Below are 115343 nucleotides of genomic sequence, written 5' to 3'. Positions count from 1 at the left end.
CGGTGAGCAGCCGCGAGCCCAGGCACGGTACGCCGAACCGGGCGCCCTCCTCCTCGACGAACGCGCCGACGGCCAGCGGCCGGACCGGGGTGACTCCCGCGTCCCGCAGCTCGTCGACGGCGAGGAGCGCGCTCACGATGCCGAGCGGGCCGTCGTACGCCCCGCCGTGCGGCACCGAGTCGAAGTGGCTGCCGGTCAGCACGGCGTCGCCGGCCTCCGGGTCACCCCACCAGGCGAAGAGGTTGCCGTTGCCGTCCTCGGTGACCGGCATGCCACGCTGCTCGGCCTGGTCCCGGAACCAGTCGCGCAGCCGCAGCTCCGGCTCGGTCAGCGAGTACCGCAGGTAGCCGCCACTGCCGGCGTCCCGCCCGATCGGCGCGATCTCGTCCCAGAGCTTGCGGAACCGTGCCGCGAGGTCGCTCATGCGATGCTCCTGTTGTTCGCGGCTGCGGGGCTCCGCTGCGCTGCACTCCTCGCGCTCACGATGCTCCTGTTGTTCGCGGCTGCGGGGCTCCGCTGCGCTGCACTCCTCGCGCTCACGGTGCTCCTGTTGTTCGCGGCTGCGGGGCTCCGCTGCGCTGCACTCCTCGCGCTCACGCGTTGCCCTCTGCCATCGGGACGCGGACGCCGGTGCGTTCGGCGACCTCGCGGGCGGCGTCGTAGCCGGCGTCGACGTGTCGGATGACACCCATCGCGGGGTCGTTGGTGAGCACCCGCTCGATCTTCTGGCCCGCCAGCGCGCTGCCGTCGGCCACGCAGACCTGGCCGGCGTGGATCGAGCGACCCATACCCACGCCGCCGCCGTGGTGGATGGAGACCCAGGAGGCGCCGCTGGCCGTGTTGACCAGGGCGTTCAGCAGCGGCCAGTCGGCGATCGCGTCGGAGCCGTCGGCCATCGCCTCGGTCTCCCGGTACGGGCTGGCCACGCTGCCGGCGTCCAGGTGATCCCGGCCGATCACCACCGGGGCGGAGAGCTCACCCGAGGCGACCATCTCGTTGAACCGCACGCCCGCCTTGTCCCGCTCGCCGTAGCCGAGCCAGCAGATCCGTGCCGGCAGGCCCTGGAACGCGACCCGCTCGCCGGCCATCCGGATCCACCGGGCGAGGGACTCGTTCTCCGGGAACAGGTCGAGGATGGCCCGGTCGGTCGCGGCGATGTCCGCCGGGTCGCCGGAGAGGGCGGCCCACCGGAACGGGCCCTTGCCCTCGCAGAACAACGGCCGGATGTACGCCGGCACGAAGCCGGGGAAGTCGAAGGCCCGCTCGTAGCCGGCGAGCTGCGCCTCGCCCCGGATCGAGTTGCCGTAGTCGAAGACCTCCGCGCCGGCGTCGAGGAAGCCGACCATCGCCGCCACGTGCCGGGCCATCGACGCCCGCGCCCGGTCGGTGAACTCGGCCGGCTTCGCCGCCGCGTAGTCCCGCGCGTCGGCCAGCTCCACCCCGACCGGCAGGTACGACAGCGGGTCGTGCGCGCTGGTCTGGTCGGTGACGATGTCGACCTCGACGCCCCGGACCAGCAGCTCCGGGAAGACGACGGCGGCGTTGCCCACCACGCCGATGCTCAGCGCCCGGCGCTCGCGCTTCGCGGCGAGCGCCCGCTCGACCGCGTCGTCCAGCGAGTCGGCGATCTCGTCCAGGTAACGGTCGTGCGCCCGGCGCTCCAGCCGGGACCGGTCCACGTCCACGATCAGGCAGACGCCGTCGTTCATGGTGACCGCGAGGGGCTGCGCCCCGCCCATCCCGCCGCAGCCGGCGGTGAGCGTCAAGGTGCCGGCGAGCGTGCCGCCGAACCGCTTGGCGGCGACCGCCGCGAACGTCTCGTACGTGCCCTGCAGGATGCCCTGGGTGCCGATGTAGATCCACGAGCCGGCGGTCATCTGCCCGTACATGGTGAGACCGAGCTGCTCCAGCCGACGGAACTCCGGCCAGGTCGCCCAGTCCCCGACGAGGTTGGAGTTGGCGAGCAGCACCCGCGGGGCCCACTCGTGGGTACGTAGCACACCGACCGGGCGCCCGGACTGCACCAGCATCGTCTCGTCGTCGCGCAGATCGGTGAGGGTACGCACCAACGCGTGGTACGACGGCCAGTCCCGGGCGGCCTTGCCGGTGCCGCCGTAGACCACCAGGTCCTCGGGGCGCTCGGCGACCTCCGGGTCCAGGTTGTTCATCAGCATCCGCAGCGCGGCCTCCTGCGGCCAACCGCGGGCGGTGCGCTCGGTGCCACGGGCGGCGCGGACGGGGTGGGACATCTCGGATCCCCTCTCAGTCGAGGAACAGCTGTCGGCGGGCGGCGGACGACTCGAACGCCTCCAGCCGACGCTGGGTGTCGGCGGGCGCGGCGTCGCAGATGGCCTGGAGCAGCACCATGGCCAGAGCCATCGGCGCGGTGTGCAGGTCGAAGACGAGGTCGGCGCCGACGGCGGCGGGCAGCAGCACGTCGGCGTGTTCGGTGGCCGGGCTGACCGGCGAGTCGGTGATCGCCACGACGGTGAGCCCCGCGGCGCGGGCCTCGCGGAGCGCGTCCAGCGTCTCCCGCGGGTAGCGGGGGAGCACGAAGGCGAGCAGGGCGCCCGCCCCGGCCGCGGCGGCCTGCTCCAGGCGGTCGGTGAGCAGGCTGCCGCCGTCGTCGAGCACCCGAACGTCCGGGTGCACCTTCGCGGCGAAGTACGCGAAGTACGCGGCCAGCGGCGCGGCGGCACGCAGGCCCAGGACCGGCAGCGGCCGGCTGGCGGCGAGCAGCTTCCCGGTGTCGGCGATCCGGTCGCGGTCGGCGAGTTCGCCGGCGAGCCGGTCCAGGTTGCCGATCTCGGCGCGTACGGCCTGTTGGAGTTCGTTGCCGCCGTCGGCCCGTCCGTCCGAGGCGCCGGCGGTCAGTTCACGGAGTCGGCGACGGAGCGCGGGGTAGCCGTCGTGGCCGAGCGCCACGGCGAACCGGGTGACCGAGGGTTGGCTCACCCCGGCCAGCTCGGCCACCTCGGCGGCGGAGAGGTAGGCCGTGGACGGAGCGTGCTGCACCAGGCAGTGCGCGATCCGGCGTTGGGTGGGGGTGAGCCGGACGCCGTGGAACAGGTCGAGCACGCGTTGCGTGGGCCCGGCGACGGCTCCTTCATTCACGCCGTGACTCTATGCATGAAAACTTTCAGAGGGCAACCCCGCCGCCCACCGGACGAGCTGTCGGTCGGCCGACCGGCGGGCGACCGGCCGGGCGCGCGCTCGGTAGGATCCCAGGGCGGTCGAGCAGAGGAGTGCACATGCAGTCGGTAGGCCCGTACCGGTTCACCCACATGTTGGGCATCTGCCCGGTGGGTAAGGCCTGGGCTGCAATTGACGGGCAGGGACGGTTCGTCACGGTGGCCGTACTCGACGCCGCCGCCGCGAACACACCGGGTTGGCGGGAGAGCTTCGCAGGCATCGCGAACAGCATGTCGCAGATGCCGGACGGCCTGACCTTCTCGTACGCCGACTTCGCCGCGGCCGAGCCGTGGGTGGCCTACCCGGCGGAGGTCGGCCCCGGCGCGGAGAAGCTGTTCCAGGCCCTGGGCCAGGAGTGCCAGCCGGTACCCACCGAGGAGGACGGAAAGCCGTCGCCGGTCTCCGGGGTGCCGCAGCAGGTCTCCGGTTCACCGGTGTCGGGCACCCCGCAGCAGGTCTCCGGCCCGCCGGTCTCCGGCGCCCCGCAGCCGACCTCCGGCGCGGGCGCGCCCTGGGCCATGCAGACCACCGCACTGCCCACCGTGCCGTCCGTCGAAGGCTGGGCACACCCGCCGGTGGCGCAACCCGCGCCGGCCGTCCCCCCGATCTCCACCCCGTCGGATCCGTTCGACACCTCCGGCGAGACCCGGATCGCCCCGGTCTCGCGGCCGCCCCGCAACCGGACCTGGCTCTGGATCGGCGCCGTCGTCCTGGCCGCGGTCCTGGCCGGCGGGGCCGGGCTCCTCGGCGGCGGGGCGCTCGGCGGCGAGACGCCGAACGACCCGTCGACCAGCGCCTCCCCGCCGCTCTACGAGGCGACCCAGCTCTCCCTGAACAAGGCCAAGTTCGACGCGGAACTCGCCCCGATCGCGGAGCCCTGGCTGCCCGAGCTCGGCGGATGCGCGCTCGACACGGAGGTCGGCGGCCCCGAGCTGCCGGCCGGCGAGAAGCGGCACGTCTTCTGCCGCTACCTCAGCCTGTCGGTGCACTTCGCCCTCTACGAGTCGCCGGACAAGAAGAACGCGGCGCGCACCCACCGCCAGCAGATGGGCGTCGTCAACCGTGCGCTCGCACCGGGGCTGCGTGAGGCGGCGAAGGCCACCGGCGGAGCCAGCGGGGCACCCGGCAGCTACGTCGAGTACGCGGGGAACGGGCACGACGGCCGCCCCGTCTGCGGTGTCTGGTGGGACCGCGACGACAGCGCGACCGCCGTCTACTTCGAGACTCCGTGCGCGGCCGGCATCGCCGGCAACTGGGACGCCCTGCGCGACGTGTGGAAGCGGACCAGCTGACCTCCCTGGTCGGCCGCCCCGCGCGACCGAACGCGGGTGGACGGTTTCCGCTCCACCCGCGTTCGACGCCCCAACCTTGACGTCGACCGCTAGCGGACGCCGCCGCCCCTCGGCGGCGGCACCAGGCAGACGTCGTCGCCCACGGCCGCGGTGCCGGTCAGGTCGAACCGCACCACCCGAGCGCCGCGGAACGTCCGCTCGGTGACGGCCGCCCCACCACTGCCCAGCCGTACGATGAGGTCCCGATTCTGCGGTTCGTCCCAGTCGGTCGCCTGGAACAGCCACACCCGTGACCGCCCGGCCAGCAGCGTCGACACGGGCTGCCCCGCACAGCCGGCGGGCTCGGCCGGGACCACGTAGCCGTCCGGCGGCGGGCCGTAGTAGGCCTGCGCGTTCCACGACACCGGAGTCGCGAGGACCAGGTCCCCGGGGCGAAGTTCGGCGCTCAGGTGACGCAGCGCGGACCGGTAGTCGGCCACATTGGCGCCGCCACCCTGATGGAACGCCCGCGCCGGGTTCGCCGTGACGACCACGTCCATCGCCAGCTGCGGTACCGCCACCGCGACGACCAGGGCCGCTCCCGCACCCCAGCCGACCCAGCCGAGGGCCGGTTGCCGAGCCCGCGGCGACGCGACCGCGAAGCCGGCCAGCATCAACCACGACGGCACGGCGTAGAGCGCCAGCCGCCCGTTGAAGGGGTAGATCGACAGGGCGGCGCCGCCGAGACCGACCGCCAACGGGGCGAGCAGGATGAAGACGGCGAGCGGATTCAACCGGCGCCAGCACAGCACCGCGCCGACGACGACCAACGGAACGGCGACCCAGACCGACCAGACCACGAAGGGCACCGTGGCCAGGGTCCGGTAGGTCGCGCCGATCCAGTCCACGGTGGCGGGCACGTCGCTCAGCGGATGTGCCGGGTAGATCGACTTGCCCTGCCAGTAGGCCTTCAACTGCGGATCGCTCAAGCCGGGCCCGAGCAGGCGGACGTAGACCCACACGGCGACGACGATCCAGGCCGGCGCGGGCGCGACGAAGCGCACCAGCTCCCGCAGCCGCTCTTCCCGGTCACGGCCCGGGCGGGCCAGCGCGTGAACGACGAGCAGCGCCGTGAGGGCGGCGACGACCGGGATGGCCAGCGTGCTCAGCACCAGCACGGCCAGCGACGTCGCCCAGAACACCACGCCGCCGCGCCAGGTCAGCTCGCGGCGGCTGAGCAGGAGGGCGATCCCGACGAGCAGCGTCACGCAGAAGGCGTCCGCGCTGTACTGCTTCAGTTCGTTCGAGTAGCCGACGAGGAAGGGCGCGATCGCGACGAGCAGCAGCGCGGCGAGCGCCGAGGGCGGTGGCATGAGCCGACGCCCGAAATACCCGACCAGTGGCAACAACGCCAGCCCGAAGAGCAGCGGTACGAGCCGCAGCGAATGCTCGGAGGCGCCGAAGAGCTGGAGCGAGAGGCGCTCCAACCACAACCAGCCCGGCGGTGCCGTCTGACTGAACGCCAACGGCTCCAGCAGGTCGAGGTAGCCCCGGTCCCGGAGGTTGTGCACGACGTACAGCTCGTCGCCCCAGAAGCTGCGCGCGAACCACCACTGGCGCACCCGCAGCAGCACGCCGAGCGCGATGATCAGGGCGGCGAACGGCCAGTACGGCAACGGGGCCGGGCGACTGCGCCGGACCGGCCAGACCCTGCCGGACTTCGGCGGGGCACCGGCCGGCGAGGGCAGGATCGGCGGGAATGCGTCCGACGTGGATGCCACGGTGGTGGAAAGAGCCCAAGGCGGGCGCGTCTCGGACACGGCGCGACGCTACCAAAGAGCCGTCGACGTCAACGGCCCGCGCATCGCCCACCCGACCCGGGCACCGCAGTGGCCCCAGGCCCTGCTTCACAAGACCGTGCCCGGCTCGCTCGGGCGAGCCTCATGACACAGGCCTCAGTCGACAGTCGGCCGCACCGGCGCGGGCGCCGGCTCGCCTCGCCGGGGGGCCGGGACGGGCGACACCGGCGAACCGATCAGGCGGGCCGCCTCCCGGTGGCGTCGGGAGGCCGGCGGCAGCCCCGTCAGGAACTCGGGGAACATGCCGAAGAAGGTCCGGGCGCTGCGCAACTCCAGCGTGTGAGCCCGCGACCAGCGGAACGAGTTCGTGGCCCGAGCCCAGTGGTGGGTCCAGCGGACGTCACCGATCAGCGCGACGGGGAGGCCCTTGCGCCAGGCGCGCAGCCCGAGCTCGTGGTCCTCGTAGTAGAGGAAGAAGCGTTCGTTCCAGCCGCCCAGGTCGAGAAAGTCCGCGGTCCGCGCCGCCACGGCCGCCCCCATCACCCAGGCCACCCAGAGCGCCTCACCGGAGGCGGCCGTCAGCCGGTACGAGGCGTGCATCCGGGACAGCGGCCAGACCTTGCGGTTGCCCACCTTCGCCGTGGCGTAGGGAAAGCCGCGTCCGTTGGGTTGCGCGACGCCGTCCGAGGAGAGCAGCTGCGGCGCGGCCAGCCCGCCGTGCTGGTCGAGGTGGCGCGCCAGCACGTCGAAGCCGTCCGGACCGATCTCGAGGTCCGGGTTGGCGAAGAGAACGTACTCGCCCGCCGCCTGGCGCACCCCGACGTTGTTGGCCCGGGAGAACCCGACGTTCTCCGGCAGCCGGACGACCCGGGCGCCCAGCTCCTCGGCGACCGCCACCGAGTCGTCGGAGGACGCGTTGTCCACGACGATCCACTCGTACGGCTTCGCCTCGTCGCGCCAGCAGCGGCGCAGCGTCTCCGCCGAGTTGTAGGTGACGGTTACGACGCTCCAGCGATGTCCTGCCATCACGCTCTCCGAACTGTGAGGTAGCCGTACAGGGATGCGAAGCCGAACCGGCGGCCCTTCCACTGCCGGCGAGCGGCCGGCCCGTCGAGCAGTCCACGCCCGACGCCGCGGAGGAAGGGCCGCAGCAGGCCCTGGCGGGCCCGGCGGGCGGCCAGCGCGAGGTGCGCCACCGCGAGCACGGGGATCGCCACGAGCATCAGCGGCCAGGTGAAGGTGCGGGCCGCTACCAGGAGCCGATTGCGGGCCAGCAGGAACGCGCGGAATCCCTGAAGCTTGTTGTCGCCCTCGACGCTGTGACCGCCGGCGTGCGGGAGCACGAGGTCCAGTGCCCGGGTGCGCGACCCACTGGCGTAGAGGCGGAGGGCGAGGTCGGCGTCCTCGCCCCAGGCGAAGAGGTGCTCGTAGAACCCGCCGAACCGGTGGAACAGCTCGGTGGGGAAGACGGCCGCGCCGCCCGACGGACCGAGTGCCGCTCGCGTGGCTGACGCGGGCCGGTCGATGAAGAGCGAGATGGGGTTGAGGCTGATGCCCACGTACTCGCCGCCGTGCATGGCCAGGCCGACCGCGATCGGCGTCTCGGGGTCCTCCGCGATGGCGGCGTGGATCCGGTCCAGGGCGTCGTCGGGCAGCCAGACGTCGGGATTCAGCAGCAGCACGTGGCTCGTGGTCGCGGCCGCGACCGCCCGGTTGCAGCCGGCCGCGAAGCCGGGATTCGACGAGTCGGGCAGGTACTCGTACCGCGCCTCGTCGAAGTGCTCCGCGATGACCTTTTCGCAGCCGTCCTGGGGCCAGTTGTCGGCGAAGACGAACCGCACCGGCAGCTCCCCGGCGCTGCGGGCCCAGGTCGGTAGGGTCTGCGCCAACATCTCGCCGGAGCGGTAGAGGACGGTGACGATCGTGAGGCCCGTGAAGGGCGTCGTGTTCATGTCGCGGGTCTCCCCAGCCGGTGCAGGATCCAGAGCCCGGGCACCAGGCTCAGCCAGGTCGGATAGATGAGCGGGTAGAGCTCGTAGATGCCGAACAGGGCGAAGTACACGATGAAGCCCCGCCCCAGCTGCTCCGCAGGTGCCGTCGAGAACTCGAACCAGCGCTCGCTCGCCCCGACCGCCAGCCCCAACGCGGCGAAGAAGAACAGCGCGCCGACCGGGCCGTAGTCGAGCAGAGGGATGGCCGCGAAGGTCGCGGTGTTCATGAAGTACGGCTGGCTGAGCTGAGACGTCACGCCGTAGAGGTCGACCTCGCCGACCAGCGGCTGGACGCGGGCACCCAGGAAGGTCAGCGAGTAGGCGCCGTACGCCGGGTCGAGGTGCTCCCGCTGCGACCAGAGCCGGCCGAACGTCTCGGTCGACGAGCTGAGTGACAGGTCGAGCGAGCCGGCGCTGCTGGCCAGGGCGTTGTTGCCGTACCGGGAGCGGAACTCGGTCTCGAAGGTGCCGGTGCCCGCGAGCGTACGTTGCCCGCCGAGATAGACGGCGGCCCCGAGCGCCACGGCGCCGATGAGCAGGATGACCGTCGTCTTCGGGACGGACTTCGCCGGGAGGAACCGGGCTGGCAGCAACCTGCGCGGCAGCAGCTTGCGGGGCAGCAGCCTCGCCATCCGCAGCGGTGGACGACGCACCGAGAGCGCGGTGATGAGCGCGGGAGCCACCCCGACGAGCACCGAGTTCTTGCTCGCGCCGAGGGCCGCGCCGACCGTGAAGACGCCGGCGAGCGCGTAGAAGACGAGCGAACCCCGTAGCGTCCCGGAGAGGGCGCGCAGCAACGAGATGGCCATGCCGAGCGTCCAGGCCTCGGAGAGCAACCCGATGACGATGTTGGACTGCTGCCGCAGCACCTGCCGCGCGGCGTCGGGGTTCTCGGCGAGCAGCGGCGGAAGCACCCCGCGGTACCGCACCGCCGCGGTCACGGCGGCGATGCCGAGCAGCACGAAGAGGTAGGTCAGCAGTCGCCGGTCGGACGGCCAGGAGAGCTGCGGCCGACGCGTCGCGACGACGCGGAACGACGACCCGGTCACCCGTCGGCCGACGGACCATGCGACGAGGAAGACCGTCACGTACCCGGCGAGCACGGGCAGCACCGCGGTGCCGGCCCAGGAGTCGTACGGGCCGGGCAGGGCCCACACGGCCAGGAAGGCCGCGCTCCAGGCCGCCGCGCAGGCGGCCAGCGCCCACATCCGGCACCGGGCGGCCAGCAGCGCGCCGACCGCCAGCCCGAACGTGATCGCGACCCCGACGTTCTGCGTGGCGAGCAGGAGTAGCGCCCCGACGACGACGGGGATGCCGACGGACCAGAGCCGCCGCTCAGCGCCGGTCATCGGCGACCGTGCGGTAGAGCTGGAGCCAGTTCTCTACGCAGCGGGCGAAGGAGTACTCGGTCGCATACTCCCGCGCCAGCTCGCGACGCTGCTCCCGGTAGGCGGAGCGCTGCGTCGCCGCCCGAATGGCCGTCACCATCGCCGCCGCGTTCATCTCCGCCTGGTACGCGAGAACGCCGGTGGCCCGCCGGGTGATCTCCGCGAGCCCGCCGACTCCGGAGTGCACGACCGGCACCCCGAGGGACATCGCCTCCAGGGCGCTGCGTCCGAAGGACTCCACCCGGGACGGCACGAGCAGGCAGTCGACCTTCTGCAGGAAGGCCGCCGCGTCCACCCGCCCGACGAGCTCGACGTTCGGAGCCGACGCCACCGGAACGGTACCGGCGCCCGCGATCAGGAACTCGACCTCGGGCAGCGCGGCGGCGATCTCCGGCAGCAGGTCGGCGCCCTTCTCCTTCTCGATCCGGCCGAGGAAGCCGACCCGGACCGGCTCGTCCGGCCCGAGGGTGGGCGAGTCGTCGACGCTCGGCCACACCGCCGGCAGCGGGTTGTTGATGACGTGCACGTCGCGGACGTGTCCGCGTACCCTCAGCTCCTCGGCCTCGAAGGCGGAGACCGCGACGGTGGCGTGGGGCCGGAGCCGACGCGAGATCAGGTCGGTGCTGATGTTCGCCTGGACGGCGGCCTTCGCCCGCAGCGACTCCGCCGCGTCACGGTACTGCCAGAGGCTGTTGTGCAGGGCCACGACCACCGGCGTCCGGCGCGCCTGCACACCCAACCCCGCGCGGACGTGCATCGCCGCGGACAGCAGGTGAGCGCTCACCACGTCCGGGCGCAGCTCGTCGACGAGCCGCCGGATCCCCCGCGCGTAACCCAGATCGATCCGCCGCGTCGCACCGAGCGGAAGCCAGCGGATCCCGGACGCGCGCAGCGACTCGGCCACCTCGTCGTCGGGGGTCGCGGCGACGACCTCCACACCCTGGGCGGTCAGCGCCGGAAGCATCTCGATGAGGAAACGCTCGGCGCCGCCGAGCTGCCGCCGCCCCGACCCCCCGGTCGTGCAGACGAACAGAACCCTCATCGTGCGGTCATTCCCTCGATGGCGCCCTTGGCCACCGCGCGCCGGGCTGAGCCGCCACCGACCGCCGCCCGCAGGAGCACCCCGACCGTGTACGCGGAGCAGGCGATGCCGCCGCGCCAGCCGGCCAGTTCGCGGCTGGCCCGGATGAACTCCCGGGTCTGCCGGCGGGAGATCTCCTCCACCGCCCACTTGCGCTTGGCGCTCGCGTCGTCCTCGTGCGTCACCACGGCCTCCGGCACGTACGCCAGCCGCAGCCCCAGCCCCCGGACCGCCCAGCAGAGGCGCAGGTCCTCGGAGTAGAAGAAGGACGACTCGTCGACACCACCGATCTCGTCGAGGGTCTGCCGGCGGATGGCGACGAAGGGGCCAGAGAGCCAGTCCCCGTGCTCCGGGGTGGAGACGATCCGCAGCCGCGGGAAGAGCACGCTCAACCCGGTGGCGTGCCCGAGACCGGCGCCGACCGTCAGGAAGCGACCCGCGGCCGTCTGGTCCTTCCCGGTCGCGTCCAGCACCCTCGGGAAGGCGGCGCCCACCTTCGGGTCGTCGAGCCGCGCCATCAACTCCTCGATGGCGCCGGGCCGGACCACGATGTCGTTGTTCGACAGGATCACCCGCGAGCGGGTGCTGTGCCGCACGCCCAGGTTCATCCCCTTGGCGTAGCCCAGGTTCGTCTCCGACCGGACGTACTTGGCGCCGGTCTCGTCGCACATCGCGCGAAGCGCCGCGCCGATCTCGGCGGCGCTGCCGTTGTCCACGACGACGACCTCCGCACCCTCCGGCAGCGACCGCACGCAGCCGTTGGTCCGATCGAAATCTTCCCAGGTCAACACGATGATTGAGACGTCCACCGCTAAGCCATCCGATTGAGGAGAAGGTGCGAAGACCGGTGCAGGCTCTGCCGGGTCCGGAACGCGTACACCCCGTACGCGACGGACGAGGCCAGGGCGGCGCCGAACGCGCCGAGCCACGGAATGAGGAGAAAGTACAGGACGCCCGAGACGGACATCGTCACGAGGGCGACCCCGGTGGTGGCCCGCTCGCCACTTCGCTTGAGGAGGGCGGCGCTCCAGGTCTTACCGGCCGAGAGAGCCAGCGTTCCCGGCAGCAGCAGGAGGCCGAAGAGCCACGCGTGGCGGTAGTCGGGGGCCAGCAGGCCCAGGGCGGCGAGCCCGATCACGGCCAGGGACGCCACCGGCAGCGCCGACTTCACGACCTGTCTGCTCTGGTCCTGGATCGCGTCGGGATCCCGCTCGGCGAGAATCCGCTGTGACCTGACCACCGCCCCCGACTGGGCGAACTCCAGGGCGGCCACGGCGAGGGCGTAGACGCCGAGCGGACCCGCACCGGCGAACCGGGCCACCAGGATCTGACTCAGCCGGTACGTCAGCATCTGGGCGCAGACCCCGACGTGCAGCTGCCCGACGGCGACGGCGTCCGCGCGGTAGTCGGCGCGCCCGGCGGTCGCCGCGGGGATCGGGCGGAACCGCCGCGCCCAGACCAGGACGGCCATGGCGAGGACCGCCGCGGCGACGAGCTGCACGCCGAGCCAGAGAACGCTCCACAGACCGCCGTCGACCTCGCCGCGCAGGAAGAGGATCGCGTAGCCGGCCACCAGGACGGCGCCGCCGGCGGCGCGCATCGAGTACACGAACCAGAACCGCTTGAGCCGCAGACCCAGCGAGGCCGCCGTGTTGAAGACGGTGAGGCCGCAGGCCGCGCCGATGCCCACGGCGTAGCTGCCGATCCCGGCGAACGCGGTGAGCAGCGCCGCCACCGCAGCGGTGAGCACCAGCGACAGCCCGACGATCAGGAAGATCCAGCTCCGACCCCGGGAGAAGATCCAGCCGGCCGGGCGGGACAGCAGGAACGTGTCGAGGGAGAGGCCACCGAGCGCCGCGCCCATCGTGGCGCTCACCATGTTCGCGGCCAGTTCGCCGCGCTCCGTCGCGGGCAGCGTCACCGAGACGAGCGCGGCGAGGCCGGTGAGGCCCAGCGCGGCGATGTAGAGACGTTCGGGTGAGACGAAGCGCCGGAGCAGCCCTAGCACCCGCTGTCCCGGGCGGCCGTCGCGTCCAGGCCCGACCACGATCGAGCAGCGTCGACCAACGACACGCCTTCCACTCGTCTCCCCCGAAGATGCGGTAGATGTGCGGTACGACGAGTCCCCGTCGCTGGCACTTTCTACCCGAACCATGATCTGCCCCGCAATCGCCCGTAAGGCCGAGTGCGGTCGCCGTCGGTCGCGGCCGGGACCGCCCTGGCCCGGTCGGGCGCGTCGGCGCGAAAGGTAGTCTGGCGCTGTTCGAGGGCCGACCCGACCTGGAGCCGTATGTACCTCGCCCGCAACTTCGGCGCACATTGGATCACCATCGTCCTGCTGGCGCTGCTGGGTGGGGTCGGGACGGGCCTCCTGGCCGCACGTCAACCCCCCGGCTACCGATCCGAGGTGCAGCTGCTGGTCACGTTCGTGGCCGAAGGCGCCCAAGAGGGCCACAGCTCCCCACCGCCCGACGCCGGGAAGCTCATGCAGCGCCGCGTGAAGAGCTACGCCAGCATGATGAACACCTCCCGGCTGACCGTCCCGGTGATCGAATCGCTCCGCCTGCCGGACACCCCGGCGCAGCTGGCCGACGACATCGTGGCGTCCTCCTCGCTGGACAGCCTGGCGGTCGACGTCGCCGTCACGTACCGCGACGCCGAGACCGCCGCGCAGATCGCCGACGCGCTCGCCGTCGAACTGCAGCGGATCGCGGACCGGGACCTGCCGCCCGCCGGCCTCACCACCAAGGCGCAGGCCACCGTGATCAAGGCGCCCGCCGTCCCGGAACGCCCCGAGCCGGTGTCCTGGCCGCTGCACGCGGCCGCCGGAGCGCTGGGCGGGCTCTGTATCGGAGTGGGCGTGGCCCTCGCCCGCGCCTACCGGCGGGAGGGCACACCGATCGGCGCCGACGTGAGAACGATCCGCGAGGCCACCCGCCAACGCTGGCACACGCTGCGCCAACGCTCCGGTGACGCCGCCACCCAGCCCGCCGTCGCCGGCCCGTCCGACTGAGCACCGCCGGCCGTTGAGGCCGGTCACCGGCCGGGGGCCGCCTCGGCGCCCCGGCCCGATGCGCAGAACCCCGTGCCGGCGCCGCCCGTCAGGCCGTGCCGGCGCCCGAGGCCAGGCCGGCGGTGAACGCCCGGCAGGTCTCGTAATCCGGCAGCAGCCCCGACTCGCGGGCCTGCGCCAACGTCGGCGCGACCGAGTCACGGGCCGACAGCAGCGGCGTCTCGACCGGCCAGTCGATCGCCAACTGCGGATCGAGGGGGTGTACGGCGTGCTCGGCGGTCGGGTTGTAGGTGGTCGAGCAGACGTAGCTCAGGGTGGCGTCGTCGGTCAGCGCGCAGAAGCCGTGACCGAGCCCCTCGCCGAGGTACACCGCCCTGCGGTCGACGTCGTCGAGACGGACGGCCTCCCATCGGCCGAAGCTCGGCGAACCCAGCCGGAGGTCCACCACCACGTCGACGACGGCACCGCGCACACAGCTGACGTACTTCGCCTGGCCGGGCGGGACGTCGGCGAAGTGGATGCCCCGGACCACCCCCCGCGCCGAGACCGAGAGGTTGCCCTGGGCCAGCCGGAGCGGATGACCCACGGCGGCGGCGAGCCGGTCGAAGCGGTACCACTCCATGAAGAGCCCACGGGGATCGCCGTGCTGCTGCGGAGTGATCTCCCAGGCGCCCTCGATGCTCAACTCCCGAATCTTCACCGGGTCACCGCGCCGCCGTACGCCGCATCCAGCAGGCCGAGCAGGTAGTCGCCGTACCCGCTCTTGGTCAACGGCCCGGCCAACGTCCGGAGCTGCTCGTCGTCGATCAGGCCGGCCCGCCAGGCGACCTCCTCGATGCAACCGATCTTCATGCCCTGCCGCTCCTCGATCACCCGCACGAACTCGGCGGCCTGCATCATGGCGGCGAACGTGCCGGTGTCCAGCCAGGCGGTGCCCCGGTCCAGCACGGTCACCGACAGCTCACCCGCCCTGAGGTACGCCTCGTTCACCGCGGTGATCTCCAGCTCGCCCCGTTCGCTCGGGGTGAGCCGACGGGCGATCTCCACCACCCGGTTGTCGTAGAAGTAGAGCCCCGGCACCGCGTAGCGCGACTTCGGCTTCTCCGGCTTCTCCTCGATCGAGAGCACCCGGCCGTCGGCGTCGAAGTCGACCACCCCGTACGCCGCCGGGTCGGCCACCGGGTAGGCGAAGACGCGCCCGCCGACCGGGTCACCGTCGACGGCGAGCTGTCGTCCCAGGCCGACGCCGTAGAAGATGTTGTCGCCCAGGATCAGTGCCACCGACTCGTCGCCGATGAACTCCGCGCCCAGGACGAACGCCTGCGCGATGCCCTCCGGGCGGGGCTGCGTGAGGTACTCGAGCCGCAGCCCCCACTGGCCTCCGTCGCCGAGCAGCCGCTGGAACTGACCCTGATCCTCCGGCGTGGTGATCACCAGAATCTCCCGCACCCCGGACATGACGAGAGTGGAGAGCGGGTAGTAGATCATCGGCTTGTCGAAGACCGGCATCAGCTGCTTGGACACCGCCCGGGTGATCGGCCAGAGCCGGGAGCCGGTGCCACCGGCGAGAAGGATTCCGCGCACACCGGGGAGGCTACCGGTACCGACTCCGGCCCGAGATCCCGTGCACCCTGCGCCGCGGCAATGCTGCGTAGACTCCTTGACTCGTGAGAATCCTCGTCACCGGCGGAGCCGGATTCATCGGGTCGGAGTACGTTCGCATGCTCCTCGGCGTTCCCGGGGGCAACGCGGCGGGTGTGCCCGCGCTCGAGCCGTCCGGCGTCACCGTGCTCGACGCGCTGACCTACTCGGGCAACCGGGCCAACCTCGCGCCGGTCGCCGGGGACAGCCGGCTACGGTTCGTGCACGGCGACATCTGCGACGCCGCTCTCGTCGACGAGGTCCTGCCCGGGCACGACGTGATCGTGCACTTCGCCGCCGAGTCCCACGTCGACCGGTCGATCGCCGGCGCCGCCCCGTTCGTCACCACGAACGTCCTCGGCACCCAGACCCTCCTCGACGCCGCGCTGCGCCACGGCGTCGGGCGCTTCGTGCACGTCTCCACCGACGAGGTGTACGGCTCGATCGACACCGGCTCGTGGACCGAGACCTGGCCGTTGGCGCCCAACTCGCCGTACTCGGCCTCCAAGGCCGGCTCCGACCTGCTCGCGTTGGCGTACCACCGCACCCACGGCATGGACGTCGTGGTCACTCGCTGCTCCAACAACTACGGCCCGTACCAGTTCCCGGAGAAGGTCATCCCGCTCTTCGTCACCAACCTCCTCGACGGCGGCACCGTGCCGCTCTACGGCGACGGCGGCAACGTGCGGGACTGGCTGCACGTGCACGACCACTGCCGGGGGATCGCCCTGGTGCAGCAGCGGGGTCGGGCCGGCGAGGTCTACAACATCGGTGGCGGCACCGAACTGACCAACAAGGAGCTCACCGGCCGGCTGCTGGAGTCGTGCGGCGCCGGGTGGGAGCGGGTCGTCCCGGTCGCCGACCGCAAGGGCCACGACCGCCGCTACTCGCTGGACATCACCAAGATCAACGAAGAGTTGGGGTACGTCCCCAGCATCGACCTGGAGCACGGCCTCGCCGCGACCGTGCGCTGGTACCGGGAGAACCGCCAGTGGTGGGAGCCGCTGAAGGCCGGCGGCAAGGCGGCGGTCGTCGCATGAGCCGGCTACTGGTCACCGGCGCCGGCGGGATGTTGGGCCGGGACCTGCAGGCGGTGCTCCGCACCCGCCGCGACCTCTCCGTCACGGCCACCACCCGCGCCGAGCTGGACGTGACCGACGCGGCGGCGGTACGCGCCGCCGCCGACGGCCACGACGTCGTGATCAACGCGGCGGCGTGGACCGATGTGGACGGTGCCGAGACCCAGGAGGCGGCGGCCACCGCCGTCAACGGCGACGCCGTCGTGCACCTCGCCGACGCCTGCGCCGCGACCGGCGCCCGGATGATCCAGGTCTCCACCGACTACGTGTTCCGGGGCGACGCCACCGAACCGTACCCGGAGGACGCCGCGCCGTCCCCGCTCAACGCATACGGACGCGGCAAGCTCGTCGGGGAGCTCGCCGTGCGGCGGCTGCTGCCCGACGCCGGGTACGTCGTACGCACCGCCTGGCTCTACGGGGAACACGGCCCCAACTTCGTCGCCACGATGCTGCGGCTCGCCGGGGAGCGGGACACGTTGGACGTCGTCGACGACCAACGCGGGCAACCCACCTGGTCGTACGCGCTGGCGGAGCAGCTCGTCGCCCTGGCCGACGCGGCACTCGCGGGTCGCGCCGAACCCGGCACCTACCACGGCACCGCATCGGGTGAGACCACCTGGTACGGCCTGGCGCGCGCCGTGTTCAGCCTGCGCGGCCTCGACCCCGACCGCATCCGGCCGACCAGCAGCGAACACTACCGCCGGCCGGCCCCCCGCCCCGCCTACAGCGTCCTGGCGCACGAGCGCTGGGCGAAGGCGGGCCTGCGACCCATGGCCGACTGGCGGTCCGCCCTCGCCGAGTCGTTGGCCCGACCCTAGGGCTCAAGGCGTCAACGGCCGCCGGCGCGGAACACCTCCGCGACCGTACGCACCACGACCTTGATGTCGAGCCACAGCGACCAGTTTTCGATGTAGTAGTTGTCGAACCTCGCGCGGTCGGAGATGGGGGTGTCGCCCCGCAAGCCACTGACCTGCGCCAGGCCGGTGAGCCCGACGGGCACCCGATGCCGCATCGCGTAGTTCGGGTACTCCGCCGAGAACTTCTCGACGAAGTACGGCCGCTCCGGCCGCGGCCCGACGACGCTCATCTCACCGCGCAGGATGTTCCAGAGCTGGGGCAGCTCGTCCAGGGACGTGCGGCGCATGAACCGGCCGACCGGCCCGACCCGCTGGTCGTGCCCGATGGACCAGTTCGTCTGCGACTCGTGCTCGTTCGCCGGGCGCATGGAGCGGAACTTGATGACCTCGAACGGCTTGCCGTACCTGCCGATCCGCTCCTGGCGGAAGAAGATGCCGCGGCCACCCTCGACGAAGGTCGCCACGGCGCAGAGCAGGAGCACCGGGCTCAGCAGGACCAGTGCCACGGTGGCGAAGAGAGCGTCGGAGGCGCGCTTGATGGCCCAGCGCGGGCCGGAGAGCGTGGTGTCACCGATCTTCACGATCGGGATCGCGCCGATGTGGTCCGGGTAGCCGCCGAGCGACCGGGAGCCCCAGAGCCGCGGCACCGCCCACAGGTCGCAGCGTGAACTGCCCGGCCGCAGGAGGATGTCCATCAGCGTCGACTCCGGACAATCCGGATCGGCGATGACCAGGACGTCGCACTCCAGCATCGTGGTGAGCTGCTCGAGATCGTCGAGCGTCCCGATGAGCGGAACCGATCCGGGGCCCTGCCGCGGGGCCGCGTCGACGCAGCCGACGAAGCGGAGGCCGTAGCGCGGATAGCGGCGCAGCAGCCGGGCGAGCTCCATGCCGACCGGGCCGCTGCCGATGACGATGGCGTTGTGCTCCACCCACCGGCGCTTGCGCGCGGCGTTCGCCAGCAACCTGCTGATCGCCCGACCGACGATCACCAGGCCGGCGGAGATCGCGACCCCCCGCATGAAGCCGCCGACGTACGACACCGAATCGTGGCGCTCCGCCGCGATGATGGCCACCACCGCGGCGGAGGCCAACAAGCGTCCGCAGATGCTCGGCAGCTCGTCGAGGATGCCGATGTGCCGGCGCGCCCGGTAGAGCCCGCCGGTCGCGAAGATGGCCATCGTGAGAACCGCGTTGGCCAGGGTCCCGCGCCAGTAGTTCTGAGTCAGCAGCAGCGGCGCCAGGAGCGCGACGACGTCGAAGGGCGCCGTCAGCATCCAGGATCGCAGCCAGCGGGTGCGCTTGGACGCCCGCGAGCCGGCGTAGGGCAGGACGGTGGTCGCGTCGAGATTGGAGCGCTTCTCGACGACGTCCGGCGACTCTCCCGCCAGTCGGACGGCGGTGACCACCGCTTCCTTGCCCTCGTCGCCGGTCCCGTCGCGCTGCGCCGTCACCGATCGATCCAGGGCGCTGTCGCGGTGCTCGGCGCGGACGGCCGGATCGCTGACCGCCGGTTGGCTTGACATGGTTGGTCCTCCCCCGTGAGGCCCCACGCCGTGCAAGCCGGCTTATGGGCGATCGCAGGATATGGCCAGGTCAGCCGGACGGCTATAGCCAGTGGAACAATTCGACATCCTACTTTCCGGCGGCCAGGATCTCGGGTACCGCATCGTTGCGGACCGCGTTGAAGAGGACCTTGGCCTTCGCGGTGTCCGCGAACACCACGCTCTCGCTGCCCACCCGGCCCGTCCCCTTCGACGGGCAGGTGAAGAAGGCGAGGTTGCCGCCGCGCAGCCCGCGAAGCTCCATCGCGAAGTCCACGAGGGACATCGACTCGTCGACCGCCACCGCGCTCGCCGTGGCTTTGACGAACGAGTTGAGCTTGCCCGGGTTCGCCAGGACGCCACCCGTCGCGGCCTTGTCCAGGATCGCCTTGATGACCTGCTGCTGATGCCGGATACGGGCGAAGTCACCGTCGGCGAAGGCATGCCGCTCGCGCGCGTAGTCGAGTGCCGCGGCGCCGTCCATGGTCTGCGGACCCGCGGGGAACGTCCGGCTACCGCTCAACGAGTACTTCGTGGTGAAGCCCTTCTCGACATCGACCTCGATGCCACCGAGAGCGTCGACGATCTCCTTGAACCCGGCGAAGTCGACCATCGCCACGTGGTCGATGCGGACCGAGGTGAACTTCTCCACCGTCTGCACCATCAGCGGGACACCACCCCAGGCGTACGCCGCGTTGATCTTCGCGTCCCGGCCGCCGTGGCCGTTCTTGGACTTCGGCACGGGCACCCAGGTGTCCCGTGGGATCGAGATGAGCTGCGCGCTCGACCGGTCCTTCGGCAGGTGCGCCAGGATGATGGTGTCGCTGCGGGAGCCGCCGCTGTTCTCCGGATCGCGGGAGTCGCTGCCCAGGATCATGATGTTCATGGCGCCCTTCGCCACCGGCTCGGGGCGGGACTCCACCGGTACGTCCTCGAACGCGTCGACCCGGTCGATGTCGGACTCCACGGAGCGCAGGTAGAGGCCGCCGGCGATCACCGCGCCACCACCGAGCAGGAGGACCACCACCAGACTGATCAGGGCGACCCGCCGCCAGCGGCGGCGTCGGCGCGGCTGCTCCGAGCCGTCGGTCGGCTCCGGAGCGGAGGTCACCACCGAACGCTCCGTGCCGAGATCTGTGGTCTGTTCATGTCGAGGCATGGCGCGATGCTACTGATTCAGGTAACGAACCGTGCACCCTCGTCCGGCCAGCACCGCCAACCGGCCGGTCCGATGCCGCTCACTCGATGAGCCCGTCCGCCCCGGAAACGGCTCGCACCCGCCCTCCGGCGATCGGTGCGAGACGGCGGCAGGCTCGACCGGGACCGGCTTTTCCCAGCCATCGATCAGCATTGGCTGCTATCAAGACAGCCGTGGATGCAACGAAGCTCCGTCGGGCCATCGCCCGCACCCCGCTCGCCCCGGTCGCCGCCTTCCCCAAGCGGCTGGCCCGGGTCGCCCGCCACGACGCCAAGGTGCTGCGCACCTCGGCCCGCTGGCTCGTCACCTCCCGAGAGCACCACAACTACACGTACGAGCTGACCAAGCTCAGCCGCCACCACCTGGCCTGGTTCGTCAGCGTCGTCTGCGACCGCCCCGTCGAACAGGTGCGCGGCTACCTCGCCGAGATCGAGTCCGACGACGCGCTGCGCCGGCACATCGAGCAGGCGACCGCCACCGCCGCCCGGCGCGGCCTCGCCGACAAACACGTCCGCTACGCCCGCCGCATCGGCTGGTACGCCATGGTCCGCGCAACCCGCCCCACGCACATCGTGGAGACCGGGGTGGACAAGGGACTGGGCAGCTGCGTGCTGGCCTCGGCCCTGCTGCGCAACACCGCCGAGGGCCACCCGGGGCGGCTGACCTCGCTCGACATCAACCCGGAAGCCGGCTACCTGGCCCGCACCGCCCCCTGGTCCCAGGTGGTCGACCTGGTGATCGGCGACTCGATCGCCTCGATCGCCGCACTGGAGCGACCCGTCGACTTCTTCCTGCACGACAGCGACCACAGCCGGGCCCACGAGAAACGCGAGTTCGAGAAGGTGGAGGGCAAGCTCGCCCCCGGCGCGATCCTGCTCACCGACAACGTCACCACCACCAACGTCCTCGCCGAACACGCCGAACGCACCGGCCGCCGGTTCCTCGCCTACCGCGAGACGCCCGCCAACCACTGGTACCCCGGCGACGGCATCGGCGTGGCATGGTAGCCGGATGCAGCTGAGCGCCATCCACACGTACCCGGTCAAGGGCTGTCACCGGCTCGACCACGACGGCGCGCAGGTGCTGCCGTGGGGCCTCGCCGGTGACCGACGGTGGATGGTGGTCGACGCCGACGGCGTCGGCGTCACCCAGCGGGAGACCCAACGGCTCGTCGGGCTGCACGCCACGCTCCACGACGGTGGCCTGCTGCTACGGGCGGACGGTCGCCCAGACCTGCAGGTGCCCGAGCCGACCGGAGGCGAGCCGCTGCCGGTGCGCACGTTCCGCAGCCGGAAACTACCCGTGCCGGCGCTGCCCGCCGGGCCGGCCGCCGACGACTGGCTCGGCGCCCTGCTCGACCGGCCCGTGCGGCTGGTCTTCCTGGCCCGACCCACCCGGCACCTCGCCGCCGACACGCGGACGCACGACACCGGCGACCAGGTCAGCTTCGCCGACGCCTACCCGCTGCTGCTGGCCAACACCGCCTCGCTCACCGCGCTCAACGACTGGCTCGCCGAGGCCGGCGAGGAGCCGGTGCCGATGAGTCGCTTCCGGCCCAACCTGGTAGTCGACGGCGCACCGGCCTGGGCCGAGGACGACTGGGAAGGCCGCCCGCTGCGCATCGGCGAGGTGACGTTCCGCGCCGCCGGGTCGTGCGACCGCTGCGTGGTGACGACCACCGACCAGGAGACCGGGGTACGCCACCGCGAGCCGCTGCGCACCCTCGGCCGGTACCGCAACGTGCGGCAGAAGCTCCTCTTCGGACTGCACCTCGTCCCCACCGGCACCGGCCCACTGACCGTCGGCGAGCCGTTGACGCTGCTGGAACGCTGACCGGCGGCCCGCCGCCGACTCACGCCGGGCCGACGTGCGCCGCGAGCACCCGCCAGTCGCCCTCACCGTCGTAGATCCAGGTCCGGGTGTACCGCAGCCGGGCCGCGAACGGTGAACCCGCGAAGCTGCCCGCCACCCGCCCGACGAAGAACGTCACCCCGGTGAAGCCCTCGACCAGCAGCTCCACCTGCTCCTCGACAAGCTCGTCGAGCACGGACGTCCCGCTGTCGTGGGCGATGAGGTCGTCCTGCTTCGTGTACCTGCCGCCGTCCGGGCCGATGGCGATCAGGTGGTCGTCGAGCAGCCCGTCGAGCGCCACGACGTCCCCGGCCCGCTGCGCGGCCTGCAGGCGGCGCTCCGCGTCCAGCAGGGCCGCCTCGAGTTCGCTGTCCGGCACGATGCCGCCCTCCTGACCTGCCATCCGCGGACATCCGGCGGGTCTGATTGTGGCAGGAGACAGGTGGCCGGCGGGTCGGATCTACCGTCCGGCGTCCGGTGCGGTGACGGGCGACAGGTCGAGCCACATGAGGACCTCGTCCCGGTCGTCGCCGGACGTCACCCGCAGCGCCCGGGGCAGCCGGCCGATCTCCCGGTAGCCGAGCCGGCCGTAGAAGTGGTCGAGCCCGAGCCCGTCCCGCAGGGTCACGTGCAGCGCCTCGAAACCCAGCGTCCGGCCGATCCGTTCGGCCTCCCGCATCAGCTCCGACCCGTACCCCTTGCCCTGGGTGTCGGGGTGGACCATCACCCGTTTCAGCACACACCAGTGCGCCTTGAGCGTGAACCGGTTGTCGGCGAAGATCAGCGCGGCGACGAGCCGTTCGCCCTCGTACCCGAGCAGCAGCCGGTCCGGCCCGCCGGTGATCCCCGCGAACGTCGGATCGGCGAGGGCGCGTACGTCGGCGGTGGTCACCGGCGGCACGAAGCCGACGGCACCGCCGGCGTTGCTGACGTCCGCCCAGAGCATCACGATCTGTTCGCGCAGCTCAGGGGTCAGCTCGGGGTCGAGGACGAAGCGCAGGCTCACACCCGCAATCCTCACCGGGTGAGGTGCCACCTGCCTCGCGTTCGTGATCTTCGCGACATCGTTGTGGTGCGGGAGGGGGGTTTCGAACCCCCACGTCCTCTCGGACACAGGCTCCTAAGGCCTGCGCGTCTGCCGTTCCGCCACTCCCGCCGACCCGATGAGTCTAGAGCGTCGCGCTGCGACGGTCTGCAGTCCCGCCCGCCGCAGCGCGTTCGACACCGTGCCGTGGCTGATCACGCATTCGCCGGCGGTGACCGCACTGATGAGGTCGGCGAGTTTGCGCGGGCCGAGCTCCGGGTTCGCGAGGGCGTGGTGCACGACGACATCGTCGAGAGTTGGTCTGCGCGATGACCCGGCCGCGGGTGCCAGAGTGCCCCGAGCGGCGAGCCGCGCGCGAAGGCGCGCGACGTGATTGCGGTGACATCCGATCCGCCGCGCGGCCTCTCCCGGGCCGAGAGCTCCCCGCTCCACCTGCCGGATGATGTCCTCCTTCTGTTCCGCCGACGGCCGACCCCAATCCGGTGGCGGTGGCGGTTCGACGGCCGGTATTGATGCGGTGGACGGCCCGGAGGCGTTCTTGCTCCGGCCGGCGTACGTGTCGGTCTGGCTGTGGCAGTTGGGGCAGAGGATCCGCAGGTTGGGCGGCCGGTTGTCCAGGAAGTCGCCGTTGACGTGGTCGACGTGCAGGGTCAGTGGCTTGCCTCTCCACACCGGCCCGATGCCGCACTCCTCGCACTCCTCGGGCACGCCGATCTCGGCCAGCGCCCACTTCAGCCTGGTGCCGGGCGTGCGACGCGCGTCGGTTGGCAGCTGCACGAGCAGCTCCGACGAGCTGGTCCGCCGCGGGCTGCGCTGCCCCTTGTTGTGGGCGTGCCCGGTGAAGTGCGACGTGTCGATGCCGAAGCGTTTGAGCTGCCGGCTGATGTGCGCGTGCGAGCCACCACTGACCCGTACGCCGAGCAGCCGCATCACCTCGGTGATGCTGCGCGCGCCTGCCGCGGCCTCGGCGAGCGCCGCCGGGGTGTATCTGTATCGGACCACTCACGCAAGGTAGTGGCCCGATACGACACGTCAGTCGAGCCCGAGGTCGCGGCGGAGCTTGGCGACGTGTCCGGTGGCCTTGACGTTGTAGAGCGCCCGTTCGATCTTCCCGTCGGGGTCGATGACGAAGGTGGAGCGGATCACGCCGGTCACGGTCTTGCCGTAGAGCTGCTTCTCGCCGTACGCGCCGTAGGCGGTCAGCACGCTCTTGTCGGGGTCGGAGACGAGCGGGAAGGTGATGGCGTCCCGGTCGCGGAACTTGGCCAGCTTCTCCGGCTTGTCCGGCGAGATGCCGACCACCTCGAAGCCGGCGGCCTGGAGCGAGGCGAGCGAGTCGCGGAAGTCACAGGCCTGCTTGGTGCAGCCGGGGGTCATCGCCGCCGGGTAGGCGTAGAGGATCACCCGGCGACCGTGTAGGTCGGCCAGGGAGAGCGTGTCGCCGGTGTCGGTGGGCAGGGCGAACTCGGGCGCCGGGTCACCGGGGGAGAGGCGGGAAGCGGTCATTGCCCGACCCTACCGCTGGGGGTGGTCGCCGGGCCGGTGCCGGCACCCGGCCGTTTGTTGATCAACACCGGGGCTTAATGCCAGCTCTTTGCAAGAGAAAGGTTCGGGAAATAGGCTGATCCAGCCGGCGCGGACGGGCCCGCCGACGCGTGGGAGGTCGCGTGGAAACCCTGGCGATGCACATCTCTAACGGGATCATCAACGGTCCCGTGGCCGCGATATTCGCGGCTCTCGCACTGGCGACCCTGACCGCCTGCGTGCTGCGCGGGCGACGGGACCTCGACGACCGCCTCGCGCCGATGGCCGGGCTGGTCGCCGCGTTCATCTTCGCCGTGCAGATGCTCAACTTCCCGATCTTCACCGCCGGCGTCAGCGGCCACCTGCTCGGTGGGGCGCTCGCCGCGATGCTGGTCGGCCCCTGGGTCGGCGCGCTCTGCGTCTCGGTCGTGCTGGTCGTGCAGGCACTGGTCTTCGGTGACGGCGGCGTGGCGATGCTCGGTCTGAACATCACCAACATGGCGCTCATCGGCACCGCCGCGGGCTACCTGCTCATCGCGCTGCTGCTGCGGGTGTTGCCCCGTACGTCGGCCGGCCTGGCGGTGACCGCCTTCGTCTCCGCCCTGATGAGCGTGGTGGTCGCGTCGCAGGGCTTCATCCTGGAGTACTGGCTGGGCGGCACCACCGATCTCGGCAGCAACCTGGCGGGCCTGGCCGGCACGATGGCCGGCGCGCACCTGTTCATCGGCATCGGCGAGGGCCTGATCACCGCGACCACGGTGGTCACCGTCGCCAAGGTCCGTCCCGACCTCGTCTACGCGCTGCGCGGGCTGCGCCCCGCCGCCGCGCCCACCGTTGCGGCTGTCGGAGGTGTCCGGTGAGCAAGCGTCTCTGGGCTTTCATCGGCGGCGGCCTGCTGGTCGCCCTGGTACTGGCCGGCGTGGTCAGCAACTACGCCTCGTCCCACCCGGACGGGCTGGACTCCTCGCTGCTCAAGGGCTGCACCGTCGACGCCGACGACAACATCGTGGGCGGCAGCTGCCCGGCCCAGCAGGCCAAGGATCACGAGCTGGCCGACAGCCCGCTGGCCGACTACGGCGTACGCGGCGTCGAGAACGGCTTCCTCTCCACCGGCCTCTCCGGGGTGCTCGGCGTACTGCTGACCTTCGCCATCGGGGGCGGCGCCTTCTGGCTGCTGCGCCGCCGCTCGTCCGGTGCGACGGCGGAGACCGACGGGGAGCCCGGCGGCGACGCGACCGTCGACGGCGCGACGCCGACCCCGGCCGGGCGGAGCTGACTGCGGTGGGAGCCGGTCACTCGCACGTGCTGTACCGCGAGAGCGCGTCGCCGGTGCACCGGCTTCCGCCGGAGGTCAAGGTCGTGGCGATGGTGGTCTTCACCATCGCGGTGGTGGCCACCCCGCGCGAGGCGTTCTGGGCCTTCGGCGGGTACGCCCTGCTGGTGGCGGCGGTGGCGGCGCTGGCCCGGGTGGGCCCCCGCTGGCTGCTCGGCCGGGCCCTGATCGAGCTGCCGTTCGTGCTCTTCGCGATCGCGCTGCCGTTCCTCGGTTCGGGCGAGCGGATCACCGTCGTCGGGCTGCACCTCTCCGTGGACGGCCTCTACGGCAGCTGGAACATCCTGGCGAAGGGCACGCTCGGCGTCCTCGCGTCGCTGCTGCTCGCCGCGACCACCACCACCCGGGACCTGATCCTCGGTCTGGATCGGCTGCGCTGCCCGCAGCTGCTCACCCAGATCGCCAGCTTCATGCTGCGCTACCTCGACGTGCTGGTCGGTGAGGCGCGGCGGATGCGGGTGGCCCGGATCTCCCGGGGCGACGACCCGCGGTTCCTCTGGCAGCTGCGCGGCTTCGCCGCCGGCATCGGCGCGCTCTTCCTGCGGGCGTTCGAGCGGGGCGAGCGGGTGTACCTGGCGATGCTGTCGCGCGGCTACTCGGGCCGGATGCCGGCGGTCTGGCAGGGGGCGGGCGCGGCCACCGCCGGGCAGTGGCTCGTCGCGGCCACGGTGCCGGTGCTAGCGGCCTCGATCGCGGCGACCGCCCTGGTGCTGGGATGATTGGCGTCGTGCAGCCGACACCAGCCAGCCTGGACGTCCACGGCGTCCGTTACGCGTACCCCGACGGGCATGTGGCCCTGCACGGGGTGGATCTCACCGTGCCGCGCGGCGAGCGGGTGGCCCTGCTCGGCCCGAACGGTGCCGGTAAGACCACGTTGGTGCTGCACCTGAACGGCATCCTCACCCCCACCGAGGGCAGCGTGAGCGTCGGCGGGCTGACCGTGACGCCGGACCGGCCCACCCTCGCCGAGGTGCGGCGTCGGGTGGGCATCGTCTTTCAGGACCCGGACGACCAGCTCTTCCTGCCCACCGTCGCGGAGGACGTGGCGTTCGGCCCGGCGAACCTGGGGTTGCGGGGGGCGGAGTTGGCCGCGCGGGTCGACGAGGCGCTCGCCGCGGTCGGCATGGCCGAGCATCGGGATCGCGCCCCGCACCACCTCTCGTTCGGGCAGCGCCGCCGGGTGGCGGTGGCCACCGTGCTCGCGATGCGTCCGGAGATCCTGGTGCTCGACGAGCCGTCGTCGAACCTCGACCCGGCGGCCCGGCGCGAGCTGGCGGAGATCCTCCGCACGCTGCCGGTGACGATGCTCATGGTGACCCACGACCTGCCGTACGCCGCTGAGCTCTGCGACCGCGCGGTGATCCTCGACGCCGGGCGGATCGTCGCCGACGCCCCCACCGCCGAACTGCTCGCCGACGCCGACCGGCTGGCGCGGCACCGCCTGGAGCTGCCCTACGGCTTCGACCCCCGGGCCGCCGCCCGCTCCTGACCTCCGGCGCCCGCGGTCGCGCCCGAAGCGGCGACGGCTGTGGCGGCGCCGGGCTCCGCGGCGGCGGTGCTTCCCGCCTCCGCGACGGGGCCGGTCGCCTCGGCCGCCGATCCCGGCCGGGACGTCGAGTTGCGTGCCGCGTGCAGGCGCAGGACCCCGGCGGCCGTGGCGCCCACCCCGGTGATCAGGACGGCTGCGACGAGCACCCGTGCGAACGTGGCCGACCAGGGGGCCGGGGCGATGGCGCGGGCGAAGACGGTGGCGTTCGCCGCCCCGGCGAAGAGCGCCAGGCAGGCGCCGGCGAGCGCCACGGCGAAGTCGGCGGCGGGCCTTCGGGCCAGGGCGTACGCGCCGGCCGCGATCGCGCCGAGGCCGGTGAGCAGCGCCCAGAGCTGCCCGCTGAGCAGCCCGAGCAGCAGTCCGCCGAACCCCTCGGCGCCGGCGTCCAGCGCACGACCCACGGTGTACGCCACCGCTGCCGTACCGCCGGCGACCAGCAGCGCGCCCAGGCCGGCGATCGCTCGCCCGCCGGGTACGGAGGCGGCCGCGAGCAGCCCGAGCGCACCGACCGCGAGCAGGCCGACGATCGTCGCGGCCGACCAGCTGTACGCGTCGGGCGGCGGTACCCAGTCGAGCGTGCCGTGGATCTCCATCGGCTCCGCCCCGTCGCGCAGCGGCACCGACCAGTCCCGGACCCGGTGTTCCCGGTCGGGGGCGGCGAGCGCGGCGTGCGGCGGCGCGGCTTCCTGGTACAACGCGCGCTGGTCGTGCCAGCGCACGCTCGGCTCGTCGGCGACCCGTCGCCAGGACGGCTCGGCGGCCGGGTCGGCCTCCGGCGGCAGCTTGGTCTCCCCGCTGATGGTGCGGTTGAGGTAGGTCGCGGGAGAGTGGGTGTTCTCGTAGACCCCGTCGGGGCCGACGCGCAGGTACGGCTCGCCGGAGTAGCCGATCACCTCGACGGGTCGGTCGGTGTGGTTGGTCAGTTCGAGCCGGGCGCCCGCCTCGACCGTCCTGATCTCCAGCCCGTCGCGGGCCGGGGTGATGCCGGTGACGGTGGTCCGGTAGTCGGTGCCGTCGGGGGCGTCGGCGCCGTGCGCGGCGGCGGGTGCGGCGGTGGCGAGGGTCGCGGTGAGCGCGGCGGCGGCGACCAATCCGGCCCGCGTCAGCAGCGTGCGGATCACTTGCCGGCCGCCTCCACGGCCGCCCGGAGCCCGTCCGGGCTGCGGTCGGCGACCTGCTTCCCGTCGATGATCACGGTGGGTGTGCCGGTGACGTTGTTGCGGCTCGCCGTGTCGGTGACGTGCTCGGTCCAGGCCTTGAAGGTGCTGTCGCGGACGCAGGAGCCGAAGTCGTCGCGGTTCAGGCCCACGCCCGCGCCGATGTCGATCAGCTCGTCGTCGGTGAGCCCGGCGCTGCCCTCGGGCGGCTGCCGTTGGTAGAGCGCCTTGGCGTACTCGGCGAACCTGCCCTCGTCGGCCGCGCAGCCGGAGGCGGCGGAGGAGCGGGTGGAGTACTCGGTGGTGGAGAAGCGGTTGAGGTACGCCACCGGGTGGTAGACGGCGCGGATCCTGCCCTCGTTGATCAGCTGGTCGACGGTGGCGCCCGTGGTGTCCTGGAACTGCTTGCAGACCGGGCAGAGGAAGTCCTCGTAGATGTCGACGGTCACAGGGCCGGAGCCGACCACCACGCCGGTGCCGCCCTCGGCGGTGTTCTTCGGGGCGGTGAAGTCGTCCGACTTCTGGCTGGACCAGACGCCCCAGCCGATCAGCCCGGCGATGAGCACGACGGCCACCGCGGTCACCGAGACCCAGATGGTGCGGCGGCGTCGGCGTTCCCGGGCGAGCTGCTGCTGGACGACCTTGGCGGCGGCGCCCTTCTGTCCTCTGCGACTACTCATCCTCGTCCTCCACGACGGGTTCTCCCGTCAGCCAGCCGTCCACCGAGACGGGCGTACGGGGCCAGATCAGTAGGAATCCCGCCATCACCAGGAATCCCAGGTCCCGAAGGATCTCCGGGAGGTAGCTCGGCGCCTGCCCCTCGGCGAGCTGCCCGCCGCTGCCGAAGCAGCCGCAGTCGATGGCGAGCCCCCGGGCCCAGGCCGACGCGATGCCCGTGATGAAGATCACCAGAAGGGCCGCGGAGATCCCCGCGGTGAGCCGGGTCGCCAGGCCCAACAGCAGGAGCACCCCCAGGGCCAGCTCGACGAAGGGCAGCGCGGCGCCGACCACTGTCGCCACGTCGTACGGCAGGACCTGGTAGGCGTTCACCGCCCGGCCGGAGGCGGCGAGGTCGTCGACCTTCGACGCGCCGGCGAGCAGCCACACGGCCGCCAGGCCGAGGCGGGCTGCCGTGCCCAACCAGGGCCGGACGGTGGGCCACCGCACGCCCCGGGTGCTCGGTGCTGTCACGGTCATTAGTCGTCCCGCCTCCACCGGAAGTTCCGCGCCCGGTCAGCCGGCCAGGGCGTCGCCGGCCGCCTCGACCAGGTCGTCACGGGCCCGGGCCACCCGGGAGCGGATGGTGCCCACCGGCACTCCCTCCACGGCGGCGGCCTCGGCGTAGGAGAGGCCGAGCAGCTGGGTGAGCACGAACGCGCCACGGCGCTCGGTGGGCAGCCGGCGCACCAGGTCCACCGCACCGAGCTGCCCCGCCGGGTCCGGGTACGGGCGGGCGGTGTGCGCGTCGGCGGCCAGCCGGGCATCGAGGCGCCGGCGGCGCACCACCACGCGCAGATGGTCGGCGCAGGTGCGGCGGGCGATGCCGAGCAGCCAGGTGCGGGCGCTGGAGCGCCCCTCGAAGGCGGGCAGCGAGCGGAACGCCCGCAGGTAGGTCTCCTGGGTCAGGTCGTCCGCGTTGTCCGGATCCACCAGAGCCGCCGCGAACCGCCACACCTCGACCTGGGTGAGCCGGACGAAGGCGGCCTGGGCGGCCGGGTCGCCGCCGCGCGCGGCCAGTGCCCACTCGGTCGCCGGATCCCGGGCAGCGCCGGCCGGCTCGGCGGGGCCGGCGGAGGCGTCGCGCGGGGCGGGGATCACGTCAAACCAGGTTACGCGGCACGTGACGGGCGGCGGGCAGGCTTGGACTCATCCATGGTCTGCACCACGCCGGGAACTTTCTCCGCGTTCGGGCCGACTACCCGCTCGTGACATGCGACCACGTGACCGCGGCGCTGTCGGCACGGCTGGGCGGGGAGGATCCGCAGGCGGAGCCGGCGGTGCTGGACGGGCACCTGCCGGGGTGCGCGGGCTGCCGGGCCCGGCGGGCCCGCTCTTCGGGGCGCGGGTGAAGCGGGGTGGCCGCCGACCGCCGACTTCGGCGAGCATGGCCGGCATGATCTCAGCCCCTCGCCGCTGGTTCGCCCGGTTCGCCGCCGCCGCCGGACTGCTCGTCGCCGTCGTCGCCCTCCTGATCGCCCCGGCCACCCCCGCGAGCGCGCACGCGGTGCTCTCCAGCTCCGCTCCCGCCGCGTCGGCGGTGGTGCCGACCGGGCCCTCGGAGGTGGTGCTCACCTTCAGCGAGTCGGTGCGGAAGGTGCCCGACAAGGTCCGCGTGATCGCGCCGGACGGCTCCCGTGCCGACCGTGGCGAGCCCACCTTCGAGGGCGCGGTGGTGAAGATCCCGGTGGACCCGGCCGGCGCGAACGGCACCTACCTGGTCAGCTACCGGGTGATCTCGGCCGACAGCCATCCGGTCTCCGGCGCGTTCACCTACTCGGTCGGCGCTCCGTCGCCGCCCCCGCAGGACACCGGCGACAACAGTCGGGCGAACCCGGTGGTCGGCAACGCGGTCAAGGTCGCCAAGTTCTTCGGCTACGCGGGCCTCGCGCTGCTCATCGGGCCGGCGCTGGTGCTGGCGGCGTTGTGGCCGCGGCGCCTCGACCGGCGCGGTCCGGCCCGGCTGGCCTGGAGCGGTCTCGGTCTGGTGACCCTCGCCACCGTCGCGGACCTGTGGTTGCAGGTGCCGTACACCGCCGGTGGTGGGCTCTTCGACGTCACCGGTGAAGGCATCAGCACCGTGCTGGGCGGCGCCTTCGGCGCGGCACACCTGGTCCGCCTCGGCCTGATCGCCGCGGCCGCCTTCCTGCTCCGCCCGCTCTTCACCGGGTCGGCCGGTCGAGCCGACGCGATCATCCTGGCGGTGCTCGGCGTGGCCGGTCTGGTGACCTGGCCGCTGGCCGGGCACCCGGCGGCGTCACCGGCCCCGGCCGTCTCCGTGGTCGTCGACACCGTGCACCTGGGCAGCATGGCGGTCTGGCTCGGCGGACTGCTGATGCTCGCCGTCTTCCTGCTGCGCCGCGCCGACGAGCGGGAACTCGGTGCGATCATGCCGATCTGGTCCCGTTGGGCGGCGCTGGCCGTCTCCGCCCTGCTCCTCGCCGGCGTCGTGCAGGGTCTGATCGAGGTGGCCACGCCGAGCGCCCTGGTCAACACCACCTACGGTCAGCTGCTGCTCGTCAAGATCGGGCTGTTCGCGCTGGTGATGGGGGTGGCCGCGTACTCGCGGCAGCTGGTGCGCCGGCGGATCGCCGAGCAGCGCCCAGGGGCGGTGCGCCGGGCTGTCTGGGTGGAGCTGGCGATCACCGCGGTCGTGCTCGGCGTGACCGCGACGCTGGTGCAGACCCCACCGGCCCGTACCGCCGCCGAGACGGCCGGCGTCGAGGCCGGCTACTTCAGCAGCACGCTCACCAGCACGCTGCTCAACATCCAGGTCGAGCTGGATCCGGCCGAGCGCGGCAACAACAGCCTGCACCTCTACGCGTACACCAAGGACAACCGGCCGCAGCCGGTGGTGGAGTGGAAGGCCACGGCCGCCCTGCCGTCGGCCGGGATCGAGCCGATCGAGATCCCGCTGCTGCCGTTGAGCGACAGCCACGCCACCGGCGAGATCAACCTGCCCGCGTCCGGGGACTGGCAGCTGAAGCTGACCGCCCGCACGTCCGACATCGACCAGGCCACGGTGACCGCCACCGTGCCGATCCGTTAGAGAGAGGTCCCGATCCCATGACCCGTACCCGCCGTTCTCTGGCCGGCGCCGCGGCACTGGCCGTCGGTGTCGTCGCCACCGCCGTGCTCGGGTTCGCCGCGCCGGCGTCGGCCCACGTCACGGTGAACCCGAAGGAGGCGACCCAGGGCGGCTACGGCCGGATCGCGTTCCGGGTGCCGAACGAGAGCGACACCGCCTCCACCGTGAAGCTGGAGGTGACGCTGCCGGAGAACGCGCCGGTCGGGTCGGTCTCCACGATGCCGGTGCCGGGTTGGACGGTGGCGGTGGAGAAGCGGAAGGTGGATCCGCCGCTCGAGGTGCACGGCAGCCAGATCACCGAGGCGGTGGCGAAGCTGACCTGGACGGCGACGGGCGACGCCGGGGTCAAGCCGGGGCAGTTCCAGGAGTTCCCGGTCTCCCTCGGGCCGCTGCCGCAGGTCGACAAGATGGTCTTCAAGACGCTGCAGACGTACTCGGACGGCAACATCTCGCGGTGGATCGAGGAGCCGACGCCGGGCGCGGAGGAGCCGGAGAACCCGGCGCCGGTGCTCACCCTGGCCGCCGCGTCCGACTCCGCCTCCGCGTCGGCGGCTCCGGTCGCGAACAACGCGCAGGCCACCGGCGGCGACGGCGAGGAGGACGAGGGGAACGGGCTCGCCACCGGGCTGGGCATCGCCGGGCTGGTCGCCGGGCTCGCCGGCCTGGTGCTCGGTGGGCTCGCGTTCAGCCGCAGCCGGCAGGAGCCGGCCGCGAAGGCCTGACCCCTACCGCGTCGCGCGGGCCCGCCGGATCTCCGGCGGGCCCGCGCGCTTTCCGCCGATCGCGTGCCGTGGATATCCGCTGATCGGCGGGCCGACGTCGGTAAGGTCGACCGGGTGTCTGGCTACGGAGGGGGACGGAACGGATGCGGTTCGTGCGCGCGTTCGCCGGAATGCTGCTGCTGATCATCGGTCTGCCGGCGTTGCTCGCCGGTGGTCTGCTCTGGCAGGTCACCCGGCACGCCGACCCGAGTGGCGCGTTCACCGCCCGCTTCGAGACCGTGCAGACCTCCGGCCACGCGGTCGTGGTGACCGACCTGGACCGGCTGCTCCGGCAGGAGGCTCCGTTCACCCGGTTCGGGCAGGCGCGGGTGCGCCTGGAGGCCCGGACGCCGGACGGCCCGGCGCTGCTCGGCCTGGCCCCGGCCGACGAGGTGCGGCGCTGGTCCGAGCCCGTACCGCACGCCACGGTGCGGCGGGTGGCGCTGGCCCGCGGTCCGCTGCCGGTCCGGCTGGAGCCGGCGGGCGCGTCGGTGGCCACCGACGACCGGGGTGCAGGGGCCATCGGGCACCCCGACTGGGTACGGGAGGGCGTCGGCGAGTTGGCGTGGACCTCGGACGAGTTGGCGGGTCGGCCGTTGAGCCTAGTGGTGATGCGCCCCGACGGCCGCGCGGACCTCACCCTGGAGCTGCGGGCCGAAGTGGACCTCGGGTGGACGGCCCCGGCGATGTGGGGGCTCCTCGCCGGTGGGGTGCTGCTGGTGACGTTCGCCGTACTGCTGCTGTTCCGCCCGGTGCGGCCCCGGGAGGTGGTCTTCGTGGTCGAGCCGGACCAGGTCCCGGTGCTCGCCGGCCGCCTCGGGGTCACCTCGCTCACTGCTCTGGGCGCCCAGCCGAGCGGCGGTGACGACCGGATGGCCCGGGTCCAGCGGCAACTCGTGGCGGTCGGTTCGGGCAGTGTCGAGCGGTCCGCGATCGGCGCGCTGCCCGCCCACCGGCCGGCCAGCCTCGCGGACGTCGTCGAGCGCGGGCGCCCCCACGGTGCGGACGTCGGCCCTCAGTCGGCCGCTGTCGGTCCGCGGTCGTCGACCGCGACCGCCGAACGCCCGCCGGCGGTGTCACTCACCCTCGCCTGGCCGCCCGGGCAGCCGGAGCGCACGGTCCGACCGACACCGCTGGCAGGTCCGGGGCGGGCCCAGGTGTCGACGGAGGAGACCGGAGAGCGGCCCTGAGCGCCGTCCGTCCGCGCTGGCGTGCTCGGCCGGCTCGGGTGGGCTTCGACGGGGGCTCATCGGCGGCACGGCCTCGAACGGCGAGTGGCCCTCCGCGCTGCCGACGCGGAGGGCCACCCTCACCGGGGGATCGGTGCCGCTACCCGAGTTGTCCATGAGGTAGTTGAGGTCAGATTAGCGCTGATCGTCGCTACTCGGGGCCTCTGTCCATTTGGTGCAATTTCTCGGGTGCGGCGGCCGGCCGGGACGGCTCCGGTCGCGGCACGTACGGCCGGGCCGGCAGGGTGACCAGCAGCAGCAGGCTGAGCAGCACGTACGTGTTGCGGATCAGGAACTGGCCCGGGGTGTCCGTGATGACCGGCGCGACGCCCCAGTCGTAGAACGTGACGACGCCGTAGACGATCACCGCGGTGGTGGCGACCGCCAGCGCGGCCAGCCAGCGCCGTCGACCGGCGTCGTCGGCCGGACCGGTGGCCGGGAGGCCGCCCAGGCTCGACGGGCGGCCGCCCAGCGCCGCGTTGGCGAGGACCACCACCGCCGGGACGAACCAGTAGAGGTGGTGGGTCCAGGTGATCGGGCTGACCAGCCCGCCGACGAGCCCGGTCAGGGTCAGGCCGGCGAGTTGGTCTCCGATCCGCGCGGCCCGGGCCGCCCGCCACAGCCCGTACCCGGCCACCACCGCGACCAGCAGCAGCCAGAGCAGCCGGTCCGGCTTCTCCGGCGCGGTGAACCGGCTGAGCAGGCCGAAGAGCGACTGGTTGCCGGTGTAGTCGGTGCGGCCCACCCGGTCGGTGGCCCAGAGCTCGTGCGTCCAGAACCGCCACGAGTCGTTCGGTGCGACCGCCGCCGCCAGCAGCGTCGCCGCCGCGGCGGTCGCGCTGGCCACTGCCGCCGCCCACCACCGGCGGCAGACGAGCAGGTAGACGATGAAGATGCCGGGAAAGAGCTTCAGCGCCGTCGCCAGCCCCACGCCGACCCCGGCCCACCGCCGACCCTGCGGTACGGCGAAGAGCAGGTCCGCGAGGATCAGTACGACCAGGAGCATGTTGATCTGGCCGAAGGTGATGGTCTCGCGGGTGCTCTCCACGGCCAGCACCAGCAGCACCGCCGCGGTGACGACGAACACCCGGGGCAGGCCGTGCTGGGCGATCATCGGGCGGACCAGCCAGCGGGTGGTCGCCACCACTCCCAGCACGGTGAGGATCGTGAAGATGGTGATGGTGGCGCCGAGCGGGATCAGCGCGAACGGCCGCAGCAGCAGCGCGCTGAACGGTGGGTAGGTGAAGTAGAGCTCGCCCTGGACCCGGTCCGGCTGGGCGTAGTCGTAGAGCGGATTGCCGTCCGCCCACCACCGCATCGCCCGCATGTAGATCTTCAGATCGAAGAAGTCGTGTACCCGCCCCGGCAGGTAGAGCGCCGGCAGCACCGCGGCCAGCGCGACGACTGTGACGAGGCGGCGGACCGTACGGCCGCCGGGGTCGTCGTCGGTGACGGCGGGCGGTGCGACGGATTCGGGTGGCACGGGGAAACCCTAGCGGGCTGGTCCCCGTGGAGCCCGCAACCGCGGCCCGTGGGCTGCGCGTAGTCTGTGCCGGTGGCTGATCTTCTCGTCTGGATCGACTGTGAGATGACCGGGCTCGACCTCGGCAGGGACAAGCTGATCGAGGTGGCGGCGCTGGTGACCGACCCCGATCTGAACGTCCTCGGTGATGGCGTCGACGTGGTGATCCACGCGGACGACGCGGCGCTGGACGCGATGCCGGAGATCGTTCGCACGATGCACGCCAAGTCCGGGCTGACCGAGGAGGTCCGCCGCTCGAAGGTCAGCCTGACCGAGGCGGAGGAGATGGTGCTCGACTACGTCAGCACCTACGTGAAGGATCCGCGTACCGCCCCGCTCTGCGGCAACTCGATCGCCACCGACCGCGGCTTCATCGCCCGGGACATGCCCCGGCTCGACCACCACCTCCACTACCGGATGATCGACGTCTCCTCAATCAAGGAGCTCTGCCGCCGGTGGTATCCGCGGGTTTACTTCGGCCAGCCGGCCAAGGGGCTGGCGCACCGGGCGCTGGCGGACGTCCGGGAGAGCATCCGGGAGCTGGAGTACTACCGGCGGACCGTCTTCGTGCCGCTGCCCGGGCCCGACGTGGAGAGCGCCAAGGCGATCGCCGCGCAGCTCTGAGCCCTGCTCCGGGCGCCCGCCGGTAGCGCCGAGGCGTCCGGTGCAACCCGCTGGACGCGGTCGCCGGGTGGGAGGCTATTATTGGTCCGCGCCCGCCCGGGGCGGTAAACCGGGCGCGGAGGCATGGTGGCTGTAGCTCAGTTGGCAGAGCACCGGGTTGTGGTCCCGGTTGTCGTGGGTTCAATTCCCATCAGTCACCCCAGCGAATACGTCAGGCCCCCTCTCCGGAGGGGGCCTGACGCGTTTTGGAGGACGTTCGGCGGGCTGCCGCCGGGGTGCGGGGCCGGGCGGACCTGTTGATCGACTCGACTTCAGGGAAGTCGCGGTAACCCAGCGCCGGGACACCCCGACATCAAGGAAGTCGAGTCGATCAACCGTCGCCGCCTCGACCGTCCCCGTCAGGCCGGCGGATGCTCGGTGACGAAGCTGCCCTTTCCCTGGTGCGTCTCGATCCAGCCCCGCTCATCCAGGATCCGCAACGCATACCGGATCGGTGTCGCGCTTGCGTCGTACTGGGCGCACAGCTCCGCGATGCTCGGCAACTTGTCGCCCGGTTTCAGCTGGCCGGACCGAATCGACGCCGTCACATCGTCGATCACCTGTTCGTACACCGGTTGTCTGGGCATGGGCGGGGCCACCTCTCGTCAGCCCCCCGATCGTGACACCCCACGTAGCACTCTCTGCATCCTTGGTTGACTGTGCATACTTTGCACTCTAAGTTCGAACCCAGGCACTCTCGTCAGCAACGGAGCGCCCGGCCGGGCGAGGCTGGCTCGATCGCCCGATCACCACCTTCGCCCGGTCCTTTGTCGCCGCAGGAGGCACGCGATGGTCGAGCGGTACGAAGAAGGGCCACTCCCGCCGGCACGCCCGGTTCAGGATGGCCGCCCGCCGCTGGTCGACGGGCAGATCATCGCCCGGTCGCCAGCGCTGCTCCCGTCGTGTGACCTTCGCCGTGCCCGGCTCACCGGCGCCTTGGTCGCCCTCGTGGGCCTAGCTGGCGTCGTCATCGGAGTGTTGCGGTGAGCCGGCTCGATGAGCCCGTCGACCGGGCGTCCGTCTTCCACTCCGCTCGACTGACAGTCGAGGCGCACGACGCGGGGCGGCGCTGCTGCCTCGACTGCCCCGGTCAGGCGTGCCGCCAGGACGAGTGGGCACAGAAGGTTCTCAGCCTCCGATTCACCGCGCCCAGCGACCGGCCGCGACCCGCGGCCGGCGACCGGAAGGAGAAGACCGTGGAGAAGCTTCAGTGGCGGACGCTGCGCTGCGACAACAGCGGACCCAACTGCCCCGAGATAGCCGAGCGGGACAACCAGGTGTTCCTGCGCAGCAGTAAGCGGCCCGAGCGCGTCGCTGTCCTCGACGCCGCCGAGTTCGACACGCTCAAGCAGAAGATCCTCGACGGTGAGCTCTGACCTCACCACTTCGGGGCCGGCTCCACCGGTGGGGCCGGCCCCGGCCGTGCCGGAGTCGCTCTGCATGGGCTGCACCGGGCACCGAATCATGATCAGGGAGCACGATTGCGGCGGCCGTCGGATCCAGGGCTGGCGGTGCGGGTGCCCGGAGCCGGAGTGCCGCCGTCGCCAAGCGGGCGAGTTCCCGCCGCACCTGAACAGCTGGCCGGAGCGTGGAGCGGGTGGGAAACCCACTAACCGGCGACGCTGATGGGCTCACTGGGCACCCTTCGAACGCGAACGCCCCCTCCGTGTGGAGGGGGCGTTCGTCGTCTTCCGGGACGTTCAGTCGGCCGTCGGGGTGACGTCCGGGTCCGGCGTCGCGTCGGTCGACGGCTGCGTCGCCGGCTCGTACGGCACGGCGCTGCCCTTGACGTACTCGCTCCAGCTCATGTTCCAGTCGGTCCAGCCGTTGCCGTTCTGGAGCTTGCGCTCGGTGCCCTTCACCGTGATGGGGTCACCGATGCGGGTGTTGGTGAAGAGCCACGCGCCCATTGCCATCGACACGTTCACGCATCCGTGCGACACGTTCACGCTGCCCTGCTGCCCTTCCGACCAGGGCGCGGCGTGGATGAACTCGCCACCCCAGGTGAGCCGCTGGGCATAGTCGATCTTCGTACGGTAGCCCTCCTCGGGGCCGAGCTCCTCGAAGGTGTCGAAGACCGTCTTGCGCAGCTTCTCGATCACCACCATCGTGCCGCTCGACGACGGGGTGCTCTTCTTGCCGAGGCTGACCGGGAGCGTCTTGATCACCTTGCCGTCGCGGGTGACGGTCATCCGCTTGGTCTTGTTGTCCACGGTCATGATCAGCGACGGGCCGATGTTGATGTCGACGGTGAGATCAGCCCGCCCGTACCAGCCGTCGGCCATCGGCAGGCCGCCGGCCTGCACCCGGTACGAGACCTTGCTGTTGGCCTTCCAGAACTGCTTCGGCCGGTAGCGGATCTCGGTGGGGCTCACCCAGTGCCAGATGCCCTCCTGCGCCGGCACCGAGGTCACCGTCATCCGGCGCTGCACGTCGTCGCGGTAGTCCTCCGGAATCTCCCGGCTGAACTTGACGATCAGCGGCATGCCGACGCCGACGGTCTGGCCGTCGCCGAGGAAGCTGCTCACCCGGATCTGCTTGCTGGGCTGGGCCATGGTGGTGAAGTTGCTGGTCGCGGTGGCGGGCCGGCCGTCGTCACCGGTCGCGGTCACGGTCGCCGTGTAGGTCTCGCCGTACTTGAGCGCGCCGCCCGGCAGCCAGCTCTTGCCATCTTCGGCGAGCTTGCCCTTGACCGCCTTGCCGGCGGAGTCCTTGAGCTCGAACTTCGTCTCCAGGGCCTCCGTGGTGCTGAAGGCGATGGCGGTGGACGCGGGCACGTCCTTGGCGTCGGCCTTCGGCTCGCTGATGGTGGCTGCCGCCTTCGGGGCGGGGGTCTCCGCGCCGCCCTGCCACGACGACGGTTTGCCGCCGTCGCCGCTGGTGCAGGCGGAGGTGAGCGCCAGCGCGGCGGTGATCAGCCCCGCGGCGAGAGCTCGGCGTCGACCGACGTGCCGGCCGCCGGGCCGGCGGTCCAGCTGCTCCTGGTCAGCTCGCATGATTTCCTCACAGTCGTGATCCCTCGCACCAGCCATCGTCTCTTACAGACGCGCGAGAACTGGTACCCGTTGCCTGGGGTGAAACGAAACACCCCGAGAACTTTTGCCCGGGTTGTTGCTAGAATTCGCTGTTCGCGAAGGGGACTCGATATCCGACGGGTCCGATCCCGTCCATCGATTCGACAGCGTACGCGACCCCGCGCCGGCTCGACGGTGCGAGCCGGCGCCGCGGATGGCGTCAGACGGCCGGGCCGGCCCCACCCTCAGGGACCGGTAGGGCGCTGCCCTTGACGAACTGTGACCAGCTCAAACTCCAGGCGGTCCAGCCGTTGCCGGCGGCCAGCTTGCGCTCGGTGCCCTTGATCGTGATCGGGTCGCCGACCCTCGACTGCTCGAAGAGCCAACGGGCGTTGGCCGTGGAGACGTTCACACACCCGTGCGACACGTTCTGCCGCCCCTGCACGTGCTCCGACCAGGGCGCGGCGTGGATGTACTCGCCGCCCCAGGTGATCCGCTGGGCGAACTCGATGTCGGTGACGTAGCGGTTGGCGGGATCGGGATCGTCCCGGGTGTCGAAGACCGTCTTCTCCTTCTTCTCCATCACGACCATCGTGCCGCTGGAGGAGGGGGTGCTCTTCTTGCCCAGGCTCACCGGCATGGTCCGGACCAGCTTGCCGCCCTCGTACACCGTCATCTGCTTCGTGGCGTTGTCCACCTTCATCACGAAGGACCGGCCGATCTTGCCGGTGGCCTTCCGGTCGACGTCGCCGTAGCGGCCGTTGCTCAGCGGGATGCCGGCCAACGCGATCCGGACGTTGAGCGTCGTGCCCGGCTTCCAGTACTCCGGTGCCCGGTAGTAGGCCTGGGTGCCGTTCTCCACCCAGTGCCAGGCGCCCGGCTGCGGCGGATCGGTGCGGACGAACATGCGCTTCTGTACGGCCGCCCGGTCCTTCTTCGGGATGCCCGGATGGAACTCGGTCACCACCGGCATCGCCACGCCGTACGTCTTGTCGTCGAAGAGGTAGAGCCCTGAGCCGATGGTCGACTTCGGCTTCTTCATGGTGGTGAAGGTGCTGCTGCCCTGACGAGCGGTTCCGTCGGCGGCGGTGGCGCTGACGGTCGCGGTGTACGTGGTGCCGTACTTCAGGGGAGCGTTCGGCACCCACGACGAGCCGTCGGTGCGCATCTTGCCCTGGACCCCATCGCCGGCCGCGTTGGTCAGCGTGACCTTGGTGACCTTGGCGCCGTCCGGCAGGTCGGCGCTGATCTCGGTGCTGACCGGCTTGTTCTTCGTCCCGTTCCCCGGGCTGAGCGGCAACGGCGGCCCGGCCGGGGCGGAGGGTGTCGACGTGTCGCCGGTCGCCGCACCCGGGCTGCCGCCCGATGCCGATCCGCCGACGAACGACGGTTTCTGCTGCTCGTCGCCGCAACCCGTCAGCGCCAGCGATGCCGCCAAAGCCAGGGCGCCCACCAACGCCCCGGCCCGCGTGAACGTGACCATCCCCACCTCTGTTCTCGCGTACCTGGCGGACATGGTGCCGTATCCGGCGCTGTCGCCAGGACCCGCGCGCGGGGAATCCAGGATGTTTGATGCTTTTGCCCGTTAAGCTCGCCCGAAGGGTGGAGCCGGGTATCGGATTGGAACCCCGCTCAGAGCCCGTGCTAATGTTCTCCCCGTTGCCACCGAGCGCCGCTAGCTCAACTGGCAGAGCAGCGGACTCTTAATCCGCGGGTTCGGGGTTCGAGTCCCTGGCGGCGCACAGCTGGTGAAGGCTCTGGCCTGATGTTCTACATCGGGTCGGAGCCTTTTCGCATTCCGGCGCGGAGTATCGGGCGCTCGACGGGCCGAGCAGAATGACGCCATGCGAGCCGCGTACATCGAGCGTCCCGGGCCCGCCGCGGACATCCTGATCGGCGACCTGCCGACACCACGCCCCGGCCCGACCGACGTCCTGGTGGACGTGCTCGCCACGACCGTGAACCCCGTCGACACCTTCGTACGCTCCGGGGCCTATCGCACGGCGCTGCCGCTGCCCTTCGTGGTCGGCCGCGACCTCGTGGGCCGGGTGGCCGAGGCCGGGCCGGGCGTGACCGGCTTCCGCGCCGGGGAACTGGTCTGGTGCAACAGCCTGGGGCACGACGGCCGGCAGGGCAGCGCCGCCGAGCGGGCCGTGGTGCCGGTCGACCGGCTGTACCGGCTGCCCGCCGGGGTCGACCCGGCCACCGCGGTGACCGTGCTCCACCCCGCCGCCACGGCGTACCTCGCGCTCTTCGTCCACGGCCGGCTCCGGCCCGGGGAGACGGTCGTCGTGGCGGGCGGCGCCGGAAACGTCGGCACCTCCCTGGTCGCGCTCGCCGCCACGGCCGGGGCGCGCGTCGTGGCGACCGCGTCGGCGGCCGACGCCGACCGCTGTCGACGCAACGGCGCCGCCGAGGTGCTCGACTACCGGACCTCTGACCTCGTCGACCGGTTGAGATCGACCTGCCCCGACGGCGTCGATGTGTACCTCGACACGGCCGGCCGTAACGAGCTGGAACCGGTGATCGACCTGCTCGCCCCGCGCGGCCGGGTGGTGCTGCTCGCCGGGGGCGCCGCCCGGCCCGTGCTGCCCGTCGGCGCGCTCTACCAGAACGATCGCGCCGTGATCGGCTTCGTCATCTCCCGCGCCACCGTCGACGAGCTGGCCGAGGCCGCCAGGACAGTGAACCGGATGCTCGCCGCCGGGCGGCTGGCCCCGCGCGAGACGCTGCCGCTGCCGTTGTCGGCGATGGGGGAGGCGCACCGGATGCTCGAACAGGGGGAGCTGCGCGGCCGGCGCGTGGTGATCCACCCGTAGGCCATCCCTCCCGCACGGGGTGTCCCGGCGGCCTGTTAATGTCTCTCCCCGTTGTCAGCGAGCGCCGCTAGCTCAACTGGCAGAGCAGCGGACTCTTAATCCGCGGGTTCGGGGTTCGAGTCCCTGGCGGCGCACCAACGAGATAGGCCCTGGCCTGGTGGTTCACACCGGGTCAGGGCCTTTTTGGTACGGGACGATGGCGATCGGCAGTTGCCTGCCGATCAACTCGGCGACCGAGGTCACGGCGTTGTCGACTGGCTGAGGGCGATCTTGTTGACCGGTGAGGGCCGACCCGGCTGGGACAACTGGAACAAGAAGACGTAGCCCGCCGGCTGGCGACACGATCGACGCGCGGGGTGGCGTGCCTGCCCTGGGTCCGGACCGGTTGGAGAGACATGCGTACGACCACCGTGGGCGACGTGACGATCCTCCTGCCCGACCTTGACCCGGAAGGCCTTCACCAGATCACCGACCTACCCGACGACGATCTCCACGACGGCCTCATGCAGGACGCCTCCTGGCGAGGTCAGCAGATCGCGGACCGGAACTTCCGAGGCTGCCGGATCACGGAAGCGGATCTTGGTGAGATCAACTGGGAGGGCGGCGCCCTCTACGGGTGCGAGATCGTCCGGACGGACCTGTCCGGAGCGGCCCTCACGGGCGTCAACATCGAGCGGTGCTCAGTCACCGGCTCTCGCCTCACCGGAAGCAGACTCATCGACGTCCGCCTGAAGGACGTCCTGTTCGGCAACTGCCGGTTCGACTACGCCACTCTGAACCGTGTCAGCGCCGCCGGTTCGGTGGCCTTCACCGACTGCACCCTCGTCCACGGCACCTGGTCATCCTGTCGGCTCTCCGGCGTCGCACTGCGGTCGTGCGACCTGAGCGACTTGGAATTGGAATCCTGCCGCCTCGACGGCGCCGACCTGCGGGGCAACCGGCTGCACGCCTTCGCGGCACCGCTGGACAACTTGCCGGGCGTGGCCCTTACCGAGAACGAGCTTCCCGAGCTGGACCGGATGGCCGTCGACGCTCTGAACATCGACGTCCGCGCAGATGCGTCGCGCGGCCACGGCCGCTGACGCGGCCACGGCCGATCGCGGCAATCGCCGTGGCGACCCGTCGAGTTGGCCGGGCTCCAATCCGGTTCGACCACCTGTCGATGGAGTCGACTCCGATTTCCCGATGGGCGACGATTGGCGACGAGGAGGCGCCGTGTCCGTTGAGCCCGTCCGCACCGGCAGTTCGGACACGATCCTCGTCTGCATCCGGGGCAATTCCGGATCGGGCAAGAGCAGCATCGCCCGGGAGCTACGGCACCGGCACGGCCGGGGCTGTGCCCTGGTAGAGCAGGACTACCTGCGGCGCATCCTGCTGCGGGAGCGCGACAAGCCCGGCGGCGCGGCACCCACCCTGATCGCGCAGACCGTCCGGTTCGCGCTCGACCACGGCTACCACGTGGTGTTGGAAGGCATCATGCACGCGAGTCGTTACCGGAGCATGCTGACCGCTCTGCGTGCAGGCCACCGAGGACGAACGCTCTTCTGCTACCTGGACGTGTCGTTGCCCGAGACCCTGCGGCGGCACCTCACCCGCCCACAGGTCGACGAGTTCACCGCCGAGCAGATGAGCGGCTGGTATGCCGCCGGCGATGTTCTGGGCTGGCCGGACGAACTGGTCCTCCCGGAGACGGTCTCCTTCGAGGAGGCAGTCGAGGTCATCGCCGTGGCGGCCGGACTACCTCAGACCGGACGAGACGACGACCTCCTTCCGTTCGATCGATGAATAGGGCCGAAGGGACGGGAAACGAGGTCGCTCACCGGGTAGACACGGGGTGTGATCCGACTACCTCGCGATCAGAAGCGGCTCGGCGAGCTGGCGGCGGCAGAGTTGACGTACGCCGAGCCTGGTGCCACTCGCCACCGGCTGCCGCCGGGTTACCGGCCGGCGAGCCGGGACGCCCGCCTGGGGGTCGGCCGTACCGTCTTCGACCGGGCGGTCGACGGGCTGCTCTCCTGGGAGATGCATCGCGGCGCCGGCCTGGCCGTGACGGCCTCGGGGCCGAGCGCCGTCGACGGTGCCGTGGTGCTGCTGCGCTGGGGGATCCGCCCGCTCGGTTTCCTAGCGCCCTGCCGGGTGGTTTACCAGGTCGACGAGCCGGACCGGCGGGGCTTCGCCTACGGGACGCTGCCCGGTCACCCGGTGCGAGGCGAGGAGTTGTTCGTCGTCCGGATCGGGCCCGACGGGGAGGCCCGCCTCGCCATCACAGCCTTCTCGCGTCCCGCGTCGCTGGCGGCCCGCCTTGGTGGCCCGGCGGGCCGGAAGGTGCAGGCCATCGTCACCGACCGCTACGTACGAGCGTTGCAGCGCATCGCCGCGGGTGGGGCGCGATGACGACGAAGAGGCGCGCGTGAACGGGCCGACACCGCGGGTCGTACGGGCGGAGGAACTCGCCGCCTTCACCGCCGCCCAGTTGCTGGATATGACGAGGGCCGTCATGGCGATCCTGGCCCTGCCGCAGCCAGCGGCCGACCGTGTCGACGCGCTCGTCGTACCCACCGGTCAGGGGGAGGAGTGGCGCCTCACCCACGCCATCCGGCGCTGGCAGGCCAACCGGAACATCCGGCACCTGCTGGTCGCGAACGGTAACCCGGCGGAGGAGACGTACCAGGAGATCGACCTGCCCTACCTGCGTGGCCTCGGCCTTCGTCGACTCGACGGGGTTCGGCTCCAGGCCGAGCCGGCGCCCAACACGGGCCTGCAGGCCGCCTGGATCGCCGCCCACGTAGAAGAGCTCGATATCGCGAGTCTCGCGCTCGCTGTCTCCGCTTACCACCTGCCCCGGGTCTACCTGACGGTCCTCAAGGCGCTCAGCCGCGGTGGAATCCGCATTCCCCTCGTCCCGGACCCGGTGCCGGTCGCACCCGACGCTGCCGCCCCGGAAACCCGAGCGACCGCCTACGACCTGCTGCCGGGCGAAGTGGAGCGAATTCTGAGGTATGCGGAGAAGGGGTGGGTTGCCACGTTCGAGGAGCTGCTGGTGTACCTGCGCTGGCTGTGGGGCGAACACGGCACGCTCCTGACCGGAACTTCGGCCTAGCGTTCCGGTTCGCTCGCCGACCTGCTTCGCAGCTGACGCCGCACCACGACGACGGCCGAGATCAGCAGGGTCGCCGACAGCGCGCCGACCGCCTGGGCCACCCGGTCGATGCGCTCAGTGGTGCAGATCCGGTGTGCCATCTCCCAGTAGTACCGCTTGTCCTCGGAGTTCGGGGCGTTCGCCCACGGGCTGAGGTCCATGCTCAGGGCGTTGCCGCAACTCGCGTACTTCTCGTGGTCGCCGGGCCCGATGCGGATGGGCGAGATCAGCAGGAACGCGACCACGATGGTGCCGAGCAGTACGAGGAGCGGGCTCAGCCAGGTGGCGCTGTGTCTCGGCCCGGCCGCGACGGATCTGATCGCCATCGGGCGATGGTAGACAACCGGAGAGTGCTCGTCGATCGACTCGTGTTCCTGGAAGTCGGGGCATCACACGGTGTGGGACGGCCCGACTTCAGGAAACCGAGTCGATCAAGCAGGGTGGCCGCGGCCTAGGTGAAGTGGCGTACCTCGGCGGCCCGCCCGGAGTACCCGGGCCAGCCCTGGGCGGTCAGCGCCTCGGCACCGCCGGAGGCGAACGACAACCAGGCCGAGCGGATCGGCGCGCCGCGATCGGACAACTCGCTCCAGGTCAGGCCGGCGAGCATCGGCGCGTCCGCCCAGGCGAGTTCGTCGCCGAAGAGCAGGGGCAGGTCGCTGGTGTGGCAGGCGCGGTACGGCGAGGTCGACGCCGGATCGTCGATGCGGTACACGAAGACCCGCGCGCCGGCTCGGGCGAGCAGCCGGCCGAAGCGGAGGGTGGGCCGGGCGAAGACCGTCCGCGTCACCGCGTCGATGAGCCCATCCTCGACGGCGCGCCCGACCAGCGGCACCCGCCGGGAGATCGGACCGGCGGCCAGGTAGTAGGCGATCTCGCGGCGGGTGGTGCCGAGCACCACCTCCAGGCCCTCGGCGCCCGCCTGGGCGGCGGCTCGCCAGCCCGGGACGTCCGGCAGCGGATCCACGCCGGCGACCGGCCCGTAGACCGGGGCCATGCCGAATCCGGCGCGGCCCGACATGTCCCGCTCACTCGACTGCTGCGCGGCGAGCACCTCGGCCGTGGACGCCTCCCACGGATCCCGTCCCAGCCGGGTGAGGAAACGTTCGGCCACCCGTGCGGCCAGCGCGGGGTTGCCCAGTCCCAGGCCCAGCGGCGGGCTCTGCAGCACGGCCCGGCGCAGTAGCGGGCGCGCCTGCGCCACACCCAGCAGGCAGGCCACCGAGTGGGCGCCCGACGACTGTCCCACCACCGTCACGTTCTCCGGGTCGCCGCCCAGGTCGGCCGCGTTGTCGCGTACCCAGCGCAGCGCCTCGATCTGGTCGAGCAGGCCGAGGTTGCCGGGGGAGACGCCGGGCGCGCGCAGGTAGCCGAGCGCACCGAGCCGGTAGTTGACGCTCACCACGACCACGTCGCCCTCCCGGACGAGCCGGTCGGTGCGGTAGCGATCCCAGGATCCGGCGCCGGAGCGGTACGACCCGCCGTGCAGCCAGACCAGCACCGGCCGCCGCGCCGAATCGGCAGCCGGCGTCACGATCGTCAGGTTCAGGCAGTCCTCCGACTGCGCGCTCACCTCGGACCTGCCGGCGGGCTTCACGGACCGGTCCGCCGGCTGCGGGCTGGCGCCGCCGTGTTCCCGCGCGTCGCGTACCCCGGACCAGGGTTTCTCCGGCAAGGGTGGGGCGAAGCGCTCCGCGGTCGCGTACCGGACGCCGCGCAGGATCGTCAGCCCGTTCTCGCGTACGCCACGCAGGGTGCCGCCGCGCACGGTGACCAGCACGTCCTGCGGGATCGGCGACGACTCGGCGGGTACGACGTCGACGCCGGCGCCGTCCCGCGTGACCGGCTCGGGCGTCACTGCGACCCGCCCCTCTCGCCGACGATGCCACTGCCGGGGCGGGCCGGACGGCGACGACCCACCGGGAAGACGGCGCAACGGTAGCCCCACGGTCGGGCAGGCGACGATGGCGTACGTCTCCACGAGACGTACGCCATCAGCGGTGTGGGTCAGGCGGGTGCCTTCTTCGCGCTTCGGCGCAGCCCGAAGAGCGCGATGGCGGCGAGCAGGATGATGGCGACGCTGTACTCGTCGGCGGTCATCGGCAGGCCGCCGCCGTAGACCACGAGGAAGCCCGCGATGACCGCGGGCAGGCCGAAGCCCACGTAGCAGACGACGTAGAGCAGGGAGAGGACGCTGGCGCGTTCGTGCGCCTCGACCAGGGGCAGGACGGTCTTGAGGCTGCCCTGGAAGCCGCCGCCGAAGCCGACGCCGCCCAGCGCGACGCCGACGAAGAAGCCGGCGACGAGGTCCATCATGACCGACACCAGCGTGACGATCATGCCCAGGATGAGGGCGCTGATGCCGGTGAGCATGATGGTGCGGGCGGGGGCGTTGCGCAGCAGGAACACGGTGATCGACGAGAGGCTGGCGAAGACGAAGAGGGCCACCCCACCGACCACGATCGAGGTGGGCCCGAGGGTGCGGACGAGGGCGGGGCCGAGCGCGCCGTAGAAACCGGCGAGCGCCCAGGCGGCGAAGAGCACCGGGACGACGGCGAGCACCGGCCCGCGTACGGCGTGCGGCAGCGTGATCTCCGGCCGGATGCTCCGCAGCGCCCCCCTCATCGGCGTGACGGTCTCCGACATCAGCACGATCCCGACGCCCTGGATCAGCAGGATCACCAGCAGGACGATGTACACGAGCCGGGTCGGCGCGGGCAGGAACTGGATGAACAGCGCCGACAGCAGCGCCCCGGTGCCGGTTCCGATGCCAGGCGCGAACGAGTTGGCGAGCGTGCCACGGGAGCGGTTGATGTCGAGCATGGCGGCGCCGATGGCGCCCGTGGCGGCGCCGGCCGCGAGCCCCTGCACCACTCGGGCGGCGAGCAGCGTGGGTACGCCGTTCGCGAAGACGAAGATGAGCAACGAGATCATCTGCACGGTGATCGCGGAGAGCAGGATCGGCCGGCGACCGACGTAGTCGGAGAGCTTGCCGAAGGTGAGCAGGGTGCCGAGCACCGCCACGGCGTAGACGGCGAACACCACGGTGGTGGTGATCGGTGAGAAGTGCCAGTGCTCCTGGTAGATCCCGTAGAGCGGGGTCGGGGCCGCCGAGGCGGCCAGGAAGGAGACCAGGATCGAGGCGAGCAGCACCAGGGAGGCGTTCGGTGAGAGGCGCGCCCGCCCGGCGTTGCTCATGCTGCCTGCTCCTCCGGTGCCCACGGGCTGCCCGCCCGACCGACCTGCACCCCAGGTCAGGCCCGGCGGATACCCGCTGCGCCCCGCCGCACTCCGGGCGGCCCGGCCGGGGCGTGCCGACGGTCAGAAGAGGGTCGGCGGCTCGACCGGGAGCGTAAGCGGGAGCGGGACCGGCAGGGGCGCGAGCTCGGGTATCCGAGCCCGTACCTCGTCGTGGAAACGCCGGGCGAGCAGCGGTGCGTCGGCGTTGTCCGGGGTGTGCACGAAGATCGTGGGGAAGCGGCCCTCCCGCAGCCACCCGGCGACGACCTCGACCCAGTACTGCCAGCCCTCGACCGTCCGTTCGGTGTCGTCGCGCCCGAGGTAGCGCACGATCGGCCTGTCGGTCAGCGCGGCGGATCGCAGCGCCACCCGGGGCTTCTTCACCCAGGCGTCCCGTTCCGCGTCGCTGGTGGGCGGGCTCGAGAAGAAGGCGGTGGTGTCGAACGGGACCCACTCGGCGGTCACGGTGGCGAGCGTCTGCTCGAGGAGGCGTGCCGCTCGCGGGTCGTCGAAGAACGCGGGGTGGCGGACCTCCACGGCGTACCGGTGGGCGGTGGGGAGGCGGCGCAGGAAACGGGCGAGCACGGGCACGTCGGTGGGGCCGAACGAGCCCGGCAACTGGATCCAGAGGGCGTGGGCCCGTGGGCCGAGCGGCTCGATCGCGTCGAGGAACCCGTGCAGCGCGTCGTCGGCGTCGCGGAGTCGACGTTCGTGCGTGATGAGCTTCGGCAGCTTGACCACGAACCGGAAGTCCGGGCCGGTCTGCTCGGCCCACGACGCCACGGTCTCCCGGGCCGGGGTCGCGTAGAAGGTGGTGTTCCCTTCGACGGCGTCGCACCAGCCGGCGTAGTGCCGTAGCCGCTCGTCGGCGGGGAGCGGGTGCGCCAGGAATCGGCCCTGCCAGGCCCGGTGCGACCACATCGCGCAGCCCACGTGGAGACGCACCACTTCCCACCCTCCGACGGACCGACCGCGACCGGCCGCCCGATCCGGGGAGGCGTCGGCGGTCGCCGGAAACGGTATCCCGGCGCCGGTGCCGGCGTGGGGGTCGGTCGCCGGTGGCCGTTTGCCGTCGAGGGCTGTGGGTAGCCACGCATCTCCGGATCGGGAAGGACGGGTCATGGCCGAGCTGAGCTTCTTCGACAAGGTGGCGGACCGGGCCGGCGTCCCGGAGGTGACCGCCCGAGCCCTCACCGAGGCCACCCTACTTACGCTCGCCGAGCGGATCAGCGGCGGCGAGGCGGGGGTTCTGGCCGGTCATGTGGCGCACGAGCTTCGCCCGCTGCTGGCCCGGACGGCGCCGGAGGAGCCCGAGGTGTTCGGGTACGACGAGTTCCTGCGCCGGGTCACCGAGCGCGCCCAGGTGAGCCCTCTCATCGCCGAGCGGGGCGCGGGGGCCGTTCTGCAGACCCTGCACCGCGTCGTGGGCCACCGGGAGTTCCTTGAGGCGCTGGCGCAGTTGCCGACGGAGATCCAGGCGCTGGCCGAGCCGGTGCCGCACACGCCCTGACCGTTCCGTTCGCCGTCGGGCCGAAGCGTCAACTCTGGGTTGACGATCCGGGGGCGTCAACCTAGAGTTGACGCATGACTGATGCTTCCCCGACCAACAACCCGGTACGCCTGGACGACCTGATCCAGGCGATCAAGAAGGCCCGCAGCGAGCCGCTGGAGCAGCTCAGCGACGCCGTCCTCGTGGGAGACCACCTCGGTGAGGTGGCCGATCACCTCATCGGACACTTCGTGGACCAGGCCCGCCGCGCGGGTGCCTCCTGGACGGACATCGGCCGCAGCATGGGCGTCAGCAAGCAGGCGGCACAGAAGCGGTTCGTCGCCAAGGACGCGCCGCTCGACCCGCAGCAGGGCTTCCACCGCTACACCCCGCGGGCCCGCAACGTGGTGGTGATGTCGCAGAACGAGACGCGCGCCAGCGGGCACGCCGAGATCCGGCCGGAGCACATCGTGCTGGGGCTGCTCGGCGAGCCGGAGGCGCTCGCCGCGAAGGCGATCGTCGCCCAGGGCGTCACCCTGGAGCAGGTACGCGAGGCGGCCGTCGCCGCGCTGCCGACGCCCCCGGCCGAGGAGCCGCCCGCCCTCATCCCCTTCGACGCGCAGGCCAAGAAGGCGCTGGAGCTGACCTTCCGCGAGGCGCTGCGGCTCGGGCACAACTACGTCGGCACCGAGCACATCCTGCTCGCGCTGTTGGAGATGGAGAACGGCAGCGGCGTGCTGGCCGGCCTCGGCGTCGACAAGGCCGCCGCCGAGGCCGACATCGTCGCCGCGCTCGAGGAGATCGTGCGGAACCGGGCCTGACCCGGCCGGGTCAGGAAGCGGTGGGGAAGCCGTACCGGGCCGCGTGCTCGGGGTCGGCCGGGTCGATCTGGCGGATGCCGGCGTCGGCGAGGCGCTTGTTGACCTCGTCGAGCTGCTCCCGCACCAACCGGGCCTCCTCCTCGGTCACTCGACCCCGGTGCGGCTTCCCGGCGTGCTCGACGGTGCCGTAGTCGATCCGCTCCGCGGCCTTGCGCGCCTTCGGCGGACGCACCCGCTCGGCGGTCTTGAGCAGCTGCGCCATCGGCGTGTCGGTGGCCAGCGAGTCGAACTCGCTGGCCGTGAGCACCACCCGGCGCGGCTCACCGTCGGGCTGGTCGTAGACCTCGACCACCGCCACGTCCAGCGCGGCGTCGTCGATGCTCTCCACCTCCAGTGGGGTGGCCTCCAGCTGCACGGGCCCGGCGACCAGGTCGGGGTGCTCCAACACCACGATGCGGACCACCTCGTCCTCCGCCTGCAGAACTGTGCCGCTGAAGTCGGAGACGCGGATCGTCTTCTTGCCCATGCGCGGAGCTACTCCTGTCGTCGGCCGGATTCGGGACCAGAAGACGTTACCCGACAGGTGTGCGAAAACCTGGAGTGGACGGGCCCGTGTGTCGCCGCTCGCGCCGTCAGCGGCCGCCGCGCCCGTGCCGCGCGGACGCCCCGGCGGGCAGCTTGTTCAGCTCGGCCCAGCCCAGGGCCCGATCCGGGTCAGCGCAGGCCCGGACACCGCGGTACGGCGGCTGCGCCGGGAAGCGGGCGGCGATCCGGTTGCGCCAGCGGCGCTCGATCTCCTGCTGGTGCCGGTCGTTCGGCTGATTCGGCATGACGTTCACCGTCCCAGAGAAAGGTGTACATGTATGGAAATGGATGTGACGTGGGGATACGGCACCTGGTTCCCTTGCGCGGTAAGCAATTCGGAGCCGAGTCCCGCTACCCACGCCATCGGCTGAGCTGACCGCGCCGATCGACCGGACGTCGCCGCCGGCACCGCGTCCGCCCGTGGGTCGCCGGCCCGGTGCGGCTCGGGAGAGGCCGGTCCGCCCAACCCCGGGCGTCCGCTCGGCGTACGGTGATCGGCGACGAGACCCGTTGGCCGGGGTGCCGAGACGGTGAGCCGGACGCCACCGGGGGCGGGACGGTTCACGGAGGTGGTGGCGTGCTCGACCGGCGACTCCACCTGCACCTGGCGACCTGGCTCGGGCAGTGGCCGGCCGGGCCCGGTCTGCACGTGGTCTCGTCGCACCGGCGCGCCCGCCCGGCCTGGGACGGCCGGCTGCGGCCCGCGCTCGCGGTCGGCACCGCGCACGGCGCCGTGCTCTCCGTACCGCCGGACCGGGTCACGGCCGTGCGGGCGCTCACCGACCTTCCGCTGGATCGGCTGATCCCGGCCCTGCCCGCCGCCGTCGGCCTGCCCGACTGGACCACGCACGACGGCCCGTTCCGGTGGAGCCTGGCGCCCGCGCCACTACCCGACGTGGGGGAGTGGATTCCGCCCACCGCGCCCGGGCTGCCGCCCTGGCTGCGACTCTTCGACTCCGACGTGCTGGTGGTACGCGCCCCGGACGGCCACTACCTGGCCGGAGCGGGGGTGAAGCGGCACGACGCGTACGGTCACGAGCTGGCCGTCGGTACCGCGCCGGAGGCCCGGGGTCGGGGGGTGGCCCGGCGGCTCGTCGCCCAGGCCGCCCGTCGGGTGCTCGACGAGGGGGCGGTCCCCACCTACCTGCACGAGCGGGGCAACCAGGCGTCGGCCCGGGTGGCCGAGGCCGCCGGGTTTCCCGACCGTGGCTGGCGCTCGTTCGGGGTGTACCCGCGCTGAACTCCGAGGTCGGTGCGGTGCCGAGCCGGGATCGCCGCACGATGGGCGCCCAGCGTGGCACCGGCGGCGAACCGGGACGGCTTCGGTGGCCGCGTACAGCGCGGACCGTGGATCCCGGGCCGGATCCACGGTCCGCAGCCTCCCCCCAGGTCCCCGTGGGCGCGACCCACACACGTGCGGCCGCGTCTTCCGCTGATCACGCTACGTATCGAACGCCCCCGGAGCAAGACGCCTCGCGCCGGTTCGACGTGTCGAATAGTGGACTTGACCTGGGGAGGAGGTTGGTCGGCCGGCGCGCGACCCTCGTGACGCAGGGTGCGGGCTGAGCCTTTCAGCCGGCGAGGCCGAGCGCCTCGGCGGCCGCGCGGCCGTTGGCGTGGCTCGCCCCGTACGTGGTGACGAAGGCCCGCACTCCGGCCGGACGCCACTGGGCGGGCCAGCCCATCTCGACCACCGTGACCGGATGCGCCGCGGCCAGCGCGGTGACCAGCTCCGGCCCGCCGGGGAGCTGGTGCAGGCGGCGTCCGACCAGCACGATCGGCCGGTCCCCGGCGAGCCGGCGCAGGGCCGCCGGATCGGCCTCACCGGCGACCACGCGGACCTCCTCGGCGTCGGCCAGATGCGGGCCGAGTCCCCAGGGCACCCGCCCCTCGGCCATGCTCGACGCGGCGTGCAGCTGCACCACCAGCGGTCGCTTCAGGTCGGTGAGCACCCCGTCGATCTTCACGGCCCGGCGCGCCGCCGCGTACCCCAGGTCGGTGCCGCCGCCGGTCGGCTCGCGGCGCGCGGCCCGGGTCCAGGCGGCGAGCGTCGCGGCACGACCGGCCGCCTCCTCGACCCGGCGCCGCTCCAGCCGGCCGTCGCCGATCGCCTCGACGATCGCGCCAGCGACCTCTTCGACGAGGTCGGCGTCGACCTTCGCGCCGATGCAGAGCAGGTCCGCGCCGGCGGCGAGGGCCCGTACGGCTGCCGGGCCGACGCCGCCGGCCGCGACCGAGGCGCCCTTCATCTCCAGCGCGTCGGTGACGACCGCGCCGGTGAAGCCGTACTCGGTGCGGAGCAGGTCGACCAGGACCGCGCGGCTGAAGGTGGCCGGCCCGGGGCCGGTCAACGCCGGCACGCGGATGTGCGCGGTCATGACGGCCTGCGCGCCCGCGGCGATCACGGCGGCGAACGGTGGCAGGTCCCGGCGGCGCAGCACGTCGACCGGCACGTCGACGGTGGGCAGCTCGTGGTGCGAGTCGGCGACCGTCGCCCCGTGCCCCGGGAAGTGCTTGGCGCAGGCCGCCACCCCGACGGCCTGGAGCCCGGCCACGGCGGCGGCGGAGTGCGCCGCCACCCGGAGCGGGTCCGCGCCGAACGAGCGGGTGCCGATCACCGGGTTCTCGTCGGCGGTGTTCACGTCGACCGTGGGCGCGAGGTTGACGGTGATGCCGAGCTCCGCCAGTTCCGCGCCGATCGCCTCGTAGACCCGCCGGGTCAGCGCGACGTCACCGATCGCGCCGAGCGCCGCGTTTCCCGGATACGGGCTGCCGGTGGCGTGCGCCAGGCGGGTGACGTCGCCGCCCTCCTCGTCGATCGCGATCAGCACGTCCGCCCGCCCCACGCGCAGCGCCGCAGTGGTCGCCGCGAGCTGCGCCGGGTCGTGCACGTTGGTGCCGAAGAGGGTGTGCCCGGCGAGCCCCTCGGCCAGCAGGTCGACCGCCCAGTCGGGCGGGACCGGTCCCGGGTACGCGGCCAGCAGCGTGCCGAGCGCGAGCCGGCGTAGTCCTGGATCCAGCCCCACAGGTTTCCCCCTTCGGTGCCGCACGGCACGCAAGTCGTACCCGGAGCTTCCGGCCGTCCCGCCCGCGCAGCCCTGCCGGGTCGACCGAGTACTCCGGGTCGGGGTGGCCGATACGCTACGGCTACCCATTTCCAAGTCGGTTTACAGTTAGCAAACTTTACTAAACCTTGAGGACGCGGCATGAGTGCGACCCGGCTGCCCGGCACCCCCCGCCTGTTGCGGGCGCTCAACGACCGTGCGGCGCTGGAACTGCTGCTCGAGCGGGGCCCGTTGACCCGCGCCCGGCTCGGTGAACTCACCGGGCTGTCGAAGGTGACCGCCTCGCAGCTGGTCGAGCGGCTGGAGGAGCGCGGGTTGGTTGCCCGGGTCGGCGAGCAGGCCGGCGGCCGGGGACCGAACGCCCAGCTCTACGCCGTACGGCCGGGCAGCGCACACGTGATCGGCGTGGACGTCGGCCCGGACCGGGTGGTGGCCGCCTGCGCCGACATCACCGGAGCGGTCATCGGCCGGGTCGAGCAGTCCACCCGGGACACCGACGACCCGGTGGGAGTGGTGCACAACGCCGTCGTCCAGGCGGCCGGCAGCGCCCAGGCGCAGCTGTCGAGCGTCCGCCGGGTGGTGCTCGGCACGCCGGGTCTGGTCGACCCGGGCACCGGGGACATCACCTTCGCCTTCAACCTGCCGCGCTGGCACCGCGGGCTGCTCGCCGCCCTCCGCGAGGACCTGCACACCCCGGTCGTCTTCGAGAACGACGTGAACCTCGCCGCGGTCGCCGAGGCCCAGTCCGGCGCCGCCCAGGGCCTGTCGGACTTCGTGCTGGTCTGGATCGGCGCGGGCGTCGGTCAGGCGATCATGCTCGGCGGGCGGCTGCACCACGGCAGCAGCGGCGCGGCCGGCGAGATCGGCTACCTCCCGGTGCCCGGCGTTCCCATTCCGCGCGACGTCTCCCGGCGGGCCAAGCCCGCGTTCCAGCGGCTGGTCGACGCGGCGGCGGTCTGCGCCGTGGCACGCGAGAACGGCTTCACGGCCGACAACGCCACCGACGCGGTACGCGCCGCGATCGAGGCCGGCGCCGACGGCGGCCCGGTGCTCGACGAACTGGCCCGCCGGCTCGCGCTCGGCGTGGCCAGCACCTGCGTGGTGCTCGACCCCCCGCTCGTGGTCCTCGCCGGTGAGGTCGGCCAGGCCGGCGGGTCGGCCCTCGCCGACCGGGTGCAGCAGGAGGTCGCGGACATCTCGCTGGTGCGCCCCCGGGTGGTGCCGACCGGGTTGACCGAGGAGCCGATCCTGCGGGGCGCGCTGCGCACCGCGCTGGACGCCGTCCGCGACGAGGTCTTCGGCTCCACGGTGGGCTGACCTCCGGCGTGACCCCGCCCGTCCGGGTGGGGCCACACCGACGCCGATCATGTGAAGGAATTCTTCACGATCCGTTCAGCGCCTGCAAGGCGTCGCCTCATGCCGCCGCCTCCCGCCGCCGCAGCTCAGATCAGGTCCCGGCGGCGGAACACCAGGAACGCAGCCGTGGCCAGCACCGCGGTCAGGCCGAGCAGAACAGCCAGCGCGGGCTGCCAGGTCAGCGCGTAGACCCGATCGCAGAAGCCGGTGGCGGTGGCGCAGGCGGTCGCGTCCCAGAACTCGACCCGGCCGGTGAGCCAGGCACCCACATGGCTGGAGAGCATGAACCGGTCCGGATGGGCGGTGTCCACGATCTCCATCACCAGGCGAGCGCCGAGTTCCCAGACCACCAGGTACGCAGCCGCCGTGCCCAGCGCGGCCGAGGTGTGCCGGCCCAGCGTGGCGAGCGCGAACCCGAGCACGGTGGTGAGCAGCACCAGCACCAGCCCCCGCCCGTGCACCGCGCCGAGGTCACGCCAGAACACCCCGTCGAGATGGCCGGGGAACCCGGCCGCCTGCCCGATCACCCAGAACGTGGCGAGGTACGCCACCGAGGCCAGCAGCGACAACCCGAGCACGCCGCCGAGCAGCGTGCCCAGCTTCGCGCCGAGCACGGTCATCCGCTTCGGCCGCCAGAGCAGCAGGTTCACCACGCCGCCCGAGTTCAGGTCGGCGCCGATGTACGACGCGCCGACCAGGAACCCGAAGAGCACCAGGAAGGCGATGAGGAAGTAGAGCAGCGACTCGGCCTGCTGCGAGAAGACGAACACCCCGGAGAGGAAGTCGGTCGCCACCGGCAGCCGCTCCTGGCGTACCGGGTCGACCTCACTGCAGTCGGCCGGAAAGTACTCCTCCTCCGCGCCGGGCGGAAGATTCCCGTTCACCCGGTCCACGCAGCGCTGGTAGACGTCGTCCATCTGCCGCCGGGACTCGGCCGCCTGGTTCCGGGCCTCGATCAGCTCGGCGGCGGTGGGTTGGTGCGAGCCGGCGAGGGTCGTCGACGCGGTGACCCCGAAGGCCAGCACCAGCAGGACGAGCATGAGTTGGACGAAGCGGCGGGCCCCCAGCCGCTCCAACTCGGCACGGACCAGCTTCACGCGTCGCCCCCTCTGCCTTCGCCGACCCCGGTGTCCAGCTCGATCACCCTGTCCCGGGCACCCGAGTCGACCTGACGAGGCACCTCCGGGTGCGCGCCCTCGCCGGTCAGCTCCAGGAAGACGCTCTCCAGGTCGGGCCGGAGCGGCGTCAGCTCGCGTACCCACAGCCCCTGCTCACCGAGGAGCCGGCTGATCGTCGTCGGGTCGTCCACCTGACCGACCACGAGATGGTCGGGGTGCGCGACCGCCGGCAACCCGCCGGCGTGCAGCAGCTCCGCGGCGCGCTCCGGCTCGGCCACCCGAACCAGGAACTCGTGCTGGTCGAAGCCGGCGAGCACCTCCTCCACCCGGCCCGCCGCCACCCGCCGCCCCCGCGAGATGATCGTGACGTGATCGCAGATCAGCTGGATCTCGGCGAGGATGTGGCTGGAGATCAGCACGGTCACCCCGGCGTCGGCCAGCGACCGCATCAGATCCCGCATCTCCCGGATGCCGGCCGGGTCGAGCCCGTTGGCCGGCTCGTCGAGGATGAGCAGCTCCGGGTTCTTCAGCAGCGCCGAGGCGACCGCCAGCCGCTGCTTCATACCGAGCGAGTAGCCCTTCACCCGCTCGTCACCCCGGTCGTGCAGGCCCACCTGCTCCAGCACCTCGTCCACGCGGCTCACCGGCACTCCGCCGGCGAGGGCGAGCAGCCGTAGCGTCCGGTATCCGGTGAAGTTGCCGAAGAACTGCGGGCTCTCCACGATCGCCCCGACCCGCCCGGCCACCTGCGACAGGTGCGTGGGCGACGGCGCGCCGAGCACGTTCATCCACCCGCCGTCGGCCCGTACCAGCCCGAGGAGGGCACGCAGGGTGGTGGTCTTGCCCGACCCGTTCGGGCCGAGGAAGCCGTGCACCTCACCCGCGCCGACCGTCAGGTCGAAGCCGTCCACCGCCACCCGGCGGCCGTTGCGCACACTGTTGAAGGTCTTACGCAGACCCTCGATCTCGATGACCGCGCTCACCCGCGCGATTCCCTGCTTCGAGCCGGCATCGACCGTCCTTCGGCATCGGTGACCAACGACACGGCGTCCCACCCTAGAGCCGGCCGGCCGCCCGTGGGGGGCGCCACGGCTGTGCGTGGTTGGATGGACGGGTGACTGGTGACCTGATCCCCGGCGCCACCGGCGCCAACCCCGCCACCGCTCCCGTGGACCCGGATCTGGTGGTCAGCCTCGACGGCGTCGGCGTACGCCGCTCCGGCACCGCCCTGGTACAGGATCTGACCTGGCGGGTCGAGCTGGACGAGCGCTGGGTTGTGCTCGGCCCGAACGGGGCCGGCAAGACGACCCTGCTCAACCTCGCGTCCGGTCGGCTGCACCCCACCAACGGCACCGCCCACGTGCTCGGTGAGCGGATCGGCCGGACCGACGTCAACGAACTGCGCACCCGTATCGGCCTCACCACCGCCGCCGTGGCGGAGCGGGTACCGGCCGACGAGCGGGTCAGCGACGTGGTCGTCACCGCCGCCTGGTCGGTGGTGGGCCGTTGGCGGGAGAGCTACGACCGCACCGACGAGGCCCGGGCCCGCGCGCTGCTCGGGCAGCTCGGTGTGGGCGGCCTCGCCGACCGCGCGTACGGCACCCTCTCCGACGGCGAGCGCAAGCGGGTGCAGATCGCTCGTGCGCTCATGACCGACCCGGAGCTGCTGCTGCTCGACGAGCCGGCCGCCGGGCTGGACCTGGGCGGGCGCGAGGACCTGGTCGCGCGCCTCTCCGAGCTGGCGTACGACCCGGACGCGCCGGCGATGGTGCTGGTCACGCACCACGTCGAGGAGATTCCGCCGGGCTTCACGCACGCGCTGCTGCTGCGCGAGGGGACCGTGGTGGCGCAGGGGCTGATCGAGGAGACGCTCACCGGCGACAACCTCTCCAAGACCTTCGGCCTGCCGCTGATCGTCCAGCGCTCCGGCGACCGCTACACCGCCCGCGCCGCCTGACGGCCCGCCCCCGCATCCCGCCGAGTCGAGACAGGAGACGCCGGTGGCGCAGACCCGGGTGGCCGTGGTCGGCAGCGCGAACATGGACCTGGTCGCGATGGCCCCGGCCCTGCCCCGGACCGGGGAGACCATGCTCGGCACCGACTTCGTGATGGTGCCGGGCGGCAAGGGCGCCAACCAGGCCATCGCCGCCGCCCGAGCGGGCGCGTCCTGCACCTTCCTCGGCGCGATCGGCTCCGACTCGTTCGGGGTGACGCTGAAGGCGCGGATCGGCGCGGCCGGTGTGGACACCGGACACCTGCGGGTGGTCTACGGCACCTCCGGCGTCGCACTGGTGATGGTCAACGCCGAGGGCGAGAACGCGATCCTGGTGACCCCGGGCGCCAACGGCGCGCTGACGAGCCTCACCGAGGCGGAGCTGAACACCGTACGCTCCGCCGACGTGCTCGTGGCCCAGCTGGAGATCCCGGTGGAGACGGTGACCGAGGCGGCGATGGTCGCCCGCGCCGCCGGCACCCGGGTCGTCCTCAACGCCGCGCCGGCCCGGCCCCTCCCCGACGAGCTGCTGGCCGCCCTGGACGTGCTGGTGGTGAACGAACGCGAGGCGCACGCGCTGACCGGCCGGGGCCGGGAGGCGCCGCAGGCGTTGCTGGAGCTCACGCCCCGCGCGGTGCTCACCCTCGGCGCCGAGGGGGTCTGGTACGGCGACCGGGACGGCACGGCCGTGCACGTGCCTCCGGTCAAGGTGGAGACCGTGGACTCGACGGCCGCCGGTGACGCGTTCACGGCGGCGTTGGCGGTGGGCTGGGGCGAGGGGCGGGACCTGGTGGACGCCGTGCGCTGGGCGGCGGCCGCGGGAGCGGCGTGCGCCCGCCGGCTCGGCGCCTCCGTGGCGCTGCCCTACCGGGCCGAGATCGACGAGCTCTACGCCTCCGCCTGAACCCCGCCACCGTTGTCGTTCGACGGCGCCGCGACGGCGCGGAACGCCCGCCGGTACGCCGACGGCGAGGTACGCATGGCCCGGCCGAAGTGGTGGCGGTAGGTGACCGGCGAGTCGAAGCCGACCGCCCCGGCGATCTCCTCGACCGGTGCGTCCGTCGTCTCGAGCAGCGCCAGGCTGGCCCGAACCCGCTGGTCGATCAGCCACCGGATCGGGCTCGTGCCGGTGGCCCGCCCGAAGTGCCGCAGGTAGGTGCGGGTCGACATGTGCGCCTGCCCGGCCAGCCGGGCGACGGTCAGCGGCTCGCTCAGATGGGCCAGCGCCCAGGTGAGGCTGCCGGCGATCCGGTCGTCGCCCGGGTCGGGCGGCACCGGGGCCTCGATGAACTGGGCCTGCCCGCCGTCGCGGTGGGGGAGGATGACCAGCCGACGGGCGACCGCGTTGGCGATCGCCGCGCCGTGGTCGAGCCGGACCAGGTGCACGCAGAGGTCCAGGCCCGCCGCACTGCCGGCGCTGGTGAGCAGGTCACCCTCGTCGAGGTAGAGCACGTCCGGATGCACCTCGACGGCCGGATACCTGCGGGCGAGCAGGTCCGCGTACCGCCAGTGGGTGGTGGCCCGCCGCCCGTCGAGCAGCCCGGCGCCGGCCAGCGCGAACGCGCCCGAGCAGATCGACACGACCCGGGCGCCCCGCCGGTGCGCCCGGCGCAGCGCGGCGACCAGCTCCGGCGACGGGTCCGCGGTGACGTCCGGTACCCCGGGCACGATCACCGTTCCGGCCCCCGCCAGCACGTCCAGGCCGTACGGGGTGTGCAGCGTGGCCCCGCCGACCAGCGGCACCGCGCCGGGCCGCTCGGCGCAGACCCGCAGGTCGTACCAGTCGACGCCGAGTTCGGGTCTGGGCAGCCCGAACACCTCGGTCACGATGCCCGTCTCGAAGACCGACATGCCCGGGTACGCGAGGACCGCCACGCTCTGCTCGATGGCGGGATGTTAGCGCAGGACGGCGTTGTCGCCACTCGTCCCCCGCGCCGTCGCTGAGCAGGATCGGTGTCATGACGAACACCTTCGCCGTCCCGGCGGCCGACCCCGCCACCGCCACCACTCACTTCCTCGCCCGGCTCAGCTTCGAGACCGATGTCAGCGACGTGTACGCGGATCTCACCGCGCGGACCCCCGGCCTGGTGGTGGTCGACTCCCGAGGGACGACCGCGTGGGGGCAGGGGCACCTGCCGGGCGCCGTGCACCTGCCGACCGCCGAGATCGCCGCGCTCGCCGCCGAGGTCGTGCCGGCCGGCTCCACGGTCGTCACCTACTGCTGGGGTCCCGGCTGCAACGGCGCCACCCGTGCCGCCCTGGAGTTCGCCCGACTCGGCTACCCGGTCAAGGAGATGCTCGGTGGCTACGAGTACTGGGTGCGGGAGGGGCTGCCGGTGATGACGGACACCGGGCTGACCCGGCGGCCCGCCGACGAGCTGACCGCGCCCCGGTCCACGATCAGCTGTGACTGCTAGCCGGCCTGGTCCGCCTCGTCGGTGAGCTTCTCACCCCGGCGGCGCAGCATGCCCAGGCCGGGAATGCCGGCGACGGCGAGCTTGAGGTCGCGGGTCACCTCGAGCAGGTCGTGCAGGTCCGGGCCGACCCGGTCGAGGGTGGCCAGGATCGGCAGGACGTCCGAGGTCAGGTGCTCGCGCAGCTTCGGCAACTCGTCCACGAGCCGGATGGCGGCGGTGACCTCCTCGTTGCTGAGCTGCTCGACGAAGCGCGTCGCCATGGGTGCGGCCCGGCGCAGCGCCGGTTCGTACGTCGTCATCAACTCGGCGGCGGTGGCCGCCGTCTCCGCCCCGGTGGTCACCGCGGCCGCCGCCCGCGCCGCCACCGCGTCCGCCTCGGTCACCACCGTGGTTGCCTTGCGGGCGACCTGCTCCGCCTGCCCGACCACCACGGCGGCGCTGCCGGCCACCTCGGTCGCGGTCTCGAGCACGTGGTCCGTGCGGTCCAGGGTCTGCTCGATCCGGTCCACCACCCCGTTGATCCGGGTCAGCAGCGCCTCGACGCCGTCGAGCACGGCGAACGCGCGGGCGGGCACGGCCGCGAACGAGGTGGCCGAATCGCGGGCCTGGTCGAGGGCGGAGCGGGTGAGGCCGATGACGGACGACGGCCGGGGCAGGGGGATCACCATGGCAACCAGTGTGCGTCGCGGGTGCCCGTACCGCCGCCGGCCGAGCCCCGTGACCCGCCGGTCAACGCCGGTCGGTGTGCTGCTCGACGGCTCGCTGCACGGCCCGGTAGATCTGGCCGAACCGCAGCGCGTCGGGGGTGCGCACCAGCAGCTCCTCCTGCCCGTGGTGCTGCACCCAGAGCTCGTGGACCTGACTGCCCCGTTCGTACGAGCGGTCCAGCCAGCTCAGCGGAACCTCCAGGAACGGGGTCAGCGCGAGCGCGGCGACCACGCAGCCGGCGAGGATGAGCAGGGCCAGCTTCCACTCACCGCGCTCCTGCGCGGACCAGACCAGCGACACGACGCAGAGCAGCGCCACCAGCGGCGGCAGGGAGAGCAGCAGGACCAGGATGCCCCGCCCGAGCACCCGACCCCGTACGGCGAGCGTCGCCCGGCCCCGGGCGTGCCAGACGTACGTGACGTCGGCGAGCGCGATGACGCGACCACCCGAGCGGATCGACTCGGAGGTCACCTGCACCGCGCCGTCCCGGTAATAGACCGTCATCACTCAGCCTAACCACGCCCCGGCAAGCCGCCGCGTCCCGCCGTCGGGCTGTGTGGGGTGTGGTGTTCGGACGCTTCAGAACTGAGCCGTTGGCGACATCACCGCCGAGGGGCGCGGGCCGCCACCGGGACGAATCGCCGCACCTCGCTGGCCGGCGATGTCGTCCCAGTCGGACCGGGGACGGCGACCAGCCGACCCGCCGGGCCCGCGCTCGGGGCCGACGTTCCGGTGCCGTGCCCGTGTCAGGGTCTCGCGCTTGGAGCGGGGCGGTGCGTGTTGGGCGCGCGGAACCGGGGCTGAGTCATTCAGGTCATCAGTTCCAAAGCATTCGAGGTAGAGGTCCATTCCGCCGAGGCCCGCCGGTGCTGCGCCGTCGTTCCGCCTGAGACCCCACTAGTCTCGCCGTTCGCGGCCGCGCGCCGGGCGGCCGGCGGTCCGGGCGGCTGTCGGGGGCGGCGCCTGTTCGACCGCCCGCTGCACGGCGCGGTAGATCTGGCCGAACCGGAGTGCGTCACCGCTGCGCAGCAGCAGGACGTGCCGGCCCTGCCAGCGCACCCAGAGCTCCCGTTGGCGGCTGCCCCGGGCGTAGGAGCGGTCCAGGAGCTCGAAGAGGAAATCGGCGACCGGCCCGACCGCGAGCCCGATCAGCACCGACGCGCCGACGATCGCGATGGTGACGGTGGGGGAGCGGTCCAGCCAGATCGCCAGCCCGACCCCGAGGACGGCCGCCACCAGCGGGCCGGCCAGCGCCGCGCCGAGCGCGCCCCGGCCCGCGAGGACCCGCCAGGAGCGGCTGCCCCGGCGGTGCCAGACCATGCTGATCTCGGCGAGTGGGTAGCTGCGGTCGTCCACCCGGATGACGGTCGAGGTGACCTGCACCGACCTGTCGTCGTAGTAAATCGTCATCGCTGGACTCCCGGCCCCGGGGCTGATACCAGACTACGTTCCTCAACGAGCTTGGCCGTATGGTTGGCACGCGACTTCGACGAGGAAGTGAGGGGCGGCGTGAGCGAGTTCGTGCGGCTGGAGATCAAGGACGGCATCGGCACCATCCGACTGGATCGGCCGCCGATGAACGCACTGAACAAGCAGGTCCAGGAGGAGCTGCGCGCCGCCGCGACCGAGGCCTCCGCCGATCCCGAGGTCCACGCCGTGATCGTGTACGGCGGGGAGAAGGTCTTCGCCGCCGGCGCGGACATCAAAGAGATGGCCGACATGTCCTACGTGGACATGGCGGCGCGGGCCGCGGACCTCTCCAGCGCCCTCGGTGTCTTCGCCCGGATCCCCAAGCCGGTGGTCGCCGCGATCACCGGCTACGCGCTCGGGGGCGGCTGCGAGCTGGCCCTGGCCTGCGACTGGCGGATCGTCGCCGAGGACGCGAAGCTCGGCCAGCCGGAGATCAAGCTGGGCATCATTCCGGGTGCCGGTGGCACCCAGCGGCTCGCCCGCCTCGTCGGCCCGGCCCGCGCCAAGGACCTCATCATGTCCGGCCGGATGGTCGACGCCCAGGAGGCGCTGCGGATCGGCCTCGCCGACCGGGTGGTGCCGGCCGCCGAGGTCTACTCGGCCGCCGTCGAGCTGGTCCGCCCGTACGTCGGCGGTCCGACCCAGGCGCTGCGCGCCGCGAAGCTCGCCGTCGACGCGGGCCTGGACATGGATCTGAACTCCGGTCTGGCCTGGGAGAGTCAGCTCTTCGCCGCGCTCTTCGCCACCGACGACCGGCGCGAGGGCATGGCGGCCTTCGTCGAGAAGCGCAAGCCGGGCTTCACCGGCCGCTGACCAGCGCGGTGGCCGGGCCGGGTCCGGCGAACGGGCCGCGGCTGGTCGTGCCGGTCAGACCCAGCCGCGGCGGACGGCCTCCATGCCGGCCTGGAACCGGGTCTCGGCGCCGACCATCGCCATGATCCGGTGTACGTGCCGGTGCACCGTCCGTACGCTCCAGCCGAGGGTGCGGGCGATCCGCTCGTCGGTGGCGCCGCCGGCCAGCAGGCCGATCAGCTCCACGTCCCGGTCGGCGAGCTGGTCCGGGTGCCCCTCGTCGGCCAGTTCGACGGCGTCGGGCTGGTCGGCGCTGCCCCGGTTGACCGCGCGGTTGATGGCGACGGCTCGTTCCCAGAGCGCCTCGAAGAGCTCGCAGACCGCGTCCAGCAGGGACGACGGGTGGATCAGGTACGCGGCGTCGGCCAGCTCCCCGCCCGTCATCACGGGGATCATCGCGAGGCGGTCGTCGCTCACGATCATCTTCATCGGCACGTTGCTGGCGACCCGGGCGCGTTCGCCGCTCTGGATGCCGCGCCAGATCTCCGCCATCCGCCCGGGGATCGCCAGCGCCGACCGGTCGTAGATCACCCGGTAGGTGAGCCCCCGGTCGGCGAGCTGATGGGCCTCCTCGGTGTTGCCGCTCACCGGATTGTCCAGGTACGGCGGGCGGTCCAGCCCGCGGATCTGCACGCGCGCCTCCCGTTGGAGGCGGACGAGGGTGGCGCGCAGGTTGGCCGCGCCTTCGATCACCTCGACGAGCTCCGCCGGATGGCGGCCGGTGCCGTCGTGTCGTCGTAGCTCCTTGGCCAGTTGGTTCGCGTGGGTACGCAGCCGGAGCAGGTCACGTTCCCGTTCGGCGATGAGCACCGTGGCCACCTGGTCGGGGGGTGTCGCCGCGTAGCGTGTGGGACGGCCGGAGAGGCGGCTGACCAGCCCTCTGTCGACCAGCCGGCCGAGCGTACGGGTCAGCTGCGCCCGGGAGAGCGCGACGTCGCCGAGCAGATCCGTTGCCGTCGCCTGTCGGCGTCGGGCCAGCGCCTCGTAGACGCGCTCGTCGGGCTCCGCGACGCCCACCACATGCCACATCCGAAGCCTCCGTCGGGAACCGGCCAGCTGTCCGGAACATGAACGTCCCCGGACATTGTCCGTGCTCTTCCGCCCGTGCCAAGATCGCCCGTCAACGTGTGTCCCATTCGTGTCCAGGACCGTGTCCGTCCTGGCGGGAGGATGCGCGGGCCTCACTGACGAGGCGTGTCCGTGGCATCACCGGTAAGGAGTAATGGATGTCCCTGCCCTTACGGCGGAGACGGGCCCGCAGTGGCCTTCTCGGCGGGCTGACCGCAGTCCTCACCCTGTCACTGCTCGCCCTGAGCCCGCTGCCCGCCACCCCGGCACAGGCCGCGCCGAAGGCCGACCCGTCGGCCGCGCCCGCGGACTGGGAGGCCCTGCGCTACAAGCCGGCAGGCTGCAACACCACCACCGCCAAGGAGATCGGCGAGGGCGGACCGTGGGCGCGCTGCTTCGCGGTCGGGCTCGCCGAGGACGCCCAACGACGGACGACGCTCGCCGGCCCGCCCGCCGACGCCCTCGGGCCCGCGGACATCAAGTCCGCCTACCGGCTTCCCGACGGCGGCGAGGGCCAGATTGTCGCCATCGTCGGCGCGTTCGGGTACGAGGCCGCCGAGGCCGACCTGGCCGTCTTCCGCACCCACTACGGCCTGCCGCCGTGCACCACGGCGAACGGCTGTTTCCGCAAGGTCGACCAGCGGGGCGGGACCGACTACCCGATCGAGAGCCCGGACTGGTCGATCGAGGCCGCCCTGGACCTGGACGCCGTCTCGTCGGCGTGCCCGAAGTGCGACATCCTGCTGGTGCAGGCCGACAACAACTCGATGGGCAGCCTCGGCCACGCCGTCGACACGGCCGCCCGGCTCGGCGCCGACGCGATCTCCAACTCGTACGGCGTCGCCGGTGAGTCGGACACCCAGTACGCGAGCCACGCCCACTACGACCACCCCGGCATCGTCATCACGGTCTCCAGCGGCGACATCGGCAACGTGCAGAGCTACCCGGCGACCCACCCGGACGTGCTGTCGGTCGGCGGCACGCTGCTGACCCGGGACGGGTCGACGCCGCGCGGCTGGTCGGAGACCGCCTGGGAGGCGGCGGGCAGCGGCTGCTCGTACTACGAGCCGCGCCCGTCGTACCAGGCCGACATCGACACGCACTGCGGGGACAAGCGGGCCAACGCCGACATCTCCGCCACGGCCGCCCCGGAGTCCGGGCTGGCCGTCTACAACACCCTCGGTCAGGACGGCTGGGCGCGTTGGGGCGGCACCTCGCTCTCCGCCCCGCTCGTCGCCGGGATGTACGCCCTCGCCGGCGACGCGGTTCCCGGGACCTACCCGGTGACCTACCCCTACCGCAAGGGCGCCGACGCCGGGCTCTTCGACATCACCGAGGGCTCGAACGGGTGGTGCGGCGACCTGCTCTGCACCGCCGGACCGGGCTGGGACGGGCCGACCGGATTGGGCTCCCCCAACGGTGTCTCGGCGCTGACCCTCGGCCGGACCGGGCAGGTCAGCGGGGCGGTCACCAGCGGCAAGAACCCGCACGGCAAGAAGCAGGGCGTACTCGCCGGGGTGACGGTCACCGCCACGGACACCGCCGGCAACACCTACCACGCGGTGACCGGCGACAAGGGCAGCTACCAGCTGGCCGTCCCGGCCGGCACGTACGACGTCGTGGCCGCCGAGTTCGGCTACCAGGCGCCACCGCCGGTCCGGGTCGTGGTCGCCGCCGACGCGAAGCTGACCCGCGACATCAGGATGACGGCGATCGCGACCCGTACGCTCACCGGCGCCGTCACCGACGGTTCGGGACACGGCTGGCCGGTCTACGCGAAGGTCGCCATCGACGGCTACCCGACGGACGCGGTCTACACCGATCCCTACACGGGGCGTTACTCCGTCGAGCTTCCCGTCGGCGCCGACTACACCCTGCGCGTGTCACCGGTCGACCTGCCCGGATACGTCACCAGCACCGCCACCGTCACCGTCGCGCCACAGCCGAAGGGCCGGCCGAGCGACGTGCGGCGGGACGTGCAGCTCGCCACCGACACGTCCTGCGCCACCGCCCCCGGTTACACCTGGCGGTACCAGGGCCTCGGCACCGACTTCACCGGCTGGTCCGACGGGCCGAAGGACGGCTGGCAGGTCACCGACGAGTCCGGCGCCGGGCAGACCTGGCGCTTCGACGACCCCGGCGCCCAGGGCAACCTGACCGGCGGAGCGGGCGGCTTCGCCGCCGTCAACACCTGGGTCCAGGCCGGTGACCTCGACACGAACCTGGTCAGCCCGCCGGTCGACCTGACCGGCGTCACCGCCCCGGTGATCGGCTTCGACAGCGACTACCCCACCCCGCTCTTCGGCAGCCAGGAGGCGTTCATCGACCTCAGCCTGGACAACGGGGCCACCTGGAGCGAGGTCTACCGCCTGCCGAAGGCCGAGGTCCGGGGGCACCAGGAGATCCCGATCCCGCAGGCGGCCGGGACGTCCGGCGTGCAGGTCCGCTTCCGCTACCAGGGGCAGTACGCCTACTGGTGGCAGCTCGACAACGTCTTCGTGGGCAGCCGGACGTGCGCCGTCGTGCCGGGCGGAATCATCGCCGGGCAGATCCGGGACGGCAACACCGGCGGCGCCGTCCTCGGGGCCACCGTCTCCGCCGGCACCGACCGGGCGGCCGTGGCCACCAGCCGGGCCACCGCCGACGACGCCGCGCTCGACGACGGCTACTACTGGTTCTTCGCCGAGGGCGACGGCACCGCCGCGGTGACCGTGAGCGGCCTGCGTTACGCCGACGCCACCGCGAAGGTGCGCGTCGCGCGGGACCGGGTCGTCCGGCAGGACTGGAAGCTGGAGTCGGGGCGGCTGAAGGTCCACCCGGCCGACCTGTCGCTGGGCGTACGACCCGGCCGCACCGCCACCGGTCGGGTCCGGCTCACCAACGACGGTGACCGGCCGCTGCGGGTCAAGCTGGTCGAGCAGGACCGTGGGTACACCCCGGACCGGATCCGGGTCGCCGCAGACGCCGCCCGCTCGTCGCAGGCGCCGCCGCAGCAGGGCGCGGACGGCCGCGCGTGGGTCGACCTGCCCGACCTTCCGCTGCCGCTGGTCGACAACGTGGTCGCCGACAACGACGGCACGGTCTACTCGGTCGGCGGCGACTCCTACGGCTACGTCATGAACGAGGGGTACGTCTTCGATCCGCAGGCGCGGGCCTGGGAGCGGATCGCCGATCTGCCCGAGGCGCGAGCCGGCGCGGCGGGTGGCTTCATCGACGGCAAGCTGTACGTGACCGGTGGTCTCAACGGTTCGGGGATCCCCGCCACGCAGACCTGGGCCTACGACCCGATGACCGACAAGTGGTCGCGCCGGGCCGACCTGCCGGCCGGGGTGGCGAACGCGGCGGCCACCACCGTCGGCGGCCGGCTCTACGTGGTCGCGGGCTGCCCCGACGGGGCCTGCCCGGACCCCACGGCGCGGGCGTACCGCTACGACGCCGCCGCGGACCGCTGGACCCGTCTCGCCGACTACCCGCGCACCGTCGCCTACCACGCCTGCGGCGCGGCCGGTGACGGCGTGGTCTGCACGGGCGGGTACATCCCGCGTCAGTACGACGCCGTGCTGGAGAGCTACCGGTACTTCCCCGAGTCCGACACCTGGGTGGAGACGACCGGGCTGCCCGTCTCGGCCTACGGCATGGCGTACGCCACGGTCGGCGGCAAGCTGCGGATCATCGGCGGCACCGTCGGCGGTTCGCTCAGCCGGCAGGTGCTGGAGTACGACCCGGCGACCGCGGTCTGGTCGAAGCTGCCGGACGCGGTGAACGCGCGGCACCGCGGCGGTGCCGCCTGCGGCACGTACCAGGTCGGTGGCCTCTCGGATGGCAGCACGGAGACCGGTTCGGCGCAGCAGCTGCCGGGCATCGAGTCCTGCGTCCGGGGCAGCGACGTGTCCTGGTTGTCGACCGACCGCACCGAGCTGACCATCCCCGCCGGGCGGTCGGTGACGGTGACGGTGACGGTGGCCGCTCCGGTCCACTCGGGACACGGTCAGTACCAGGCGCGGCTGGCGTTCGAGACGGACAGCCCGTACCGGACCGAGCCGCTCGGCGTGGTGATGAAGCTGCGCTGAGCCACCCCGCCGACCCGGGCCCGCCCGGTGCAGACCCCCGCACGGGCGGGCCCGGGTCGGCGACGCCCCGGCCGACGGTGGTGCGAACCGCCGGCCGGGGCGCGCTCGCCCGAGCGGAGTGACCGGTGGGTAACCTGTGACCCCGGCCACGGACGAGGGGAGCGACCATGACGGAGCGGATCGAAGGTCACGGTGGGGAGCTGGCGCTCGCGGCGCTACGGGCGCACGGCGTGCGGGAGATGTTCACCCTCTCCGGCGGGCACGTCTTCCCGCTCTACGACGCCGCCCACAAGACCGGGTTCCCGATCTACGACGTCCGGCACGAGCAGTCCGCGGTCTTCGCGGCCGAGGCGGTGGCGAAGCTCCAGCGCCGCCCCGGTCTGGCCGTCCTCACCGCCGGTCCCGGTGTCACCAACGGCATCTCGGGCCTGACCAGCGCCTACTTCAACGCCTCCCCGGTGCTGGTGCTGGGCGGCCGCGCACCGGCCTTCCGCTGGGGTTCGGGCAGCCTGCAGGAGATGGACCACCTGCCGCTGGTCGCACCGGTCACCAAGCACGCCGAGACCGTCTTCAGCACCGACGACATCCCGCGCGCCGTGACCAACGCGCTGACCACCGCCCTCACCCCGCACCGGGGGCCGGTCTTCCTCGACTTCCCGCTGGAGACCGTCTTCTCCGTCTCCGACGCGGAGCTGCCCGCGCCGGCCGGGATCGCCCCGGTCGAGCCCGACCCCGAGGAGGTCGCCCGGGCGGCCGGCCTGATCGCCGCCGCCGAGCGGCCGGTCATCATCGCCGGCTCGGACGTCTACGCCGGCGACGCGACCGCGGCGCTGCGCGAGGCGGCCGAGGCGTTGCAGGTGCCGGTCTTCACCAACGGCATGGGGCGCGGCTCGCTCCCGCCGGAGCACCCGCTCGCCTTCGCCAAGGCCCGTCGGGCCGCGCTCTCCGGCGCCGACGTCGTCGTGGTGGTCGGCACCCCACTGGACTTCCGGCTCAACTTCGGCGACTTCGGCGACGCCAAGGTCGTGCACGTCGTCGACGCGCCGAGCCAGCGCGCCGGGCACGTCCAGCCGGCCGCCGCCCCCACCGGTGACCTGCGGCTGATCCTCTCGGCGCTCGCCGATCACCCGGGTGACCGGACGGACCACACCCGGTGGATCGCCGACCTGCGGGCCGCCGAGGACGCCGCGAGCGCCCGCCACGCCGAGGAGATGGCCACCGAGAGCGACCCGATCCGCCCGGCCCGAATCTACGGCGAGCTGCGCAGGGTGCTGGCCCGCGACGCCATCACCATCGGCGACGGTGGCGACTTCGTCTCCTACGCCGGGCGCTACCTCGAACCGGCGCAGCCCGGCACCTGGCTGGACCCCGGCCCGTACGGCTGCCTCGGCACCGGCCTGGGCTACGCGATGGGCGCCCGGATCAGCCACCCGGACCGGCAGATCTGCGTGCTGATGGGAGACGGTGCGGCCGGCTTCTCGCTGATGGACGTGGAGTCGCTGGCCCGGCAGAAGCTGCCGGTCGTCATCGTGGTCGGCAACAACGGCATCTGGGGGTTGGAGAAGCACCCGATGCGCGCCATGTACGGCTACGACGTCGCCGCCGACCTGCAGCCGGAGCTCCGCTACGACCAGGTGGTGAGCGCGCTCGGCGGGGCGGGCGAGACGGTCGCGAAGGCCACCGACCTCGGGCCGGCCCTGCAGCGGGCCTTCGACGCCGGGGTGCCGTACCTGGTGAACGTGATCACCGATCCGGGCGACGCGTACCCCCGCTCGTCGAACCTCGCCTGAGCCGACACCCGCCGCCGTCGCCGCACTCCGGCGACGGCGGCGGGTTCCGCCACCAGCTAAATCAGCGGAATGTCAGCGCCTGTCGTCGTAACGTCAGCGCCGGATCGACGGAGTGTCAGCGCCGTCGTTCATGGTGGTGGCACCAGTGAGGACGACAGGAGTTGCGATGGACTACGCGATCCGCGCCGAGGGACTGGTGCGACGCTTCGGCGCCACCACCGCCCTCGCCGGAGTTGATCTGGCGGTCCCGACCGGGACCGTCTTCGGGCTGCTCGGGCCGAACGGCGCCGGGAAGACCACCGCGGTGCGGGTGCTCGCCACCCTGCTGCGCGCCGACGAGGGACGGGCCACCGTCGGCGGCTACGACGTCGTCCGCGACGCCCACCAGGTACGCCAGCTGATCGGCCTGACCGGTCAGTACGCCTCGGTGGACGAGACCCTGACCGGCACCGAGAACCTGCTGCTCATCGGCCGGCTGCTCGGCCTCAGCCGGGCCGATTCGCGGGCCCGCGCCGGTCAGCTGCTGACCGACTTCCAGCTCACCGACGCGGGGGACCGGGCGGCCAAGACCTACTCCGGCGGCATGCGCCGGCGGCTCGACCTCGCCGCCAGCCTGGTCGGTCGGCCCCAGGTGCTCTTCCTCGACGAGCCGACCACCGGCCTCGACCCGCGCAGCCGTAACGAGCTCTGGGACATCGTCCGGTCGTTGGTGGCCGACGGGGTGACCGTGTTGCTCACCACCCAGTACCTGGAGGAGGCCGACCAGTTGGCCGGCGAGATCGCGGTGGTCGACCACGGCCGGGTGATCGCGCAGGGCACCCCGGAGGAGCTGAAGGCCAAGACCGGCGGGCAGAGCCTGGCGGTGCGCCCGGCCGACGTCGTCGACCTGCCCACCGTGGTGAGCATCGTCGGGGCGGTGGCCGGCGTCGCCCCGGAGGTCGCCCAGAACACCGTCACCGTGCCGGTGAACGACCAACGGGTGATGCCCGCCGTCGTGCGCCGCCTCGACGAGGCCGGGATCGTCGTGGCCGAACTGGCGTTGCGCGGTTCCAGCCTGGACGAGGTCTTCCTGTCGCTGACCGGCCACCGGGCCGAGGACGACCCGGCCTCCGCCAACCTGGAAGGGAGCGTGGCATGACCAGCGCCACCCTGACCGCCCCGCTCGCCCCGGCCCGCCGACTCGGCGTCGGCGCCGGTCTGCGGCACACCCTCACGCTCGCCTGGCGCAGCCTGGTGCAGATCAAGCACAACCCGATGGAGCTGCTCGACCTGAGCATCCAGCCGGTGATGTTCGTGCTGCTCTTCACGTACGTCTTCGGCGGGGCGATCTCCGGCTCGCCGGGCGACTACCTGAAGTTCGCGCTCCCCGGGATCATCGTGCAGAACGCCTTCTTCGCCACGATGACCACCGGCTTCGGGCTGAACAACGACCTCACCAAGGGCGTCTTCGACCGGCTGCGCGCGCTGCCGATCGCCCGTTGGTCGCCGCTGGCCGGGCGGATCCTCGCCGACACCGTCAAGCAGGCGTGGTCGGTGGCGCTGCTGATCGGGGTCGGCATGATCCTCGGTTTCCGGCTCGGCAACGGCCCGCTCGGGCTGCTCGGCGCGTTCGCCCTGCTGCTCGCCTTCTCCCTCGCCGCAGCCTGGATCTCGGTGCTGGTCGGGGTGCTGGTGAGCGAGCCCGACAAGGTGCAGATCTTCGGTTTCATGGTGATCTTCCCGCTCACCTTCACCAGCAACGCGTTCGTGCCCACCGAGACGATGCCGGGCTGGCTGCAGAGCTGGGTCGAGGTCAACCCGGTCACCGTGCTGGCCGACGCGCTACGCGGCCTGCTGGTCGACGGACCGGTGGCCGGTCCGGTGGTGCAGTCGCTGATCTGGGCGGCCGCCATCGCAGTGATCTTCGCGCCGCTGGCGGTGCGCGGGCTCAGGCGTCGAGTGTGACCCGGAGCAGTTCGCGCGCCTGATCGAGCCGGGTGGCCCGGCCGCTCGCGTACGCCTCGGCGAACTCCGGTTCACCGAGCGCCGCGCGGGCGGCCCGGGTCACCCGGACGGCGTCCAGGGCACTGCGGTCGGTGCCGCCGCGGACGCCGTCCGCCCCGCCGAGCAGGGTGGCCGCCACCACCGGCCGTTCCGCCCGCAGCGCCAGGTCCGCGTACCCGACCAACACCAGTGAGACCACGGGCGCATCCGTCGACTCGATCGCCAGGTCCATGGCCCGTTCCAGGTGCGCCCGGGACCCGGTCAGGTCGCCCGCGGCAGCCGCCACGTGACCGAGCGCCGTGGCCACCATGGCCCGCCACTGCGGGGCCACGTTGCGCCGGCCCACCACGTCCGCGGCGCGCTCGGCCCACCGGGCCGCGGCCGGCCAGTCCCCGGCGTCGCGCAGCAACTCGCTCCAGGCGAACGCCACCCCGGCCCGGGGCTCGTCCGCACCGAGCCGCTCCGCGTCCGCGTACGCCTCGTCGAGCAGCCGCCGGGCCTGCTCCCGGTCACCGGCCTGCCACCACAGGTGCGCGAGCTGGGCCCGCATCTGCGGCAGGTCCTCGGCCGCTCCCAGCAGCTCCACGTCGTACAGGGCGTCCCGCAGGTATTCGATGGCGGCGCTCCGGTCCCCGGTGCGGTTGGCCAGTTCGGCGAGGGAGAACCGGCAGGTGGAGATGCCCCACCGGTCCCCGGCCGTCTCGAACAGGTCGAGTGCGGTGCGGAAGTCGCCGTGCGCCTCCTCGGCCGGTGATCCGCTGTTGAGCAACATGTGCCCGTGCATCAGCCGGGCCACTGCGGCCGCCCACGGATCCGGGTCGGCGAAGAGCTTCTGCAGCCCGACCAGGCCGACCGGGTGGTCGGCCGGGTCGATCATCGTGGACATGGGCCCGATGAGGCGCAGCATGACGTGCTCCGAGGCGTCGTCGGCCCATTCGGCGGCCCGTTCCATCCAGGCGCGGGTCCCGTCCAGGTCGGCGTGCCCGGCCATCAGGTTCATAGCGCCGACCGCGTATGCGGTGGCCAGCATCGCGACCGGGAGCGGCTTGTCGGTCCGCTCGGCCAGGGCGAGCACCTCCCGGCTGAGGTCCGCGCCCTCGGCCCGCTGACCGCGTAGCCACCAGTACCAGCCGAGCGAGGCGGTGAACCGGACAGCCGTCTCGGCCTGCCCGGCGCCGACCGTCCAGCGCAGCGCCGCGTGCAGATTGTCCTGCTCAGCCCGCAGCCGCGCGATCCACCGCAGCTGCTCCGGCCCCCGAAGCTCCGGGTCGGCCCGCTCGGCCAACGCGAGGAAGTGGGCGGCGTGCGCCTGCCGCAGCCGGTCCGCCTCGCCTGCCTCGACGAGCCGGTCCAGGCCGTACTCGCGGATCGTCTCCAGCATCCGGTACCGGGGCTCACCGTCGCCGACGACGATCACGAGGGACTTCTCCACCAGCGCGGAGAGCCGCTCGAACACCTCGTCCGGTGCCAGTTCGCCGCCGGCGCAGACCCGCTCCACCGTCTCCGCGGTGACCCCACCGGTGAAGACGGCCAGCCGCCGCCAGAGCGCCTGCTCGGCGGCGTCGAGCAGGTCCCAGCTCCAGTCCACCACCGCGCGCAGCGTCTGGTGCCGCGGCAACGCGGTGCGGCTGCCGCCGGTGAGCAGCCGGAACCGGTCGTCCAGCCGGGCCGCGACCTGTGCCGCGGTCATCGACCGCAGCCGGGCGGCGGCGAGTTCGATGGCGAGCGGCATGCCGTCCAGCGACCGGCAGATCCCCACCAGCGCCGCCACGCTGCCGGCGTCCACCACGAAGTCGGGGCGTGCGGCGGCGGCCCGGTCCGCGAACAGCCGCACCGACGGGTACGCCAGGGCCGTGACGGCGTCGGCGCCTACCGGCGGGAGCGCGAGCGACTCGACCGCGTGCAGGGCCTCGCCCGTGATGCCGAGGGGTTCCCGGCTGGTGGCCAGCACCCGCAGGTCGGGGCAGGCGCCGAGCAGCCGGTCGGCCAGCGCGGCGGCCGCGTCGAGCAGGTGCTCGCAGTTGTCCAGCACCAGCAGCGCGCACCGGGTGGCCAGCGCGTCGACCAGCCGGGCGGTCGGTTCGGTGGCCTCCCCGGCCGGTACGCGCGACCGGCCGGCCGCGATCAGCGCCTGCTCGCGCAGCCCGAGCAGGGTCAGCAGGGCCTGCGGCACCTCGGCCGGGTCGGTGATCGGGGCCAGCTCGACGAGCCAGACGCCGTCCGGGAACCGGCGGGCGACCGCCCGGCCGGACTCGACGGCCAGCCTCGTCTTGCCGGCCCCTCCCGGCCCGGTCAGGGTGACGAGCCGAGAGCCGGCCAGCAGGTCGTCGACCCGGTCGACGGCCGCCTCCCGGCCGACGAAGCTGGTGAGGGCGGCCGGCAGCCCGCCGCGGCCGCGCACCGCCCTGCCCGGACCGGTTGCCGGGGCGGCGGAGGGTGGCGTTGCCGGGTTCGGCACGGCTCCGCCCTCAGGTGGCGGCGTCATGGGCGGCTGACCCGGAGGGACCTCGACGAGCGGGCCGGCCGGTGCGTCCGGCTGCTCGCCACGCAGCACCGCCAGGTACAGGGCGGCGAGTTCCGGCCCTGGATCCGCGCCCAGCGTCTCGGCGAGGGTGCGACGCAGCCGGTCGTACTCGGCGAGCGCCTCGGCCGGCCGCCCGGCCCGCTGCAGCGCCCGCATGAGCTGACCCACCAGCCGTTCCCTCAGCGGATGCGCGGCCACCAGTTCCCGGAGCCGGGGCAGCAGGGCGGCGGGTTCCTCGGTGGCCGCGCGGGCCGCGATCAGGTCCTCGATGGCGGCGAGCCGCAGCTCGTCGAGCCGGGCGACCGGGGCGCGGGCGAAATCGGTGTCGGCGACGTCGGCCAGCGCCGGCCCGCGCCAGAGTGCCAACGCCGAGTCCAGCCGCCGCGCGGCGCCGGCCGGGTCGGTAGCGAGCAGGGTCCGCCCGGCCGCCAGCGCGTCCTCGAACCGGTACAGGTCCACCGCGGTCCGGTCCACTGCCAGCCGGTAGCCGGCGGGGACGGCCTCGACCGGCAGGCCGGGCGCGGCCCGGCGCAGCCGGGAGACCAGCGCCTGAAGGGCGTTCGCCGCACCGGCCGGCGGCGACCCGTCCCAGACGGCGTCCACCAGCGCGCCGGTGGTGACCGGGCGGCCGGGATCGAGCGCGAGCACGATCAGCAGCCGGCGTAGCCGGGCGCCGCCGACCTCGACCGGCGTACCGGTGTCGGCGCGAACCTCCAGCGGCCCGAGCAGGCAGATCTGCACGGCGTCGATTCTGCCGCGCCCGTGCCCGCCGTCGAGCACCTACACCTCCGGCCGGTCCTCCTCGCGCGGCGGATCGCCCTCGCGGGGGCGCAGCGGCTCCCCGCGCCCCGGCGGCTCGTCCGGCGTGACCTCGCGGCGGCGGAGGTCCTCCTCGCGCCGGCGCAGGTCCTCCTCCCAGCGGCGGAACAGCTCCTGGTCGTCGCGGCGGGACCGCTCGGCGATGGACTTGAGGAACTCGGGGTCGTCGTCCGGGGCGAGCGGCTTCGGGCGCTCCCGGGTGGGCGTCCGACGCGCCCCGCCACCGGCCGCCGGACCGGGCTTCTTCTCCCGGCCGGCGAGGAACCAGGCGATCGAGCCGACCAGCGGGAAGAACAGGATGATCAGCGCCCAGCCGATCCGGGGCAGGGCGCGGATCTCGCCCTCCTCGGCGGAGAGGCAGCTGATCAGCGCGCAGACGGCGAGGACGATCTGCGCGACGAAGAGGAGGACGTACAGCCGGAGCATGCGTCCATCATCGCGCACCCGGCCACTCGTCACAGCCCGCGCAACACCAGCACCACCCCGAGTGCGGCGAGCCCCGTCGCGCCGAGGGCGACCGCCGGGAGCGAGCGCCCGTCGAGGGGAGCCGGCCCGGTTCCGGTGCCACGCCGCCAGTAGATCGGCAGCGCCGCGCCCCAGCCGGCCAGGGCCGCGCCCGCGAGCAGCAGGCCGCCCAGGTCACCGCTGAGCGCCTGCCGGACGGTGAGCGCGGTCACCACGGTCAGGGTGAGCGCGGTTCGTCGCCACGCCAACCGGGTCCGCTCCGGCTGCAGGCCGGGGTCGCGCGGCGACCCTCCGCCGCTCCCGCCGTCCGGGTCGGGATACGCCCTCCGGGCGGGCTCCGCGGGGCCGGGCCGGTCCGTCATCGACCGCCTACCGCGTCGACCAGCACCGCGGTGACCAGCAGCAGCGCGCCGAGGCCGACGCTGAGGGCGAGTACGGCGGGGAACCGGGACGCGGGCAGCTCCTCGCCGAGCCGGATCGCCCGCTCGGTACGGGCCCAGTGGTCGACCGCGCGGACCGCCACCGCGCCGCCGAGCAGCAGCAGGACGACCGCGATCGCCTCGCGCAGGTGCCGTAGTGGCAGCGGCGGCAGGAACTGGGCGACGGCCAGCCCACCGCCCACCAGCGCCAGCCCGGTACGCAGCCAGGCGAGGAAGGTCCGCTCGTTGGCCAGCGAGAACCGGTAGTCGGGGGTGCTGCCGACCGAGCGCAGCTCCCGCGGGTCGAACCAACGCCTGATCGACTGCCACACGTCGTCGATTATCCGCTGGTCACCGGCCGTAGCCTGAAGCGATGACAGATCTTGATGCCGCCACCCTGCGCGCCGCGTACGACGCCCAGCTCCGACCCGAGCTGCCCGAACCCGTGCCGGCGGGGGTGACCGTCGAGCAGGACGGACCGCTGTACCGGGTGCTCGGCCTCGATCACGGCGGTTTCCTCACCTACCGCGACCTGGGCGGTCTGACGGGTGCGGCGCTCGACGAGTTGATCGCCCGGCAGGTCGAGCTGTTCCGGCAGCGGGGCGAGCGGGTGGAGTGGAAGCTCGCCGGCCACGACGAGCCGGCGGACCTCGCCGATCGGCTCCGCTCGGCCGGGTTCGTGGCGGAGGAGCGGGAGACCGTCGTGATCGGACCGGTCGCGCCGCTGGCCGCGGCCCTTCCGGTGGTGCCCGAGGGGATACGCCTGCGGGAGGTGACCGCCCGCGCCGACCTGGACCGGATCGTGGCGATGGAGGAGGAGGTCTGGGAGGCCGACCGCAGCCACCTCGGGACGGCCCTGGAGCGGGAGATCGCGACGGACCCGCAGTCGATCACCGTCGTGGTGGCCGAGGCGGGGGAGACCGTGGTGAGCGCGGGCTGGATCCGCTACCTGCCGGGCAGCGGCTTCGCCTCGCTCTGGGGCGGCTCGACCCTGCCGCAGTGGCGGCGCCGGGGCATCTACCGGGCGTTGGTGGTCCACCGGGCCCGGCTCGCCGCGCAGCGGGAGCGGACCCTGCTCCAGGTCGACGCCTCCGACGACAGTCGGCCCATCCTCGAGCGGCTCGGCCTCGTCGCGGTCACCACGACGACTCCCTACGTCTACACTCCGTGATCATGGTCCAGGAGTTGACGGACGAGGAGCGGTTGACGCTCAAGACCGGCGCGTTCGGCGCGGTCTTCCTGGTGTCGAACGTGGACCCGGGCATGCTCTCGGTGCTGAAGGAGAGCATGGCGGCGTCGGAGGTGTTCGCCGACGCGTCCGGTGTGGTCCGGGCGGCGCTCACCACCGGTCCGCTGCCGAGGCTGCCGCGTGAGTCGCCGCCGGAGATCGAGGCGACGGTGCTGCCGGCGCTCGGTCGGGCGGTGCGGATCCTGCGCGAGAAGTCCCCGGCGGACGTGGCGGTGTACCGCGAGGTGGTGCTCGCCGCCGCGGACCGGGTGGCCCGGGCGCACGCCGGGGTGGCCCCGGCCGAGGCGGCGGTGATCGAACGGATCAGAGCGGCGCTGACCGAGGTGGGGTGATCGGAGCACCCGTGGGCGATTTGCGTGGTGGCCTGTGTCACTCTGTTCCCCCCGGGGCCGATAACTTACCGGCAGGTAACATAGCGGCCGTGGGCAACCGCACAGCGGCCCGCAGTTGACCGATCGTTAAGTCACGCGGGAGGCTGCGGCCCAGACCGGGCGAGCGATTTCGCAACACCACACAGGAGGGGTCGTCGAAGCGCGATGAACATCGTCGTACTCGTCAAGCAGGTGCCCGATTCGGGCGCGGACCGCAACCTGCGCAGTGACGACAACACCGTCGACCGCGGTTCGGCGAACAACGTCATCAACGAGATGGACGAGTACGCCATCGAAGAGGCGTTGAAGATCAAGGAGGCGCACGGCGGCGAGGTGACCATCCTGACCATGGGTCCGGACCGGGCGACCGAGTCGATCCGCAAGGCGCTCTCCATGGGCCCGGACAAGGCCGTGCACGTCGTGGACGACGCGCTCCACGGCTCCTGCGCCGTGACCACCTCGAAGGTGCTCGCCGCCGCGCTGGGCACCCTCGGCGCCGACCTGGTGATCTGCGGCGCCGAGTCGACCGACGGTCGGGTCCAGGTCATGCCGCACATGATCGCCGAGCGGCTGGGCGTGGCGGCGCTGACCGGCGCCCGCAAGCTCACCGTCGACGGCGGCACGCTCACCATCGAGCGGCAGACCGAGGAGGGTTACGAGGTCGTCACCGCCTCCACCCCCGCCGTGGTCTCCGTCTGGGACACCATCAACGAGCCGCGCTACCCGTCCTTCAAGGGCATCATGGCGGCCAAGAAGAAGCCGGTGCAGACCCTCTCCCTGGGTGACCTCGGCGTCGCCCCGGCCGAGGTGGGCTTCGAGGGCGCCACCAGCGCCGTCGTGGAGCACAGCAAGCGTCCGCCGCGCTCCGGCGGCGCGAAGGTCACCGACGAGGGCGAGGGCGGCGTCAAGCTGGTCGAGTTCCTCGCCACCGAGAAGTTCGTGTGAGGGGTCCGGACATGTCTGAGGTTCTCGTCGTCGTCGAAGCCACCCGCGAATTCGGCGTCAAGAAGGTCACCCTGGAGATGCTCACCCTCGCCCGCCAGCTCGGCACGCCCAGCGCGGTCGTGCTCGGCGGCCCCGGCGCCGCCGAGGCGCTCAGCGCCAAGCTGGGCGAGTACGGCGCGGCGAAGATCTACGCCGCCGAGGGTGAGGAGATCGACGGCTACCTGGTGGCCCCGAAGGCCGGCGTCCTGGCCGACCTGGTCCGCCGCGTCCAGCCCGCCGCCGTGCTGCTCGCCGGCTCCCAGGAGGGCAAGGAGATCGCCGCCCGGCTCGCGGTCAAGCTGGACAACGGCATCCTGACCGACGTCGTCGCGCTGGACGCCGACGGCACCGCCACCCAGGTGGCGTTCGCCGGCTCCACGATCGTGAAGTCCAAGGTCACCCGCGGCCTGCCGCTGGTCACCCTCCGGCCGAACTCGGTCAACCCCGAGCCGGCCGCCGCCGAGCCGGCGGTCGAGCAGCTCGCCGTCGCCGTCGCCGACACCGACAAGCTGGCCAAGGTGGTGCAGCGGGTCGCCGAGCAGAAGGGGTCGCGCCCGGAGCTGACCGAGGCGTCGGTGGTCGTCTCCGGCGGCCGTGGCGTCGGCAACGCGGACAACTTCAAGCTGGTCGAGGAGCTGGCCGATCTGCTCGGCGGCGCGGTCGGCGCGTCCCGCGCGGCCGTCGACTCCGGCTTCTACCCGCACCAGTTCCAGGTCGGCCAGACCGGTAAGACGGTCTCCCCGCAGCTCTACGTCGCGCTCGGCATCTCCGGGGCGATCCAGCACCGGGCCGGCATGCAGACCTCGAAGACGATCGTCGCGGTGAACAAGGACGCCGAGGCGCCGATCTTCGAGCTCTCCGACTTCGGCGTGGTCGGCGACCTCTTCAAGGTCGTGCCGCAGGCCGCCGAGGAGATCCGCAAGCGGAAGTAACCCGACCCTCCGGGCACCGCACCCCGCCCGCCGCGAGCGGGCCACCCCGCGCCGCCCGCCGCGAGCAAATACAGTGAAAGAGTGGCCATTCCGCCGTGAATGGCCACTCTTTCACTGTTCTTGTCTGCCGGTGTCCGGACGGCGGGTGGGGGCGGTGACTGATGGGAGCTGATCGGCGGGCCGGGGAGCTGAACCGGCCCGCCGATCAGCCCGTCAGGGGCCCGGCGTGCGGTCGCCGGGCACGCCGGGCAACGTCGGCGCGGGACATCGACATCGAGTATGCCTGATCTGCGCGGGTTCGACACCGCCCGAGGCGATGATCCCCTGTCGGTCGACTCGGAATCCCAGGTACCCCGAAATCGCCCCGGAGATGCGTGCCCGCCCCCGGTCGATCAGCGCGGGCGCCTCGCGACGTACGTGCCGGTGCCCTCGACCGTCGAGCATCCGTCCGACCGCCGTAGGCTGAGTGGTGATGGCTTACCTGGATCACGCGGCGACCACTCCGATGCTCGACGAGGCACTGGAGGCGTACGTCGCCACCGCTCGCGAGCTCGGCAACGCGTCGGCGCTGCACGCCGCCGGTCGGCAGGCCCGCCGACGGGTCGAGGAGTCCCGCGAACGGGTGGCCGCCGCCCTGGGCGCCCGGCCCTCCGAGGTGATCTTCACGGGCGGCGGTACGGAGAGCGACAACCTCGCCGTCAAGGGCATCTTCTGGGCCCGCCGGACGAGCGCGGCGCAGCGACGTCGGCTGGTCTCCAGCGCGGTCGAGCACCACGCGGTGCTGGACGCCGTGGACTGGCTCGGCGGGCACGAGGGCGCGGAGGTCGACTGGTTGCCGGTCGACAGCGCCGGTCGCCTCGATCCCGCCGCGCTCCGCACCGAGCTGGCGGCCCACGGCGATCGGGTCGCGCTCGTGACCGCGATGTGGGCCAACAACGAGGTCGGCACCGTGCAACCGATCGGCGAGCTGGCCGCGGTCGCCGCCGAGTACGGTGTGCCCTTCCACACCGACGCGGTCCAGGCGGTCGGGCAGGTGCCCGTCGACTTCGCCGCCAGCGGGGTCTCCGCGCTGACCGTGACCGGACACAAACTCGGCGGGCCGGTGGGCGTCGGCGCACTGCTGCTCGGCCGGGACGTGGCGGCCACCCCACTGCTGCACGGCGGCGGGCAGGAACGCGACGTCCGCTCCGGCACGCTGGACACCGCCGGCATCGTGGCCTTCGCCGTCGCCGTGGAGGCGGCCGTCAAGAGCCAGCAGGAGTACGCGGCACGGGTCGCCGAGCTCCGCGACGACCTGGTCGAGCGGGTCCGCCAAGCCGTGCCCGACGTCGTCTACAACGGCGATCCGGTCGACCGGCTCCCCGGCAACGCGCACTTCTCCTTCCCCGGCTGCGAGGGCGATGCCCTGCTGCTGCTCCTCGATGCCCAGGGCATCGCCTGCTCCACCGGGTCGGCCTGCTCGGCAGGGGTGGCCCAGCCTTCGCACGTACTGCTGGCGATGGGCGCCGACGACGCGCGGGCCCGTTCGTCGCTGCGCTTCACCCTCGGGCACACCTCGTCGCAGGAGGAGGTCGACGCGCTCGTCGCCGCCCTCCCCGGCGCGGTCGAACGCGCCCGGCGCGCCGCCGCGTACCGCACGCCCCGCTGATCGGAGCCCTGTCGGTGCGGGGCGGACGGGCCGGGCAGGGCGGTCGGCCGGAACGGGCGGTTAGGGTTGTGGGGCGGAAGGGAGTGAATCGGTGAGGGTATTGGCGGCGATGTCCGGCGGGGTCGACTCGGCGGTCGCGGCGGCGCGGGCGGTCGACGCGGGGCACGACGTCACCGGCGTGCACCTGGCGCTCTCCCGCAATCCACAGACATACCGCACCGGCGCGCGGGGCTGCTGCACGCTGGAGGACTCGCGCGACGCGCGACGCGCCGCCGACGTGATCGGCATCCCGTTCTACGTGTGGGACATGGCCGACCGGTTCCACGAGGACGTGGTCGACGACTTCGTCGCCGAGTACGCGGCCGGTCGTACCCCGAACCCGTGCCTGCGCTGCAACGAGAAGATCAAGTTCGCCGCGGTGCTGGACCGGGCGGTCGCCCTCGGCTTCGACGCGGTCGTCACCGGCCACCACGCCCGGCTCGGCGCGGACGGTCTGCTGCGCCGCAGCGTCGACGTGGCCAAGGACCAGTCGTACGTGCTGGCGGTGCTCACCCGGGAGCAGCTGGACCGGTCGGTCTTCCCTCTCGGTGACTCGACGAAGGCGCAGGTCCGGGCCGAGGCGGCGCAGCGTGGACTGGCGGTCGCCGAGAAGCCCGACTCGCACGACATCTGCTTCATCGCCGACGGCGACACCCGCGGCTTCCTCGCCCAGCGGCTCGGCGAGCAGCCGGGCGACGTGGTCGACGCCACCACCGGCGCGGTCGTCGGCAGCCACGCCGGCGCGTACGCGTACACCGTCGGCCAGCGGCGCGGGCTGCACCTGGACCGGCCCGCCCCGGACGGCCGGCCCCGCTACGTGCTCTCCATCACCCCGAAGACCAACACCGTGACCGTCGGCCCGGCCGAGGCGCTGGAGGTGTCCCAGGTGCGCGCGAACCGGCCGATCTGGACCGGCGGCGCGCGCCCGGACGGCCCGATCGAGTGCGAGGTGCAGCTGCGCGCCCACGGCGACGTGGTGCCCGCCACCGTCGCGCTGGACGGCGAGACGCTCCACGCCGAGCTGCGCCGTCCGATGCGGGGAGTCGCCGCCGGCCAGGCGGTGGTGGCGTACCGGCCGGACCCGGCCGGCGACGTCGTGCTCGGCTCCGCCACCATCGTCGGCTGAGTACCCGCCACCGGGCGGTTCGGCAGGATCCACCGGATACCCTTCGGCGGTGACAGATCAGGCGTGGCCCTGGCCGGCCGGCGCAGCGACCGGCATCGGATCGCTGCCCGGCACCGACATCGCCGAGGCGCAGCGGATCGTCCTCGGTGAACTACCCGACCTGCCGCACCTGCCGGAGCTGCCGGCCCGTGGGCCGGGCGCCGAGCTGATCGGCCGCACCGCCGGCCTGCTGGTCGAGCTGCCCGTGGAGCTGTACGCGGGCCGCTGGCGGATCGCTCAGCGCCCCGGCCGGGAGCTGCGCCGCGCGCGGGACCTCATGGAGCGTGACCTCGATCAGCTCGCCGAGCAGGCCGATGAGTACGCCGGGCCGGTCAAGCTGCAGGCCGGCGGGCCGTTCACCCTCGCCGCCGCCCTCGAACTGCCGATCGGCGGCCGGATGCTGCGCGATCCGGGCGCGGTACGGGACCTGACCGGCTCCCTCACCGAGGGGCTGCGCGAGCACGTCGCGGCGGTGGCCCGGCGGCTGCCCCGGGCGTCGGTGCTGCTCCAACTCGACGAGCCGTCGCTGCCCGCGGTGCTCGCCGGAAGAGTGCGCACCGAGAGCGGGCTCGGCACGTACCCGGCTGCGGAGCCCGAGGTCGTGGCGGGCCTGCTGCGCTCGCTCATCGAGGCGGTGGGGGTGCCGACCGTGGTGCACTGCTGCGCGCCGGAGGTGCCGGTGGAGCTGATCCGCTCCACCGGAGCCGTCGGCCTGGCCCTCGACCTGTCCCTGGTCACCGATCTGGACCCGCTCGGCGAGGCGATCGACGCCGGGCTCGGGCTGCTCGCCGGCGCCGCGCCCACCCGCCCGCCGTCGACCGGTCGGGCGCCGACCTCCGCGGAGGTGGCCGACCGGGTACGCACGCTCTGGGACCGCCTCGGCTTCCCCCGCGCCCGCCTGGCCGAGCAGGTCGTGGTCACCCCCGCCTGCGGGTTGGCGGGCGCCCCGGCGGAGTACGCCCGGGCCGTGCTGAAGGCCTGCCACGACGCCGGCCGGCGGCTCGCCGAGGACTGAGTTTCCCTGTCGTACCCGCTGGGCAGAATCACCGGCATGATTGGACAGCTGCGTTCGACGGTGATCGACTGCCCCGATCCGCACGCCCTGGCCACGTTCTACTCGGAGCTGCTCGGCCTGCCCGTGACGCATGCCGACGAGGACGACTGGGTGGTGCTCGGCGGCCCGCCCGGCCAGCATCCGCGTGTGGCGTTCCAGAAGGCGCCCGACCTGCGCCCGCCGACGTGGCCGGCTGCGGAGGTCCCGCAGCAGCTCCACCTCGACGTGACGGTGACCGACATCGAGGCCGCCGAGAAGGCGGCGCTCGCGCTGGGGGCCCGGCGGCTGCCCGGCGAGGGCGAGGGCTTCCGGGTCTACGCCGACCCCGCCGGCCACCCGTTCTGCCTCTGCTGGGACTGACGAGCCCGCACGCCGCCGTCTGGCGGTGGTCGCACCCGACGGGCATGATCACCGGCATGATCGATTCCTCGCGCGACCGGGTGGCCGGATCACTCTTCGGGCTCGCCTACGGTGACGCCCTCGGTAAGGAGACCGAGTTCCTGCCGGTCGCCGAGATCGTCCGGCGGCACGGGCCGACCGGCCCGCGCGAGCTGGTCGGCGATCCGGCGCTGGTCACCGACGACACCCAGATGGCACTGGCCGTGGCCTGGGCGCTGCGTACCGCCCCCGAGCTGACGCCGGCGGCGGTGGAGCCGGCGCTGCGCCGGCGGTTCCTCGACTGGGCGGCGAGCCCGGAGAACAACCGGGCGCCGGGGATGACCTGCCTGCGGGCCTGCGGCGACCTGGCCCGGGGGCTGCGCTGGCAGGAGGCGACCGTGGCCGGCTCGAAGGGCTGCGGGGCGAACATGCGGGTCACCCCGGTCGGGCTGCTCGACGTCGATCTGGACACTCTCGCCGGGCTCGCCCAGCTTCAGGCCGGTCTCACCCACGGGCATCCGACCGGGCTGGCCGCGAGCGAGCTGACCGCGTACGCCGTGCGGCTGCTGCGCGACGGCGCCGCCCTCGACCAGCTGCCCGACCTGCTCACCGACCGGGCACGGGAGCAGCGCCACCGCTACCGCGCCGAGTGGCTGGGCGACCTGTGGCAGCGCTCCGGCTCGACGGACCCGGCGCAGTTCATCGCCCGGGGCTGGGACGAGTGCCTCGCCGTGCTGGGCCGGCTGACCGACGCGCTGGCCCGGCCGGATGACGGTGGCGACCCGTGCCGACTGACCGGCGAGGGCTGGGTGGCCGAGGAGGCGCTCGCCACCGCCCTGTACTGCGCGCTGCGGCACGCCGACGACCCGGTCGGCGCGCTGGCCCGGGGCGCCACCACCGCCGGTGACTCGGACTCCATCGCGGCGCTGGCCGGCGCGTTCGTGGGCGCGGCCGTGGGCATGTCCGCCTGGCCGGCCGACTGGGCCACCCGCATCGAGTACGCCGACCAACTAACCACCCTCACCACCCCCTAACCCCCCGGCCCCCGCTCCGCGCGTCGATCATGAAGTTGTTGTCGACCGAAGCGGCGTGTCGCGGCAACAACTTCATGATCAACGGGTGGGGCGGGCCGGCGGGTGGGTGGTTGTCGTATCCGCCGGTTACCGTGCCCGGGTAGCGTGATCAGGGAGGTCAAGCGGTGTCCGAAGGTGGCGGCGTGTCCGAGGAGCGGATCGACCAGCAGGTCAGCCCGGCGCAGGAGGCGGCGGCGGGCGGCGAGCCGACCCCCGAGGCGCGGGAGCGGCACACCACGCTGAGCCGTGAGCTGACCGAGCATCAGTACCGCTACTACGTGCTCGACTCGCCCACCATCACCGACGCCGAGTTCGACCGCCAGCTGCGCGAGCTGGAGGCGTTGGAGGCGGAGTTCCCGGCGCTGCGCACGCCCGATTCGCCCACCCAGCGCGTCGGCGGGACCTTCTCCACCGACTTCACCCCGGTCCAGCACGCCGAGCGGATGATGTCGCTCGACAACGCGTTCGCCGACGAGGAGCTCGCGGCCTGGGCCGAGCGGGTCGAGCGTGACGCCGGCGGTCCGGTGCCCTACCTCTGCGAGCTGAAGGTCGACGGGCTCGCGATCAACCTCACCTACGAGCGTGGCCGGCTGGTCCGGGCGGCGACCCGCGGCGACAGCCGCACCGGTGAGGACGTGACCGCCAACGTGCGCAGCATCCGGGACGTGCCGGGTCAGCTCACCCCGTCACCCGAGTTCCCCGACGTGCCCGAGTTCCTCGAGGTCCGGGGCGAGATCTACTTCCCGGTGGCGGCCTTCGCCGACCTCAACGCGGGCCTGGTGGAGCAGGGCAAGCCGCCGTTCGCCAACCCGCGTAACGCCGCCGCCGGCAGCCTTCGCCAGAAGGATCCGCGGATCACCGCGTCCCGGCCGCTGCGCCTGGTGGTGCACGGCATCGGCGCCCGGCGCGGCTTCCAACCGGTCGCGCAGTCGGAGTCGTACACGGCGCTGAAGGCGTGGGGCCTGCCGACCAGCGACCGGTGGCGGGTCGTGCCCGACCTCTCCGGCGTCGCCGAATACATCGCCTACTACGCCGAGCACCGGCACGACGTCGAGCACGAGATCGACGGCGTCGTCGTCAAGGTCGACCCGGTCGCCATCCAGGGCCGGCTCGGCTCGACCAGTCGCGCCCCCCGCTGGGCGATCGCCTTCAAGTACCCGCCGGAGGAGGTCAACACCAAGCTGCTCGACATCGACGTCGAGGTCGGGCGCACCGGCCGGGTCACCCCGCGCGCGGTCCTCCAGCCGGTCAAGGTGGCCGGCTCCACGGTCGCGTACGCCACCCTGCACAACGGACGCGAGGTGGAACGCAAGGGCGTGCTGATCGGTGACACGGTGGTGATCCGCAAGGCCGGCGACGTGATCCCCGAGGTCCTCGGCCCGGTCGTCGATCTGCGACCCGCCGACGCCCGGCCGTTCGTGATGCCCACCCACTGCCCCGCCTGCGGCACCCCGCTCGCCCCCGCCAAGGAAGGCGACGTCGACATCCGCTGCCCGAACTCCCGCAGCTGCCCGGCGCAGTTGCGGGAGCGGGTCTTCCATCTCGCCGGACGCGGGGCGTTCGACATCGAGGTGCTCGGCTACAAGGGCGCGGCGGCCCTGCTCGACGCGGAGATCATCCGCGACGAGGGTGATCTCTTCCAACTCGACGCCGAGCAGCTCACCCGGTCGCCGTTCTTCGTCAACAAGGACGGCAGCCTCGGCAGCAACGCGGTGAAGCTGCTCGACAACCTGGCCGTCGCCAAGGAGCGGGAGCTCTGGCGGGTGCTCGTCGCGCTCTCCATCCGGCACGTCGGCCCGACGGCCGCCCGGGCACTGGCCCAGCACTTCCGCTCCGTCGAGGCGATCGACGAGGCCAGCGAGGAGGAGCTCTCCTCCGTCGACGGCGTCGGCCCCACCATCGCCGCCAGCATCCGCGAGTGGTTCGCCGTGGACTGGCACCGCGAGGTGGTCCGCAAGTGGGCCGAGGCCGGCGTACGGATGGCCGAGGAGGCGGCCGACGAGGGCCCACGTCCGTTGGAGGGGCTCACCGTCGTGGTCACCGGCACGCTCGCCGGCTTCTCCCGCGACCAGGCCGCGGAGGCGGTGCAGAGCCGGGGCGGCAAGGTCAGCGGTTCGGTCTCGAAGAAGACGGGCTTCGTGGTGGTCGGCGAGAACCCGGGGTCCAAGGCGGAGAAGGCGGCCGGCCTCAAGGTGCCGATCCTCGACGAGGACGGTTTCCGTCTCCTCCTCGACCAGGGACCGGACGCCGCTCGCGAGGTGGCCCGCGTCGAGGGCTGAGGCTTGCTTCCGCGACCGCGGGTGAACCGGCGCGCCGCCGGCCGGGAAGTCCGGGAACGCCGCGCGCCTGCGCCGGCTGGGGCGTATACCAAGTTAATTACGACTACGACCGATTCGTGACTGTCATACCGGGAAAGCCGGCACCGAGGGCGTTTCATTGGTGCACGGCGTGTGAAGGTCCACGCCGACCGCTGTCCGGGAGGTGCGATGGAGGTCGCGGACCCGCGCAACGTCGTTCCGCCGGGACGCGTGGCGCCGTTTCTCGCCTTCATCGGCGCCATCCTCGCCCTGGCGTTGCTGGTCGCGGCCGGTCCACTGGTGACACTGCCGGATCGACTGCCCGACCTGCCGGTGGCGTTCTGGACGATGGCGGCGCTCGCGGTGGTCTGCGACGCCCGCCCGTTCGTACCGCCCGGCCGGCGGCAGTCGTCGGCGGTCTTCCCGTCCACCTGCTTCACCTTCGCCATCCTGCTCGGTTGGGGACTGGGACCGGCGGTGGCGGTGCAAGCGGTGGCCGTGATCGTCTCCGGCTGGCGGCTACGGCACGCCATCTGGCGTACGTCGTTCAACGTCGGCCAGTACGCCTGCGCCCTCGCCGCCGCGTACGCGGTCACCCGACTCGGGCCGGGCACCGTCTTCTCCGGCGGTGTGCTGCACACCTCCGACGTCGTGGTGGTGGGCAGCGCGACGCTCGTCTGGTTCCTGGTCAACTACGTGTTGGTCAGCACGGCGGTACGACTGCGCTTCGGCGGCCGCTGGTGGCCGAGCTTCCGGCAGGGCCTCGGCTTCGAGCTGCTCTCCACCGGTTCGCTGCTGCTGCTCGCCCCGGTGCTGGTCGCCGCGGCCCGCACCAGCGCCGCGCTGATCCCACTGGTGCTGGTGCCGCTCTTCGCCGTCTACCGGATGGCCCGGCTCACCGTCGAGCAGCAGCAGCTCGCCTCCCTGGACCCGTTGACCGGCCTGCCGAACCGCAAGGCGCTGCTGGCCGAGGTCGCCGAGCAGGTGCACCTGCACGCCGAGCGGTCGGGGCGGGGCGAGCCCGACGCTCACCTCGCGCTGCTGCTGATCGACCTCGATCGGTTCAAGAACGTCAACGACGCCCTCGGCCACGCGGTGGGGGACCGGCTGCTGGTCGAGGTCAGCCAGCGGCTGACCGCGCTGGTCGGTGGGCGCGACATGGTGGCCCGGCTGGGCGGCGACGAGTTCGCCATCGTGATGACCGGGCTCACGACGGTCGCCGAGGCTCGTGAACTCGCCGACCGGGTGGTCCGGACGCTCGCCGAGCCGGTGCCGCTGGACGGGCTGCCGCTGGACGTCGGCGGGTCGATCGGCATCGCGCTCTTCCCGGAGCACGGCGAGGACTTCGCCACCCTGATGCGCCACGCCGACGTCGCCATGTACGACGCGAAGCACCGCAACGACACGATCGCCGTCTACACCGCCGAGTCCGACCACAACTCTCCCGAGCGGCTCGGGCTCCTGGCGGATCTGCGCCGGGTGCTGGAGGCCGGCCCGGCCGTCGACGAGCCGGCCGACACCGACGAGCCGGCCGACGGCGGAGCCGGTGACTCGGCCGACGTCGCGGAGGTCCCCCTTGGCGCCGGCGGGACGCGGGGCGGGGACGGCGCGGCCCTCGCCACCGCCGCCGATCAGTCCGGCGGCGGGGTGCCGAGCGCGGAGGCGGAGGTCGGTCCCGCGTTGACCGGGGAGGTGACCGGCGTGCGGGCGAGGCGGTGGTGGTCCCGGCAGCGGGAGCGCCGCACCGACGTGCTGCCCGAGGACGAGCTGATCAGCCGGATCGTGACCGGCGCCGACCCGACCCGCCGCCGCGGCGGCCGTACCGGGGCGGAGCTGGTCGACCGGGGCGCGGTCGTCGACCGTGGGACGCGCAACGGTCGCGAGCCGGGTACCGAGCCGGATGTGCCCGGACTCGGCGGCGCTCCCGAGGCGGTCGAGCGGGCGGCCAGCCCGGCCGCCGCGACGGGGACCGGTGGCGCCGGTCGGCACCGGCTCCGGCCGGCCGAGGCCGATCCGGCCGTCGACGTCGGCGAGATCACGATGTACTACCAGCCGCAGATCGCCATCGCCACCGGTGAGGTGGTGGGTGTCGAGGCGTTGTTGCGCTGGCGGCATCCACGACGCGGAATGGTCGATCCGGAGGAGCTGATCCGGGTCGCCGAGCAGAGCGCCGTGATGCGGCTGCTCACCCGCCGGGTCGTCGACGACGTGGTGGAGCAGCTCGCGAAGTGGTCGGCCACCGGGGTCGGCCTGCGGGCCGCGCTCAACGTGAGCGTGCGCGACCTGCACACCGGTGAGATCGCCGACCAGATCGCCGACCGGCTGACCCGCTACGGCGTACCGCCCGAACGGCTGCAACTGGAGATCACCGAGGGTGCGCTGATGGCCGACCCGCGACGGGTGCTGGCGACCATCTCCCGGCTGCACCGGATCGGGGTGGCGATCTCGCTGGACGACTTCGGCACCGGGTACTCGTCCCTGCAGCACCTGCGCCGGTTACCGCTCTCCGAGGTGAAGGTGGACCGCAGCTTCGTGCTCGGCATGGCCGACGACCCCGACGACGCGGCGATCGTACGGTCGATGATCGAACTGGCGGGCGCTCTCGGCCTGCGGGTGGTCGCCGAGGGGGTGGAGGACGAACGGACCTGGCGGATGCTGCACGCCGCCGGCTGCGACGCCGCCCAGGGCTGGTTCTACGCCCGGCCGATGCCCGCCCAGGAGTTGGTCACCTGGCTGGCCCGGTACCGCCCGGTGCGCCCCACCGGCGGTCCGGACCCGGACCTGCGCCGCCGGCCCGCCCGCTGAACCCGCCCCGGCCCGCCCGGTCGTCCCGCCCCGGCCCGCCCGGCGCTCGCCCCGGCCCGCGCGGTGGTCCCGTCCCCGTCGGCTTGGCGCCCGGCACCGGCCCTCGCCCCGCCTTGGGTGATCGACACCGACCTCCTTGAAGTCGCGTTAACCGATCGCCGGGACACCCCGACCTCCCGGCAACCCGAGTCGATCATGCGATCGCCGGTGATCGGGTGGACCGGGATCGGGCGCCACGACGGCGCGGAGGGGGAGTGGGGGGACGTCACGCCGGCACGGAACAATAGACTCGCTCCGGTCACCGCGCGTCACTCCGCACAGCTCGCGCGGTCGCAGACCGGCCGGACACAGGACCGTCACGAAGGGGGCACGATGGCCGCCATCTCCCGCGAGGAGGTCGCGCACCTGGCGCGCCTGTCGCGGCTCGCCGTAACCGAGGAGGAGCTGGACACGTTCGCCGGCCAGCTCGACGTGATCCTCCAGGCGGTCGCCCAGGTCGGCAAGGTCGCCGCCGCGGACATCCCACCGACCTCGCACTCGGTGCCGCTGACGAACGTCCTGCGTGAGGACGTCGAGACGCCGTGCCTGACGCCCGAGGAGGCGTTGTCGGGCGCGCCGGACGCCGAGCAGCAGCGGTTCCGCGTCCCCCGGATCCTGAACGAGGACTTGGCGTCATGAGCGAGCGAATCAGCATCATCAGCGCGCGGCGGTGCGCCGGCGAGCGAAGCGAGGCGGCGGCATGAGCGATCTGACCAGGAAGACCGCGGCGGAGATCGCCGCGCTGGTGGCCGGCGGGGAGACCTCCGCCGTCGAGGTCACCCAGGCCCACCTCGACCGGATCGCGGCGGTCGACGACCAGGTGCACGCGTTCCTGCACGTCGACACCGAGGGCGCGCTCGCCGCGGCCCGGGCGGTCGACGAGCGCCGCGCGGCCGGTGAGCCGCTCGGCCCGCTGGCCGGGGTGCCGGTGGCGGTCAAGGACGTACTCGCCACCAAGGGGGTGCCGACCACCGTCGGGTCGAAGATCCTGGAGGGCTGGCGCCCGCCGTACGACGCGACGATCGTCGAGCGGCTGCGCGCGGCCGGCACGGTGATGCTCGGCAAGACGAACATGGACGAGTTCGCGATGGGCTCCTCCACCGAGTACTCGGCGTACGGCGCGACCCGCAACCCGTGGGACCTGAGCCGGATCCCGGGTGGCTCGGGCGGCGGCAGCTCGGCGGCGCTGGCCGCGTACGAGGCGCCGCTGGCGATCGGCTCGGACACCGGCGGCTCGATCCGCCAGCCGGGCGCGGTCACCGGCACCGTCGGGGCGAAGCCGACCTACGGCGGCACCTCCCGCTACGGGCTCGTCGCCTTCTCCTCGTCGCTGGACACGCCCGGCCCGTGCGCCCGTACGGTGCTCGACGCCGCGCTGCTGCACGAGGCGATCGCCGGGCACGACCCGCGTGACTCCACCTCGATCCCGCAGCCGGTGCCGAACGTGGTGGCCGCCGCGAAGCTCGGTGCCACCGGCGACCTGACCGGTGTGAAGCTCGGCATCGTGACCGAGTTCGTCGGCGAGGGCGCCGAGCCGGGCGTGATGGCGGTGTTCCGGGAGGCGGTCGACGCGCTGACCAAGCTGGGCGCCGAGATCGTCGAGGTCTCCTGCCCGAACTTCACCTACGCGCTGCCGGCGTACTACCTCATCGCGCCGAGCGAGTGCTCCTCCAACCTGGCCCGGTTCGACGGCGTCCGGTTCGGCCTGCGGGTCGGCGACGACGGCAGCCGGTCGCTGGAGGAGGTCATGTCGCTGACCCGGGAGGCCGGCTTCGGCCCGGAGGTCAAGCGCCGCATCATGCTCGGCACGTACGCGCTCTCGTCGGGCTACTACGACGCCTACTACGGGCAGGCCCAGAAGGTCCGTACGCTCATCACCCGGGACTTCACCGCGGCGTTCGAGCAGGTGGACGCGCTGATCTCGCCGACCACCCCGTTCGTGGCGTTCCCGATCGGCGAGCGCACCGCCGACCCGTACCAGATGTACCTGGCCGACCTGTTCACCATCCCGACCAACCTCTACGGCGGGCCCGGCATCTCGGTGCCGTGCGGGCTCTCCGACGGTCTGCCGGTCGGTCTTCAGGTGATGGCCCCGACGATGGCCGACGACCGGATGTACCGGGTCGCCGCCGCGTTGGAGAGCGCCGTCGGCACGTTCACCCCACCGGCACTGTGAGGCAGGAGCTCCGATGACCACGACACTGCCCTCGTACGACGACGTCGTCGCGCGCTACGAACCGGTGATCGGCCTGGAGACCCACGTCGAGCTCGGCACCCGCACGAAGATGTTCTGCGGCTGCCGGACCGACTTCGGCGGCGAGCCGAACACCCGGGTCTGCCCGGTCTGCCTCGGCCTGCCCGGCTCGCTGCCGGTGGTCAACAAGGCGGCCGTCGAGGCGACGATCCGGATCGGTCTCGCGCTGAACTGCTCGATCGCGGACTGGTGCCGGTTCGCCCGGAAGAACTACTTCTATCCGGACATGCCGAAGAACTTCCAGATCAGCCAGTACGACGAGCCGATCTGCGTCGACGGCTACCTGGACGTCGAGGTGAACGGCGAGACGGTGCGCATCGGCATCGAGCGGGTGCACATGGAGGAGGACACCGGTAAGACGCTGCACGTCGGCGGCGCCACCGGCCGGATCCACGGCGCGACCGAGTCGCTGGTGGACTACAACCGGGCCGGCATCCCCCTCGTGGAGATCGTCACCAAGCCGATCCCCGGCACCGGCAGTCTCGCACCCGACATCGCCCGGGCGTACGTCAACGAACTGCGGGAAGTGATCCGCTCGCTCGGCGTCTCCGACGTCCGGATGGAGGAGGGTTCGCTGCGCTGCGACGTGAACACGTCGCTGAACCTGCCCGGTCAGGAGTGGGGCACCCGGACCGAGACGAAGAACGTCAACTCGCTGCGTTCGGTGGAGCGGGCCGTCCGCTCCGAGATGCTGCGGCAGGCGTCGGTGCTCGACGCGGGGGGCCGGATCACCCAGGAGACCCGGCACTTCCACGAGGACACCGGGGACACCACCCCGGGCCGCTCGAAGGAGACCGCGACCGACTACCGGTACTTCCCGGAGCCGGACCTCGTGCCGATCGCGCCGGACCGCGCCTGGGTGGCCGAGCTGAAGGCGGCCCTGCCGGAGCTGCCCCGGGTGCACCGCCGGCGGCTCCAGGAGCAGTGGGGCCTGTCGGACCTGGACATGCAGTCGGTGCTCAACGCCGGTGCGGTCGAGCTGATCGAGCAGACCGTGGCCGCCGGCGCCACTCCGGCCGCGGCCCGCAAGTGGTGGCTCGGTGAGCTGTCCCGGCGGGCCAACGAGACCGGCGTGGAGCTGGTCGACGTGGGTGCCACCCCGGAGCAGGTCGCGGAGCTGCAGGGCCTGGTCGACGCCGGCAAGCTCAACGACAAGCTGGCCCGGACGGTGCTCGAGGGCGTGGTGGCCGGCGAGGGTTCGCCGACCGAGATCATGACGAGCCGGAACCTGGAGGTGGTCTCCGACACCGGCGCGCTCACCGCCGCGGTGGACGAGGCGATCGCCGCCAACCCGGAGATCGCCGACAAGATCCGCAGTGGCAAGGTCGCGGCGGCCGGTGCGCTGGTCGGCGCGGTCATGAAGACCACCCGTGGCCAGGCCGACGCGAAGACCGTCCGGGAGCTGATCCTGGCCCGGCTGAACGTCGAAGCCTGACCCTTCCCTCCCCTTCCGCGCCGAACCGATGATCATGAGGTGGGCGGCGGCCGCCGACTCCGGGGCCGCCGTCAACCTTGTGATCACCGGGTGATGGACGGCGCTTCCCCCGCACGTGGGCGTCAACGGCGACGCCCGGATGGAGTTCCCGTGAACCAGCACGACCTGGACGTCCTCGACGAGATTCAGCGGCGGGTGCTCTGGCTCGCCACCCGGATCGTGGACGCCGCCAACCACGACCGCGACGCCGGCGACGGCGTGAAGGTCGGCGGGCACCAGGCGTCGAGCGCCTCGCTGGTCACCGCGATGACCGCGCTCTGGTTCGCGCACCTGGACGCCGCGGACCGGGTGTCGGTGAAGCCGCACGCCTCGCCGGTCTACCACGCCATCCAGTACCTGCTGGGCAACCTCGACCGCTCGTACCTGCCCCGGCTGCGGGCGCGCGGCGGTCTCCAGTCCTACCCGTCGCGCACCAAGGACCCGGACGGGGTCGACTTCTCCACCGGCTCGGTCGGCCTCGGCGCGGCGGCGCCGCTCTTCGCCGCCGCCACCCGCCGTTACGTGGACGCGCACTTCGGCCCCCGGCCCCGGTCCCGGTTCGTCGCGCTGATCGGTGACGCCGAACTGGACGAGGGGAACATCTGGGAGGCCGTCGCCGACCCGGCCACCACCGGGCTGGGCAACGTCATGTGGCTGGTCGACTTCAACCGCCAGTCACTCGACCGGGTGGTCCCCGGCGTGCGGATCAACCAGTGGCGGGGCCAGTTCGAGGCGGCCGGTTGGCACGTGGTGGAGGTCAAGTACGGTCGCCGGCTCGCCGCCGCGTACGAGCGCCCGGGCGGGGAGGCGCTGCGGAACTGGATCGACGCGATGCCCAACGAGCAGTACCAGTCGCTCTTCGGGCTCGCCGGGCCGGAGCTGCGCCTGCAGTTCCTCGACGGCGCCCCCGAGGCGGTCGCCACGTTCATCGCGGACGTTCCCGACGACGAGCTGGGTCCGCTCGTCACCGACCTCGGCGGGCACGATCTCACGGCGCTGCTCGACGCGTACGCCCAGTGCGACGCCGTCACGGACCGACCCAGCGTGGTCTTCGCGTACACGGTGAAGGGCTGGGGTCTGCCCATCGCCGGCAACCCGCGCAACCACTCGGCGCTGCTCACCCCGCAGCAGGTCGAGGCGCTGCGCGCCGCCCACGGCCTGACCGAGGAGACGGAGTGGGACCGGCTCGACCCGGCGTCGCCGGCCGGCATCCGGGCCGGGGAGCGCCGGGAGGCGCTGGCCCGACCGCCGCGCGAGCGTGCGCTGGGGGTCACCGTCCCGGAGACCACGAAGGTACGCGCCAACAAGCCGATCTCCACGCAGGAGGTCTTCGGCCGGGTCCTGGTGGACCTGGCCCGGGACCCGGAGCTGGGGCGGTACCTGGTGACCACCGCGCCCGACGTGGCCACCTCCACCAACCTCGCCGGTTTCATCAACAAGACCGGCGTCTTCGCGCCGACCGCCCAGCGCTCCTGGACCGAGGACCGGATGCTGCGCTGGACCGAGAGCCCCGCCGGCCAGCACATCGAGCTGGGCATCTCGGAGATGAACCTGTTCCTGCTGCTGGGGCAGCTCGGCCTGGCGTGGGACCTCTCCGGCCAGCCCCTGCTGCCGGTGGGCACGGTGTACGACCCGTTCGTGCTCCGTGGTCTGGACGCGTTCCTCTACGGGACGTACTCGGGTTCCCGCTTCGTGGTCGCCGGCACCCCGTCCGGGATCACCCTCGCCCCCGAGGGGGGTGCGCACCAGTCGACCATCACCGCCTCGGTCGGGCTGGAGCTGCCGGGGGTGACCTTCATCGAGCCGGCGTACGCGGTCACCCTGGACTGGCTGCTCTGCGACGCCCTCGGTCAGGTGGCGGGTGGGGCGGCGCCGTCGGTGACGGCGGCACCGGCCGAGGACGGGGCGTACTACTTCCGCCTCAGCACCCGCCCCGTCGACCAGGCGCCGTTCGAGGCGGCGCGGGCCCGGCTCGGCGACGCGGTGCTGCGTCGGCAGGTGGTCGCCGGGGCGTACCGGCTGGTCGACGCCCACCAGGCGTACCCGCACCTGGCGGACGCGCCGGTGGTGCAGCTGGCCGCGTCGGGCGCGGTGCTGCCCGAGGTGCTGACCGCCGCCGCCGAGCTGGCCGACGAGGGCATCGCCGCGCACGTCGTGGACATCACCTCGCTGGACCGGATCTACCGGGCCTGGCAGCGCACCCTGCGGCAGGGCGTGCGGACGGCGACCGTACCGAGCGTGCCCGGCGCGCTCCGGTCGGCCTTCGACGACCGCGCGCCGGTGGTGACCGTGCACGACGCGGCCTCGCACGCGATGGCCTGGCTCGGCTCGGCCCTGGGGGTGCCGACGGTGCCGCTCGGGGTGGACGAGTTCGGCCAGTCCGGCAGCGTCGCCGAGCTGTACGAGCTGCACGACCTGCTTCCCGGCAGCATCGTCAACGCCGCGCTTGCCGCGCTCTCCCTCCGCCGCTGACCCGCCGCCCGCGACTCCGCCCGTCACCGCCGGTAGCGGCCGGGCGGGTCCGGGTCGGCGCGACTGGGAGTCACCACCGGACGGGGCTCAGCGGGTGGGCGTCGGGCTGACCGGAACCTGCTCGCCCGCCTTCGGATCCTGGATCACATGACGTTCCAGGTTCACCTGCGCCTCGCCGGTGCCGCCGACGGTGATGTCGTCGTACGCCTGGAGCAGCTTGTCCCGGTCGAAGTAGAGCACGCTCATCGACAGCGGAGTGGGTTTCTCACCCTCCAACCCGCGCAGCCCTGCCCCACCGGTGGAGCCCTCCACCAGCAGCTGCGTCGGCATCCGCCCCGGCTGCTCGGGCAGCTTCGAGACCTGCCGGGCGTGGGTGTGCCCGGCCAGCACCAGCGGACAGGCGCCGGAGAGCGGCCCGGCCGACGCCGGATCGTGCACCAGCGCGATGTTCACCGGGCGCGTCGACCTGCCGATCGTCTGGGCGAGCTGCTCGCCGGCCCCGATGACCTGATCGGCCACCTGCTGGGTCAGTCCGCTGCCCGCCGGCGAGGTGTTCTTGTCCGGGGTGAACCGCGGATCGCCGATGCCGGCGATGGTCAGCCCGGCGACCGTGGTGATCGAGTTGTTCAGCACGATCGCGTTCGGCTGCCGGGCGACGGCCGCGGCGGTCCGGGCCGAGTCGTGATTGCCCCGGATGTAGACGTAGGGCTTGCGCAGCACCCCGATCGAGCCCACGAAGGACGCCTCGGGCTCACTGCCCCAGTCGGTGATGTCCCCGGTGTCGATCACCACGTCGATGTCGAACTGCTCCACCACCGTTCTGATCAGCTGCCACCCCGTCGGATTGAGGTGCATGTCGGAGACGTGCAGCACCCGGGTGGACTCGGGCGCCGGTTCGAAGACCGGCAGCGCCGACACGGTCGTGTAGAGCTGGCTGACGTTGCCCACCAGGCGCTGGAGCTGCTCGGCGTACCGGCTGTAGTCGTTGGCTATCCGCCGCGCGTCACCGACGATCGCCGGCGCGTTGACCAGCAGCCCCTCGTACCGTGGCTCCTCGATCGCCTGCGGACGCAGCGTCGCCGCGGCCGCGCCCAGGGTGCTGAGGGTGACGCCCAACGCGAGCGCGCCGGCCACCGCGGTGCGGCGCACGTTCCGGAAGACCAACGCGGCCAGCAGCAGGGTCGCCAGCACCGCGGAGGCGACGGTACGCAGACCGAGCCGCATCACCCCGGAGCGGACGTCCTCCACCGCCGAGATGCTGGCCCGCTGGATGCTCGCCGGGTCGTCGATCAACGCCTCGGTACGTCCCTGGTCGAGCGCGCCGAGCCGGACGGTCAGGTGGGTCGGCCCGTCGTGGCTGTCCAGCAGCAGGGCGCCGAGCGGTGGAATGTCGACGGTGGTCCCGCCGGAGGTGTCCGGCGTCAGGGTGAGGGTCGCCTGGAACGGGCCGATGTCCGTGTCGACCCGGCCGCCGGCGAGCACGCCGAGCGTGACCCCGGCGAGGGTGACCAGCAGCACCGCCAGGGTCACCCCGGCCATCCGCAGCGGAGTGCGCCGACCGGTCCGGTCGGTGCCGCGCCGCAGCGGCCAACGCCGGCGGGCCGCCGGGGCCTTCCCGTCGGTGGCCTGCGGCTCGTACTGTTCGCCGTCCATGTTGGAAATGTCGACCCTCCGGGTCAGCTCCGCCCGGCTCCGCCGTCGGCGAAGACCAGCCGCAGCAGGCGATCGTCCTCCGGCACCGGGTCGCCCCGCCCGTCATGGTTGGAGGTGGAGACCCAGACCGACCCGTCGGGCGCGGCGGCCACGGCCCGAAGGCGCCCGTAACGGTTGCCGAGCAGCTCCTGCGGCTGGCCGAGCGTGGTGCCCGTGTCGGTCAGCTCGACCACCCAGAGCCGCTTGCCGCGCAGGCAGGCGGTGACCAGGAGTCGGTCCACCGCGGCCAGCCCCGAGCAGGAGGCGTCGGAGGTCGGCCACTGGGTGATCGGGTTGACGTAGCGCTTGTCGTCGCCGCGCCCCTCGACCACCGGCCAACCGTAGTTCTTCCCCGCGACGATCTGGTTGATCTCGTCCCAGGTGTTCTGGCCGAACTCCACCGCGTACATCCGCTTGGCGGCGTCCCAGGCGAAGCCCTGCACGTTGCGGTGCCCCAACGACCACACCGGCGAGTTGGGGAAGGGGTTGCCCGCCGCTGGTTTACCCTCCCGGGTGATTCGCAGGATCTTGCCGCCGAGGCTCTTCACGTCCTGCGCGTTCGGGCGTTCCCCGGCGTCGCCGGTGCTCGCGTAGAGCTGGCCGTCCGGCCCGAACCCGAGCCCGCCCCCGTTGTGGACGGAGGCCTTCGGGATGCCGGTCACGATGGGCGTCGGCTCGCCGCCGAGCTGGAGCCGGGCGATCCGGTTGTCCTGCTCCGTCGTGTAGTAGACGAAGAGCGTCCGGTCCCGTTGGTAGTCCGGGGAGACGGCGATGCCGAGCAGCCCGCCCTCGCCGGCCGCGGCCACGCCGGGGACGGTCTGCGCGACCGTCACCCGCAGCCCGTCCGGCCCGGACTCCGGGCCGACCTTCAGGATCCGGCCGCTGTCCCGTTCGGTGACCAGGGCGCCGCCGTCGGGCAGGAACCCGATCGCCCACGGCACCCGCAGGCCCTTGGCCAGCACCGTGGCGACCGCCTGCCGGCCGGCCCCGCCCGGGCTGGTCGAGGTGGAGGGGGTGGGGAAGTTCGGCGGTTCGCCCGCCGGGTCGGGGTCCGGCTCGCCGAAACTGCATCCGGTGGCCGCCAGCAGCAGAGCCGCGCAACACGCCGCGAGTGCCCCACGGGCGCGGCGGACGCGGGGGGACGGGGGACGGGCGCTCACCCGGCCCAGGGTATCCCGCCAGGCGGCTGCGGGCGCGCTGTGTGGCGCTTCGCCGTGGACGGTCGCACGAACGCGCCGGGTGGTGGAGGCGCCGGGTGCGGGTGCCGGCGGCGGACGTGGTCACCGGCGAGGCTATCGTCGGCGGGCGTGAAGGTATGGATTCCGCACGAGGCCGGGCTGTCGCTCCTCGGCGAGCTGCCCCCGGAGATCACCGTCGAGGTCGCCGAGCAACCGGAGAAGCTTCCGTCCGAGCCGGCCGGCGTCCGGTTCTGGGTGCCGCCCTTCCTCTCCGGCGGGGACGCCGCGGCGTTCCTGAACGAGCTGCCCGACCTCGAGGTGGTGCAGCTGCTCTCCGCCGGCGCGGACGCCTGGGTGGACCGGACGCCCGAGGGTGTGACGCTCTGCGACGCCCGTGGGGTGCACGACCCGTCGACGGCCGAGTGGGTGGTCACCGCGATGCTCACCCAGCTGCGGTCGTTCCCCGCGTTCGTCCGGGCGCAGGCCCGCCGGGAGTGGGCGTACGGCGAGGTGACCCCGACCGATGAGCTGACCGGCAAGCGGGTGCTCATCGTCGGCGCCGGTTCGATCGGCACGGCGGTACGCGACCGGCTCGCCCCGTTCGGGGTCAGCTTCACGCTGGTGGCCCGCACGGCCCGGCCCGAGCAGGGCGTGCACTCGGTCGACGAGCTGCCGCAGCTGCTGCCCGAGGCCGACGTGGTGGTGGTCCTGGTGCCGCTCACCGAGCGGACCCGGGGGCTGATCGACGCGAAGTTCCTGGCTTCGATGCGGGACGGCGCGCTGCTGGTCAACGCCGCGCGGGGGCCGGTGGCCCGGACCGACGACCTGACCGCCGAACTCGCCACCGGGCGGCTCCGCGCCGCGTTGGACGTCACCGATCCGGAGCCGCTGCCCGCCGATCATCCGCTGTGGGAGATGCCCAACGTGCTGATCACCCCGCACGTCGCCGGGTCGGTGCGGGGCCTGCTGCCCCGGGCGTACCGGCTCGTCGGGGATCAGGTGCGGCGGTTCGCGGCCGGCCAGCCGCTGATCAACACGGTGGTCGACGGGTACTGAGCCGGCCGCCGAGGTCGTACCGCCGTCGCGTGGTGACTCAGCCGGCCGCGTCGGGAAGGGTCTGGCCGGTGGCCGAGACCAACCGGGGCAGGTCGGCGCCGCGTACCGCGGGCAGGACGATCTGCTGGCCGTCGTCGAGTCGGGCCACCGCCCGCCCGCGCGGGTCGGTGGCCAGCTCGACCACCTTGTCCCAGGCGATCCGACGCTGACCGGCCAGCGCGCGCACGCTCAGCCCCCGAGCGTCCGCGTCGGTGCCCGCCCGCCACGCCCAGACGCCGACGGCGAGCGGGATGAGCAGCACCGGCAGCAGGTACGCCCGGACGTCGGCCAGCGGCAGGGCGCCGAAGAAGGCGATGATCGCCGCGGCCAGGAGTGCCTGGTTGTGCCGGAAGCGGACGGTGGCGGGCTTGGTCACCCTCCGATGATCCCACCTCCGCCGGCAGGTTCGCGCGTCGGGCGGCATCTCGGCGGCCGACGCACGCAAATAGTGACATGAGTCACTGATCTGGTCGGCGTTCCGCGCGTAACCGCTGCCCCGGGCGGCTCGTTTCCGAACAATGGGCAGTGGACTCGCCGTCCGATGCCCGCACCGCCGCACCGCCCCCGTGCCCCCTCACGAAGGCGACCGCCGTGCCCCTCGCCGCCCCGCTCCGCGCCCCTCTCCTCCGTCGAACGGTGCCGGAGGGCGCCGTGCTCGCGGCGGTCGTGCTGCTCCTGCTCGCCGGCACCACCCGACTGCTCCCGGCCGCGGCGGTGGTCGCCCTCGCCGCCGGTGCGGGCGCCACGCTCGCCGGGGTGCGGCTCACCCGGCTCGCCGTCCGCCTCCCCGGTCGCGAGCCGCGTCCGCCGGCCGGAGCCGCCGTCGAGGCGCGCTCGACACCGAGCGCTACCGCCCACCGACGCCCCGCCGTCCTGCTGCTCGACGCCGCCGTGGTGGCGGCCGGGCTCACCGCGGCGGTGCTGCCGTTGCTGGGCCCGCAGCGGCGGGCGGCGACCGCCGCCGGCCTGGTCGTGGTCGCGGTGCTCGGTCTGCTCGGTCTGCGCGGCCTGCCCGGACGCTCGCGGCCACCGGCCCGGGTCCGGCTGCGCCGGCTCGCCGACGCGGGCGCCCCGGCGGCCGGGCTGGTCCTCGCCGGCTGGCTGCTGCTGCCCCCGGCGACCGGTTCGGCGCCGGAGCGGCTCGCCGCGGCCGCCCTGCTCGGCGTACTCGGCGTCGCCGGACTCACCGCGCTGACCGGAGCGCATCGCCGTCCGGGCGCGGCGACCTGCCGGGGCGGGCTGCACCTCACCCTGCTCGGGCTGGTGCTGCTCGCCGTCTTCGACCCGGCGGCGCAGTGGCCGCTGCTGCTTGCCGTACCGCCGCTGCTGGTGGGGATGCTGCTCTTAGCCGCCGGCGCGGCCCGGGCGGTCGCCGCCGAGCCCGCGGCCCTCCACCCGGCCCCGGGCTGGCTCCGGGCGGTGGTGCCGGCGGTGGCGCTGCTGCCGGCCGTGGGTGGGCAGCTCGACGCCGGTCTGCCGACGGACCGGACCGCCGTGCTGCTCGCCCTGGCGGCCGTCCCGCCCCTCGTGCTCCGCGAGCTGCTCCGCGCCGGGGAGGCGCGCCCGGAACGTCAGCGCGGTGAACCGACCGGGGTCGCCGCCCCGGCCGGCGAGTCGCCGTCGCCGGCCACCGCGGCCGCCCCGGCGAGCCTCGTGGCCGCCCCGCTGCCGCAGCCGCTCGACGGGCTCGCCGACGGGCCCGCGCTGCTGCGGGCCCTCACCGTGCTCGGCGGGAACCCGATGCCCGTCGGGGCGCTGCTCGTGGTGGAGCTGCACCTGCCGGACGGCGCCGGGCTACCGGCGCGGCGGGCCGGTGTGCTCGCCGAGGCGGTGCGGCGCGCCCGCGCGGTGGTCGACCGGCGGGACCTGCTGGCGCAGGTGGGTGATGCCGGGTTCGCGGTGGTCACCGAGGCGGGACCGATGCGGGCGTACGCGCTGGGCGAGCGCCTGCTCGCCGCGCTCACCCAGCCCTACCAGCTCGGCGGAGCGGCGCTCCAGGTGCCGGCGAGCATCGGCCTCGCCGAGGTCGCCACCGGTTCGCCGCAGGACGTGCTGCGGCAGGCCGACCTGGCCCGGCGGCGGGCCGTCCAGCTCGGCCGGGACCGGGTCGAGTGGTACGACGCGTTCCTGGAGGAGCAGCTGGTCCGCCGGCTCGACCTGGAGCGGGAGCTGCCGGGTGCGGTCGCCCGGGGCGAGCTGGACCTGGTCTACCAGCCGGTGCTGCGGCTGGACGACCGGCAGCCGGTCGGTACCGAGGCGTTCCTGCGCTGGCGTAGCCCGGTGCTCGGCACGGTGCTCCCCGACGAGCTGTTCCCCGTCGCCCGGGACCTCGACATCGTGGGGGAGCTGGAGTGGTGGGTGCTGGACCGGGCGTGCCGGCAGCTCGCCGAGTGGTCCGCGAACAGCCGCCAGCTCTGGATGTCGATAAACGTGACCACGAGCGAGCTGACCACTCCGGACTACGTGCAGCGCACGGCGGCGGTGCTGGCCGCGTACGGCGTGCCGCCCGAGCAGCTGGTCGTCGAGGTGGCCGAGCCGCGGATCGTGGGCGAGCTGTCGACTGTGGTCGCCCGGCTGGCGGGGCTGCGGTCGCTCGGCGTGCGTACCGCCCTGGACCAATTCCGCCCCGAGCACGCCTCGCTGGCCCAGCTGCGGCGGCTGCCGATCGACCTGTTGAAGGTCGGTGCCGGCCTGGTCGATCCGGCGCCGGACGCGCAGCGGCCCCTCATCGACGTGGTGGTGAACGTCGGTGACCGGCTCGGGGTCGAGATCGTGGCGGAGGAGCTGGAGTCGTCCGCCCAGGTGCAGGGCGCGCGGCGGGCCGGCTGCCGGTACGGGCAGGGCTTCGCGCTCGCCCGACCGGCGACGGCGGAGCGGGTCGAGGCGTACCTCGAGGAGTTCCCCTCCGCGTCTCGGTGACGGGTAGGCCCCGCCGTACCCTGGACCGTCCGGAGATCAGGGGAAGGCGCGGTGAGATCGTGAGCCAGCAACCGCTGCACGAGGGTTGGGTACTGCGAGCGGTACCGGGGTCGCAGGTACCGCCGGAGGTCGCCGACCGGGAGATCCCGGCGACGGTGCCCGGCTGCGTGCACACCGATCTGCTCGACGCCGGCCTGATCGCCGACCCGTTCCTCGACGACAACGAGTCCAGGTTGACCTGGATCGGGCGCACCGACTGGGTCTACGAGACCACCTTCCGGCACGAGCCGGACGGCGCCGACCGGATCGACCTGGTCTGCGCCGGGCTCGACACGGTCGGCACGCTCGCCGTCAACGGGGTCGAGGTCGGCCGCACCGAGAACATGCACCGCGGCTACCGCTTCGACCTCCGGTCGCTGCTGCGGGCCGGCGACAACACCCTGACCGTACGGTTCGACTCCGCCTACCGGTACGCGCAGGCGCAGCAGGAGAGGCTCGGCGACCGGCCGAACGCCTATCCGGAGCCGTTCCACTTCATCCGGAAGATGGCCTGCAACTTCGGTTGGGACTGGGGGCCGACCCTGGTCACGGCGGGCATCTGGCAGGAGATCACGCTGCACGCCTGGTCGACCGCGCGGCTGGCGAGCGTACGCCCGCTGGTGACCCTCGACGGCGCCGACGGACGGGTCGAGGTGCACGTGGAGGTCGAGCGGGCCGGCGACGAACCGTTGACGGTGCGCGCCGAGGTGGCCGGGGTGGTGGCGGCGGTGACGATCCCCGCGGGGGAGCGCGCGGCGGTGCTCACCCTCACCGTCGACGAGCCGGCCCGGTGGTGGCCGCGCGGGCACGGCGAACCGACCCGGTACCCGTTGGTGGTGACCCTGCTCGACCAGGCCGGCTCCACCCTCGACGACTGGACGCGGCGGATCGGCTTCCGCTCGGTGCGCCTGGACACCGCGCCGGACGCGCACGGCTCCGCGTTCACCCTGCACGTCAACGACATCCCCGTCTTCGTCCGCGGGGTCAACTGGATCCCCGACGACACCTTTCCCACCCGGATCACCCGCGATCGGCTCGCCGAGCGCTTCGGCCAGGCCATCGAGGCGAACGTCAACCTGCTGCGCGTCTGGGGCGGCGGCCGGTACGAGTCCACGGACTTCTACGACCTCGCCGACGAGCTGGGGCTGCTGGTGCAGCAGGACTTCCTCTTCGCCTGCGCCGCCTACCCGGAGGAGGAGCCGTTCCGCACCGAGGTCGAGGCGGAGGCGCGGGAGCAGGTCACCCGGCTGACCGGGCACCCGTCGCTGGTGCTCTGGACCGGCAACAACGAGAACATCTGGGGCTGGCACGACTGGGACTGGCAGGAGCCGCTCGCCGGGCGCACGTGGGGGCGCGGCTACTACCTGGAGCTGCTGCCCAGCGTGGTGGCCGAGCTGGACCCGACCCGGCCGTACTGGCCGGGCAGCCCGTGGTCGGGGCGGGAGGACCTGCACCCGAACGACCCGGCGCACGGCACCACGCACATCTGGGACGTCTGGAACACCGACGACTACACGAAGTACCGCGCCTACACGCCGCGCTTCGTGGCCGAGTTCGGCTACCAGGCGCCGCCCGCGTACGCCACGCTGCGCCGGGCGCTCTCCGACGAGCCGCTCGCGCCCGACTCGCCGGGCATGGCCCACCACCAGAAGGCGACCGGCGGTGACGCCAAGCTCCAGCGCGGCCTGGACGCGCACCTGCCGGCGCCCCGCGACTTCGACGACTGGCACTTCCTGACCCAGCTCAACCAGGCCCGCGCGATCCAGCTCGGCGTCGAGCACTTCCGGTCGCTGCGCCCGGTCTGCATGGGCACGATCGTCTGGCAGCTCAACGACTGCTGGCCGGTCACCTCCTGGTCGGCGGTGGACGGCGACGGCCGGCGCAAGCCGCTCTGGCACGCGCTGCGCCGCGCGTACGCCGACCGGCTGCTCACCGTCCAGCCCCGCGACGGCGGGCTGGTCCTGGTCGCCGTCAACGACGGCGGGACCCCGTGGCGGGCCACCGTCTCCGTGGACCGGGTGAGCCTGACCGGCGAGCCACGGGCGAAGGCGACGATGCCGCTGGACGTCCCCGCGTACGGCACGGTGACGCTGGCGCTGCCGGCGGAGCTGGCCCGGCCGGACGACGCCCGGCGGGAGCTGGTCGTCGCCGACGCGGGAGACGGCACCGCGCGGGCCTTCTGGTTCTTCGCGGAGGACCGGGACATCGACTGGCCGGCTGCGGAGTGGGAGGCGGTCGTCGAGCCGGCCGAGGGCGGGCACCGGGTGCGGGTCACCGCCGGCACGGTCCTGCGCGACCTCAGCCTCTTCCCGGACCGCCTCGACCCGGCGGCCGAGGTGGACGAGGTCCTGGTCACCCTGCTGCCCGGCGAGTCGGCGACGTTCCACGTGCGCACCCCGCACGCGCTGGACCCGGCGGCCCTGACGAGCCGCCCGGTGCTGCGCTGCGTGAACGACATCTGAGCGCAGGGGCTCCTTCCCAGACCCGAGGTGGAGGGGCCCCGCCGACCCCACCGACTTGAAGAATTTTGCAACTGCTAAAGTCTTCAGGGTCGTCCAGAGGGGGGTGGGGATGTCGGTACCGCTGTACCAGGCCAAGGCGGAGCTGTTCCGTACGCTCGGGCACCCGGTGCGGATCCGGGTGCTGGAGCTGCTCCAAGACGGACCGAAGCCGGTACGCGACCTCCTCGCCGCGATCGACGTCGAGGCGTCCAACCTCTCCCAGCAGCTCGCGGTGCTGCGCCGCGCCGGCATGGTCAGCACCTGGCGGGACGGTCCGCTCGTTATGTACCAGCTCAGCACCCCGGACGTGGCCGACCTGCTCGCTGCCGGGCGACGCATCCTCGGCGCCGTTCTCACCGACCGGGACGCCCTCCTCGACGAACTGCGCACCGGCCCGCCGGGTGAGTGACGTGTTCCGGTCGATCCGCGACCGCTTACTCGGCCTCCTGCCGCAGCGCGAGGACTGGGGGGCCCTACGCCGGTCACCCCGCCGTGACGTGATCGCCGGGCTGACCGTGGCGGTGGTGGCCCTCCCACTCGCCCTGGCCTTCGGGGTCACCTCCGGCCTGGGCGCGGAGGCGGGGCTGGTCACCGCGGTGATCGCCGGCGCGGTGGCGGCGGTCTTCGGCGGCTCCAACCTCCAGGTCTCCGGCCCGACCGGCGCGATGACCGTGGTGCTGGTACCGGTGGTCCAGCGCTTCGGTGCCAGTGGTGTGCTGACGGTCGGCGTGCTGGCCGGGCTGCTGCTGATCATCCTCGCGGTCGCCCGCCTCGGTCGATACGTCCGCTACCTCCCCGTGCCGGTGATCGAGGGCTTCACCGCCGGCATCGCCGTGGTGATCGCACTCCAGCAGGTGCCGGCCGTGCTGGGCGTCGAGGACGCAGAGGGCGAGCGGGTGTGGGCGGTCGCCGTCGACGCCGTGGTCCGCTTCGCGGCCCACCCGCACCCGGCTCCGCTCACGCTGGCGCTGGCGGTCGCCGCGCTGATGCTGCTCGGTGCCCGGTGGCGGCCCGGCTGGCCGCTCTCGCTCGCCGCGGTCGCCCTCGCCACCGGCCTGGCCGAGGTCCTCCCGGTGGATCTGGCGCGGATCGGCGCGCTGCCCACCGGGCTGCCCGCGCCGTCGTTGGACTTCCTCGACCTGGGCGCCATGGGAATGCTCCTCCCGTCCGCTCTGGCCGTGGCCGCGCTCGCCGCGCTGGAGAGCCTGCTCAGTGCGACCGTCGCTGACGGGATGACCACCGGCCAACGCCACGACCCGGACCGGGAACTCTTCGGGCAGGGCCTGGCCAACCTGGCCGCACCGGTGTTCGGCGGGGTACCGGCGACCGCCGCCATCGCCCGTACGGCGGTGAACGTCCGCGCCGGCGGCCGCTCGAAGCTCGCCGCGCTGACCCATGCCGTCGCGCTCGCCGGGATCGTGCTGGTCGCCGCGCCGGTGGTGGGGCGGATCCCGCTCGCCGCGCTGGCCGGCGTCCTGCTCGCCACCACCGTGCGCATGGTCGAAACCGGTTCGATCCGGGCACTGGCCCGGGCGACCCGCGGCGACGCCCTGGTGCTCATGCTCACCTTCGCGGTGACCGTAGCGCTCGACCTCGTCACCGCCGTCGCGGTCGGGGTCGGCGTGGCGATCATCATCGCGCTGCGCGCGGTGACCCGGGCCGCGCGGGTGGAGCAGGTGCCGTTCGACCGCGGCGCGCACAGCGCCGAGGAGCACGCGCTCCTCACCGAGCACATTGTGGTGTACCGGCTGGACGGCCCACTCTTCTTCGCTGCGGCACACAACTTCCTACGGCAGCTCTCCGACGTCGCCGACGTCCGCGTGGTCATCCTGCGGATGTCCCGGGTGTCCACGATCGATGCCACTGGTGCGCAGGTCCTCGGCGACGCCGTGCTACGGCTGCAGGGCCGCGGGATCACCGTGCTGCTCTCCGGAATCGCTCCCCGTCACGACGAGGTTCTCACCGCCCTCGGTGTCGCCGAGCAACTCCGCCGCGACGGTCTGGTCTTTCCGGACGCCTCGAGCGCGGTCCGCTACGCCCGGACCGTCGCGCTCGGCGGGGCCCAGCCGTGGGCCCCCGTCGCCGCACACTGAGCCCGACGGTCTTCGACGCCGACACCAGTCGCACCTTCCGGCCCGGGCCCGTGCCGTCGCGGTGAGCGCGGTCGTCGCGATCGGTACGGCACGGTGCTTCTCGTCGGCGCGCTGTCGTTTCTCCTCATCGCCCTGGTCGGGTACTGAGACGCGGCACGACTATCTCACCTGCTGATGAGGCCCCCTGCCACGCGATGCGACGGCAGGGGGCCCGACCGGCTACTCCGGGACGCGCCGGTAGGCGCCGTCGCTGGCCGAGGTGGCCATCGAGGCGTACGCCCGCAGTGCGGCCGAGACCGGCCGCTGCCGGTCGGCCGGTGTGTACGGGCGGTCGCGCTTCTCCTCGGCGACGCGGCGGGCCTGGAGCACGTCCTCGGGAACGTTCAGCTCGATCGACCGGCCCGGGATGTCGATCACGATCTCGTCGCCCTCCTGGACCAGCGCGATCAGCCCGCCGGAGGCCGCCTCGGGGGAGGCGTGCCCGATGGAGAGGCCGGAGGTGCCGCCCGAGAACCGGCCGTCGGTGAGCAGCGCACAGGCCCGGCCGAGCCCGCGACCCTTGAGGAACGAGGTGGGGTAGAGCATCTCCTGCATCCCGGGACCGCCCTTCGGCCCCTCGTACCGGATCACCACAACGTCACCGGCGACGACCTCCTTGGCCAGGATCGCGGTGACCGCGTCGTCCTGCGACTCGTAGACCTTCGCGGGGCCGCGGAAGGTCAGGCACTCCTCGGGCACCCCGGCGGTCTTCACCACGCAGCCGTCCGGCGCGAGGTTGCCGTGCAGGATGGCCAGGCCGCCGTCGGCGGAGTACGCGTGCGCCGCGTCCCGGATGCAGCCGCCGGCCCCGTCGGTGTCCAGGGACGACCAGCGGTTGGTGGTGGAGAACGCCTCGGTGGTGCGCACCCCGCCCGGTGCGGCGTGGAACAGCTCCAGCGCCTCCGGTCGGGCCGAGCCGCCCCGGACGTCCCAGTCGGCCAGCCACTGCGGAAGCGAGGGCGAGTGCACGGAGTGGACGTCGCGGTGGAGCAGGCCGGCCCGGTCCAGCTCGCCGAGGATCGCCGGGATTCCGCCGGCGCGGTGCACGTCCTCCATGTGGTACTGGGGCGAGTTCGGGGCGACCTTCGCCAGGCAGGGGACCCGGCGGGAGATGGCGTCGATGTCGGCCACGCCGAAGTCCAGCTCGGCCTCGCGGGCGGCCGCGAGCAGGTGCAGCACCGTGTTGGTGGAGCCGCCCATCGCGACGTCCAGCGCGACCGCGTTCTCGAACGCCGGCCGGGAGGCGATCGACCGGGGCAGCACCGAGGCGTCGTCCTGGTCGTACCACCGCTTGGCGATCTCGACGACCGTGCGGCCGGCCTCGACGAAGAGCGACTTCCGCGCGGCGTGGGTGGCCAGGGTCGAGCCGTTGCCCGGCAGGGCCAGCCCGATCGCCTCGGTGAGGCAGTTCATCGAGTTGGCGGTGAACATCCCGGAGCACGAGCCGCAGGTCGGGCAGGCGGAGCGTTCGATCTCGCCGAGTTGGTCGTCGGTGACCGCCTCGTTCGACGAGGCGATCATCGCGTCGATCAGGTCGATCTTGCTGTGCACGATGCCCTCGATCGCCACCGTCTTGCCGGCCTCCATCGGGCCGCCGGAGACGAAGACGGTCGGGATGTTGAGCCGGAGCGCGGCGAGCAGCATGCCCGGGGTGATCTTGTCGCAGTTCGAGATGCAGACCAGCGCGTCCGCGCAGTGCGCGTTGACCATGTACTCCACGGCGTCGGCGATGAGCTCCCGGCTGGGCAGCGAGTAGAGCATCCCGCCGTGGCCCATTGCGATGCCGTCGTCGACGGCGATGGTGTTGAACTCCCGTCCGACGCCGCCGGCCTCGGCCACCGCGTCGGCGACGAGGCCACCGAGCTCCTTGAGGTGGACGTGACCCGGTACGAACTGGGTGAAACTGTTGGCGATGGCGACGATCGGCTTGCCGAAGTCGTCGTCGGTCATCCCGGTGGCCCGCCAGAGGGCCCGGGCACCGGCCATCGTCCGACCGTGCGTGGAGGTCTTCGACCGCAGCTCAGGCATGCGTACCAGTCTTGCACCGGGCCGGCGCAGGCCCCCCGACCGCGTACGCCGTGTCCCAACAGATGCACATCCGGGGCCCCACGGAGAGCGCTCATCCGGCACAGTTAGCGGCGTGCATCTCCCCCCGGGCGTGGCCACCGCCGCGGCGTTGAGCTGGCTGGTCGCCGCCTCGGCCACCGCGCTGCTCACGGTCGGTCTCCGGCGGCGTCCGGGGCCGCACCGACCGGCGCTGGCGCTGCTCGCGGTGGCCGCCGGGATCGCCCTGGTCGGCCTCGTGAGCGGGCTCGCCGCGACACTCGTCTCGATGCCGCACTGGGCGCACGAACAGGGGCAGCGCACCGGCTGGGCGACCGTCGTCTCGGTCGGCACGGCGGCGAGCGGGCTGATCTTCCTGGTCGGGCTCTTCCGGCTGCCCGGGGTGGTGGCCTCGACGGCCGCCACGGCGCGGCTGCTCCTCGACGGCCTGATGATGGCCGCCGCCATCTGGTTCGTCGGCTGGATGCTCGTCAGCGAGCCGACCCGGATCCTCGGCGGCGCCACCCCGACGGTCTGCGTGCCGATCCTGCTCGCCACGGCGAGCGCCGCGCTGACCGCCGGCATCGGCCCACTGGCCGTCTGCCGGGGCGTCGCCACCCGCGGTCGCCTGCTTCTGCTCGCCGCGGCCATCGCCACCGTGACCGCCGGCGGGCTCGGCGTCGCCGTCGGGCTCTGCCGGTCCGGACCGACCCTGGTGCTGGTCGGCGCGGGGCTCTCCTCGGTCGGCCTGCTCGCCGTGGCGCTCTCGGCGCTGCGGCTCGACCCGGCGGCGCGGTTCGAACCGGACGGCGTCGACCGCAGCGGCGAGAACGCTCTCATCCCGATGCTCGCCATGACCGTGTCGGCGACGTACCACCTCGTCCAGGGCGGCCGGTTCACCCCGCTCAGCGTCGGAGTCTGCGCCGTCGAGGGCTTCGCCCTGGTGGCCCGCCAGTACCTCGCGGTGCGTGACGTGCGGGCGTACGCGGCCCGGCTGGCCGAGCGCGAGGCGCACTTCCGTGAGCTGGCGCACACCGACGCCCTGACCGGGCTGGCGAACCGGCGCGGGCTGCTGCGGACCCTGCACCGGCGGGCCGCGGCCGGGATCCCGTGCGTGCTGCTCGGCCTCGACCTCGACGGGTTCAAGCACGTCAACGACGTGCGCGGCCACGACGCGGGTGACGCGGTGCTCGCCGAGGTGGGACGCCGGCTGCGCGAGACGCTGGGACCCGACGACGTGGCGGCCCGATTGGGTGGGGACGAGTTCGCGGTGCTGCTCTCCGGCCGCGCCCGCGAGGCCGACCAGGTCGCCGAGCAGCTGCTGGCCGTGCTGGGCCGGGCGCACGAGCAGCCGGAGGGGCCGGTCTTCCTCTCCGTCAGCATCGGGGTGGCGGGCTGCGACGGGGAGCCCGAGGTGGAGATGCTGCTGCGCCACGCCGACCTGGCGCTGCGCTACGCCAAGCAGCGCGGGAAGAGCCGGATCGAGCGCTACGACGCCGCCTACGACCAGCTGCTGCGTCGCCGGACGACGCTGGAGCACGAGCTGCGCGGCGCGATCGGCCGGGACGAGCTGCGGCTGGTCTTCCAACCGGTCGCGTCGCTGCCGTCGGTACGCCCGGTCGGCGCCGAGGCGCTGCTGCGCTGGCGTCACCCTGAGCTGGGCAACGTCCGCCCGGACGAGTTCATCCCGCTCGCCGAGGAGTGCGGGATGATCGCCACGCTCGGCGCGTGGGTGCTCAACCAGGCCTGCCGGCAGCTCTCCCGCTGGCTCGCCGACGGGCACGACGTCTGGGTCTCGGTGAACGTCTCTCCCCGGGAGCTGCACGACCCGGAGTACGTGGTGCTGGTCGCCGACGCGCTGCGCAGGCACGGCGTGCCACCGCAGCGGCTGGTGCTGGAGGTGACCGAGCACGCCGTCGCCACCGACCTCGACGAGCTGATCCGGCGGCTGGCCGCGCTGCGCCGGACCGGGGTGCGGATCGCCCTCGACGACTTCGGCGCGGGTTACTCGTCGCTGGGGCAGCTGCGCCGGTTGCCGATCGACATTCTCAAGATCGACCATGGCCTGGTGGCCGAGCACGAGCCGGTCCGTCCCGAGGGGCAGGACGGGCCCGCGTTCGCGCCGATGGTCGACATCGTGATGCGCCTCGGCCACCAGCTCGGCCTGGAGGTCATCGCCGAGGGCGTCACCACGCCCACCGAACTGGCCGCGGTGGTCGCCGCCGGCTGCCGGTTCGGGCAGGGGGCGCTCTGCGGCTGGGGGGTGCCGGCCGAACACCTGGAGGCGATGCTCGAGGCGGCCACCTCGCCGGCGGCCCGGCCGGCGGGCGCCGCGTCGGGCAACCGGTCCTCGGGCCATGCCGGCCGCGCGGCGGAGGCCGATTCCCGGCCCCCGACACTGCCGCCGTCGCGCCTTCCGCAGAGCGCGTCCGGGCAGCTCACGCCGGGCGTCGCGGGCGCGTCGCGGGGCGACGCGCCGACGCCCGTGAACCAACATGTGGGATCAGTTGACTCATCGCGTGAGATGCGTCAGGCTTGAGCGCATGTCGTCTCACTGGTCGCTGCGAGTACTTATCTGAGCGCACTCTCCCTGATCGAGAGTGCGCTGGCCCCGTGCATCTGCACGAGGGCCGTTTTTATTGCCATCGGACCCAAGCGGAACGCCCGCGTTCCATCCGCACCACACGCCGCACCCACTCCAGCCGAAGGCCTGAACCGCCATGACGAGACCCACGCCAGAGACCCTCGCCCACTCCGCACGTAGAGCCCGCGCGGCCGCCTCGACGGCGACCGACGCCGAACCCGTCGCCCGGGCCGCCGCCGGTCCGGCCGCTCCGGCGGTACGGACACCCGCCCCGGCCGAGGTCTCCGGGGCCGGCTCGCTCGTGCGGTCGCTGGAGGCGCTCGGCGTCGACGTCGTCTTCGGTATTCCGGGCGGCGCGATCCTGCCGGCGTACGACCCGCTCTACGACTCCACGGTCCGGCACATCCTCGTCCGGCACGAGCAGGGCGCGGGGCACGCGGCCACCGGCTACGCGCAGGCGACCGGGCGGGTCGGGGTCTGCATGGCCACCTCCGGCCCGGGCGCGACCAACCTGGTCACCCCGATCGCCGACGCGTACATGGACTCGGTGCCGATGGTCGCCATCACCGGCCAGGTCGCCCGCCCGGCGATCGGTACGGACGCCTTCCAGGAGGCGGACATCCAGGGCATCACCCTGCCGGTCACGAAGCACAACTTCCTGGTGCAGCACGCCGAGGAGATCCCGCAGGTGCTGGCCGAGGCGTTCCACCTGGCGAGCACCGGCCGGCCCGGCCCGGTGCTGGTCGACATCCCGAAGGACGTGTTGCAGGCCAGCACCACCTTCACCTGGCCACCGACGCTCGACCTGCCCGGCTACCGGCCGACCCTGCACCCGCACGGCAAGCAGATCCGCGAGGCGGCCCGGCTGATGGCGAGCGCCCGCCGGCCGGTCTTCTACGTCGGCGGCGGGGTGCTCAAGGCCGGCGCCACCGACGGGCTGCGGCAGCTCGCCGAGCTGACCGGGATCCCGGTGGTGACCACGCTGATGGCGCTCGGCGCGTTCCCGGACTCGCACCGGCAGCACCTCGGCATGCCGGGCATGCACGGCACGGTCGCCGCGGTCTACGGGCTGCAGAAGGCCGACCTGATCGTGGCGCTCGGCGCCCGCTTCGACGACCGGGTCACCGGTCGGGTGGAGTCGTTCGCCCCGGACGCCACAGTCGTGCACGCCGACATCGACCCGGCGGAGATCGGCAAGAACCGGCACGCGGA

Annotated in this window: 103 protein-coding genes and 4 tRNA genes (2 of these 107 only partly in view); 58 read left to right on the top strand and 49 right to left on the bottom strand. The window is 72.9% G+C overall.

All coding sequences use genetic code 11. The features are described 5' to 3' along the window. The 3 genes from D7147_RS14195 to D7147_RS14185 form a co-directional block, all read right to left on the bottom strand. Positions 1–424 carry the start of an allantoate amidohydrolase gene (locus D7147_RS14195; protein WP_120677591.1) on the bottom strand. 773 nt of this gene lie to the left of the window's left edge, so 424 of the gene's 1197 nt are visible here — the first part of the coding sequence; its start codon is at positions 422–424; the stop codon falls past the left edge of the window. A gap of 169 nt (positions 425–593) precedes the next feature. Beyond that, positions 594–2249, bottom strand: a complete 1656-nt coding sequence (gene hutU, locus D7147_RS14190; protein WP_120677589.1) for a urocanate hydratase — start codon at positions 2247–2249, stop codon at positions 594–596. Positions 2250–2262: 13 nt separating this feature from the next. Then, on the bottom strand, positions 2263–3114 hold the full coding sequence (locus D7147_RS14185) for a MurR/RpiR family transcriptional regulator (RefSeq protein ID WP_120677587.1): 852 nt from the start codon (positions 3112–3114) through the stop codon (positions 2263–2265). Between the two features lie 137 nt (positions 3115–3251). Here D7147_RS14185 and D7147_RS14180 point away from each other — a divergent pair, with 137 nt between their 5' ends. After that, positions 3252–4484 carry a hypothetical protein gene (locus D7147_RS14180; RefSeq protein ID WP_120677585.1) on the top strand — a complete coding sequence of 411 codons (1233 nt, stop codon included), beginning with the start codon at positions 3252–3254 and terminating at the stop codon, positions 4482–4484. Between the two features lie 89 nt (positions 4485–4573). Here the strand turns inward: D7147_RS14180 and D7147_RS14175 are convergent, their stop codons facing one another. From D7147_RS14175 to D7147_RS14145, 7 genes are all read right to left on the bottom strand, one after another. Further along, a complete protein-coding gene (locus tag D7147_RS14175; RefSeq protein WP_233563131.1) occupies positions 4574–6283 on the bottom strand; it encodes a glycosyltransferase family 39 protein in 1710 nt (569 codons plus the stop codon). 135 nt (positions 6284–6418) lie between these two features. After that, entirely contained in the window at positions 6419–7288 is an 870-nt protein-coding gene (locus tag D7147_RS14170; protein ID WP_120677583.1) for a glycosyltransferase family 2 protein, read from the bottom strand. Further along, positions 7288–8214 (bottom strand): glycosyltransferase family 2 protein, encoded by a 927-nt coding sequence (locus D7147_RS14165; protein WP_120677581.1) that lies wholly within the window; start codon positions 8212–8214, stop codon positions 7288–7290. Before D7147_RS14165 ends, D7147_RS14170 begins: the two co-directional genes overlap by 1 nt. After that, complete coding sequence (locus D7147_RS14160) at positions 8211–9602, bottom strand: hypothetical protein (RefSeq protein WP_120677579.1); 1392 nt, start codon at positions 9600–9602, stop codon at positions 8211–8213. Before D7147_RS14160 ends, D7147_RS14165 begins: the two co-directional genes overlap by 4 nt. Then, positions 9589–10683 (bottom strand): glycosyltransferase family 4 protein, encoded by a 1095-nt coding sequence (locus D7147_RS14155; RefSeq protein ID WP_120677577.1) that lies wholly within the window; start codon positions 10681–10683, stop codon positions 9589–9591. Before D7147_RS14155 ends, D7147_RS14160 begins: the two co-directional genes overlap by 14 nt. After that, positions 10680–11531: a glycosyltransferase gene (locus D7147_RS14150; protein ID WP_120677575.1), complete on the bottom strand. Its 852-nt coding sequence runs from the start codon at positions 11529–11531 to the stop codon at positions 10680–10682. Before D7147_RS14150 ends, D7147_RS14155 begins: the two co-directional genes overlap by 4 nt. 2 nt (positions 11532–11533) lie before the next feature. Continuing rightward, positions 11534–12730, bottom strand: a complete 1197-nt coding sequence (locus tag D7147_RS14145; RefSeq protein WP_233563130.1) for a polysaccharide biosynthesis protein — start codon at positions 12728–12730, stop codon at positions 11534–11536. A gap of 282 nt (positions 12731–13012) precedes the next feature. Here D7147_RS14145 and D7147_RS14140 point away from each other — a divergent pair, with 282 nt between their 5' ends. Continuing rightward, positions 13013–13735 carry a YveK family protein gene (locus D7147_RS14140; RefSeq protein ID WP_120677571.1) on the top strand — a complete coding sequence of 241 codons (723 nt, stop codon included), beginning with the start codon at positions 13013–13015 and terminating at the stop codon, positions 13733–13735. Positions 13736–13823: 88 nt separating this feature from the next. Here D7147_RS14140 and rfbC read toward each other — a convergent pair whose 3' ends face one another. Both rfbC and rfbA read right to left on the bottom strand, forming a co-directional pair. Continuing rightward, entirely contained in the window at positions 13824–14435 is a 612-nt protein-coding gene (gene rfbC / locus D7147_RS14135) for a dTDP-4-dehydrorhamnose 3,5-epimerase (protein WP_120677569.1), read from the bottom strand. Next, positions 14432–15319 (bottom strand): glucose-1-phosphate thymidylyltransferase RfbA, encoded by an 888-nt coding sequence (gene rfbA / locus D7147_RS14130; protein ID WP_120677567.1) that lies wholly within the window; start codon positions 15317–15319, stop codon positions 14432–14434. Before rfbA ends, rfbC begins: the two co-directional genes overlap by 4 nt. Positions 15320–15402: 83 nt before the next feature. On the opposite strand from rfbA, the gene rfbB reads away from it, so the two are divergent. Together rfbB and rfbD are read left to right on the top strand one after the other, a co-directional pair. Continuing rightward, positions 15403–16416, top strand: a complete 1014-nt coding sequence (gene rfbB / locus D7147_RS14125; RefSeq protein ID WP_120677565.1) for a dTDP-glucose 4,6-dehydratase — start codon at positions 15403–15405, stop codon at positions 16414–16416. Beyond that, complete coding sequence (gene rfbD / locus D7147_RS14120; RefSeq protein ID WP_120677563.1) at positions 16413–17273, top strand: dTDP-4-dehydrorhamnose reductase; 861 nt, start codon at positions 16413–16415, stop codon at positions 17271–17273. Before rfbB ends, rfbD begins: the two co-directional genes overlap by 4 nt. Before the next feature lie 11 nt (positions 17274–17284). Here rfbD and D7147_RS14115 read toward each other — a convergent pair whose 3' ends face one another. Beyond that, positions 17285–18838: a sugar transferase gene (locus D7147_RS14115; RefSeq protein WP_120677561.1), complete on the bottom strand. Its 1554-nt coding sequence runs from the start codon at positions 18836–18838 to the stop codon at positions 17285–17287. 109 nt (positions 18839–18947) lie between these two features. Next, positions 18948–20015 carry an LCP family protein gene (locus tag D7147_RS14110; RefSeq protein ID WP_120677559.1) on the bottom strand — a complete coding sequence of 356 codons (1068 nt, stop codon included), beginning with the start codon at positions 20013–20015 and terminating at the stop codon, positions 18948–18950. A 212-nt stretch (positions 20016–20227) separates the two neighbouring features. On the opposite strand from D7147_RS14110, the gene D7147_RS14105 reads away from it, so the two are divergent. Both D7147_RS14105 and D7147_RS14100 read left to right on the top strand, forming a co-directional pair. Continuing rightward, positions 20228–21061, top strand: a complete 834-nt coding sequence (locus D7147_RS14105) for an O-methyltransferase (protein WP_120677557.1) — start codon at positions 20228–20230, stop codon at positions 21059–21061. Between the two features lie 4 nt (positions 21062–21065). Beyond that, a complete protein-coding gene (locus D7147_RS14100; protein WP_120677555.1) occupies positions 21066–21887 on the top strand; it encodes an MOSC domain-containing protein in 822 nt (273 codons plus the stop codon). 19 nt (positions 21888–21906) lie between these two features. Here the strand turns inward: D7147_RS14100 and D7147_RS14095 are convergent, their stop codons facing one another. The 5 genes from D7147_RS14095 to bcp form a co-directional block, all read right to left on the bottom strand. Next, complete coding sequence (locus D7147_RS14095) at positions 21907–22308, bottom strand: nuclear transport factor 2 family protein (protein ID WP_233563129.1); 402 nt, start codon at positions 22306–22308, stop codon at positions 21907–21909. Between the two features lie 57 nt (positions 22309–22365). Continuing rightward, positions 22366–22920 carry a GNAT family N-acetyltransferase gene (locus tag D7147_RS14090; RefSeq protein ID WP_407663347.1) on the bottom strand — a complete coding sequence of 185 codons (555 nt, stop codon included), beginning with the start codon at positions 22918–22920 and terminating at the stop codon, positions 22366–22368. Positions 22921–22975: 55 nt separating this feature from the next. Continuing rightward, positions 22976–23061 (bottom strand) — tRNA-Leu (locus D7147_RS14085). Then, positions 23026–23952: an HNH endonuclease signature motif containing protein gene (locus D7147_RS32430; RefSeq protein WP_199734174.1), complete on the bottom strand. Its 927-nt coding sequence runs from the start codon at positions 23950–23952 to the stop codon at positions 23026–23028. The genes D7147_RS14085 and D7147_RS32430 overlap by 36 nt, the downstream gene beginning before the upstream one ends. Before the next feature lie 30 nt (positions 23953–23982). Next, positions 23983–24456: a thioredoxin-dependent thiol peroxidase gene (gene bcp / locus D7147_RS14075; RefSeq protein ID WP_120677551.1), complete on the bottom strand. Its 474-nt coding sequence runs from the start codon at positions 24454–24456 to the stop codon at positions 23983–23985. 161 nt (positions 24457–24617) lie between these two features. Here bcp and D7147_RS14070 point away from each other — a divergent pair, with 161 nt between their 5' ends. From D7147_RS14070 to D7147_RS14055, 4 genes are read left to right on the top strand one after another with little or no spacing between them, the layout of a single operon-like run. Further along, complete coding sequence (locus D7147_RS14070) at positions 24618–25334, top strand: energy-coupling factor ABC transporter permease (protein ID WP_120677549.1); 717 nt, start codon at positions 24618–24620, stop codon at positions 25332–25334. Beyond that, complete coding sequence (locus tag D7147_RS14065) at positions 25331–25750, top strand: PDGLE domain-containing protein (protein ID WP_120677547.1); 420 nt, start codon at positions 25331–25333, stop codon at positions 25748–25750. The genes D7147_RS14070 and D7147_RS14065 overlap by 4 nt, the downstream gene beginning before the upstream one ends. 5 nt (positions 25751–25755) lie before the next feature. Then, complete coding sequence (gene cbiQ / locus D7147_RS14060; protein WP_120677545.1) at positions 25756–26526, top strand: cobalt ECF transporter T component CbiQ; 771 nt, start codon at positions 25756–25758, stop codon at positions 26524–26526. Continuing rightward, complete coding sequence (locus D7147_RS14055; protein WP_120677543.1) at positions 26523–27296, top strand: energy-coupling factor ABC transporter ATP-binding protein; 774 nt, start codon at positions 26523–26525, stop codon at positions 27294–27296. The genes cbiQ and D7147_RS14055 overlap by 4 nt, the downstream gene beginning before the upstream one ends. Here the strand turns inward: D7147_RS14055 and D7147_RS14050 are convergent. The 4 genes from D7147_RS14050 to D7147_RS14035 are packed head-to-tail and all read right to left on the bottom strand — an operon-like array spanning position 27260 to position 30331. After that, positions 27260–28477 (bottom strand): hypothetical protein, encoded by a 1218-nt coding sequence (locus D7147_RS14050; protein ID WP_233563128.1) that lies wholly within the window; start codon positions 28475–28477, stop codon positions 27260–27262. The genes D7147_RS14055 and D7147_RS14050 overlap by 37 nt on opposite strands. Continuing rightward, positions 28474–29193, bottom strand: a complete 720-nt coding sequence (locus tag D7147_RS14045) for a DsbA family protein (protein ID WP_120677541.1) — start codon at positions 29191–29193, stop codon at positions 28474–28476. Before D7147_RS14045 ends, D7147_RS14050 begins: the two co-directional genes overlap by 4 nt. Then, positions 29186–29710, bottom strand: a complete 525-nt coding sequence (locus tag D7147_RS14040; protein ID WP_120677539.1) for a MauE/DoxX family redox-associated membrane protein — start codon at positions 29708–29710, stop codon at positions 29186–29188. Before D7147_RS14040 ends, D7147_RS14045 begins: the two co-directional genes overlap by 8 nt. Positions 29711–29746: 36 nt before the next feature. Beyond that, positions 29747–30331 carry a sigma-70 family RNA polymerase sigma factor gene (locus tag D7147_RS14035; protein WP_120677537.1) on the bottom strand — a complete coding sequence of 195 codons (585 nt, stop codon included), beginning with the start codon at positions 30329–30331 and terminating at the stop codon, positions 29747–29749. A 107-nt stretch (positions 30332–30438) separates the two neighbouring features. Between D7147_RS14035 and D7147_RS33685 the strand changes: the two genes are divergently transcribed. The 4 genes from D7147_RS33685 to D7147_RS14015 all read left to right on the top strand — a co-directional run bounded on the left by D7147_RS33685 (position 30439) and on the right by D7147_RS14015 (position 34269). After that, the gene (locus tag D7147_RS33685; RefSeq protein WP_407663342.1) at positions 30439–30582 is read left to right on the top strand and encodes a zf-HC2 domain-containing protein; all 144 of its coding nucleotides are present in this window, start codon (positions 30439–30441) and stop codon (positions 30580–30582) included. Between the two features lie 35 nt (positions 30583–30617). Beyond that, a complete protein-coding gene (locus D7147_RS14025; protein WP_120677533.1) occupies positions 30618–32279 on the top strand; it encodes a copper resistance CopC/CopD family protein in 1662 nt (553 codons plus the stop codon). Between the two features lie 17 nt (positions 32280–32296). Continuing rightward, positions 32297–33040 (top strand): YcnI family copper-binding membrane protein, encoded by a 744-nt coding sequence (locus D7147_RS14020; protein WP_120677531.1) that lies wholly within the window; start codon positions 32297–32299, stop codon positions 33038–33040. Between the two features lie 143 nt (positions 33041–33183). After that, entirely contained in the window at positions 33184–34269 is a 1086-nt protein-coding gene (locus D7147_RS14015) for a hypothetical protein (RefSeq protein WP_233563127.1), read from the top strand. Between the two features lie 190 nt (positions 34270–34459). On the opposite strand, the gene D7147_RS14010 is transcribed toward D7147_RS14015, so the two are convergent. Further along, positions 34460–35791: a glycosyltransferase 87 family protein gene (locus D7147_RS14010; RefSeq protein ID WP_120677529.1), complete on the bottom strand. Its 1332-nt coding sequence runs from the start codon at positions 35789–35791 to the stop codon at positions 34460–34462. 66 nt (positions 35792–35857) lie between these two features. Here D7147_RS14010 and orn point away from each other — a divergent pair, with 66 nt between their 5' ends. Further along, positions 35858–36454 (top strand): oligoribonuclease, encoded by a 597-nt coding sequence (gene orn, locus D7147_RS14005; protein WP_120677527.1) that lies wholly within the window; start codon positions 35858–35860, stop codon positions 36452–36454. 126 nt (positions 36455–36580) lie between these two features. After that, positions 36581–36656, top strand: a tRNA-His gene (locus D7147_RS14000). Between the two features lie 196 nt (positions 36657–36852). On the opposite strand, the gene D7147_RS13995 is transcribed toward D7147_RS14000, so the two are convergent. Further along, entirely contained in the window at positions 36853–37080 is a 228-nt protein-coding gene (locus tag D7147_RS13995; protein ID WP_120677525.1) for a winged helix-turn-helix domain-containing protein, read from the bottom strand. Between the two features lie 396 nt (positions 37081–37476). On the opposite strand from D7147_RS13995, the gene D7147_RS32660 reads away from it, so the two are divergent. Then, positions 37477–37869 carry a DUF397 domain-containing protein gene (locus tag D7147_RS32660; protein WP_199734173.1) on the top strand — a complete coding sequence of 131 codons (393 nt, stop codon included), beginning with the start codon at positions 37477–37479 and terminating at the stop codon, positions 37867–37869. Between the two features lie 324 nt (positions 37870–38193). On the opposite strand, the gene D7147_RS13980 is transcribed toward D7147_RS32660, so the two are convergent. Next, positions 38194–39489: a L,D-transpeptidase gene (locus D7147_RS13980; protein WP_120677521.1), complete on the bottom strand. Its 1296-nt coding sequence runs from the start codon at positions 39487–39489 to the stop codon at positions 38194–38196. A gap of 238 nt (positions 39490–39727) precedes the next feature. Beyond that, entirely contained in the window at positions 39728–40990 is a 1263-nt protein-coding gene (locus tag D7147_RS13975; protein WP_120677519.1) for a L,D-transpeptidase, read from the bottom strand. A gap of 186 nt (positions 40991–41176) precedes the next feature. On the opposite strand from D7147_RS13975, the gene D7147_RS13970 reads away from it, so the two are divergent. From D7147_RS13970 to D7147_RS13940, 7 genes are all read left to right on the top strand, one after another. Beyond that, positions 41177–41249: transfer RNA gene (locus D7147_RS13970), tRNA-Lys, on the top strand. Between the two features lie 102 nt (positions 41250–41351). Beyond that, positions 41352–42326: an NADPH:quinone reductase gene (locus D7147_RS13965; protein ID WP_120677517.1), complete on the top strand. Its 975-nt coding sequence runs from the start codon at positions 41352–41354 to the stop codon at positions 42324–42326. A gap of 61 nt (positions 42327–42387) precedes the next feature. Beyond that, positions 42388–42463: transfer RNA gene (locus D7147_RS13960), tRNA-Lys, on the top strand. A 258-nt stretch (positions 42464–42721) separates the two neighbouring features. Then, complete coding sequence (locus tag D7147_RS13955) at positions 42722–43408, top strand: pentapeptide repeat-containing protein (protein WP_120677515.1); 687 nt, start codon at positions 42722–42724, stop codon at positions 43406–43408. A gap of 133 nt (positions 43409–43541) precedes the next feature. Continuing rightward, a complete protein-coding gene (locus tag D7147_RS13950; protein ID WP_267900762.1) occupies positions 43542–44111 on the top strand; it encodes a kinase in 570 nt (189 codons plus the stop codon). A gap of 51 nt (positions 44112–44162) precedes the next feature. Continuing rightward, positions 44163–44720: a DUF1990 family protein gene (locus D7147_RS13945; RefSeq protein ID WP_233563126.1), complete on the top strand. Its 558-nt coding sequence runs from the start codon at positions 44163–44165 to the stop codon at positions 44718–44720. An 88-nt stretch (positions 44721–44808) separates the two neighbouring features. Beyond that, positions 44809–45426: a YdcF family protein gene (locus D7147_RS13940; RefSeq protein WP_233563153.1), complete on the top strand. Its 618-nt coding sequence runs from the start codon at positions 44809–44811 to the stop codon at positions 45424–45426. Here D7147_RS13940 and D7147_RS13935 read toward each other — a convergent pair. From D7147_RS13935 to D7147_RS13915, 4 genes are all read right to left on the bottom strand, one after another. Next, the gene (locus D7147_RS13935) at positions 45423–45791 is read right to left on the bottom strand and encodes a hypothetical protein (protein ID WP_120677511.1); all 369 of its coding nucleotides are present in this window, start codon (positions 45789–45791) and stop codon (positions 45423–45425) included. The genes D7147_RS13940 and D7147_RS13935 overlap by 4 nt on opposite strands. A 125-nt stretch (positions 45792–45916) precedes the next feature. Then, positions 45917–47320, bottom strand: coding sequence for a carboxylesterase family protein (locus D7147_RS13925; protein WP_158609352.1), 1404 nt, complete (start codon positions 47318–47320; stop codon positions 45917–45919). Between the two features lie 149 nt (positions 47321–47469). Beyond that, positions 47470–48660: an MFS transporter gene (locus tag D7147_RS13920; protein WP_120677507.1), complete on the bottom strand. Its 1191-nt coding sequence runs from the start codon at positions 48658–48660 to the stop codon at positions 47470–47472. A 123-nt stretch (positions 48661–48783) separates the two neighbouring features. Further along, a complete protein-coding gene (locus tag D7147_RS13915) occupies positions 48784–49623 on the bottom strand; it encodes a DUF72 domain-containing protein (protein ID WP_199734179.1) in 840 nt (279 codons plus the stop codon). Between the two features lie 199 nt (positions 49624–49822). Here D7147_RS13915 and D7147_RS13910 point away from each other — a divergent pair, with 199 nt between their 5' ends. Together D7147_RS13910 and D7147_RS13905 are read left to right on the top strand one after the other, a co-directional pair. Further along, entirely contained in the window at positions 49823–50212 is a 390-nt protein-coding gene (locus tag D7147_RS13910) for a DUF2267 domain-containing protein (protein WP_120677505.1), read from the top strand. Between the two features lie 74 nt (positions 50213–50286). Further along, the gene (locus D7147_RS13905) at positions 50287–51012 is read left to right on the top strand and encodes a Clp protease N-terminal domain-containing protein (RefSeq protein WP_120677504.1); all 726 of its coding nucleotides are present in this window, start codon (positions 50287–50289) and stop codon (positions 51010–51012) included. Positions 51013–51022: 10 nt separating this feature from the next. Here the strand turns inward: D7147_RS13905 and D7147_RS13900 are convergent, their stop codons facing one another. Together D7147_RS13900 and D7147_RS13895 are read right to left on the bottom strand one after the other, a co-directional pair. Then, complete coding sequence (locus tag D7147_RS13900) at positions 51023–51538, bottom strand: hypothetical protein (protein WP_120677502.1); 516 nt, start codon at positions 51536–51538, stop codon at positions 51023–51025. Positions 51539–51644: 106 nt separating this feature from the next. Beyond that, positions 51645–51842 carry a DNA repair protein gene (locus D7147_RS13895; protein WP_120677849.1) on the bottom strand — a complete coding sequence of 66 codons (198 nt, stop codon included), beginning with the start codon at positions 51840–51842 and terminating at the stop codon, positions 51645–51647. A 332-nt stretch (positions 51843–52174) separates the two neighbouring features. Between D7147_RS13895 and D7147_RS13890 the strand changes: the two genes are divergently transcribed. Beyond that, positions 52175–52837, top strand: coding sequence for a GNAT family N-acetyltransferase (locus D7147_RS13890; protein ID WP_120677500.1), 663 nt, complete (start codon positions 52175–52177; stop codon positions 52835–52837). A 331-nt stretch (positions 52838–53168) separates the two neighbouring features. On the opposite strand, the gene D7147_RS13885 is transcribed toward D7147_RS13890, so the two are convergent. After that, positions 53169–54623 (bottom strand): glycoside hydrolase family 3 N-terminal domain-containing protein, encoded by a 1455-nt coding sequence (locus tag D7147_RS13885; protein ID WP_120677497.1) that lies wholly within the window; start codon positions 54621–54623, stop codon positions 53169–53171. A 180-nt stretch (positions 54624–54803) separates the two neighbouring features. Between D7147_RS13885 and D7147_RS13880 the strand changes: the two genes are divergently transcribed. Further along, positions 54804–55979, top strand: a complete 1176-nt coding sequence (locus D7147_RS13880) for an ROK family transcriptional regulator (protein WP_120677495.1) — start codon at positions 54804–54806, stop codon at positions 55977–55979. 125 nt (positions 55980–56104) lie between these two features. Here D7147_RS13880 and D7147_RS13875 read toward each other — a convergent pair whose 3' ends face one another. Then, positions 56105–57115, bottom strand: a complete 1011-nt coding sequence (locus tag D7147_RS13875) for an ABC transporter permease subunit (protein ID WP_120677493.1) — start codon at positions 57113–57115, stop codon at positions 56105–56107. Further along, positions 57112–58119, bottom strand: coding sequence for an ABC transporter ATP-binding protein (locus tag D7147_RS13870; RefSeq protein ID WP_120677491.1), 1008 nt, complete (start codon positions 58117–58119; stop codon positions 57112–57114). The genes D7147_RS13875 and D7147_RS13870 overlap by 4 nt, the downstream gene beginning before the upstream one ends. Positions 58120–58250: 131 nt before the next feature. Here D7147_RS13870 and D7147_RS13865 point away from each other — a divergent pair, with 131 nt between their 5' ends. Then, entirely contained in the window at positions 58251–59093 is an 843-nt protein-coding gene (locus D7147_RS13865; RefSeq protein WP_120677489.1) for an ABC transporter ATP-binding protein, read from the top strand. Between the two features lie 43 nt (positions 59094–59136). Next, entirely contained in the window at positions 59137–60033 is an 897-nt protein-coding gene (locus tag D7147_RS13860; protein ID WP_120677487.1) for a ribokinase, read from the top strand. Here the strand turns inward: D7147_RS13860 and D7147_RS13855 are convergent. Further along, positions 60018–60980 carry a helix-turn-helix domain-containing protein gene (locus D7147_RS13855; protein ID WP_120677847.1) on the bottom strand — a complete coding sequence of 321 codons (963 nt, stop codon included), beginning with the start codon at positions 60978–60980 and terminating at the stop codon, positions 60018–60020. The genes D7147_RS13860 and D7147_RS13855 overlap by 16 nt on opposite strands. Positions 60981–61087: 107 nt before the next feature. Between D7147_RS13855 and D7147_RS13850 the strand changes: the two genes are divergently transcribed. After that, entirely contained in the window at positions 61088–61546 is a 459-nt protein-coding gene (locus D7147_RS13850; RefSeq protein ID WP_199734172.1) for a rhodanese-like domain-containing protein, read from the top strand. On the opposite strand, the gene D7147_RS13845 is transcribed toward D7147_RS13850, so the two are convergent. The 3 genes from D7147_RS13845 to D7147_RS13835 form a co-directional block, all read right to left on the bottom strand. After that, a complete protein-coding gene (locus D7147_RS13845) occupies positions 61543–62214 on the bottom strand; it encodes a hypothetical protein (protein WP_120677483.1) in 672 nt (223 codons plus the stop codon). The genes D7147_RS13850 and D7147_RS13845 overlap by 4 nt on opposite strands. 61 nt (positions 62215–62275) lie before the next feature. Beyond that, positions 62276–62758, bottom strand: coding sequence for a DUF6232 family protein (locus D7147_RS13840; protein ID WP_120677481.1), 483 nt, complete (start codon positions 62756–62758; stop codon positions 62276–62278). 393 nt (positions 62759–63151) lie between these two features. Further along, entirely contained in the window at positions 63152–63664 is a 513-nt protein-coding gene (locus D7147_RS13835) for a DUF6232 family protein (protein WP_233563125.1), read from the bottom strand. A gap of 99 nt (positions 63665–63763) precedes the next feature. Between D7147_RS13835 and D7147_RS13830 the strand changes: the two genes are divergently transcribed. Continuing rightward, on the top strand, positions 63764–64537 hold the full coding sequence (locus D7147_RS13830; RefSeq protein WP_120677479.1) for an enoyl-CoA hydratase/isomerase family protein: 774 nt from the start codon (positions 63764–63766) through the stop codon (positions 64535–64537). A gap of 54 nt (positions 64538–64591) precedes the next feature. Here the strand turns inward: D7147_RS13830 and D7147_RS13825 are convergent, their stop codons facing one another. Then, positions 64592–65605: a helix-turn-helix transcriptional regulator gene (locus D7147_RS13825; protein ID WP_120677477.1), complete on the bottom strand. Its 1014-nt coding sequence runs from the start codon at positions 65603–65605 to the stop codon at positions 64592–64594. A gap of 197 nt (positions 65606–65802) precedes the next feature. On the opposite strand from D7147_RS13825, the gene D7147_RS13820 reads away from it, so the two are divergent. From D7147_RS13820 to D7147_RS13805, 4 genes are all read left to right on the top strand, one after another. After that, entirely contained in the window at positions 65803–69714 is a 3912-nt protein-coding gene (locus D7147_RS13820; protein WP_120677475.1) for a Kelch repeat-containing protein, read from the top strand. Between the two features lie 167 nt (positions 69715–69881). Continuing rightward, complete coding sequence (locus tag D7147_RS13815; protein WP_120677473.1) at positions 69882–71504, top strand: acetolactate synthase; 1623 nt, start codon at positions 69882–69884, stop codon at positions 71502–71504. Positions 71505–71670: 166 nt separating this feature from the next. Beyond that, positions 71671–72642 (top strand): ATP-binding cassette domain-containing protein, encoded by a 972-nt coding sequence (locus D7147_RS13810; RefSeq protein WP_120677471.1) that lies wholly within the window; start codon positions 71671–71673, stop codon positions 72640–72642. Beyond that, positions 72639–73448 carry an ABC transporter permease gene (locus tag D7147_RS13805; RefSeq protein ID WP_120677469.1) on the top strand — a complete coding sequence of 270 codons (810 nt, stop codon included), beginning with the start codon at positions 72639–72641 and terminating at the stop codon, positions 73446–73448. The genes D7147_RS13810 and D7147_RS13805 overlap by 4 nt, the downstream gene beginning before the upstream one ends. Here D7147_RS13805 and D7147_RS13800 read toward each other — a convergent pair. From D7147_RS13800 to D7147_RS13785, 4 genes are read right to left on the bottom strand one after another with little or no spacing between them, the layout of a single operon-like run. Continuing rightward, the gene (locus D7147_RS13800) at positions 73432–76752 is read right to left on the bottom strand and encodes an AfsR/SARP family transcriptional regulator (protein ID WP_158609351.1); all 3321 of its coding nucleotides are present in this window, start codon (positions 76750–76752) and stop codon (positions 73432–73434) included. The two genes, D7147_RS13805 and D7147_RS13800, sit on opposite strands and share 17 nt — an antisense overlap. Before the next feature lie 39 nt (positions 76753–76791). Then, positions 76792–77256, bottom strand: a complete 465-nt coding sequence (locus D7147_RS13795) for a PLD nuclease N-terminal domain-containing protein (protein WP_120677465.1) — start codon at positions 77254–77256, stop codon at positions 76792–76794. A gap of 29 nt (positions 77257–77285) precedes the next feature. Beyond that, positions 77286–77657 (bottom strand): DUF202 domain-containing protein, encoded by a 372-nt coding sequence (locus D7147_RS13790; protein WP_120677463.1) that lies wholly within the window; start codon positions 77655–77657, stop codon positions 77286–77288. Further along, positions 77654–78046 (bottom strand): YidH family protein, encoded by a 393-nt coding sequence (locus D7147_RS13785; RefSeq protein WP_120677461.1) that lies wholly within the window; start codon positions 78044–78046, stop codon positions 77654–77656. The genes D7147_RS13790 and D7147_RS13785 overlap by 4 nt, the downstream gene beginning before the upstream one ends. Positions 78047–78087: 41 nt before the next feature. Between D7147_RS13785 and D7147_RS13780 the strand changes: the two genes are divergently transcribed. The 15 genes from D7147_RS13780 (at position 78088) to D7147_RS13710 (ending at position 97948) form a co-directional block, all read left to right on the top strand. Continuing rightward, positions 78088–78885, top strand: a complete 798-nt coding sequence (locus tag D7147_RS13780; RefSeq protein WP_120677459.1) for a GNAT family N-acetyltransferase — start codon at positions 78088–78090, stop codon at positions 78883–78885. A gap of 2 nt (positions 78886–78887) precedes the next feature. Next, the gene (locus D7147_RS13775; protein WP_199734171.1) at positions 78888–79295 is read left to right on the top strand and encodes a hypothetical protein; all 408 of its coding nucleotides are present in this window, start codon (positions 78888–78890) and stop codon (positions 79293–79295) included. A 204-nt stretch (positions 79296–79499) separates the two neighbouring features. Continuing rightward, a complete protein-coding gene (locus D7147_RS13770; RefSeq protein ID WP_120677455.1) occupies positions 79500–80279 on the top strand; it encodes an electron transfer flavoprotein subunit beta/FixA family protein in 780 nt (259 codons plus the stop codon). An 11-nt stretch (positions 80280–80290) separates the two neighbouring features. Then, positions 80291–81250 carry an electron transfer flavoprotein subunit alpha/FixB family protein gene (locus tag D7147_RS13765; RefSeq protein WP_120677453.1) on the top strand — a complete coding sequence of 320 codons (960 nt, stop codon included), beginning with the start codon at positions 80291–80293 and terminating at the stop codon, positions 81248–81250. 472 nt (positions 81251–81722) lie between these two features. Next, positions 81723–82898 (top strand): cysteine desulfurase family protein, encoded by a 1176-nt coding sequence (locus tag D7147_RS13760; RefSeq protein WP_120677845.1) that lies wholly within the window; start codon positions 81723–81725, stop codon positions 82896–82898. A gap of 91 nt (positions 82899–82989) precedes the next feature. Further along, positions 82990–84063: a tRNA 2-thiouridine(34) synthase MnmA gene (mnmA, locus tag D7147_RS13755; RefSeq protein WP_199716715.1), complete on the top strand. Its 1074-nt coding sequence runs from the start codon at positions 82990–82992 to the stop codon at positions 84061–84063. A 49-nt stretch (positions 84064–84112) separates the two neighbouring features. Next, a complete protein-coding gene (locus D7147_RS13750) occupies positions 84113–85117 on the top strand; it encodes a uroporphyrinogen decarboxylase/cobalamine-independent methonine synthase family protein (RefSeq protein WP_120677450.1) in 1005 nt (334 codons plus the stop codon). Positions 85118–85153: 36 nt separating this feature from the next. Next, positions 85154–85516, top strand: a complete 363-nt coding sequence (locus D7147_RS13745; protein ID WP_199734170.1) for a VOC family protein — start codon at positions 85154–85156, stop codon at positions 85514–85516. A 56-nt stretch (positions 85517–85572) separates the two neighbouring features. Beyond that, positions 85573–86568 carry an ADP-ribosylglycohydrolase family protein gene (locus D7147_RS13740; protein ID WP_120677843.1) on the top strand — a complete coding sequence of 332 codons (996 nt, stop codon included), beginning with the start codon at positions 85573–85575 and terminating at the stop codon, positions 86566–86568. Between the two features lie 182 nt (positions 86569–86750). Then, complete coding sequence (gene ligA / locus D7147_RS13735) at positions 86751–88886, top strand: NAD-dependent DNA ligase LigA (protein ID WP_120677446.1); 2136 nt, start codon at positions 86751–86753, stop codon at positions 88884–88886. A gap of 207 nt (positions 88887–89093) precedes the next feature. Beyond that, complete coding sequence (locus tag D7147_RS13730; RefSeq protein WP_120677444.1) at positions 89094–91709, top strand: putative bifunctional diguanylate cyclase/phosphodiesterase; 2616 nt, start codon at positions 89094–89096, stop codon at positions 91707–91709. 372 nt (positions 91710–92081) lie between these two features. Next, positions 92082–92387: an Asp-tRNA(Asn)/Glu-tRNA(Gln) amidotransferase subunit GatC gene (gene gatC, locus D7147_RS13725; protein ID WP_120328591.1), complete on the top strand. Its 306-nt coding sequence runs from the start codon at positions 92082–92084 to the stop codon at positions 92385–92387. Positions 92388–92448: 61 nt separating this feature from the next. Next, positions 92449–93924, top strand: a complete 1476-nt coding sequence (gatA, locus tag D7147_RS13720; RefSeq protein WP_120677442.1) for an Asp-tRNA(Asn)/Glu-tRNA(Gln) amidotransferase subunit GatA — start codon at positions 92449–92451, stop codon at positions 93922–93924. Between the two features lie 13 nt (positions 93925–93937). Further along, positions 93938–95437 (top strand): Asp-tRNA(Asn)/Glu-tRNA(Gln) amidotransferase subunit GatB, encoded by a 1500-nt coding sequence (gene gatB, locus D7147_RS13715; protein WP_120677440.1) that lies wholly within the window; start codon positions 93938–93940, stop codon positions 95435–95437. A gap of 150 nt (positions 95438–95587) precedes the next feature. Further along, on the top strand, positions 95588–97948 hold the full coding sequence (locus D7147_RS13710; protein WP_120677438.1) for a transketolase-like TK C-terminal-containing protein: 2361 nt from the start codon (positions 95588–95590) through the stop codon (positions 97946–97948). Positions 97949–98035: 87 nt separating this feature from the next. On the opposite strand, the gene D7147_RS13705 is transcribed toward D7147_RS13710, so the two are convergent. Beyond that, on the bottom strand, positions 98036–99601 hold the full coding sequence (locus tag D7147_RS13705) for a metallophosphoesterase (protein WP_120677436.1): 1566 nt from the start codon (positions 99599–99601) through the stop codon (positions 98036–98038). Between the two features lie 23 nt (positions 99602–99624). Next, on the bottom strand, positions 99625–100800 hold the full coding sequence (locus tag D7147_RS13700) for a PQQ-dependent sugar dehydrogenase (RefSeq protein ID WP_120677434.1): 1176 nt from the start codon (positions 100798–100800) through the stop codon (positions 99625–99627). Between the two features lie 147 nt (positions 100801–100947). On the opposite strand from D7147_RS13700, the gene D7147_RS13695 reads away from it, so the two are divergent. Then, entirely contained in the window at positions 100948–101874 is a 927-nt protein-coding gene (locus tag D7147_RS13695) for a 2-hydroxyacid dehydrogenase (RefSeq protein ID WP_120677433.1), read from the top strand. A gap of 37 nt (positions 101875–101911) precedes the next feature. Here the strand turns inward: D7147_RS13695 and D7147_RS13690 are convergent, their stop codons facing one another. Beyond that, on the bottom strand, positions 101912–102289 hold the full coding sequence (locus D7147_RS13690; RefSeq protein ID WP_120677430.1) for a PH domain-containing protein: 378 nt from the start codon (positions 102287–102289) through the stop codon (positions 101912–101914). Positions 102290–102549: 260 nt separating this feature from the next. Here D7147_RS13690 and D7147_RS13685 point away from each other — a divergent pair, with 260 nt between their 5' ends. The 4 genes from D7147_RS13685 (at position 102550) to D7147_RS13670 (ending at position 109465) form a co-directional block, all read left to right on the top strand. Next, the gene (locus D7147_RS13685; RefSeq protein WP_233563124.1) at positions 102550–104832 is read left to right on the top strand and encodes a GGDEF domain-containing phosphodiesterase; all 2283 of its coding nucleotides are present in this window, start codon (positions 102550–102552) and stop codon (positions 104830–104832) included. A gap of 59 nt (positions 104833–104891) precedes the next feature. Further along, entirely contained in the window at positions 104892–107333 is a 2442-nt protein-coding gene (locus tag D7147_RS13680) for a glycoside hydrolase family 2 protein (protein ID WP_120677426.1), read from the top strand. Between the two features lie 109 nt (positions 107334–107442). Then, complete coding sequence (locus tag D7147_RS13675; RefSeq protein WP_120677424.1) at positions 107443–107781, top strand: ArsR/SmtB family transcription factor; 339 nt, start codon at positions 107443–107445, stop codon at positions 107779–107781. 1 nt (position 107782) lies between these two features. Beyond that, entirely contained in the window at positions 107783–109465 is a 1683-nt protein-coding gene (locus tag D7147_RS13670) for a SulP family inorganic anion transporter (RefSeq protein ID WP_407663341.1), read from the top strand. 219 nt (positions 109466–109684) lie between these two features. Here the strand turns inward: D7147_RS13670 and ilvD are convergent, their stop codons facing one another. Next, on the bottom strand, positions 109685–111532 hold the full coding sequence (ilvD, locus tag D7147_RS13665) for a dihydroxy-acid dehydratase (protein WP_120677420.1): 1848 nt from the start codon (positions 111530–111532) through the stop codon (positions 109685–109687). Between the two features lie 112 nt (positions 111533–111644). Between ilvD and D7147_RS13660 the strand changes: the two genes are divergently transcribed. Both D7147_RS13660 and D7147_RS13655 read left to right on the top strand, forming a co-directional pair. Next, complete coding sequence (locus tag D7147_RS13660; protein ID WP_407663340.1) at positions 111645–114086, top strand: putative bifunctional diguanylate cyclase/phosphodiesterase; 2442 nt, start codon at positions 111645–111647, stop codon at positions 114084–114086. Positions 114087–114267: 181 nt separating this feature from the next. Further along, positions 114268–115343, top strand: the 5' portion of a protein-coding gene (locus D7147_RS13655) for an acetolactate synthase large subunit (protein WP_120677416.1). The gene runs 805 nt beyond the window's last position; only the first 1076 of its 1881 coding nucleotides appear in the window; its start codon is at positions 114268–114270; the stop codon falls past the right edge of the window.

Source organism: Micromonospora musae (assembly GCF_003626545.1).
GTDB lineage: Bacteria > Actinomycetota > Actinomycetes > Mycobacteriales > Micromonosporaceae > Micromonospora > Micromonospora musae.
The sequence above is the reverse complement of the archived record's forward strand: the minus strand, read 5'-3'. Positions and strand labels throughout refer to the sequence as shown.

Excerpts from the sequence above, each read along its gene's own strand:
- hutU (WP_120677589.1), bottom strand. The coding sequence starts at position 2,249 with ATGTCCCACCCCGTCCGCGCCGCCCGTGGCACCGAGCGCACCGCCCGC.
- D7147_RS14180 (WP_120677585.1), top strand. The coding sequence starts at position 3,252 with ATGCAGTCGGTAGGCCCGTACCGGTTCACCCACATGTTGGGCATCTGC.
- D7147_RS14170 (WP_120677583.1), bottom strand. The coding sequence starts at position 7,288 with ATGGCAGGACATCGCTGGAGCGTCGTAACCGTCACCTACAACTCGGCG.
- D7147_RS14165 (WP_120677581.1), bottom strand. The coding sequence starts at position 8,214 with ATGAACACGACGCCCTTCACGGGCCTCACGATCGTCACCGTCCTCTAC.
- D7147_RS14160 (WP_120677579.1), bottom strand. The coding sequence starts at position 9,602 with ATGACCGGCGCTGAGCGGCGGCTCTGGTCCGTCGGCATCCCCGTCGTC.
- D7147_RS14155 (WP_120677577.1), bottom strand. The coding sequence starts at position 10,683 with ATGAGGGTTCTGTTCGTCTGCACGACCGGGGGGTCGGGGCGGCGGCAG.
- D7147_RS14140 (WP_120677571.1), top strand. The coding sequence starts at position 13,013 with ATGTACCTCGCCCGCAACTTCGGCGCACATTGGATCACCATCGTCCTG.
- rfbD (WP_120677563.1), top strand. The coding sequence starts at position 16,413 with ATGAGCCGGCTACTGGTCACCGGCGCCGGCGGGATGTTGGGCCGGGAC.
- D7147_RS14115 (WP_120677561.1), bottom strand. The coding sequence starts at position 18,838 with ATGTCAAGCCAACCGGCGGTCAGCGATCCGGCCGTCCGCGCCGAGCAC.
- D7147_RS14110 (WP_120677559.1), bottom strand. The coding sequence starts at position 20,015 with ATGCCTCGACATGAACAGACCACAGATCTCGGCACGGAGCGTTCGGTG.
- D7147_RS14100 (WP_120677555.1), top strand. The coding sequence starts at position 21,066 with ATGCAGCTGAGCGCCATCCACACGTACCCGGTCAAGGGCTGTCACCGG.
- D7147_RS14095 (WP_233563129.1), bottom strand. The coding sequence starts at position 22,308 with ATGGCAGGTCAGGAGGGCGGCATCGTGCCGGACAGCGAACTCGAGGCG.
- bcp (WP_120677551.1), bottom strand. The coding sequence starts at position 24,456 with ATGACCGCTTCCCGCCTCTCCCCCGGTGACCCGGCGCCCGAGTTCGCC.
- D7147_RS14055 (WP_120677543.1), top strand. The coding sequence starts at position 26,523 with ATGATTGGCGTCGTGCAGCCGACACCAGCCAGCCTGGACGTCCACGGC.
- D7147_RS14045 (WP_120677541.1), bottom strand. The coding sequence starts at position 29,193 with ATGAGTAGTCGCAGAGGACAGAAGGGCGCCGCCGCCAAGGTCGTCCAG.
- D7147_RS14040 (WP_120677539.1), bottom strand. The coding sequence starts at position 29,710 with ATGACCGTGACAGCACCGAGCACCCGGGGCGTGCGGTGGCCCACCGTC.
- D7147_RS14025 (WP_120677533.1), top strand. The coding sequence starts at position 30,618 with ATGGCCGGCATGATCTCAGCCCCTCGCCGCTGGTTCGCCCGGTTCGCC.
- D7147_RS14020 (WP_120677531.1), top strand. The coding sequence starts at position 32,297 with ATGACCCGTACCCGCCGTTCTCTGGCCGGCGCCGCGGCACTGGCCGTC.
- D7147_RS14015 (WP_233563127.1), top strand. The coding sequence starts at position 33,184 with ATGCGGTTCGTGCGCGCGTTCGCCGGAATGCTGCTGCTGATCATCGGT.
- D7147_RS13995 (WP_120677525.1), bottom strand. The coding sequence starts at position 37,080 with ATGCCCAGACAACCGGTGTACGAACAGGTGATCGACGATGTGACGGCG.
- D7147_RS13980 (WP_120677521.1), bottom strand. The coding sequence starts at position 39,489 with ATGCGAGCTGACCAGGAGCAGCTGGACCGCCGGCCCGGCGGCCGGCAC.
- D7147_RS13975 (WP_120677519.1), bottom strand. The coding sequence starts at position 40,990 with ATGGTCACGTTCACGCGGGCCGGGGCGTTGGTGGGCGCCCTGGCTTTG.
- D7147_RS13965 (WP_120677517.1), top strand. The coding sequence starts at position 41,352 with ATGCGAGCCGCGTACATCGAGCGTCCCGGGCCCGCCGCGGACATCCTG.
- D7147_RS13955 (WP_120677515.1), top strand. The coding sequence starts at position 42,722 with ATGCGTACGACCACCGTGGGCGACGTGACGATCCTCCTGCCCGACCTT.
- D7147_RS13940 (WP_233563153.1), top strand. The coding sequence starts at position 44,809 with ATGACGAGGGCCGTCATGGCGATCCTGGCCCTGCCGCAGCCAGCGGCC.
- D7147_RS13935 (WP_120677511.1), bottom strand. The coding sequence starts at position 45,791 with ATGGCGATCAGATCCGTCGCGGCCGGGCCGAGACACAGCGCCACCTGG.
- D7147_RS13920 (WP_120677507.1), bottom strand. The coding sequence starts at position 48,660 with ATGAGCAACGCCGGGCGGGCGCGCCTCTCACCGAACGCCTCCCTGGTG.
- D7147_RS13915 (WP_199734179.1), bottom strand. The coding sequence starts at position 49,623 with ATGTGGTCGCACCGGGCCTGGCAGGGCCGATTCCTGGCGCACCCGCTC.
- D7147_RS13910 (WP_120677505.1), top strand. The coding sequence starts at position 49,823 with ATGGCCGAGCTGAGCTTCTTCGACAAGGTGGCGGACCGGGCCGGCGTC.
- D7147_RS13905 (WP_120677504.1), top strand. The coding sequence starts at position 50,287 with ATGACTGATGCTTCCCCGACCAACAACCCGGTACGCCTGGACGACCTG.
- D7147_RS13900 (WP_120677502.1), bottom strand. The coding sequence starts at position 51,538 with ATGGGCAAGAAGACGATCCGCGTCTCCGACTTCAGCGGCACAGTTCTG.
- D7147_RS13895 (WP_120677849.1), bottom strand. The coding sequence starts at position 51,842 with ATGCCGAATCAGCCGAACGACCGGCACCAGCAGGAGATCGAGCGCCGC.
- D7147_RS13880 (WP_120677495.1), top strand. The coding sequence starts at position 54,804 with ATGAGTGCGACCCGGCTGCCCGGCACCCCCCGCCTGTTGCGGGCGCTC.
- D7147_RS13855 (WP_120677847.1), bottom strand. The coding sequence starts at position 60,980 with ATGTCGGTCTTCGAGACGGGCATCGTGACCGAGGTGTTCGGGCTGCCC.
- D7147_RS13850 (WP_199734172.1), top strand. The coding sequence starts at position 61,088 with ATGACGAACACCTTCGCCGTCCCGGCGGCCGACCCCGCCACCGCCACC.
- D7147_RS13845 (WP_120677483.1), bottom strand. The coding sequence starts at position 62,214 with ATGGTGATCCCCCTGCCCCGGCCGTCGTCCGTCATCGGCCTCACCCGC.
- D7147_RS13840 (WP_120677481.1), bottom strand. The coding sequence starts at position 62,758 with ATGACGGTCTATTACCGGGACGGCGCGGTGCAGGTGACCTCCGAGTCG.
- D7147_RS13835 (WP_233563125.1), bottom strand. The coding sequence starts at position 63,664 with ATGACGATTTACTACGACGACAGGTCGGTGCAGGTCACCTCGACCGTC.
- D7147_RS13825 (WP_120677477.1), bottom strand. The coding sequence starts at position 65,605 with ATGTGGCATGTGGTGGGCGTCGCGGAGCCCGACGAGCGCGTCTACGAG.
- D7147_RS13820 (WP_120677475.1), top strand. The coding sequence starts at position 65,803 with ATGTCCCTGCCCTTACGGCGGAGACGGGCCCGCAGTGGCCTTCTCGGC.
- D7147_RS13815 (WP_120677473.1), top strand. The coding sequence starts at position 69,882 with ATGACGGAGCGGATCGAAGGTCACGGTGGGGAGCTGGCGCTCGCGGCG.
- D7147_RS13810 (WP_120677471.1), top strand. The coding sequence starts at position 71,671 with ATGGACTACGCGATCCGCGCCGAGGGACTGGTGCGACGCTTCGGCGCC.
- D7147_RS13805 (WP_120677469.1), top strand. The coding sequence starts at position 72,639 with ATGACCAGCGCCACCCTGACCGCCCCGCTCGCCCCGGCCCGCCGACTC.
- D7147_RS13795 (WP_120677465.1), bottom strand. The coding sequence starts at position 77,256 with ATGCTCCGGCTGTACGTCCTCCTCTTCGTCGCGCAGATCGTCCTCGCC.
- D7147_RS13790 (WP_120677463.1), bottom strand. The coding sequence starts at position 77,657 with ATGACGGACCGGCCCGGCCCCGCGGAGCCCGCCCGGAGGGCGTATCCC.
- D7147_RS13780 (WP_120677459.1), top strand. The coding sequence starts at position 78,088 with ATGACAGATCTTGATGCCGCCACCCTGCGCGCCGCGTACGACGCCCAG.
- D7147_RS13775 (WP_199734171.1), top strand. The coding sequence starts at position 78,888 with ATGGTCCAGGAGTTGACGGACGAGGAGCGGTTGACGCTCAAGACCGGC.
- D7147_RS13770 (WP_120677455.1), top strand. The coding sequence starts at position 79,500 with ATGAACATCGTCGTACTCGTCAAGCAGGTGCCCGATTCGGGCGCGGAC.
- D7147_RS13765 (WP_120677453.1), top strand. The coding sequence starts at position 80,291 with ATGTCTGAGGTTCTCGTCGTCGTCGAAGCCACCCGCGAATTCGGCGTC.
- D7147_RS13760 (WP_120677845.1), top strand. The coding sequence starts at position 81,723 with ATGGCTTACCTGGATCACGCGGCGACCACTCCGATGCTCGACGAGGCA.
- D7147_RS13745 (WP_199734170.1), top strand. The coding sequence starts at position 85,154 with ATGATTGGACAGCTGCGTTCGACGGTGATCGACTGCCCCGATCCGCAC.
- D7147_RS13740 (WP_120677843.1), top strand. The coding sequence starts at position 85,573 with ATGATCGATTCCTCGCGCGACCGGGTGGCCGGATCACTCTTCGGGCTC.
- D7147_RS13730 (WP_120677444.1), top strand. The coding sequence starts at position 89,094 with ATGGAGGTCGCGGACCCGCGCAACGTCGTTCCGCCGGGACGCGTGGCG.
- gatC (WP_120328591.1), top strand. The coding sequence starts at position 92,082 with ATGGCCGCCATCTCCCGCGAGGAGGTCGCGCACCTGGCGCGCCTGTCG.
- gatA (WP_120677442.1), top strand. The coding sequence starts at position 92,449 with ATGAGCGATCTGACCAGGAAGACCGCGGCGGAGATCGCCGCGCTGGTG.
- gatB (WP_120677440.1), top strand. The coding sequence starts at position 93,938 with ATGACCACGACACTGCCCTCGTACGACGACGTCGTCGCGCGCTACGAA.
- D7147_RS13705 (WP_120677436.1), bottom strand. The coding sequence starts at position 99,601 with ATGGACGGCGAACAGTACGAGCCGCAGGCCACCGACGGGAAGGCCCCG.
- D7147_RS13675 (WP_120677424.1), top strand. The coding sequence starts at position 107,443 with ATGTCGGTACCGCTGTACCAGGCCAAGGCGGAGCTGTTCCGTACGCTC.
- ilvD (WP_120677420.1), bottom strand. The coding sequence starts at position 111,532 with ATGCCTGAGCTGCGGTCGAAGACCTCCACGCACGGTCGGACGATGGCC.